The organism is Actinomycetospora rhizophila (assembly GCF_042657905.1).
Taxonomy (GTDB): Bacteria; Actinomycetota; Actinomycetes; order Mycobacteriales; family Pseudonocardiaceae; genus Actinomycetospora; species Actinomycetospora rhizophila.
Genome location: NZ_JBHSKG010000001.1, coordinates 57,000 through 168,917 on the forward strand (window position 1 = coordinate 57,000; position 111,918 = coordinate 168,917).

Below are 111,918 nucleotides of genomic sequence, written 5' to 3' on the forward strand. Positions count from 1 at the left end.
CGCCGGGTGCCCCCGACGTCGCCGGTCAGGCTCCCGTGGCCTCGCCCGCGCCGACCGAGCCGCAGGTCCCGGGCCGGGACTGCCGGGTGCCGTAATGACGCGGCCCACCGCTCCCGGCGCCCAGAACGGTGCGCCCGGGGTCTCCGGTATCGACCGCCCCGCCGACCGCACCGCGCTGCGGCCGGCGGTCGCGGCCGCCGTCTCCACCCGCCGTGGCGTCGAGCTGGCGCTGCTCGCGTTCGCCGCCGTCATCACCACCGGCGCGCTCGTGCTCGTCGAGGCGAACCAGGAGCAGGAGCTCACCTGGGCGCTGCTCTACCTCGGTGCCGCGTACCTGGCGCTGCTCGCGCTCGCGCACCTCGCCGTGCGCAAGTTCGCGCCGTACGCCGACCCGCTGGTGCTCCCGCTCGCGGCGCTGCTCAACGGCATCGGGCTGGTGATGATCCACCGGATCGACCTCGCCCGGATCGCCCGCGCGGTCAGCCTCGGCAACGAGGAGCCCACGCAGGAGGCGCTGCGCCAGGTCGGCTGGACCGCGATCGGCCTGGTGTTCTTCGTCGGCGTGCTGTGGCTCGTGCCCGACCACCGCACGCTCGCGCGCTACGGCTACACGGCCGGGTTCGTCGGCCTCATCCTGCTGGCCCTGCCCGCGGTGCTCCCCGCCTCGCTCTCGGAGGTCAACGGCGCCCGCATCTGGATCCGCCTCGGCCCGGCCAGCATCCAGCCCGGCGAGTTCGCGAAGATCCTCTTTGTCGTCTTCTTCGCGTCGTTCCTGGTGGTCAAGCGCGACCTGTTCACCAGCGCGGGCAAGCACTTCCTGGGCATGACCTTCCCCCGGCCCCGCGACCTCGGCCCGCTGCTCGTGGCCTGGGGCGTCGCGATGGCCGTCCTGGTCTTCGAGTCCGACCTCGGCACGTCGCTGATGTTCTTCGGGATCGTGCTCGTGATGCTCTACGTGGCCACCGAGCGCATCTCCTGGGTGCTCATCGGCCTCACCATCTTCGGCGCGGGAGCCTTCGCCGCCTGGACCTTCGTGTCCCGCGTGCAGGTCCGCGTCTCGGTGTGGCTCGACCCCTTCGCCGACTACAACGGCCGCGGCTTCCAGGTCAGCCAGGGCCTGTTCGGCCTCGCGACCGGCGGGATGGGCGGGACCGGGCTCGGCGCCGGGCGCCCCGAGCTCGTGCCGTTCTCGAGCACCGACTTCATCTTCACCTCGCTCGGCGAGGAGATCGGGCTCGTCGGGATCGCGGCGCTGCTGCTGATCTACTGCCTGCTCGCCACCCGGGCGATGCGCAGCGCGCTGGCGGTGCGCGACACGTTCGGCAAGCTGCTCGCCGCGGGGCTGGGCTGGGCGATCGCCTGGCAGGTGTTCGTCGTCGTGGGCGGCGTCATCAACCTCATCCCGAACACCGGCATCACCGCGCCGTTCGTGTCCTACGGCGGCTCGTCGCTGGTGGCCAACTACGCTCTCGTGGCGCTCGTGCTGCGGGTGTCGAACGCGGCCCGCCAGCCGAGCGCGGACAAGCGGCCCGGGACCCCCGTCCCCGGGCAGCAGGCCCCGCTCGCCCCCCTGGCCGAGGCGAGCACCGAGATGGTGTCGCGCGACCAGGTGCGCACCCCGCCGCACGGCGTGCGCCACGAGGCCGGCGCCGGCCCGGTCGGCCACCCCGAGCAGGCCCCGCGAGGAAGGACCCGAGGAGAGTGAACACCCCGCTGCGACGGGTCTCCCTCGCGGTCATGGTCCTGATCCTGCTCCTGCTGGGGCAGGCCACCTGGATCCAGGTCGTCAAGGCCGACGAGTACCGCGCGGACCCGCGGAACGCCCGCGTGCTGCTGGACGAGTACTCCCGCCAGCGCGGCCAGATCTCGGCCGGCGGCGAGGTGCTCGCGCAGAGCGTGCAGAGCCCCGACCCGGGCGACCGGCTGCGCTACCAGCGCCAGTACACCGACGGCCCGCTCTACGCGCCGGTCACCGGCTACTACTCGCAGATCTACGGCGCGGGCGGCATGGAGCGGGCGATGGACCCGGTGCTCAACGGCACCGACGACCGCCTGTTCGTGCGCCGCATCTCCGACGCCGTCACCGGGCGCGACCCCGCCGGTGGCAACGTCGTGCTCAGCATCGACCCGCGGATCCAGCGCGCCGCCTACGAGGCCATGACCTCGCGCGGCTACCAGGGCTCGGTCGTCGCGATCCGGCCGCAGACCGGCGAGATCCTCGCCATGGTCTCGACGCCGTCCTACGACCCGAACCCGCTGGCCAGCCACTCGGGCACCACCCAGCAGAACGCCTGGAACGAGCTCACCGAGGACGACCCGCCGACGCTGACCAACCGGGCGATCAGCGAGACCTACCCGCCCGGGTCCACGTTCAAGATCGTCACCACGGCCACCGCGCTCGAGGCCGGCGCGATCACGCCGGAGGCCCCGGTCACGGCGGCCCCGCGGATCACGCTGCCCGACAGCACGACGACGCTCGAGAACTACGACGGCAAGCCGTGCGGCCCCGGCGCCACGGTGCCGTTCGCCACCGCCTTCGCGAAGTCCTGCAACGGGCCGTTCGCCAACCTCGCCGTCCAGGTCGGCGCCGAGCGGCTGCGGGCGATGGCGACCTCGCTGGGCTTCGAGAACCCGGGGCTCACCGTCCCGATGCCGGTGCAGGCCTCCCGGCTCGGCGACCTCGCCGACGGCGCCTCCACCGCCCAGTCGGGCATCGGGCAGCGCGACGTCCGGCTGACCCCGCTGCAGAACGCCCAGATCACCGCCACGGTGGCCAACGGCGGGGTGCCGATGTCGCCCACCACCGTCGCCCAGATCCAGGGCCAGGACCTCTCGACGGTCGAGTCCACCGAGCCCGACCGGCTGGCCCGCGCGTTCTCGCAGTCGACGGCCGACACGCTGACCCAGCTGATGATCGGCTCGGAGAACAACGGCTCCGGCCAGGGCCGCATCCCCGGGGTGCAGATCGCCTCGAAGACCGGCACCGCCGAGTGGGGCGCGAACCCCAAGACCAACCCGCCGCACACCTGGTACGACGCCTTCGGGCCGGTGCCGAACCCGCAGATCGCCGTCTCGGTGATCGTGGAGCGGGGCGGCAACCGCGGCGAGGAGGCCACCGGCGGCTCGGTCGCCTCCCCGATCGGGCGCGCGGTCATCGCGGCCGCCCTGGGGAGTGATTCCTAGTGGCGCCGACGACGGGCTCGCTGATCGGCGACCGCTACCGGCTCGGCCGGCGGATCGCGGTCGGCGGCATGGGCGAGGTCTGGGAGGCCGAGGACTCCCGGCTGGGCCGCACCGTCGCGGTGAAGATCCTCAAGGCCGAGCTCACCGGCGACCCCGAGTTCCTGCACCGCTTCCGCACCGAGGCGCGCACCGCGGGCTCGCTGAACAACTCGGGCATCACCGCCGTGCACGACTACGGCGAGACCACCACCGAGTGGTCCACCGCCAACGGCACGGTCCAGGTGCCCACCGCCTACCTGGTGATGGAACTGGTGCGCGGCGAGCCGCTGGCCCAGATCCTCGCGGTGCACGGGCGCCTCGGCGTCGACTACACCCTCGACATCCTCGAGCAGTCCGGCTGGGCGCTCGAGGCCGCGCACGAGCGGGGCCTGGTGCACCGCGACGTCAAGCCCGGCAACATCCTCGTGATGCCCTCGGGGCAGGTGAAGATCACCGACTTCGGCATCGCGAAGGCCGTCGACGCGGCGCCGGTCACCCGCTCGGGCATGGTCATGGGTACCGCGCACTACATCGCCCCGGAGCAGGCCGGTGGCGGGGACGCGGGCCCCGCGTCGGACGTCTACTCGCTCGGCGTCGTCGGCTACGAGTGCCTCGCGGGACGCCGCCCGTACCTGTCGGAGAACGCCGTCACGGTCGCGATGATGCACATCCGCGACCCGCTGCCGCCGCTGCCGAACGACGTCCCGCCGGTGGTCCGCCAGCTCATCGAGGCGACCCTGGCGAAGGACCCCCGGCAGCGCTACGCCACCGGCGGCGAGTTCGCGCAGGCCGTCGGCGCGGTCCGGCGCGGGGAGCCGCTGCCCCTGCCCGGCCAGGGCCAGGCCCTCACCGAGCGCGTCAACCCCTCCACCCGCGTGGCGCCCGCGATGTCGCGCGAGCCCTCGCCGCCGCGGGGCGCCGAACGACCCGATCGCTGGGCGTCGCAGCCCGAGCAGCCCCGCCGCCGCGGCCCGTGGGGCACGGTCGCCGCCCTCGCCGTGGTCGCCCTGCTGCTGCTCGCGGGCGTGCTGTGGGTGGTCAACTCGGCGGAGACGTCGGCCCCGCCGCCCCCCGTGGCGAGCACCACCGCGTCGTCCACCACCACGACGCCGAGCCCGACCACGACGCGCAGCTCGCGCACCACGACCTCGTCGTCGGCCGCGAACGGCGTCAGCGTCAACCCCGTCGACTACGTCGGGCGCCCCGCCTCGGTGGCCTCGGCCGCCCTGCGCGAGTCGGGCCTCGACCCGGAGATCGCGACCATCCTCGGTGGCGAGCCCTCCGACCCGTCACGCTGCCGGGTCCTCTACCTGTCGCCCACCGGCGACGTCCCCCGCGGCGAGACCGTGACCGTCACCTGTCAGGAGTTCTGAGGATGACGACGCCACGGCTCCTGTCCGAGCGCTACGAACTGGGACCCGCGCTCGGGTACGGCGGCATGTCCGAGGTGCACGGCGGGCGCGACGTCCGCCTCGGCCGCGACGTGGCGATCAAGGTCCTGCGCGCCGACCTCGCGCGCGACCCGCAGTTCCAGGTCCGGTTCCGCCGCGAGGCGCAGAACGCCGCCGCGCTGAACCACCCCGCGATCGTCGCCGTGTACGACACCGGCGAGACGCCGACCGACGACGTGCCGCTGCCCTACATCGTCATGGAGTACGTGGCGGGCCGGACGCTGCGCGACATCGTCAAGACCGAGGGCCCGATGGAGCCCTTCCGGGTCTGCGAGATCCTCGCCGACGTCTGCGCGGCGCTGGACTTCTCGCACCGCCACGGGATCATCCACCGCGACGTCAAGCCCGCCAACATCATGATCACGCCGGCGGGCGCGGTGAAGGTCATGGACTTCGGCATCGCGCGGGCGCTGTCCGACGCCCAGCCCGCGGTCACCCAGACCGCCGCGGTCATCGGCACCGCGCAGTACCTCTCGCCCGAGCAGGCCCGCGGCGAGTCGGTCGACGCCCGCTCCGACGTCTACGCCACCGGCTGCGTGCTCTTCGAGCTGCTCACCGGCCGGCCCCCGTTCACCGGCGACTCCCCCGTCGCGATCGCCTACCAGCACGTGCGGGAGGACCCGCCGGCGCCGTCGGAGATCAACCCGCGGGTGCCGCCGGAGCTCGACGCCATCACGCTGAAGTCGCTGGCCAAGAACCCGTCGAACCGCTACCAGAGCGCCGACGAGATGCGCGAGGACTTCTACCGCGTGCTCTCCGGCGAGCGCCCGGGCGCGCCGATGGTGATGACCGAGCAGGAGCGCACCGAGTACATGACCGGCGGCCACCCGGTCGCCCCGGCCACCGGGCCCGTCGACCAGGTCGACGACTTCGCCGAGTGGCAGGCCGAGCAGGCCGAGGTCCGGCGCCGCCGCGGCCGGCGGCGCGCCCTCGGGTTCGCCGCCGTGCTGGTCCTGCTCGCCGCCCTCGCCGGGGCGTACTTCCTGTTCTCGCCGTCGGCCAACTCCGTCGCGGTGCCGACGGTCGTCGGCCAGCCGCAGGCGGCCGCGCTGCAGACGCTGTCCACCGCGGGCCTGCGACCGACCGTCGTGCCCGTGGCGTCGACCCCGGAGCAGGTCGGCCAGGTCGTCACCACGAGTCCCTCCGGTGGGCTCGAGGTCCCGCCCGGCAGCGTCGTCGAGCTGCGGGTGGGCCGCGGGCCCGACCGCGTGCAGGTCCCCGACCTCACCGGCCAGACCGCCAACGAGGCCCAGGCCAGCGTGCAGCGCCTCGGCCTGTCCCTGGCCCCGGTCCCGCAGCAGCGCGAGGTCGACGACGCCAACCAGATCGGCCGGGTGCTCGCCCAGGAGCCCGCCGCCGGGCAGTTCCTGGCGCCGGGCACCCCCGTGCAGCTGACGATCGGGCGCCAGCGCGAGACGCTGCGCCTGCCCGACGTCACGGGCCAGGACCGGCAGACCGCGACGACCACGCTCGAGGGCGTCGGCCTGCGGGTCGAGGTCACCGAGGTCGACGGGGGCGGCAGCGCCGGCACCGTCGTCTCGACCTCGCCGAGCGCCGGCTCGCAGGTGCCGCGGAACTCCTCGGTGACGCTGCGGGTCTCGCGCGGCAACCAGAACCAGGTCCAGGTGCCCTCGCTGGTCGGTCAGCTGCCCTCCGACGCCGTGCAGACGCTGGTCGCGGCGGGGTTCCGCGGCGGCAACCTGCAGCGGACGTCCCAGTCGGTGAGCGACCCGTCGCAGGACGGCAAGATCCTCAGCCAGAACCCGACCGCGGGGTCCTCGGCCGACCCCGGGTCGAGCGTCGCGGTCGTCGTCGGGCGCTACCAGCCCGGGGGCGACGACAGCGGCGGGCTGTTCCCGGGCGGGAACTGAGCCCCGTCCTCAGGCCGGCGGGGCGGCGGCCAGCGCGAGCGCCCGCAGGCCCTCGGTGAGCTGGTCGACCACGCCCGTGTCGACGGGGTGGCCGCTCGCGCCCATCCACGTGGCGAGCAGCCGGTGGCCGTCCTGCGTGAGCACCGACTCGGGGTGGAACTGCACGCCCTCGAGCGGCAGCTCGCGGTGGCGCATCGCCATCAGCACCCCGTCGGCGGTCCAGCCGGTGGGCTCGAGCTCGGCGGGGATCGTGTCGGGCAGGACGGTCAGCGAGTGGTACCGGGTCGCGGTGAACGGGCTGGGCAGCCCGGCGAGCACGCCGGCGCCCTCGTGGTGCACCAGCGAGGTCTTGCCGTGGCGCAGCTCCGGCGCGCGGTCGACGACCCCGCCGTAGGCCGCGCCGAGCGCCTGGTGCCCGAGGCACACCCCGAGCATGGGCCGCCCGAGCGCCGCGCACCGCCGGATGACCTCGGTGCTGGCCCCGGCGTCGGCGGGCGTCCCGGGGCCGGGGCTGACGAGCACGCCGTCGACCTCGTCGACGAGGTCGACCACCCCGTCGACGTCGTTGCGGCGCACCACGGGGTCGGCGCCGAGCTGCGCGAGGTACTGGACGAGGTTGTAGACGAAGCTGTCGTAGTTGTCGACGACCAGGACGCGCATCCCCCCAGCGTACGAGCCGGGCGATCGGCACGGGTGCACTAGACTCCGGCGGGAGTCCCCCTGATCGGAGCCGACGTGCCGAAGTCCAAGGTCCGCCGCAAGCCGGCGTACACCCCGCCCCCGAAGGCCGGGCCCGCGCCCGCCGGCCCGTCGCACCCGGCCTACGTCGGGATCATGCTCGGCGTGGGCCTGCTCGGGCTCGCGTGGCTGGTGGTCAACTACCTCGCCTCCGAGTCGATCCCGTTCATGCAGGACCTCGGCGCCTGGAACTTCCTCATCGGCTTCGGGCTGATCGTCGTGTCGCTGCTGATGACCATGAAGTGGCGCTGAACCACATCGATGTGATTCGTCCACCGCTGTGGACGGACCCTGTGGACAACTCGCGGTGACGGCGGTGGACGAGGCGCGCTCCCAGGCCTGGGCGGCGCCGTGGCCCGCGGTCGCCCTCGGCGTGGCCGGCGCACTCGGCCTCGGCGCGTGGGCGCTGGCCGCCACCGACCCGCCCGGGCGTCTGCTCACGGGCCTGGCGGCGCTCGCCCTCGCGCTCAGTGCCGCGTTCGGGGCGTTCGCGCGGCCGCGGCTGCGGGCCGACGACGACGGGCTCGTGCTGCGCGGCGTCTCGGGCCGGCGCGCCTGGCCGTGGACGCGCGTCGACGCCGTGCGGTCGGTCCGCATGCGCCGGATGGGCCTGCCCGCGGCGTACCTCGAGGTGGAGGTGCGCGACGAGGACGGTGGCGAGGGAGGCACCGAGCGGCTGCTCGTGCTGGGGCGCCTCGAGCTCGGCACCGACCCGGTCGAGGTCGCCGACGCGCTCCAGGACCTGCGCGCCCGCGCGGGGCGGCGCCGGACGAGCGGGTCCTCAGCCCACCAGCGCGAGCGACCGGACCACGACGAGGACGACCAGCACCACGACGATCCCGCCGACGGCGAGGAGCCCGGCCGCGGGGCGTGAGCGCGCCGGTCCGTGCACGAGCACGACGGCGACCAGCACGCCCGTCACGAGCCCGCCGAGGTGCCCGAGCAGCGACAGGCCCGGGATCGTGAAGCTCAGCACCACGTTGATGCCGATGGTCAGCAGCGCCGGGCCCTGGTTCATCCGCAGGCGGCGCAGCACCACGAGCAGGGCGCCCATGAGCCCGAACACCGCGCCCGACGCGCCGGCGACGGGACGGAAGGGCTCGCCGAGCAGCACCACGGCGACCGAGCTGCCGAGCAGCGACACCCCGTAGAGCAGCGAGAACCGCAGCCGCCCGAGGACCAGCTCGAGATCCCGGCCCAGCACCCACAGGGCGAACATGTTGACCGCGACGTGCAGCGGCCCGATGTGCAGGAAGCCCGCGGTGACGAGCCGCCACCACTGGCCGGCGGCCACGTCGGCGGGCACGAGCCAGGTGGCCTCGACCCAGGGCGACGCGTAGTTCGTCCACACGCTGCCCGCGGACAGCGCGGTGAGCACGAAGACGACGAGGTTGACCGCGATCAGCGTCGTCGTGACGACCGGCCGCGCGTCCGTGCGGGCCGGCCCGCCGGCGACGGTGCGCGGGCGGGTCGCCGCCGCGGCGCGGTTGGCCTCGGCGATGCAGTCGACGCAGTGCGCCCCGACCGGCGCCGGGCGCAGGCAGTCGGGGCACGCCGGGCGCCCGCACCGGGTGCAGGCGAGCGCCGTCGGCCGGTCGGGGTGCCGGACGCAGACCGGCGAGGCCTCGGGCCCGGCCGTCGGCCCGCCCGGCGCGGTCACACCGTCCTCACCGTCGTGCTGTCGCTCAGGAGCCGACCGTCACCGAGGTGATGACGATGTCCTGCACGGGACGGTCACCCGGGCCGGTCGCGGTCGCGGCGATGGAGTCGACGACGTCGCGGGAGGCCTGGTCGGCGACCTCACCGAAGATCGTGTGCTTGCGGTTGAGCCAGGTCGTGGGGGCGACGGTGATGAAGAACTGGGAGCCGTTGGTGCCGGGCCCCGCGTTCGCCATCGCCAGCAGGTAGGGCCGGTCGAAGCGCAGGTCGGGGTGGAACTCGTCGGCGAACTTGTAGCCCGGGCCGCCGCGGCCGGTGCCCGTGGGGTCACCGGTCTGCAGCATGAAGCCCGCGATCACGCGGTGGAAGATGGTGCCGTCGTAGAACGGCCCGTTGCTGCCGCCCTTGGCGTTGGGCTCGCTGTACGACTGCTCGCCGGTCGCCAGTCCCGTGAAGTTCGCGACGGTCTTGGGCGCCTCGTTGGGGAACAGCACGAGGTTGATGTCCCCGTTGGAGGTGTGCAGCGTGGCGGTCGGGGTGTCGGCGGTGGTCACCGGGCCATCGTGCCACTAAGACACTGACGACCTTCGAATGGAGTAGCGGGTGTGACGACCCGGCGGGTCGGGCACCTGCACCGCAGGGCCGGGGGCATCATGGCCGCCCACCGACGAGTGAGGTGAAGTCGTTGAGCAGCAAGACTCTGATCGGCGCCAGGGAGGACCTGGACGATCTGCGCAAGGAGGGCCAGCGCGCCCGCAAGAAAGCCGAGAAGCGCGCCCACAAGGCCGCCGAGCAGGCCCGCAAGGACCGTGAGAAGGCCCGCAAGCAGGGCGCGAAGAAGCGCGCGGAGGTCCGCAAGGACGTCCGCAAGGCCGCCGACGAGGCGCGCCAGCGGGTGCTCGACGCCCGCGCCGAGGCCCGCCACCGCGCCGAGGAGGCGCAGGCCGAGGCCCGCCAGCGCGCCCAGGAGGCCCGCGCGGAGACGCGCAAGCGCGCCAACAAGGCCGCCAAGGAGGCCCGCAAGCAGGCCAAGAGCTACGCCAAGGAGGCCCGCAAGCGCCTCGAGGACTCGCCGGTGCCCACCAGCGCCGACGAGCTCCGTGACCTCGGCGAGTCGGTCCGCGGCTCGCTCGAGGAGGGTCTGACCTCGGTCCGCAAGGACCTGGCCGCCCGCATCGAGCCCGAGGAGCCGAAGAAGCGTCGCCGCTGGGGCCTCTGGATCGCCGTCATCGCCCTGCTGGGCGTCGGCGCCGCGGTGGTGGCCACCCGCCGCGAGCCGGAGCTGCCGCCCCCGCCGCCGCCCGCCCCGCGGCCGCGTCCGGTGAGCACCGAGAAGCCCGCCGGGGCGCCGCCGGTGTCGCCGGCCCAGGCGAGCAGCCAGGAGATCCCGACGCACACGGCCACCGACGCCGTGAGCGGCTCGACCTCCAACGGCGCGGTGTCCTCCGACAAGCCCGCCACCGGCGGCAAGGAGTAACCACTCCGCCCGTCCGACTCGTCGGCACGGCCCGTCCCCGGTCCCTCGCGGACCGGGGACGGGTCGTTCGCATGCCCACCGGCCCTTCTCACCGGCCGACCAGCCGTCGCAGGCGGTCGCCGGCGTCGACGCCCCGGTCGAGCACCGCGTCCTGCGGGCGGCCCCCGACCACCGCGGCCACGTTCTCGGCGCTCGTCGAGCCGGGCGTGAGGTAGCCGTGGTGGCCGCGTGACTCGGTGAGCACCCGCCCGTCGGGCAGCGCCACCTCCCGCGCCGAGAGCCCGGTGACCCCCGGCGTGCGGTTGGGGTCGGGACCGAACCAGGCCGTGTCCGCGGTCGGGTCACCGGCCGCCTCGACCACCCAGGCGTGCCCCGGCGGGCGTCCCGGCGCCTCCCCCACGCCAGGGCTGCCCAGGTAGACGACGTCGTCGACCCCGGACGCCGGGGCCAGCGCCGCCGCCGTGACCACCGACCCGTACGAGTGCCCGATCGCCGTGACGTGCGCGTCGTCGGGGCGCGCCGCGTCCAGGCCGCCCAGGAACGACGCGAGCCGCCGGCCGCCCTCCTCGGCGGGCGCCCGGCCGAGCACCGAGCGGTCGGGGTCGGCGACCTCCCCCACCTGCGGCGCGTCGTAGCCGTACCAGGCGACCGCGGCCGTGCCCGGCCCGGCGGTGTCCGCCAGCGCGTCGAGCTCGCCGAGGCGCCGGGGCAGCTCGTCGACCCCGCTGGTGAAGCCCGCCGTGAACACCGCGACGTCCCGCGCCGTGTCGACGTCGCCGCGGGCCACGGCCGCACGGACGCCCTGGCCGTCGGCCGGGTGCCGCTCCACCTCGAGGTCCAGCAGCGTGCGCCCCGGCCGGTCGATCGCCGCGGCCACCGCCCCGAGCCGGGCGAGGCGCGCGCGCACCTCGTGCAGCGCGTAGCCGACCCGGGCGAGCTCGACCGGGTCGCGGCTGCGGGCCAGCCGGTCGCGGACCGCGGTCTCCTCGGCGCGCGCCTCCTCCTGCGCCGTCGCGAGGACCCGCCGGTTGGCGCGGTCGCGCACCGCGGCCGGGAGCCCGTCGAGGCCGCCGACCAGGGCGGGGCGGTCGCGCTCGAGCGCGGCCCGCACGTCCGGGTCGAGGCCCGCCCACCAGCGCGCCACCGCCTCGGGGTCGAGCCCGGGGACGCCGGCGGGCGCGGCGGCCGGCACGGTCGGGGGCGCCTGCCGGCCGGCGGCGTCGAGCGCGATCGCCAGGGCCGCGTCGACGGCGGCGGGCGGGGTGCCGACGCCGAGGGCGAGCGCCGCGGCGCCGAGCGCGGTGAGCACGCCGTCGAGGTCGTCGAGCAGGGCCGCGTGGCCCCGGACCAGGGCGGCGCGGGCGGCGGCGGCTTCGCGCGCGGCCGGGCCGTGCCACGCCACGGGGTCGGCGAGCACCGCGCCGGCGCGGGCCAGCCCCCGGCGGTCGGCGAGCAGGCGCGCGGCCGCGACCGCCGGTGCGCTCATCCGCCCGCCCGCATCAGCCCCGTGGCCGCGGCACCGTCGCCCGCGACGTAGGCCACCGCCGCGGCGGCCAGCGCCTCGCCGTGGGCCACGAGGTCGGCGCACCACTGCGCGTGCGCCGCCTCCCACCGCTCGGCGAGCGCCGCGGCCGCCGCCGCGGACCGTCCCGCGGTGCCGACGTCCCCAGCCCCGACCTCCTCAGCCCCGACGTCACCAGCCCCGACGTCCACCCCGCGCACCGCCTCCGCCGGCGCGCCCACCGGCACCTCGAGGCCGGCGGCGACGCACGCCGCCCCGGCGTCCCGCAGCTCCTCGGGCCGCACCGACGGCCCGTCCTGTTCGTCCACACCGGTTCCGACGCGGCGCACCCGGTCGCGGATCCCGGGCGTCCCGCCGCCTGGGGAGGCACCCGGCGGATGGGGACGGCGACCGGTCGAACCCGGGGCGCGGCGATACTGGCCACCGTGGCGCCGACCCCCGACGAGCTCGAGGCTGCGCGCTCGCGCCTGCTGCCCGACGTCCTGCCCGGCCCCGGCGACCCGCCGCTGCGCGTGCTGTTCTGCGGGATCAACCCCGGGCTCGTGTCCGCGCTGACCGGGCACCACTTCGCGCGCCCCGGCAACCGCTTCTGGCCCGCGCTGCACGCCGCGGGCTTCACGCCGCGCCGGCTCGCGCCCGCGGAGCAGGGCGAGCTGCGGGCGCTGGGCCTGGGCGTCACCAACGTCGCGCCCCGGGCCACCGCGCGGGCCGACGAGCTCGACGACGCCGAGCTGGTCGCCGGCGGCGAGCGGCTGCGCGCCCTCGTCGCCGACGTCGCCCCGCGGTGGCTCGCCGTCGTCGGGATCGGGGCCTACAGGGTCGCGTTCGGCGACCGGCGCGCGGTCGCGGGCCGCCAGGAGCGCACGCTGGGGCCGACGGGGCTGTGGGTGCTGCCGAACCCCAGCGGGCTCAACGCCCACCAGACCCCGGCGACCCTGGCCGCGGCGTTCCGGGAACTGCGCGAGGCCGCCGGATAAGTTGCGCGCTCCCGGGGCACAGGCCCGGCATGAAGGCTGCGCTCTACCGCCGAACCGGCCCGGCCGCCGAGGTGCTCTCGGTGGAGGACGTCGAGACCCCCGAGCCCGGTGCCGGCGAGGTCCGCGTCCGCATCACGGGGTCGGGGGTCAACCCGACGGACTGGAAGACCCGGGCGGGGCTCACCGGGCAGGACCCCGAGACGTTCCAGATCCCGCACCAGGACGGCGTCGGGGTGGTGGACGCGGTCGGTCGCGGCGTCGACCCGTCGCTGGCCGGGCAGCGCGTGTGGCTGCACCTCGCGGCGTTCCGCAACCGCTACGGCACGGCCGCCGAGTACGCCGTGGTGCCGGTCGGGCGGGCGGTGCCGCTGCCCGGCGACGCGCCCGACGAGCTCGGTGCCTGCCTGGGCGTGCCGGCCGTGACCGCGGCGCACTGCCTGCTCGTGCGCGGGGAGGGTCGTGAGGCGCTGCGCGACCGGACCGTGCTCGTGGCCGGCGGGGCCGGCGCGGTCGGGCACTACGCGATCGAGCTGGCCAAGCACGCGGGCGCCCGCGTCGTCACCACCGTGAGCTCCGACGAGAAGGGCGAGCTCGCGCGGGCCGCGGGCGCCGACCTCGTCGTCAACTACCGCGAGCCCGACGTGCTCGAGCGGATCCAGGGCTTCACCGACCGGGTCGACCGCGTCGTGGAGGTCGCGCTCGGGGCCAACCTCGAGCTCGACCTCGCGCTCGCCGGGGCGGGCACGGTGATCGCGGTGTACGCCAACGAGCCGGACGACCCGGTGATCCCGACCCGCCGGCTCATGGTCGCCAACACCTCGATCAGCTACGTGCTGCTCTACGGGGTGCCCGAGGACGAGCTGGCCGCGGCGGTCTCGTGGACGGCGGAGGCGGCCGGCGCGGGCGCGCTCTCGCCGCTGCCCGTCACCCGGTACGGGCTCGACGACATCGTCGCCGCGCACGAGGCCGTGGAGCAGGGCGCGGTCGGCAAGGTGATCCTGACGCCCTGAGGGCTCACGGCGCGGTCAGCTCCCACGGTCGCGGGCGGCTGACCTCGGTCTCGCTCTCGGCGAAGGTGCGCCGGCGCAGGAACGAGGACCGGGCGCAGAGGCGGAACCACGCCCGCGACAGCCGGGTCCGCCAGACCCCGCCGGCGAGCATCTGGTCGCGCACGCCGAGGGCGTCGACGATGGTCGCCGTGCCGTGCTCGCGCAGGTCGGCCTCGTAGGCGCCGACCGCCGCGAGGAGGTCGTCGGGACGGGCCGCGAGCACCTGCGTGAGCCGGCGCGCGTCGCGCAGCGCGGCGTTGCCCCCCAGCCCGCCGGTGGCGGGGACGGCGTGCACGGCGTCGCCGAGCAGGGTCACGCGGCCGGGCACCCAGTGCGGCACGGGGGGCGCGACGAGGAAGACGCTCGCGCCGCGGCTCGCCGGGTCGCTCGTCGCGAGGAGCCGGCGCAGGTCGGGGTGCCAGGTGCGGACCAGGTCGTCGGCGAGCGCGGCGAGAGCGTCGGGACCGCGGGCGTCGAGGTCGGGCGGGAGGTGCTCGGGGGTGGTGACGAGCGCGGTGAGCAGGTAGGGCTCGTCGACCGGGGGCGCGGGGCGGCCGGTGACCTCGGCGAGCACGGCGCGCGCCCCCGGCGGCGGGCGGAAGGCGGCGGTGAACAGCGCCGCCGGGCCGGCGTCGGAGACGACGTGCATGCCGTGGGCCAGGACCGCCGGCACGTCCGGGGTCAGCGCCACCTTGCCCGCGATCCCGACCACGCCCGCGGGCACCGGCTCGGCGTCGGGCAGGAACTGGCGGCGCACCCGGGAGCCCACGCCGTCCGCCCCGACCAGCAGGTCCGCCGTGACGCGCCGGCCGTCGGCGAACAGCGCCACCGGGCGCCCCTGCGCGTCGTGCTCGTACGACACGTACTCGGCGCCGAGGTGGACGACGTCGTCGAGCCCGGCGAGCAGCACGCGGCGCAGCGTGCGCCGGTCGACGGCGTAGTGGTTCTCGGCGGGGTCGGCGGCCGCCGGGTAGGCGATGGCCTCCTCGATCTCGACGAGCTCCTCGAGCTGCTCGGTGACGAACCCGAACGGCCCGCCGGGCGCGGACGTGGCGAGGAGGGCGTCCCAGAGGTGGTCGGGCAGGCACGCCCGCAGGGAGCGCGCCCCGGCCGGGTCGATGTGGATGCGGTAGCCCTCCCACCGGTCGGCGGGGTCGCGGTCGCGCTCGAAGACGGTCACCGGGACACCGGCACCGCGCAGACCCTGGGCGAGGCAGAGCCCGCCGATCCCGCCGCCGATCACTACGACCCGCGGTCCGTCCGTCATCGCCGCCCTCCCCCCGCCCGCTCCGTCTCCTCCGTCGGTGCCACCAGCTGCGCGAGGACGACCGGCGCGAGGTCGGGCACCAGGCGCACACCCTTCACCGCGGCGATCACCAGCTCCGCGCGCGCCGCCGCCGGCCCGTCCGGCTCGAGCGCCGTGAACAGCCCCACGAGCACCTCGCGCCACCCCGCCTCCTGCCGGTCGAGCACGGCCCGCACCGACGGGTCGCGGCGGGCGCGCAGGTCGAGCTCGGCGGTCACGGTGAAGAGCTCCGGGCGGGTGGCCACGAGGTCGGCGAGCGCGTCGAGGTGCGCCGCGAGCGCCTCGCGCGGGGGCAGGTGCGGCGGCGGCGCGGTGGTCGCGAGCATCGCCGCGGCGTGCTGCGCCACCGCCTCGACCAGCTCGGCCTTCGTCGCCACGTGGTAGTGGATCGTCGACTGGTCGATCCCGACCTCGGCCGCCACCCGCCGCAGGCGCAGGCCCTCGAGGCCCACCTCGGCGACCAGGCCGAACGCCGCCGCCACGAGCTGCTCGCGGCGCGTCAGCTCTCCATCAACCACTTGATGGAGGGTACGGCCCGGGCGGAGTGACGTCTACCTGTGACCTTCCGTCACAGCTACCGGCGGGTTACTTTCCTGCCGTGCCACCACACCACCCGCCACACCACTACGACGTCCTCGTCGTCGGCTCCGGGTTCGGCGGCAGCGTCACGGCGCTGCGGCTCGCGGAGAAGGGCTACCGGGTCGGGGTCCTCGAGGCGGGCCGGCGGTTCACGCCCGAGACGCTGCCGGCGACGTCGTGGGACATCCGGAACTTCCTCTGGGCGCCGAAGCTGGGCTGCTACGGCATCCAGCGGATCCACGTGCTGCGCGACGTCGTCGTGCTCGCCGGCGCGGGCGTCGGCGGAGGGTCGCTGAACTACGCGAACACGCTCTACCGCCCCAAGAACGACGCGTTCTACCGCGACCCGCAGTGGGCCTCGCTCACCGACTGGCGCGACGAGCTCGACCCGTTCTACGACCAGGCGACCCGGATGCTCGGCGTCGTCACGCAGCCGTCGGTGACGCCCTCGGACGTGGTGATGCGGCAGGTCGCCGAGGAGCGCGGACGCGGCGACACGGTGGCCCCGACGCAGGTCGGCGTGTACTTCGGTGACGGTCCCGGCGTCACGGCGCCCGACCCGTTCTTCGGCGGCGCCGGGCCGGAGCGCACGGGCTGCCTCGAGTGCGGCGAGTGCATGACCGGCTGCCGCCACGGCGCCAAGAACACCCTCGAGACCAACTACCTGGCGCTGGCCGAGCGCGCCGGGGCCGCCGTGCACCCGGAGACGACGGTGCGCGCGATCCGGCCGACCGCGGACGGGTACCGGGTGGAGACGCGCGCGACCCGGGGGCGCGGGCGGACGACGTACACGGCCGGCCAGGTCGTCCTCGCCGCCGGCACGTGGGGCACCCAGTCGCTGCTGCACCGCCTGCGCGACACCGGCGTGCTGCCGCGCGTCTCCCGGCGGCTCGGCGAGCTCACGCGGACCAACTCCGAGGCGCTGGTCGGCGCGATGGCACACCGCGCCCCGGAGCCGGGCGGGCCGCGCGACTTCACCCGCGGCGTGGCGATCACCTCGTCGTGGCACCCGGACGACGACACGCACATCGAGCCGTGCCGCTACGGGCGCGGGTCGAACGCGATGGGCCTGCTGACCACGCTCATGACCGACGGCGGCGGGCGGGTGCCGCGCCTGCTCAAGCTGCTGGGCGGCATGGTGCGCCACCCCCGGGTGTTCGCGCGCTCGCTGGACAAGCGGCACTGGTCGGAGCGCACGGTGATCGCGCTGGTGATGCAGTCGCTGGACAACTCGATCACGGTGCGCCGGCGCTTCGGGCGTCTCGTGTCCCGGCAGGGCCACGGCACGCCGAACCCGACCTGGATCCCGGCGGCGAACGAGACCACCCGGCGCCTCGCCGAGATCATCGACGGCGACCCCGGCGGCACCTGGGGCGAGGCGGTGAACATGCCGATGACCGCCCACTTCATCGGCGGCTGCCCGATCGGCGCCGACCCCGAGCACGGCGTGGTCGACGGCTACCAGCGCCTGTTCGGGCACCCGGGCCTGCACGTGGTCGACGGCTCGGCGCTCTCGGCGAACCTCGGCGTGAACCCCTCGCTGACGATCACCGCGCAGGCCGAGCGGGCGATGGCGTTCTGGCCGAACAAGGGTGAGGTGGACCCGCGCCCGCCGCTCGGGTCGGCGTACCGCCGGGTGGACCCGGTCGCCCCGCACGCCCCCGTGGTCCCCGCCGACGCCCCGGGCGCCCTGCGCCTGGTCCCCCTCGGCACCCCCGCCGTCCCGCCCCGCACCCCGGTGTAGCGCCGGGCACCCGCGCTCGCGAGGCACTGGGGTGTCTCAGCCTGGCGGCCATGCTGACGTTGAACGTCAGGAAAGCCCCCAGCTCGCTCTGGCACCGCGCCGTCGCTGCTGATCACGAGCGCGCTGTCCACGCCGCGCGGCCGGCCGGCGTCGATGAGACGCCCGTGATCTCCGACGCCACCCGGGGCCCGGCGCGCCGGATCGAGCGGGTGGAGAAACTGACGTCCGACGTCAGCATGGCCGCCACGCTGACACCACCCCGTGCGTCGCCGACCGGGCGGGGACGGCGAGGATCGCGGCGTGCCCGCCGACGCGCTGCTGTTCTCCAACTCCCGCCCGCCCGGGGCGGCGGTGCCGTTCGCGCACGCCGCCGACCCGCTGCGCACCCACCTCGGCGACCGGACGCTCTGGTTCGCGCCGTGGGCGGGCGGTGACCTCGACGCCTACACCGGGTTCGTCGCCGAGGCCCTGGAGAACGTCCTCGGCCCCCTCGACGTCCGCGGGCTGCACCGCGAGCCCGACCCCGCCGCGACGATCCGCGACGCCGACCCCGACCGCGAGACCGTCTTCGTCGGCGGCGGCAACACGTTCCGCCTGCGCCGGCGCACCGGCGACAACGGGGTGCTCGACGCACTGCGAGCCCGCGACGACCTCCGCTACGCGGGCGCCAGCGCCGGCTCCAACCTCGCCTGCCCGACGATCATGACGACCAACGACATGCCGATCGTCGACCCCGGCGGCTACGACGCCGTCGGCCGCATCCCCGTGCAGATCAACCCGCACTACCTCGACCCCGACCCGCACTCGACCCACCGCGGCGAGACCCGCGAGCAGCGGATCCAGGAGTTCCACGAGGAGAACGCCGTCGCCGTCGTCGGGCTGCGCGAGGGGGCGTGGCTGCGGCACCGCGACGACACCCTCACCCTCGACGGGCACACCGCGCGCCTCTTCCGCCGCGGTCACGAGCCGGTGGAGCTCGCGGCGGGTACGGACCTGACGTGGCTGCTCGCGACACCCACCTCCTGACCGACGTCCGCACCCGTCACCACGAGGGACGCGTCGACGTCGCCGTCGACGCCGGGCGGATCACCGCGGTCGGGCCGGGCCTCGAGAGAACCGGCGGCCCCGTCAGGGAGGGCCGGGGGAGGACCGTCCTGCCCGGCCTCGTCGAAGCCCATCTGCACCTCGACAAGGCGATGCTCGACCCCGGCCCCGACCCGGACGCCGGCCTCGACGCCGCCGTGGCGCGCACCGCCGAGCGCAAGAGCCGCTTCACGCCCGACGACGTGCGCGCCCGCGCCACCGACGTCCTCACGCGGGCCCACGCCGCCGGCACCACGCGCGTGCGCACCCCCGTCGACGTCGACCCCACGGTCGGCCTGACCAGCCTCGACGTCCTGCTGGCGCTCAAGGACGAGTGGCGGGACCGCATCGACCTGCAGGTCGTGCCCTTCCCGCAGGAGGGCATCGCGGCCCGGCCGGGCACCCGCGACCTGCTCGTCGAGGCCCTGCGCCGCGGCGCCGACGTGCTCGGGGCATGCAGCTACGCCGAGGACGACGTCGACGCCTGCCGCGACCACGTCCGCGACGTCCTCGACCTCGCCGAGCGCCACGGCGTGCCCGTCGACGTCCACGCCGACTTCGCCGGCGGACCGGACGACCCGCGCCACGACCTGGCCGAGGACATCGCGCGCATGACGCGCGCCGCCGGCCTGCAGGGCCGCGTCGTCCTCGGGCACGTGACGACCCTCGCCGGCCTCGACCCCGACCGCCGGCGGCGCACCGCCGACGCGCTCGCGGACGCGGGCGTCGGGGTCGTCGTCCTCCCGCCGACCGACCTCTACCTCGTCGGCGCGTCGGCCCCGGTGCGGGAGCTGCGCGACGCCGGCGTGCGCGTCGCGTACTCGTCGAACAACGTGCGCAACGCCTTCACCCCGTTCGGCACCGTCGACCTCCTCGACGCCGCCCTGCTCCTCGGCCACATGCAGGGCGTCGACCTCGACGCCCTGCTCGACATGGGCACCGTCGACGCGGCCGCGCTGCTCGGCGACGACCGCCACGACGTCGTCCCCGGCGCGCGGGCGGACCTCGTCCTCCTGGACGCCGCCGACGCGCGCACCGGCCTGCTCGACCGCGCCCGCCGCACGCCCGTCGCCGAGCGAACGGGGACTTCGCGCGCCTAGAAGCAGCGAACAGCGCGTTCGCTGCGAACATCACGCCGACCCCGACCGGCGAACGCCCCCGCACCGGCGCAAACTGGTCCCCGATGACCGCCACGCGTCGCCCGTCCCCCGAATCCCTCCTCGCCGAGGACCTGCGTTCGGCCGTCCGCGGGCGGGTCCGCTTCGACACCGCGAGCAAGGCCATGTGGTCGGCGGACGCGTCGAACTACCGCCACGTGCCGATCGGCGTCGTCCAGCCGGTCGACATCGACGACGTCGAGGCGGTCGTCGACGTGACGCGCCGTCACGGGGTGCCGCTGCTGCCGCGCGGCGCGAGCACGAGCATCGGCGGCCAGGCGGTGAACGAGGCGGTGGTCGTCGACTTCTCGCGCCACCTCACCCGCGTGCTGGAGATCGACCCGGACGCGCGCACGGCCCGCGTCCAGCCCGGCGTCGTCCTCGACGACCTGCGCGAGGCCGCCCGCCCGCACGGTCTGACGTTCGGCCCGGACCCGTCGACGCACAACCGCTGCACGCTCGGCGGGATGATCGCCAACAACGCCTGCGGGTCGCACTCGGTGGCGTGGGGCAAGACCGTCGACAACGTCCGCTCGCTCGAGGTGGTGCTGGCCGACGGCACGCGGATGGGCGTGGGCCGCACACCGGACCTCGAGGCGGCGACGAGGCGGCCCGGCCGCGAGGGCGCCGTGTACCGCGAGCTGGCGCAGCTCCGCGACCGGTACGAGCCGGCGATCCGTGACGAGCTCGTCGTCGACGGGATGACCCGGCGGGTCAGCGGCTACAACCTCGACGAGCTCCTGCCCGACCGGCCGTTCGACCTCGCCCGCGCGCTGGTCGGCACCGAGGGCACCTGCGCGACGATCCTCGAGGCGACCGTCGAGCTGGTCGAGTCCCCGCCCGCGCGGGCGCTGTGCGTGCTCGGCTTCCCCGACGCCTACACCGCCGCCGACCACGTCATGCCGATCCGCGAGCACCACCCGCTGACGATCGAAGGCATGGACGTCGGTGTCATCGGGGCGCTGCGCGCGAGCCGCCCGGACGACCGCACCCACGAGGCGCTGCCCGAGGGCAAGGGCTGGCTCTACGTCGAGACCGGCGGCGCCGACCGCGCCGAGGCAACCGCCAAGGCCGAGGCCATCGGTCGGGAGATGGCCCGCTACGGCGCGAGCGTCAAGGTCGTCTCGGAGCCCACGGCGCAGCGCGCGCTGTGGAAGATCCGCGAAGACGGGTCGGGCATCGTCACCCGCTCCCCCGACGGCGGCGAGGCGTGGCCGGGCTGGGAGGACGCCGCGGTGCCGCCCGCGCAGATGGGCGCCTACCTGCGTGAGTTCGACGCGCTGCTGGCGAAGCACGGGCGGCGGGGTGCCTACTACGGGCACTTCGGCGACGGCTGCCTGCACGTGCGCATCGACTTCGACCTGCTCACCCGCCCCGGCCTGGCCAACTTCCGCTCGTTCCTCACCGACGCCGCCGACCTGGTCGCCGCGCACGGCGGCTCGGTGTCCGGCGAGCACGGCGACGGCCAGGCGCGCGCCGAGCTGCTCGCCCGCACCTACAGCCCCCGGCTGCTCGAGGCGTTCGGCGCGTTCAAGGCCGTCTGGGACCCCGAGGGCCGCATGAACCCGGGCCGCGTCGTCGACCCGGCGCCGATGGACGCCGACCTCAAGGTCTTCGTCGGCGTCCCCACCATCGGCCCGACGACCGAGCTGGCCTACACCGACGACCGCGGCAGCTTCACCCGCGCCAGCCGCCGCTGCATCGGCGTCGCCAAGTGCATCTCCGACTCGGGCGGCTACATGTGCCCGAGCTACCGGGTCACGGGCGAGGAGGCGCACTCCACCCGCGGGCGCGCGCGGATGCTCTTCGAGATGGCCAGCGGGCAGCTCGTGCCCGACGGCTGGCGCTCCACCGAGGTCCGCGACGCCCTCGACCTGTGCCTGAGCTGCAAGGCCTGCCAGCGCGACTGCCCGGTCGGCGTGGACATGGCCACCTACAAGGCCGAGTTCCTCGCCCAGCACTACGCCGGCCGCGCGCTGCAGCGTCCCCGCAGCCACTGGTCGATGGGCCACCTGCCGCGCTGGCTGCGCCTCGCCACCGCCGTCCCCGGCCTGCCGCGGGTGGCCAACGCCCTCGCGCGCCGGCCCGCGCTCGCGAGCATCGCCAAGCGCCTGGGCGGCATCGCCCCGCAGCGCGACATCCCCGCGCTCGCCCCGCGCCCGCTGCGCCGCCTGGTCGGCTCCCGGCGCGCCCACGCCGACAGCACCCGGCCCCGCGTGCTGCTGTGGCCCGACACCTTCACCTCGACGTTCGACCCCGAGCTCGCCCTCGACGCGATCGCCGTGCTCGAGCACCTCGGCTACCGCGTCGAGCTCCCCGACGGCCAGGTCTGCTGCGGGCTGACCTGGCACACGACCGGCCAGCTCGACACCGCGCGCGCCGTGGCCCGCCGCAGCCTCGACGTCGTCAAGCCGTGGCTCGACGACGGCGTGCCCGTGGTCGGCCTGGAGCCCTCGTGCACCGCGGCGCTGCGCCAGGACGTGGTCGAGCTGCTCGGCCCCGACGACGAGGACGCCGTGCGGCTGGAGAAGTCGACGCGGACGCTGGCGGAGGTCCTCGCCCAGCACGCCGACGAGCTGCGGGCCGACGTCGTCCGCACGGGCCAGAAGGCGCTCGTCCAGATCCACTGCCACCAGTACGCGGCGATGGGCTTCGACCCCGACCGCGCGGTGCTCGACGCCCTCGGGGTCGACGTGCAGGTGCTCGACGAGGGCTGTTGCGGGCTGGCGGGCAACTTCGGGTTCGAGGAGGGGCACTACGAGGTCTCGACGGCGTGCGCCGAGCGGGGTCTCATGCCCGCGGTGCGCGCCGCCGACCCGGACACCGCGGTGCTCGCCGACGGCTTCTCGTGCCGCACCCAGATCCGTCAGCTCGACAACGCGGGCCACGAGCCGGTGCACCTCGCGCACGTCGCGGCGACGGCGCTGGGGCTGCGGACCGAGGCACCGGCAGCAGCGGCGGCGCCGGCGTCGAGATGACCCGGCCCGGCGTCCTGCGCTGGATCGCCTACGCGTTCGGGGCGCGCCTGCCGGTCCGGTTCTCGCCGTGGGTGCTGCACGACCTGACGTGCCGGACGTGGTTCCTGCGCCACCTCGCCCGCTCCGCGGTCCAGGCCACGCCCGCCGCGCTGCTCGCGCTGCTGCCCGGACCGGTCTGGCTGAAGATCGCGCTGCCGCTGTTCGTGCTGTTCTCGACGCTGTTCATGGCGACGATCTTCTCGCCGATGGTGCGCGAGAAGCGGCTCTACCAGCACGGATACCTGCCCGAGGTCGTGCTCCGCGACGACGACTAGCCGGCCTTGCGGCCCCACACCGCGGTCATCATCCAGCACTGCGTCCAGTAGGTCGGGTCGTCGAGCAGGGCCGTGGCCGCGTCGAGGGTCGCCGTGTCCAGTGCGCCGGCGGCGAGGACCCGGTCGCGCACCTCGTCGAAGAACAGCCTGAAGTAGAGCGCGCCCCGCTCGCCGCCGCGGATGTTCTCGACGTCGGTCGAGGCCTCCGGCCGCGCGAACCCGGCGTCGACGACCATCCGCGGCAGCCGGCGGCCGATGAACCAGTCGACGCCGCTGTCGCGCCCCCACGCGAGGATCGCGGACCAGGTGTCGGCCCAGACCTCGGGCTCCGTGGTCGGCGCGAGGTGGAAGTCCGGCTCCTGGACCAGCAGCCACCCGCCCGGCCGGACCGCCGCGGCCATCTTCCCGAGCACCGCGGGGGCCTGCTCCGCGATCTGGTGCAGCATCGCGCGGCAGGTGACGAGGTCGTAGCCGTCGCCGGGCAGCTCGCTCGTCCGGACGTCGGCCTGCGTGACGGTCAGGTTCTGGGCGGGCACCAGGTCGAGCAGCGCGGTGCTGATGTCGACCGAGGTCACGCTCCCCGAGGGGCCCACGACCTCGCACAGCCACTCGGCGACGCTGCCGTTGCCGCCGCCCAGCTCGAGGCAGCGCCAGCCCGGGCCGACGCCGATCCCCTCGAGGTAGCGCCGGGTCCACGGGTCGAGGATCTTCGACATGAGGTCCAGGCGCTGGTACTCGACCGTCGCCGTGTCGTCGAGGATGTAGGGGCGCAGGGCTTCCGCCACGTCGACCTCCCGGGTCCGCTCGGTGCCGTCACCCTGGCGCACCCGCCCCGCGACCGGTAGCCGCCGGCGGCTCAGAGCCCGGCCGGGCACTGCTCGGGCGGCGTGACCCGCGGGTCGAGCAGGTAGGCGGTGTAGGCCTCGGCGGCGCAGCGGCTCGGCGCGTCGAGGGTCGTGTGGCCGATGGCGTCGACGACGAGCACGTGCGCCGCCGCGAGCTGGGAGGCCGTCGCACGGGCGTCGGCCAGCGGCGTCGTCGGGTCCCAGCGCGAGTTCACCAGCAGGGCGGGCGCGGCGAGCGGCGCGTTCCACGGCCCGAGGTAGCGGTCGGGGTCGATGGCGGGCCAGTCGACGCACATCGCGTGGTTGAGCGCCGTGGACGCCCCGATGATCGGGTGCGCGGCCTGCTCGGAGACCACGGCCGCGTCCATGTCGGCCCGCGACGGCGTGACGCTGTCGGTGCACTGGATCGCCAGGTAGGACGGCGAGTGCTCCGGTGCCCACGGGGTCGCGGGCAGCGGGACGCGCCCGCCCGACGGCGGCGCGGCGGGCGCCAGCGCGCCGAGCGTGCGCATCAGCCCGGGCAGGCGCCCCTCGGTCTGCAGGGCCCGGTCGATGCGCGCGACGAGCTCCGCCGACGTCCCGGAGGTCGCGGCCGCCGCGACGACGTCGGTGGCGCGGGCCCGCGCGTCGGGGCCCAGCGGGCAGGCGGGGCCGGCGGCGCACCGGTCGAGGGCCACCCCGAACGCCTCCTCCCACGCCTCGCTGACCGCCGCCCGCACGTCGACGGGCACCCGCTCGGTGCCGGGGGCGCCGGCGGCGTTGGCGACGAGGTCGAGGCTGCCGTCGAGGACCATCGCCCGGGTCTGGGCGGGGAACAGGTTCGCGTAGGTCGCCGCCGAGTACGTGCCGTAGGAGTAGCCGTAGAGGCTGACGGTCGGCTCCCCGAGCGCCTGGCGCACGAGGTCGACGTCGCGGGCGGCGTTGGCGGTGGACAGGTGGCCCAGGCGCTCGCCGGTCCCGGCGAGGCAGGCCCGCCCGGGCTCGGCGGCCGACGCCCAGAACTCCGGGGTGCGCGCGGGCCCGGCGGGCGCGGGCACCCGGTCGCCGCCGAACGGCGCGCACGCGACGGGCGACGAGGCGCCGGTGCCGCGGGGATCGATGGCCAGGAGGTCGAAGCGGGACCGCAGCGCGTCGAAGCGCCCGGCGAGGCGGCGCAGGCTCGCCGTCCCCGGGGAGCCCGGGCCGCCGTAGTTCACGACCAGCGTGCCGATCCGCGCCGCAGGGTCGGTGGCGGGCATCCGCAGCGCCGCCAGCGTGATCGTCGGACCGGTCGGGCGGCGGTAGTCCAGCGGGACGACGACGTCGGCGCACTGGGCCCCGCCGCAGGCGCGCCAGTCGAGGGCCGGCACGGGCGCGCTGTTGGTGCCCATCGGGGGCGCACCCGGGGCCGCCGCCCCGGCACGCGGCGCCGCGTGCCCGGCGCAGCCCACCACGGCCGCCAGCAGGAGGACGGCGAGCAGCGCCCAGAATCGTCTGCGGCCGGATCTCACGCGCCCATCATGGGCCGGGGCTCAGCGCATGTGCGTGACCGACGCCCACGACGCCGACCACGGGGCGCGCAGCGTGCACAGCGCGAGCGGGACGTCACCGTTGATCACCGCGTTCGCCGTCGGGTCGCGGTGGGGCGGCAGCGGCGTGATCGTGCGGCAGAGCTCCGCGGCCCCCTCGACGGGCCCGACGAGCAGCGCCGAGGTGGCGCTGTCGGGGGGCGGGCCGAGGAACGCGTACCCGCGGTGGCCGCTGTACACGGGCGGCAGCCCGACGGCGGGCCCGTGGACGTCGAGGGCGGCCGCGTACCAGTAGGACCAGGCGAGCACGGCGGTGTGCGCCCGCTGCTCGGGCGGCAGGGCGCCGTACGCCGCGGCCGTGCTCGCGGCGAGGCTCTCCCAGCCGACCTGGCCGGCCGCGAGGAAGTCGCCCCGCTCGACGCGCCACGACGCCGGCCCGAGCGGGAGCGCGAGGACGGCCACGACCAGCGCGGAGGCGACCACGGCGGGCACCGACACCGTCCAGCCCCACCAGCGCGCCGGGCGCCGGTCCTGCAGCGCGACCGCGCCGGCGGCGACGAGCACCGCCGCGAGGCCCATCACGTAGTAGGGGCGCCCGCCCGCGACGATCATCGCCGCGGTGGTGACCACGGCGGCGATCCCCACCGCGCGCCAGGGCCGCAGCGCGTCGCTGCGCAGGAGCGCCCACAGACCGAGGCCGGCGAGCACGAGGCCGGGCATGAGGCCGACGTCCCAGCCGGCGTAGGGCAGGAAGCACCACCGGTTGCCCGTCAGCCCGCCCTCACCGGCCACGACCTCGCCCATGCGCAGCTGCGGCCACCCGTGCGCCGCCTGCCAGAGCAGCGTCGGCACGGTCGACGCCGCGGCCAGCACCAGGCCGACCCACAGCAGGGGTCGGCCCAGCAGCCGGCGCGGCCCGGCCACGAGCACGCCGACGAACAGCCCCGCGACCAGCACGGGGACGAGGAACTTGACCGCCATCGCCACCGCCAGCACGAGGCCCGCGGCGAGCAGGAGGCCGTCCGGGCGGGAGACGGAGCGCAGCGGAGCTCGACCCTGGTGCTGCGTGCGCAGCCACCGCACGACCAGCCACAGCAGCAGGGCCCAGAGGAACGGGTCGAGCGTCGACGTCGCGAGCAGGTGGCCCGTGGCCAGGAGGAACGGCGAGATCGCGACGGCGGCGCCGGCGAGCAGCTGTGCCCGGCGCCGGCCCCCCATCTCGGCCGCGATCAGGGCGGCGACCACGACGTGCGCCGCGCTGGTCAGGGTGGCGGGCAGGCGCAGCACGACGAGGTTCCCCGGCGCGAGGGCGTCGAGCCCCGCGGCGAGCCACGGCACCAGCGGGGGCTGGTCGGCGTAGCCCCCCGCGAGGTGGCGACCCGCGCCGACGAAGTACAGCTCGTCGCCGAACGCGCCGTACCACGCGGAGCTGACCCCGTGGACGAGCGCGACGACGCCGGCCAGCACCAGCAGGGGACGCCAGGCCACCCGTGCGGCGGCGGGGGTCTCCGGGACCGAGGGCGCGACGGGGGGCGCCAGGATCGGCAGCGGGGCCGTGGTGGTCACGCGGGACCTCCGACGGGGAGGTAGCCCATTCGAGGGACCCTAGGGCACGCGTCACAGCGCCCCGCCGCGGGTCCGGTGCCGTGAGCGGGCCGACCGGGATCGTGGTGCGAGACTGTCCGGCGATGGAGCTCACGCAGGGGTGGTCGTCGGTCGTGCCGCCGGGTGTCGCCGAGCGCTACGAGCTCCGCGAGACGCGCAACGCCGCCGCCGTGCTCGCCGCGACGAGCCGCGAGGAGTTCGCCGAGATCTGCGCGGTCCTCGCCGACTTCGACCTCACCACGGCCGACCTGGTCGAGGCGGGCGGCAACGAGTCCCGGCTCGCCGCGCGCCTCAACGCCGCGTTCCGGGCCCGCGGATGGCGCGAGGGCCGCGTCGACACCGTGGTGACCTCGCGACTGCAGGTGCAGCCCTGGGCGCCGGCCGGCGAGGCCGGGGTGACGGTGCGCGAGAGCGAGGTCGTCAACGAGGGCTACAAGGTCGACAACGTGAAGGGCCGGGTCGCGCTCGACGTCGAGTGGAACGCGAAGGACGGCAACCTCGACCGCGACATCGGGGCCTACCGCGCGCTCTACGACGCCGGCCTCATCGACGGCGCGGTGCTGCTCACCCGCACCCACGACGACCTGCGCGAGCTCGCCCGCGAGCTGACCCGCGCCGCCGGGGGCAGCGCCGACGAGGTCCGCAGCAGGCTCTCGACCTCGACCACCACCCACCTGGGCAAGCTCGAGTCGCGCATGACGCGCGGGGACGCCGGCGGCTGCCCGCTGCTCGCCGTCGCGATCTCGCGCCGCTGCTGGGTGCCCGCCGACGGCGAGCGCGCCCGCCCCGAGCCCCCGGCACCCCTGATGCTCACCGACGGGCTGCTGCCGTGACCGACGACGGGACGGTGTCGTCGGGACCGGGGCTGTCGGACCCCGCCGATAGCGTCCCGCCCGCACCGGACACGGCGAGGAGACCCGAGACGATGACCCTGGCGGAGGAAGCGCCACGACGTGCGCGCGCCACGCCCCTGCGGGCGGACGCCTCGCCGCTGGAGAGCGTCGCGCTCCCCCGGACGACGGGCGGCTGGTCGTGTGTCTACGCCGACCCGCCGTGGCGGTTCACCAACCGCACCGGCAAGGTCGCGCCCGAGCACCGGCGGCTCGACCGCTACGACACGATGAGCGCGCCCGAGATCGCCGCGCTGCCCGTGGCGGACGTCGTGTCGGCCAACGCCCACCTCTACCTCTGGGTGCCCAACGCGCTGCTGCCCGAGGGCCTCGCGGTGATGCAGGGGTGGGGCTTCCGGTACGTCAGCAACCTCGTCTGGGCCAAGCGCCGCAAGGACGGCGGGCCGGACGGGCGGGGCGTGGGCTTCTACTTCCGCAACGTCACCGAGCTGATCCTCTTCGGTGTGCGGGGCTCGCTGCGCACGCTCGACCCGGGCCGGCGCCAGGTGAACATGATCGAGACCCGCAAGCGCGAGCACTCCCGCAAGCCCGAGGAGGCCTACGACCTCATCGAGGCCTGCTCGCCGGGCCCGTACCTCGAGATGTTCGCCCGCTACCCCCGTCCGGGATGGTCGAGCTGGGGCGCCGAGTCGGCCGAGGACGTGGCCCCGCGCGGCCGTCAGTACCCCGCCTACAGGTAGTACACGGCTGGACTGTTTTTCTCACGCGCTGTCACGGCACTGGGCCGTCGGACGGACCTTGATCTCGTTCGCAGTACGCGTGCGACCGCTTGACTCAGGAGTAATCATCGATGGTGGCGGTGCTCGGCCACGCGCTGTGATACTGCCCCGCATGGCGAAGACACCAGAGCTGGCGCGCAACCAGCGGGTGACGGGGGCGGAGCGCTCCAAGCTGGGCAGCGAACTGCTCAAGCGGTACCAGAAGGGCGCCAGCATCCGTGAGATCTGCGCCGAGACCGGCTACAGCATCGGCCGGGTCCGCCGCCTGCTCGTGGACGCGGGTGTCGAGTTCCGCGGCCGCGGCGGCACGCAGGGCCGCAGTCGCAAGGACGGCGGCAGCAGCAAGAGCAGCTAGCCCCGCCGGCGCCGGGCCAGCGCGTTGAAGCCGCGCTTGAGCCCGACGTCGAGGCGCGACCCCTCGGCGGGCAGGAGCCCGATCTGCCGCGCGAACTGCATCTGGTCGAAGACCACGAAGTTGCTCGCGAGCACGCCGTCGGCCACGACGAAGTGGTCCATCCCGTCGAGGTCGACGGACGCCCCGGTCGCCTCGATGCCCTCCCACGCGGCCCCCGAGTGGTGACCGGTGAGGCGCCAGCGCAGGAACACCTCGCCGTCCTCGCGCGTGCCGCTCTCGGCCAGGCCCTGGATGGTGAGCGCGAGGTCGGGCACCGCCGCGAACACCCCGCTCCACCACGCCACGAGCTCGTCGGCGCTGCGCACGGTGCGCATCGGGAAGCGCGCGCGGATCGCCGGGGCGTACACCTGCCGCAGCGCCTCGGCGTCGTGGCTGTTGACGACGTCGATCGTCCAGCGGACGAGCGCGCCGGGCGAGGCGCCGGTCGGCGGGGTGGGTCGGGGCGGGTCCGGGGCGGACGCGGAGCTCACGACGGGGAGCGTAGAGGTCGACTCCCCTGGGCACCTCCTCGTCCGGAACTCCCCAGAACGTCCCCGAGGTGACCAGCACCGATGAGCACTTCCCAGCTCGCCGCCCAGTGGGTGTCGGCGGTCGGCAGCGCCGGCTCCCTGCTCGGCTTCGCCGCCTACGTGTGGATCATGTTGCTCAACCGCAAGGACCAGGTCGAGGTCCGGCAGGAGCAGCAGGCCCAGGGCGTCACGGCGTGGCTCGACGAGGGCGCACGGCACGACCGCGACGAGGACTACGTGCTGTGCGTCCACAACGGCGGCGACTCGCCGGTCTTCCAGGTCCGCTGCCTGTTCAGCCTGCCCTCCAGCGACGAGCAGCACAGCGTGTCGATGGCGCTGCTGCCCCCGTCGAGCGACGAGATCCACTCGCTGCCCTTCGGGCACGACGACGTCAGCCGCGACGAGCTGTACTCGGCGCCCGCGGTGCCCGAGATGCGCTTCACCGACTCCCACGGCACCCACTGGGGCCGCGACGGCAACGGGCAGCTGCACCGCCTCGACCGCCGCAACGTGCGCCGCAAGCCGCGGTCGGACGGCGGGGAGGACGGCGCGCGCGACGATTCCGAGTGGGAGCGGGCGCACCGCGAGCGCGCCGACGCCCCGCGCGAGGGGGCCTCGCAGGGCGACACCCCGCAGGACGACGAGCAGAACCGTCGCGCGTCCAGCCAGAGCTAGCGACCTCGTGAGCACTTTCCGGGGTCATGGGCCCGGAGAGTGCTCACAGGGGTCGGTCAGGGCAGCGTGAGGATGCGGGACCCGTCGTCGGTGACGGCGACGGTGTGCTCGGCGTGGGCGGCGCGGCTGCCGTCGGCGGTGCGCAGGGTCCAGCCGTCGTCGTCGTGGACGTAGTCGTCCCCGCCGCCGGCGTGCAGCATCGGCTCGATCGCGATGACCATGCCCGCGCGCAGCTTCATGCCCTTGCCGGCGCGGCCCTCGTTGGGCACGTGCGGCGGCTCGTGCATGGCGCGCCCGATGCCGTGGCCGCCGTGGTCGGCGAGCATCCCGTACCCGCCCGCGCGGGCGACCGCGCCGATCGCCGCGCCCAGGTCACCGAGCCGCGCGCCGGGCCGCACCGCGGCGATCCCCGCCGCGAGCGCGCGCTCGGTGGTGGCGATCAGGTCGAGGTCCGCGGGGTCGGGGTCGGCACCGACGACCGCGCTGAACGCCGCGTCGCCGCACCACCCGTCGAGGAAGGCGCCGCAGTCGATGCTCAGCAGGTCGCCCTCGGCGAGCCGGTGGGGCCCGGGGATCGCGTGCACGACGGCGTCGTTGACGCTCGCGCAGATGACGCCCGGGAACGGCGACGGCGCGAAGTGCGGGTGGTAGTCGAGGAACGCGGGCACGGCGCCGGCCTCGATCATCACGTCGTGGGCGACGCCGTCGAGCTCCTTCAGCGAGACGCCCGGGGCCGCCGCGGCCCGGACGGCGTCGAGGCAGCGGGCGACCACCCGCCCGGCCTCCCGCATGGCGTCCACCTCGCCGGAGGTCTTGAGCTCGATCTCGGCACGCCGCAGCATCCCCCGACCCTAGACACCGGGCTCCTGACCACCCGGAATGACACCGGTGTAGTTCGTCCCCAGTGTGGACAGGGGCTGTGGACAACTACCGCGGCGCGGGCAGGAAGTCGTACTCCGTGGGGTCGAGGCGCGACACCGCGCGCACGTACTGCTCCATGTAGCGCGGCCAGTTGGCGACGATGCGGCCGGACTCGTCGCGGTACCAGGAGTCGCACTGCGTCCAGGCCGTGCCCTCGAACGCCGCCTGCAGGCGCCGGTCGAAGGCCTGCTCCACGTCGCGCCGGACCTCCAGCGCCGCCGCGCGCCGCCGCGCGGTCTCCTCGAGAGCCTGGCGCACGTACGCCACCTGCGCCTCGAGGAACACGATGATCGAGCCGCCCGAGGTGTTGGTGTTCGGCCCGTAGAGCACGAACAGCGAGGGGAACCCGGGCACGGTCATCCCCAGGTGGGCGTGCGCGCCCTCGCCCCACTCCTCCTGCAGCGTGCGCCCGCCGCGCCCGACGACGTCCATCGGGAACATGAACTCGGTGGTCCTGAAGCCGGTGCCCCAGATCAGCACGTCGGCGGGGTGGTGGCGGCCGTCCTCGGTGCGCACGCCGTCCGACTCGATGCCGGTGACCCGGTCGGTCACCAGCTCGACGTTGTCGCGCTCCAGCGCGGGCAGGTAGTGCGAGCTGAACAGGATGCGCTTGCAGCCGAAGGTGTAGTCCGGCCAGGCCTTGCGGCGGACCTCCGGGTCGCGCAGCTGGCGGCGCATGAACAGCGTCGAGTACAGCCGCCCGAGGCGCCCGACCGTGTTCGGGTGCCGGATCATCAGCGTCAGCGACTCGAGGTAGCCCTTGAGGAAGAAGCGCCGGAAGCGCATCACGCCGGGCACGCGGCGGAACACCTGCCGCAGGGCCGGTGGGTAGTAGCGGTTCTTGCGGGGGAAGAACCAGTTCCCGCTGCGCTGGAAGACGGTCATCGCGCCGACCTCGGGCGCGATCGCCGGCACGAACTGGACCGCGCTCGCCCCCGTGCCGACCACCGCGACGCGCTTGCCCTGCAGGTCGACGTCGTGGTCCCAGCGCGCGGAGTGCATCTGGGGGCCGGCGAAGTCGTCCGCGCCGGGGATCGGGGGGATCGCCGGGGTGTTGAGCTGGCCCGTCGCGAGGACGACGGCGTCGGCGTCCCAGGTCCGCCCGTCCTCGGCCTCGACCGTCCAGGTCATGGTGCCCTCGTCGAGCCGCACGGCCGCGACGCGCACCGAGGGCACGAACGCCTCCTCGAGCCCGTACTCCTTCGCGACCCCCTGGAGATACTCGAGGATCTCCGGCTGCGGGGAGCACAGCCGCGACCAGTCACCGCGCTGGGCGAACGAGAACGAGTAGAGGTGGCTCGGGACGTCGCAGGCCGCTCCCGGGTAGGCGTTGTAGTACCAGGTGCCGCCGATCTCGGGCGCGCTGTCGAGGATCACCACGTCGGCGATGCCGTGGCCGCGCAGCTCGATCGCCGCGGCGATCCCGCCGAAGCCCGCCCCGACGACCACCACCCGGGTGTCGCGTGCCGTACCCGTCCCGTCCCGTCCCGTCACGGGCCGGACCGTAGCCGCTCGCCGTCCTCTTTGGCAGGCTGCCAACGTGAGCGTTCCCGCACTCCACCCGCATCGGGTGCCGGCGGGCGTCGTGCGGCGCTACCAGGCGTACGACGAGGTCGCGGCGCCGGAGCCGCTGCGCCGGCGGGAGGCGCCCCACGGCGCCTGCACGCTGATCCTGTCCTGGGCCGACCCGCTGGAGACGGCCGGTCCCGGCGGTCGCGCCCGGTCCGCGGCGTTCCTCGCGGGCATGCACGACGCCGCGGTGGTCACCGCGTTCGCCGGCCACCAGCAGGGCATCCAGGTCGACCTCACCCCGCTCGGCGTGCTGCGCCTGCTCGACCGCCCGACCGCGACGCTGACCAACCGGATCGTCCCGCTCGACGCCCTCGAGGAGCCCGCCCTCGCGGCGCTGCCCGAGCGCCTCGCGCACCTCCCCGACCGGTCGCGGCGCCTCGCACTCGTCGACGCCACCCTCGCCGCGCTCCTCGACCGGTCGCGGACCACCCCCGACCCCGAGGTCGCCCACGCCTGGACCCGGCTGACCCGGGCGCGGGGCCGGGTCGCCGTGTCCACCCTCGCCGACGAGACCGGCTGGAGCCGCCGGCACCTGCTCACCCGCTTCCGCGCCCAGGTCGGGCTCGCGCCGACCACCGCGGGCCGCGTCCTGCGCTTCCGCGAGGCGGCCCGCCTGCTGGTCGCCGAGCCGGGGGCACCGACCACCATCGCCGAGGTCGCGGCCGCCTGCGGCTTCGCCGACCACTCGCACCTCGTGCGCGAGTTCCGCGACCTCGCCGGGGTCACGCCCACCCGCTACGTGCAGGAATGGCGGGACGGGTTCCCGGACGTCCAAGACCCGGCGCCGCCCCGCTCCTAGCCTCGCCGGCATGAGCGTCCACCCCACCCTGCGCTACCACGACCCCGACGCCGCGATCGGATTCCTCCGCGACGCGCTCGGCTTCACCGTCGCCGCCTCCCACCGCGACGACTCCGGCGCCGTCGCCCACGCCGAGCTCGTCCAGGGCGGCGGCGCGGTGCTGATCGGGCCGCGCCGCGAGGGCGACCGCTTCGACACCGGGCGCGCGGTCGTCTACGTGGTCGTCGACGACCCGGACGCCCACCACGACCGCGCGGTCGCCGCCGGCGCCGAGGTGGTCATGGAGCTGACCGACCAGGACTACGGCTCGCGGGAGTACGCCGCGGTCGACGGCGAGGGCAACGTCTGGAGCGTCGGGACGTACCGCCCGGGGACGGCGCCCTGAGGCGTGACGGTCACGCGATCCAGGCCGGCACCACCGGCTCGCGGCCGGGTCCCGACGCCGTGTCGTCGCCCGGCCCGGTGACCACCGCGTCGAGACCGTGCTCGGCGTCCGCCCGGATGCGCCGCGGGGCGTCGGCGGGCAGCACGAGGGTGTCGCCCGGCCCGAGCGGCACGACCTCGCCGGCCACCTCCACCCGCGCGGCGCCGCCCACGACCGTCCAGATCTGCTCGCCGGCCATCGCGTGGTCGGGGCCGACCGCGCCCGGCGCCATCTCCACCCGCCACAGCGCCTGCCGGCTCGCGCCCTGCGTCGGGGAGGCGTAGGTCGTCATGGTCGCGTTCGGGGTGGTGGTGCGGCGGGCGTCGGCCCGTCGGATGAGCGTGCTCACGGGGTCCTCCGTCTAGGATCGTCAATGTGATTGACCAAAAAGGTAAACCACGTTGACGGCCTCGTCCAGCCCCATGCCCGGTGGCGAGCTGGCGCTGCGCCTGCTCGGCGCGTTCCGCGACCTGGTCGACGCGATGCACGCCGAGCTCGCCCGTCGCGGGCACCCCGACGTCCGGCCCGGTCACGGCTTCGCGCTGCAGGCGATCGCGCCGGGACCGGTCACCGGTTCCGAGCTGGCCGGGCGGCTCGGGGTCACGAAGCAGGCGGCGGGCCGCACCGTCGACGTCCTCGCCGAGCGCGGCTACGTCGAGCGCACCGGCGACCCCGCCGACGCGCGCCGACGCCTCGTCGTCCTCACCCCGCGCGGTCGCGAGGTGCTCGCGCTCTCCGGGGAGATCCTCGAGCGGCTCCGGGCCGAGCGCGCCGCGGCGATGGGCCCCGGGCGCTTCGCGGCGTTCGAGGACGGGCTGCGCGCGCTCACCGACGGCGGCGGGGGCCCGTTCGCGGCGGCGGGCTGGTTCGTCTCGTCGTGAGCCCGGGAGCCCTCGTCAGGCGGCTTCCGCAGGTCCGCGCGGGGGTCTAGCTTCCACGCCGTCGGGGACCCGACTCGTCGAGCCACGGAGCACCACATGGGCGTCACCCTGAACCCCTACCTGCACTTCGACGGCGAGGCCGCGGACGCCATCGCCTTCTACGCCGACGTCCTGGGCGGCACCACCCAGGTCATGACCTTCGCGCAGATGGGCATGGAGGGCCCGGACGCGGACAAGGTCATGCACGGCCAGCTCGAGACCGACAGCGGCATCACGCTGATGGTCGCGGACATGCCGCCCGGCGAGTCGCGGCAGCGCGGCAACGACATCACCATCTCGCTGTCCGGCGACGACGAGCCGACGCTGCGCGGCTGGTACGAGAAGCTCTCGGCGAGCGGAACGGTCGGCACCCCGCTGGAGAAGCAGATGTGGGGCGACCTCTACGGCGACTGCACCGACCGTTTCGGCGTCCGCTGGCTCGTGAACATCGCCGGCTCGGGCTGAGTCAGACGTCGTCGGTCGCCGAGGACGCGGTCGACGAGGCGGTCTTCGCGACCTTCGCGGGAGCCTTGGCCGCGGAGGTCTTCGCGGGAGCCTTGGCGGCGGAGGTCTTGGCGGCGGCGCCCTTCGCGGGCGCCTTCGCCGCCGCGGCCTTCGCGGGCGCCTTCGCCGCCGTGTTCCCCGTGGTGTTCGCCGCCGCACTCGTCGCGGTGCCCGTCGCCGTCCTCGCGGTCGTCGCCGCGGCGTCCGTCGTGTCCTCGACCGTGTCGTCCACGGTGTCCACCGTGTCGTCCACGGCGTTCGCCGTGTCGCCCGCCGCGCCGCCCACGGTGTCCGCCGCGTCGCCGACGGCGTCGTCACCCTTCTCGTCGTCCTCGTCCTCGTCCTCGTCCTCGTCGTCCTCGTCGTCGTCCTTCGCCGCGGACCGGGTCGACCAGGACAGCTCGATCTCGAGCTCGACCTCGTCGCCGTCGACCTCCACCTCGATCTCGACGTCGATGTCGTCGGCGAGCGGCAGCGTGAGCACCGGACCGGACAGCGACAGCTCGGCCGACCCGCCCTCACGGATGGCGTCGGCGAGATCGGCCAGCCAGTCGGCGACCTCCTCGCGCGAGAGCGTCAGCTCGTGCTCGACCTTGACCTCGCCCATGTTCCCGTCCCCTCCGCCGGGACGCGGCCGGTGCCGCGTCTGCCCGGGTCCAGCTTCCCAGGGAAAGGATGATCCGGACGTCAGCGAACGGACGCATCCGGCTCAGACGCGGGTGACCCGGCGCGGGTGCAGCACGATCCGGCGCAGGTTCTCCTCCACCGCGTAGAGCTCGAGCAGCTCGCGGTGCTCGGGCGTCGTCAGGTCGTCCCAGTAGCGCTCGGCGAGCCGCCGGGCGAGGTCGCTCGCGCCGCCCTCGGGCAGGGTCACGTCCGCCTCGATCGAGACCCAGCCCTCGGGCTCGCCCCCCGGGGCGACCACGACGAACGAGGCCCGCGGCTCGGCCGCCAGCCGGCGGACCTTCAGCGCGTCCGCCATCGAGAACAGCGCGATGTCGTCCTCCGGGGTCCGCTCGAACCAGACCGGACGGGGCGCGGGCAGACGCTTCGGGCCCGGCGGGATCGTGAGCAGCCCGTGCAGCGGACGGTCGAGCAGGGCCCGGTCGGTGTCGGTGAACAGCGGGGCGGTCAGCGTCCTGGTGTCGTCGGCCATGCCCTCCAGCGTGGGCGAGACGGGCCGCCGTGCCCATCCGCGCGGCTCCAGGGCACCTGCGCGGACGTCCAGCCCGGTCGGCCGCGGGCGCCGGGCCCGTCATAAGGCCCGCCTTCTCGGACCAGTGGCGGATCCGATCACCGGCGCGAGGTCAACTCCTGCGCGACCCGTGATCCTGGTGATGTCCGTCACGAGAGCGAGGCCAGCCCATGACCAGTCCCCAGCCGTTGCCGTCGTACTCCGGCGACCGACTCGCGCAGCGGCTCGCGGCCGGTCCCGTCGTGTGCGGCGAGGGCTACCTGTTCGAGCTCGAGCGGCGGGGCTACCTGCAGGCCGGGGCGTTCGTGCCGGAGGTGGTGCTCGAGCACCCCGAGGAGGTGGCCGCGCTGCACCGGCAGTTCGTGCACGCCGGTTCCGACGTCGTCGAGGCGTTCACCTACTACGCACACCGCGAGAAGCTGCGGGTGATCGGCAAGGACGGCATCCTCGAGCCGCTCAACAGGCAGGCGCTCGAGATCGCCCGCGGGGTCGCCGACAGCACCGGCACGCTGCTCGCCGGCAACATCTGCAACACCGGCGTGTACGACCCGGCCGATCCCGCGACCCACGACGCGGTGCGGGAGATGTTCACCGAGCAGGTGGGCTGGGCCGCGGAGGCCGGCGCCGACTACGTCATCGGCGAGACCTTCCGCTACCTCGGCGAGGCGCGCATCGCCCTCGAGGTGATCCGCGCGGCCGGGCTGCCCTCGGTGATCCTGCTGGTGGCCGGCGCCGAGCCGGAGACCCGGGACGGCGTGGACATCACCGACGCGTGCCGTGAGCTGGCCGCCCGCGGCGCCGACGTCGTGGGCCTGAACTGCGTGCGCGGCCCGGCCACGATGCTGCCGCTGCTGGGACCGATCGCGGCGGCGGTGGACGTCCCGGTCGCCGCGCTGCCGGTGCCCTACCGCACCACCGCGGAGCAGCCGACGTTCCACGCGCTGCGCGACCCGGGCCCGATGGCGCTGCCCGAGGACCTCCCCTTCCCCACCGCGCTCGACCCGTTCACCTGCCACCGCTACGAGATCGCCGACTTCACCCGGCGGGCCCGCGCCGCCGGCGTGCGCTACTTCGGGCTGTGCTGCGGCGCCGCGCCGCACCACCTCCGGGCGATGGCCGAGACCCTGGGGCGCACCCCGCCGGCGAGCCGGTACTCCCCGGACATGTCCAAGCACGTCTACCTCGGCGCCGACACCCGGCTGCGGGCGGCGAACCAGGCCTACCGCCACTCCTTGTAGCGGCCTGCCGGGGCGCTAGCGTGGCCCCGGTCCCGCGGCGCGACGAGCGGGCCGACGGAGGTGAGCCGTGGACGCGTCCGTCGTGCGCTGGTGGGACGTCCCGATCGTCGGGTGGTCCGACGCGGGCTCGTCGCCCCAGCGGCGCGGCCGGGACACCCGCCACACCCTGCTGCTCGAGGCGGCGCGCGCGTTCGACGCGCGCGGCTACGACGCCGCCTCGCTCTCGGACATCCTCGCCGCGTCCGGGCGCACCAAGGGCGCGATGTACTTCCACTTCCGGTCCAAGGAGCAGCTCGCCACCGATCTCGTGGCCGAGGTCGTGGCGTCGTGGGACCTGGTCCGCGGGTCGATCGGCGGGCGCGGTCTCGACCCGCTGCGCACGCTGCTGGTCGAGACCGACGCCTACGTCGGCCGCTGGAGCCACGACCTCCTCGTGCGGGGCGCGAGCCGGGCGATGTCCGGCACCACGGACTTCGCCGACGCCCACCGCTCCTGGTACGCCGACTGGGCGAGCAGCACCGCCGCCCACCTGCGGGCCGCGCTGGAGCAGGGCCTGCTGCGTCCCGCGACCGACCCGGACCGGGTCAGCCGTCTCGTGGTCGCGGCCTCCTGCGGGCACCGGTCGTTCGCCGAGACGATCGTCGGGTCGCCCACCCACTTCGAGCGGATGACCGACACCTGGCTCGGGATCCTGCCGGTCGTCGCCACCGAGACGTGGCTCGCCGATGTCCTCGCGTCCGACTGGGAGAAGCGCCCCGCTCCCGAGGCCGCGGCGTACGCCCGGGCGCGCGAGGCCTGACCACCCGACGAGAGGACAGTCGTGATCTTCATCGTGATCAGCATCGAGGTGCGCCCCGACCGGCGCGACGACTTCCTCGCCGGCGTCGTGCGCTACAGCGCGCAGGTCCGCGAGGAGCCCGGGAACCGGCACTTCACCTGCTACGAGAGCGTCGAGGGGCAGGGCGAGTTCGTCGTGGTGGCGAACTACGCCGACCAGGCCGCGGGCGAGGCCCACGTCGCGTCGGAGCACGCGCAGTGGTTCTTCGGCTGGCTGCCCTCGGTGGTCTCGCGCGTCCCGACGATCGTCTACCAGGAGCTGCCCGAGGGCGTGGGCTGGTCGGAGATGGGCGAGGTCGCCGCCCGGATGTGACGTGGACGGCGATCGTCCCGCCCGCGCGCCCACCCGTCACGGGCGACGCGGGCGCGGCAGCACGAGCGGGGTGCCGGTGAGGGGATCCTCGATCACGAGGGCGTCGACCCCGAACACGCTGGCGACGACGTCCTCGGTCACGACCTCGGCCGGCCGGCCCTCGGCGACGATCCGGCCGTCGTGCATCGCGATGACGTGGTGGGCGTAGCGCGCCGCGAGCTCGAGGTCGTGCAGCACCATCACCACGGTGCGCCCGTCGTCGGCGTTGATGCCCGCCAGCACCTCGAGCACGTCGAGCTGGTGGGCGAGGTCGAGGAACGACGTGGGCTCGTCGAGCAGCATCGTCTCCGGGCCCTGGGCCAGCACCAGCGCGATCCAGGCCCGCTGGCGCTGGCCACCGGAGAGCTCGGCGACCGGGCGGTCGGCGAGGTCGGTGAGCCCGGTGGCGGCCAGCGCCGCCTCGACCGCCGCCTCGTCCCGGGCCGACCACTGCCGGAACCACCGCTGGTGCGGGTGGCGACCCCGCCCGACCAGGTCGGCGACGGTGATCCCGTCGGGCGCGACCGGCGCCTGCGGCAGGACCCCGACCCGCCGGGCCACCTCGAGCGCCGGCAGCCGGGCGAGCTCGTCCCCGTCGAGGAGCACGTGACCGCCGGTCGGGCGCAGCAGCCCGGCCAGGCCCCGCAGCAGCGTGGACTTGCCGCACGCGTTCGGCCCGACGATGGCGGTGATCCGCCCCGCCGGCAGGCGGACGCTCTGTCCGTCGATCACCACACGGTCGGCGCCGTACCCGAGGCGCAGGTCCCGGCCGGAGAGGGTCATCCGCTCAGCCCGACCCGGTGGGCGCGCACGAGCAGGGCGATCAGCACCGGTGCGCCGACCAGCGCCGTCAGCACCCCGACGGGGAGCTCGCGGGGGGTGAACGCCGTGCGCGCGACGAGGTCGGTGGCGACCACGGTGAGGGCGCCGACCGCCGCCGAACCGAGCAGGCCGGGGCTGCGCCCGCCGAGCAGCCGGCGCACGATCTGCGGCGCGACCAGCGCGACGAACCCGATCGGGCCGCCGGCCGCCGTGGCGAACGCGGAGAGCCCGACCGCGCAGGCCAGCAGGGTCGCGCGGGCGCGCGCGATCCGCGGCGAGAGCGCCCGGGCGAGGTCGTCGCCGAGCTCCAGCAGCGCGAGGTGCCGCGAGAGCACCAGGGCCACCGGCAGCAGCAGGCCCAGGGCCACCGCCACCGGGACGAGGTCGGTCCAGCCTCGCCCGCTCAGGCTGCCGACCAGCCAGACCGCGGCCCGGTAGGCGGCGTTCACGTCGGCGCGGCCGAGCATGAAGGTCGCCGCGGCGCCGAGCATCGCGGCGATCCCGAGGCCGACCAGGACCAGGCGGTGGCCGGAGAACCCGCGTCGGTGGGCCAGCGCGTAGACCGCCACCGCGGCGCTCGCGGCGCCGAGCAGCGCTCCCCCGGTGACCCCGAGCGCGGAGCCGCCACCCAGGATCACCAGGACCGCGCCGGCCGAGGCGCCCGCGTTGATGCCGATGACGTCGGGGCTCACCAGCGGGTTGCGCGCGGTGCGCTGCAGCACCGCGCCGGCGACACCGAAGGCCGCGCCGACGAGCAGGCCCGCCACCGCCCGGGGCAGCCGGTCGAGCACGACGATGTCGTAGGTGACGACCGTGCCGTGCCCGGCGAGCGCCCCGAGGACGGTCGCGAGCGACATCGGGTACTGACCCACCGCGACCCCGCCGAGCGCCACCGCCGCGGCCACGACACCGGCGAGCAGGCCGACCGCCGCCCCGCGGACCCGGACGCGGGCCGAGAACCCGCCGCGGCGCAGGACGATCACAGCGCCGCCACCCTCCGGGTGCGGACCAGGTGCAGGAAGAACGGTCCGCCGACGACGGCCGCGGTGACGCCGATCTGGACCTCCTCGGGCGCGATCGCCACGCGACCGAGGACGTCGGCGAGCAGCACGACGCCCGCGGCCAGCAGCGCGGCGAGGACGAGCACCCGGCGGTGGGCCGTCCCGACGAGCGCGCGGGCCGCGTGCGGGGCGACCAGCCCCACGAACGCGACGGGGCCGGCGACGGCGGTCGCCGTCCCCGCCAGCACGACGAGCGCGGCCAGTCCCAGCGCCCGCGTCGTCCCGGGCCGTGCGCCGAGGGCCTGCGCGGTGTCGTCGCCGAGCGCGACGGCGTCGAGGCGGCGGACGAGCGCGACGGCCAGCAGGACGCCGACGACGGCGAACGGCACGGCCTGGCCGACCGTGGCCAGGTCCGCCCGCGCCAGCGAGCCGAGGACCCAGTACCGGAAGCGCGCGAACAGGTCCCGGTCGAGCAGGACGACCGCCGAGACCGCCGACGTGATCAGCGCCGACACCGCCGCACCGGCCAGCGCGAGCTTGACCGGGGTGGCGCCGTCCCGGCCCGCGGTGCCGATCGCGTACACGGCCACCGTAGCCAGCGCGCCGCCGGCGAAGCCGAACCAGACGTAGCCGCCGAGCGCGCCGAGTCCCGTCAGCGACATCGCGGCGATCATCGCCCCGGCCGCTCCCGCGGTGACGCCGAGCGTGCCGGGGCCGGCCAGCGGGTTGCGGGTGACGCCCTGGGCGACGCAGCCGGCGAGGCCGAGGCAGGCGCCGGCGATCAGGCCGGCCAGGGTCCGCGGCACCCGGACGTGGCGCACGACGATGTCCGTCGGCCGGCCGGCGAAGTGCCGGAGCCCGTCGTGCAGCTCGCCCCAGGACAGGGGCCGGCTGCCGACCTTGAGCGACGCCACGGTCGCGACGGCGACGAGGACCGCGGCCAGCACGATCGCCGGAGCCGCGCCGACCGGTGCCCGGCGGCGACCCGTGACGGCCGCCGTCGTCGTCATCGCGGGTGCACGAGGCCGGCGACCTGCTCCGCCGCGTACGGCGCCCGGACCCCGGCCGCACGGTCCTCGAACAGGAACGGGAACACCCGCCCCTCCTGCACCGCCCGGGTGCCGCTCAGCGCCGGGTCGGCGCGGATCCGCGCGACGTCCGCCGCGCCGTCCGGGCCGATCGTGGCGGGGTCGCAGCACGTGGACGTGAGGATGACGTCCGGGTCGCGCGCCGCCAGCTCCTCCTTGCTCACCGCGACGTGACGTCGCTCGGTCAGGTCGCCGAAGGCGTTCCGCGCCCCGGCCATGGCGAGCACCTGGGTGCCGAAGTCGATGCCCGAGGCGACCCGGTAGCTGCCGTCGTCGTCGTTCAGCAGGATCGCGACCCGCGGTGCGGGCCGGCCCGCCACACGCCCGGCCACGTCGGCCACCCGTCGCTGCAGGTCGGCCACGACGGCGTCCGCCCGGTCGGGGACGGCGAACAGGCGGCCGAGACCCCGCAGGTCGTCGTAGACCGTGTCCATCGAGACCCGCGCCGGATCGATCGCCTCGTCGGACAGGCCGTCCTGCGTCGGGCACAGCGGCGCGGTGATCCAGGTGGCGATGCCGAGCCGGCCCAGGTCCCCGCGGGTGCTGATGCTCTCCGACCCGCCGGTGGCGAAGGCGTTGTTGAACCCGGCGAGCACGAAGTCGGGGTCGGTCGCGAGCAGTGCCTCGCGGGAGGGCAGGTCGGGCAGGTTCGGGACCCGGGCCTGCGCCTCGGCGTGCTGGGGCAGCACGGGCGCCCCGTGGTACGAGGTGCCGACGAGGCGGTCCGAGAGCCCGAGCGCGTGCACCGCCTCCGCGGCCGGCTGGTACAGCGCGTAGACCCGCTGCGGAGGTCCCGGGACGCTCACCGGCAGGCCGCAGTTGACCTCGGTGATCCCGCCCGGCCCGGCCGGCTCGGGTGCCGGCCGCCCGCCGCACCCGGCCAGGACGACTGTCCCCACGAGGACGACGGCCGCCCACCGCACCCGCCGACGACCGGACGAACGCACCATTCCGGACCTCCTCGTGATCGACCCGCAGTCTGCAACACCTCAGCACCTGCTGAAGTGATGAATGATGTGCCCTGCGACATACCGTATCGGCCGGGCCGCGATCGACTTGCTGTTCCGGCAAGAAGGCGAGCCGTCCGGGCGGGCGCCGGGCCACGGTGGGGGCATGACCGATGCCGTGCAGTTCTGGGACGAGCGTTACCGGCAGTACGAGGGCCCGTGGGGCCTGCGACCCAACCCGCTGCTCGTGGAGGTCGCCGACGCCCTGCCGCCGGGCGCGGCGCTGGACCTCGGCTGCGGGACCGGCGGCGACGCCGTGTGGCTGGCCCGCCGGGGATGGCGGGTCACGGCCGTCGACATCGCCGCGAGCGCCGTCGCCGGACTGCGCGAGCACGCGGCGGCGACCGGGCTCGGCGACCGGATCACCCCCGAGCGCCACGAGCTCCCGCGCACCTTCCCGGCGGGCGAGTTCGACCTGGTCACCGCCCAGTACTTCCACTCGGTGGTCGACTTCGCCCGCGCCGAGGTCCTGCGCGCCGCGGCCCGCGCGCTGCGCCCCGGCGGCCTGCTCCTGGTCGTCGACCACGGCTCGATCGCCCCCTGGTCGTGGAACCAGGACCCCGACACGCACTTCCCCACCCCCGACGAGGTCGCCGCCGAGCTCGACCTCGACCCGGCGCGCTGGCCGGTCGTGCGCCGGGACATGCCGCGCCGCGAGGCCGTCGGGCCGCACGGCGAGGTCGCCACCGTCACCGACAACGTCCTGCTGCTCCGACGCGCGCCCGACTGAGCACCGTCCGTCCCGCCGACGGGCCGCGTGCCCGGTTCGGGGTCACCGGATCGCCGGTCCTGCCCGTCGTGCCTGCGACGGACGGTGCCAAGCTCGGGTCCCGTGACGACGCGCCACGACCCCGGCTCCGCGCCGGCGGACGCGGACCACGGCCGCGCCGCCCTGCTGCCCGCGGCCGGGCTGCTGCTGGCCGTCTGCGTCGCGATGCTGGTCGGACGCGAGATCTGGGCCGTCGCCGTCGGCGACGACCTGCGGATCGCGACCTGGGCGACGCTGTTCGCGGCCGTGGTGCTGCAGGCGCTGCCGTTCCTCGCGCTCGGGGTGCTCGTGGCCGCGATGATCTCGGCGTTCGTCTCCCCGGACCTGGTCCGGCGCACGCTCGGGGGACGCACGTGGCTGGCGGTGCCGCTGGCGACCGGGGCCGGCGCCGCCCTGCCCGGGTGCGAGTGCGGGTCCGTGCCGGTCGCGGCGCGGCTGATGTCGCGGGGGGTCCGGCCGCCGGCGGCGGTGGCCTTCATGCTCTCGTCGCCGGCGGTCAACCCGGTCGTGGTGGTCGCGACCGCGGTCGCCTTCCCGGGACGGCCGGCCATGGTGCTTGCCCGCGTGGTCGCCTCGGCCGCCCTGGCGCTCGTCGTCGGGTTCCTGTGGACCCGCGTCGCCGGGGCACCCGACCTTGCCCCCGGCCCGCCCGACCCCCCGCCGGACGGGGAGCCCTCCCGCGGCCGCGAGGTCCTCCTGACCGCGCGGCACGCCCTCCTGCAGGCCGGCGGGTTCCTGGTCGTCGGCGCCGCGATCAGCGCCACGCTGACGATGGCCGTCCCGCCGGAGTGGACCCAGGCGCTGGCCGGCGTGCCGGTGCTCTCGGTCGTGGTCCTCGGGGTGCTCGCGGTGCTGCTCGCGGTGTGCTCGGAGGCCGACGCCTTCATCGCCTCGGGTCTCACGGCCTTCTCCCCGACCGCCCAGCTCGCGTTCATGGTCGTCGGGCCGGCCGTCGACGTGAAGCTGACCAGCCTCCACGTCGGCACCTTCGGGCCCGGGTTCGCCGCGCGCTTCGCCCCGCTGACGTTCGTCGTGGCGATCGCCGCGGTCCTCGTCGTGGGCGGGGTGCTGCTGTGAGGGGCGCGGTCGGTGCCGCCGTGCTCGTGGCCCTCGGGGGCGCGGTGCTCACCCTGACGCTGTCCGGGGAGTACCTGGACTACGTCCGCGCGACCCACCGCCCCTGGCTGCTGGTCACCGCGGCCGGGCTCGTCGTGCTGGGCCTGGCCTGCCTGTTCGTGCGCGACGACCCCCACCCCGAGCCGTCCCACCCCGGGCCGTCCCGTCCCCGGCGGCACACCCACGGGCCCCTCGCCGCGTCCCCCGCCGAGCTGGCCGCGGCCCGCCGCACCGACCGGTCCCACGACCACCGGCGCGTCCCCGCCGTGGGGTGGCTGCTGTGCCTGCCGCTGCTGCTGGTCCTCGTCGTGACGCCGCCGCCCCTCGGCGCCCTCGCCGCCGGGCGCGCGGACCCGGCCGTGCCGCCGCCCCCGTCCGGCACCCGCTACGACGCCCTGCCGGCCGGGGACCCCGTCCCCCTCGCCGTCCACGACTACGCGGTCCGCGCCGCCTGGGACGCCGGGCGGACGCTCGCCGGGCGGACCGTGACGTTGACCGGCTTCGTCACCCCCGACGACGCCGGCGGCTGGTCGGTCTCGCGGGCCGTCATGACCTGCTGCGCCCTCGACGCCCGCAGCTACCTCGTCCACGTCGACGGCGACCCCACCCGCCGCGCGGCCGGCACCTGGGTCGAGGTCGTCGGGAACGTCGTGCCCGCCCCCGGCGGCAGCGCCCGCACCGCGGCCGTCCGCGCCGCGTCCGTGCGTCCCGTGCCGCGCCCGGCGAACCCGTACGAGGAGTAGGGCGGGGAGTGGCGGGCAGCACCGGCGCAGGCCCCGCCCGCGAGCGAGCGCCTACGCTGCCCGTCGTGAAAGCCCTGCTCCTGGAGAACATCCATCCGGTCGCGGCCGAGGCGCTCCGTTCCGCGGGCCTCGAGGTCGACGTGCGGTCGGCCTCGCTGAGCGGACCCGAGCTCGCGGACGCGCTGCCGGGGGTCTCCCTGCTGGGGATCCGGTCCAACACCACGATCACGCCCGAGGTGCTCGAGGCCGGCAAGGACCTCCTCGCGATCGGGTGCTTCTGCATCGGCACCAACCAGGTCGACCTCGCCGCCGCGGCCGAGCGCGGGGTCGCGGTGTTCAACGCCCCGTTCTCGAACACGCGCAGCGTCGTCGAGCTGGTGCTCGGCGAGATCATCGCGCTGGTCCGGCGGCTCCCGGAGAAGACCCAGCGCATGCACGAGGGCATCTGGGACAAGTCGGCGCGCGGCAGCCACGAGTTCCGCGGGCGCACCCTGGGCATCGTCGGCTACGGCAACATCGGCACCCAGCTGTCCAACATCGCCGAGGCCGTCGGCCTGCGCGTGATCTTCTACGACACCGCCGACCGCCTCGCCCACGGCAACGCCCGCAAGGTCGGCTCCCTGGAGGAGCTGCTGGGCGAGGCCGACGTCGTGAGCCTGCACGTCGACGGCCGCCCCGGGAACGCGGGGCTCTTCGGCGCGGAGCAGTTCGCGCAGATGAAGCCGCGCTCGATCTTCATCAACGCCTCGCGCGGCATGGTCATCGACGACGAGTCGCTGCGGGAGAACATCCTGTCCGGCCACCTCGCCGGCGCCGCGATCGACGTGTTCCCGATCGAGCCCAAGGCGCAGGGCGACACCTTCGAGTCGCCGCTGCGCGGGCTCGACAACGTCATCCTCACCCCGCACGTGGGCGGCTCCACGCAGGAGGCGCAGGAGGAGATCGGGCACTTCGTCGGCACGAAACTGCTGCAGTTCGTGGGCACCGGGGTCACCGCGCTGTCGGTGAACCTCCCGGAGGTCACCCTGCCCGCGGTCCCCACCGCCTTCCGGATGGGCTACCTGCACACCAACACCCCCGGGGTGCTGGCCCGCATCAACCAGCTCCTGCTCGACTGCGGCGCGAACGTGGTGAGCCAGGCGCTCTCGACGCGCGGCGAGCGCGGCTACGTCCTCACCGACACCGAGGCCGCGGTCCCCGAGGAGGCGCTCGCCGAGCTGCGCCGCTCGCCCGACACCGTGTGGCTGCGGACCTGGGGACCCTGACCTCCGCGGCTTCCGGGCCGCTCCCGCGGCGGAGTACCGTGCGGCGTCGTCGACGGTCGGCTCCCCGCACGGAGGGGTGCCCGATGCCCAGGTTCAGCTTCGAGCTCGACGTCCGCGATCCCCCGGAGCGGGTGATCGGTGCGATGGTCGACTTCTCGGACCGCCGCCCGGAGATCTGGCCGAACCTCACCGCACGCCTGTTCCGCGTGCACGCGCTGGGACCGGGCACCGCCGAGGTGACCGAGGGGACCGCGCTGCCCGGGGTGGACGTGTGGGAGCGCGTCGCCTACGAGTGGACCGACTCGGTCGTGCGCGGCGTGCTCCTCGACGGGAGGATCTTCCGACCGGGCGGCACGTTCGAGCTCCACGTGGCCCCGCACGGCGCGGGCACCCGGATCACCGAGCACTACGACCGGCGGTCGAAGGGCCTGCTCGGGCGCTGCCTCGGCGGCGTGTTCCAGGTCAGCGGCGGCGCGCCGATCAAGCGGTCCCTGCGCCGGGTCCACGGCGCGCCCCGCTGAGGGACGTCGCCGCGGACGGACCGGGTCAGAACGTCGCGATCGGGTTCACCGGGCTGCCGGACGTCCCGGCGAGACGGACCGGCGCGACGGCGAGGTGGAAGTCCCACTGGCCGAGCTCGGCCGCCGTCGCCGCGCACGCCTCCAGGTCGCAGTTGTCCAGCAGCCACAGGCCCATCGCCACGAGGCCGACGGCGTGGACCGGCATCAGCACGTCGTCGTAGCCCGACGGCTGGACGTCCTGCGGGGTGTCGGCACCGATCAGCGCGACCTCCCGCTCCTGCAGCCACGGCAGGCAGGACGCGTGCCAGCCGGCCTGGGTGACGCCCACGGCCGCCCCGGCCTCGCGGCGGGCCCGGCCGTGGCCGGTCCGCAGGAGCACCGCGTCGCCGGGCCGCACCCGGACACCCTGGCGGCGCTCGGCCTCCTCGAGGTCGTCGGGGACCACCCCCTGCCCCGGCGCCAGCCACGGCACGCCCCGCGCCTGGGCGACGTCGAGCAGGACACCGCGGGTGAGGATCCCGTCCGCCGCCGCCGTGACCGCCGCCCACGCCGACCCCGTCGCCGCGTCGACCACCGTGTGCGGGCGCCCGTTGTACGTCGCGCCGTCCCAGAAGAGGTGGCACGGCGAGTCGACGTGGGTGAGCGTGTTGCCGTGGAACGTCATGCCGAGGCGCTCGGACGAGAAGCCCCAGCGCCGGTCGCGGTGGAACGCGGCCACCGGCATGTCCTCGGCCCCCGGCATGTCGACGGCGCGCGGGCAGGTCGTCGTCGCGCGCTCCATGTCCTCCGGGGCCGCGACCTCCCACGCGCACGACACGCTCCGGCCGTGGCGCACCGCCCGCGCCGCCGCCAGCCGGACGGCGTCGGTGACGTGGTTCAGGGTGCCGCGCTCGTCGTCGTCGCCCCACCGCCCCCAGTTGGACAGCGTGCCGAAGTACCCGAGCACGTCGTCCTGGGTCGGCATCGGCCGTCCTGCCGTCATCGATCCCTCCGGTCGTGCGCGGTGCGGAGCACCGAGGTCCGCTCCTGATCGATCGTCAGTCGGTGCGGGCCGCACTCGTGGACGAGGGCGGGCATCGTCTCGCGATCCTCGTCGCCGATGTCGTACGGGAAGAGGCTCGCACGGGCCGGCGTCCGATACGATCCGAACGATCGATCAGTGACAGCATCTGTCCCAGCACGATCGGCCATGAAGGTGCGCGATCTTCTGGACAATCGTTCACCAGATGCTCGATGATGTGAGCACCCGAACGACACATCGGCGGTCTCGACCCCGCGGTCGACCCGGCCGCCCCTCACCACCACCCCCGGTAGAGGAGTCACGGTGACGCCCTTCCAGCTGCTCACCCCCGACGGCGAGCTGGCCGACGACCCGGCCGCCGCGATCGTCGACGCGGACCTGTGTCGCGGGCTCCACCGCGACATGGTCCTGGCCCGGCGCCTCGACGCGGAGGCCTACAACCTCCAGCGCCAGGGCGAGCTCGGGCTCTGGCTGCAGTCGTGGGGCCAGGAGGCCGCGCAGGTCGGGTCGATCCGGGCCCTGCGCGACACCGACTGGGTCTTCCCGTCCTACCGCGACCACGCCGCGGCGATGTGCCGCGGGATCGGGCCGGAGGAGCTGCTGGCCCAGTGGCGCGGGGTCCGCCACGGCGGGTGGGATCCGGCGCGGTACCGCTTCCACATCTACACCCTGGTGCTCGCCGCCCAGCTCCTGCACGCGGTCGGCTACGCGATGGGCGCCCAGCGCGACGGCGCCGACGAGGTCGTCATGACCTACTTCGGCGACGGGTCGAGCAGCGAGGGCGAGGCCGGCGAGGCGTTCAACTGGGCGGTGACGCGCGCGGCGCCGGTGCTGTTCTTCTGCCAGAACAACCAGTGGGCCATCTCGACGCCGACCACCGCGCAGTTCGGGGCGCCGCTGCACCGGCGCGCCGCCGGGTTCGGGCTGGCCACCCAGCTCGTCGACGGCAACGACGTCCTCGCCGTCCACGCGGCCACCGTCCGGGCCGTCGACGGGGTGCGCTCCGGGGAGGGCCCGGCGCTGATCGAGGCGGTCACCTACCGCATGGCCGGGCACTCCACCTCGGACGATCCCCGCCGCTACCGCAGCGACGCCGAGCTGGACCACTGGCGCACGCTCGACCCGATCGACCGACTGCGGCGCCTGCTCGACCGGCGCGAGTGGGCCGATCCGGGGTTCTTCACCGACCTCGACGCCGAGGCCGAGGACCTCGCCGCCGAGGTGCGCCGCGCCTGCCGGTCGATGCCCGACCCGGACGTCGACGCGATGTTCGCCCACACGCTGGCCGCCGAGACCCCGGCGCTGGCCGCCGAGCGCGCCGGCTACGCCGCGTACGCCGCCACGTTCGTCGACTGAGCCGGAGGACGTCGTGCTGACCCTGTCCCACGCCATCAACCGCGCCCTGCACCACGAGCTCGAGTCCGACCCCGCCGTCATGGTCATGGGGCAGGACGTCGGCCTCTCCGGCGGGGTGTTCCGGGTGACCGACGGCCTGCAGAAGGACTTCGGCGCCGACCGCGTCATCGACACCCCGCTGGCCGAGGCCGGGATCGTCGGCACGGCGATCGGGCTGGCCATGCGGGGCTACCGACCCGTGTGCGAGATCCAGTTCGACGGGTTCGTCTACCCCGCCTTCAGCCAGATCACCTCCCAGCTGGCGAAGCTCCACGCCCGCTCCGGGGGCCGGATCACCGTGCCGGTCGTCATCCGGATCCCGGTCTCCGGGGGCATCGGGGCGGTCGAGCACCACTCCGAGTCCAACGAGGCCTACTTCGCCCACACCGCCGGCCTGCGGGTGATGGCCGCGGCCACCCCGCAGGACGCGCACTGGATGCTGCGGCAGGCGATCGAGTGCGACGACCCGGTGATCTTCTTCGAGCCCAAGTGCCGGTACTGGTCCAAGGGCGAGGTCGCCGAGAGCGCCGACGACCCCCTGGTCCTGCCCGTCGACGCCGCCCGCACCGTCCGCGGGGGCACCGACCTGACCCTGCTGACGTGGGGCTCGATGGTCGAGACCTGCCTGTCCGCCGCGGCGGCCGCCGCGGAGGAGGGGCGCTCGCTCGAGGTCGTCGACCTGCGCTCGCTCTCCCCGATCGACACCGACACCCTCGTCGCGTCGGTGCGCCGGACCGGGCGGGCGGTCGTGGTGCACGAGGCCCCGACCTTCGGCGGCCTGGGCGGCGAGGTCGCCGCGACGCTCGCCGAGCGCTGCTTCACCGCCCTCGAGGCCCCGGTGACGCGCGTCGGGGGGTTCAACGTCCCCTACCCGGCCGCCCGCCTCGAGGAGCACTACCGCCCCGACCTCGACCGCGTCCTCGACGCGGTCGACCGCACCCTCGACTTCTGATCCCGGAGCATCCCGTGAGCACCGAGACCTTCACGCTCCCCGACGTCGGGGAAGGGCTCACCGAGGCCGACATCCTGGCGTGGCACGTCGCGGTCGGCGACGAGGTCGCCGTCAACCAGGTGATCGTCGAGGTCGAGACCGCCAAGGCCGCCGTGGAGCTGCCCTGCCCCTTCGCGGGCACCGTCGCCGAGCTGCTCGTCGCGGAGGGCGAGACGGTCGCCGTCGGCTCGCCGATCATCGCCGTCACGGTGGGGGCGGACGAGCCGTCCCCGCAGCCCGCCACGGCCGAGGTGGAGGAGGCGGGCGGGGACGCCGGCAGCGGCAGCGTCCTCGTCGGCTACGGCACCAGCACCGCGCGCACCCAGCGGCGCCGTCGCCGGCCGGCCACGCCGGAGCCCGCGGCGGCGAGCCCGGGAACGAGACGACCCCCGGCCACTCCCCCGGTCCGCATGCTGGCCAAGGAGCTCGGGGTCGACCTCGCCGAGGTCGCCTTCGAGGGCGACCGCGTACGGCGCGAGGACGTCCGCCGGCACGTCGAGGCCACCACCGCGGCCACGACCGGGGCGCCGCCCGCCGACGAGCGCCGCGTGCCGATCAAGGGCGTGCGGAAGGCGACGGCGGCGGCGATGACCGCCAGCGCGTTCACCGCGCCGCACGTCACCGAGTTCGTCACCGTCGACGTCACCGCGATGACCGAGACCGTCGAGCGGCTGAAGGCCCACCCCGCCTTCGCCGACGTGCGGGTGACGCCGTTGCTGCTGGTCGCGCGGGCGCTGCTCTCGGCGGTGCGGCACTTCCCCGACATCAACGCCCGGTGGGACGAGGAGAACCAGGAGATCGTCCACCCGCGCGCGGTCAACCTCGGCATCGCCGCGGCCACGCCGCGCGGGCTGCTGGTGCCCAACATCAAGGACGCCGCGGCGCTCACCCTCGTCGACCTGGCCCGGTCGCTCGCCGAGCTCACCACCACCGCCCGCGAGGGGAGGACCACCCCGGAGCAGATGGCCGGCGGCACGATCACGATCACCAACGTTGGCGTGTTCGGGGTCGACGCGGCCACCCCGATCCTCAACCCGGGCGAGGCCGCGATCCTGTGCTTCGGCGCGGTACGGCGCCGGCCGTGGGAGTACCGGGGCGAGGTCGCGCTGCGCGAGGTCACGCAGCTGTCGCTGTCGTTCGACCACCGGCTGGTCGACGGCGAGCTCGGCTCCCGCGTCCTCGCCCGCGTCGCGGCGGTGCTCGCCGACCCGGCCGGCGAGCTACTCCTCGACTGACGCCTCGGCCGCCGCCGGGCGGTCGATCGCGACCCGCTGGCGCCGATCCAGGATGATCATCGTCTCGCTGTGCTGGAAGTCCGCCACCGACCACACGGCCCCGAGCAGCACCTCGCGCAGGTGGTGCTGGTCGCGCACGAGCATCGTCAGCACGAGATCCCAGCGGCCCGTCACGAGCTGGATCGCCTGGACCTCCTCGATGCCCCACAGCAGGTCGATGGTGTTCTCCACCGGGCTGCCCTGGCGCAGCTCGATGGCCACGAGCACCTCCAGGCCGAACCCCAGCGCCGACGGGTCGACGTCCAGGCTGAACCCGCGGATGACGCCGTGCTCCTGGAGCCGCTCGAGGCGCTCGCCGACCGCACCCGGGGACATCCCGATCGCGCGGGAGAGCTTGCGCGCCGACGCCCTGGGGTCGGCGCTGAGGAGACCGAGCAGCTGGCGGTCGACCTGGTCGACCCGCCGCGGTCCGTCGCGCTCGGCCATCCGCACCCACTCTCCGTTCGACGCAGCGTAGCCGTCACCGTCGCCGTCGAGGGCCGACCGGTCAGGCCTCCCGGGCTCCTCGCCGTCCGGACGAGGTGCCCGGCTCCCCGTGGTCCGCTCCCGGGTGTCGCAACGACCTCCGCGCGCCGACCCTCTTGCTGTGCAGCAGCGCCGCGTCCAGACGCCGGTACGCGCCCTCGGGGTCCTCGACCTCGACGACGACGCGGTGGAACGGCCGTCCACTGAGGTAGACGACCACCACGCGACCGCCCCGCCGCACGCTCCAGAGCTGCCGGCGCTCGCCGATCCCCCAGGACCCGACCCGGGCCCGCCGGAGCCACGACCACCCCGGGCAGGCGAGGTGGGGGCTCGAGGCCACGGCGTCCGCGCGCGTCAGGACCCGCGTCCCCAGCACCCGCTCGAAGGGGACGAAGAGCTCTCGCCGGCCACCGGTCACGAGGTCGATCCCGGAGAACCGCAGCCTGAAGCCGGTCGACTCGACGTCGACATGAACCGTCATCCGGCACCTTCGGTGTCAGGGACAGGCCGAGCGCCTGCCCGCGAGGACCACCCCCACGGGCTCGAAGGGCGGACCGGTTCGCCACCGTGTCGCCGCGCGACGACCCGGGGTTACCGGTCCGGGCGATGTCCGCGTCAGATTGCGCTGCTCGGGGCCCTGCTCCCGCTCATCCGGACGCTTGGCCACGCCCGCGCGCGATGGCGCCGGTGCCGAGCTCACCGCCACGGGGCGAGGGGCACGCTCAGGGTGCTGTCGTGGTCGCCACCGGTGTGCAGGACGCAGGTGCCGCGGGCGCTGGGCCGGTAGCCGGCGGGGAACTGGCCGGTCAGCGGGTTGCGGGCCTGGAGCCAATGCCCTCGCAGGTCGAGGCGCAGCACCTCACCGGCCCGGAAGAGGGTGGCCGAGGGCAGCAGCGCGATCTCGACGGGCACGATCTCGCCCGGTGCGAGGGGCTCCTCGTCGGTGTGGGCGTGCACGGGTCGCCCGGGCTCCGACAGGGCCGGGTCGAGGCGGCGGTGCGAGGCGCGGAGCATGCCGTGGGTGACCGTGTCGCCGCGGAAACCGTAGGAGCCCTCGAACCCGACGTCCCGGCCGTCGCGTTCCTTGCTCACCCCGACGAACAGCGACACGTCGCCGCCCCGGGGCAGCGACACCCAGAGGTTGGCGCACATCGGGCCGACGAGCTCGATGTCGGTGTCGATGTGCCAGCGGAACGAGAGCCCGGCGCCGCGGGTCCGCCAGGACATCTCGGTGGGTTCGCCGGGGCCGATCTCGGACAGCGCGCGGTGGGTGGTGTCGAGGTGCAGCCGGCGGTACGTGGTGCCGGGCGGGGGCCAGTCGGCGACCTGGTGCACGGAGCTGACGGTGTCGGTGTCCTCGCGGACCTCGACCCGCACGCGCGGTCGCCCGAGGACGCCGGTGTCCTGGTCGCGCAGGAAGTGGTCGAAGAACTCGGCCTGGACCGCGAGGGCCTCGGGCGAGTAGTAGGTGGCCCACTTGGGTCCGCGGTGGGTGTAGAGCCACTTGTGCTCCGAGGAGATGCGCCGGAAGCCCTCGAACGACCCGCGCGTGTGCAGGTCGTGATCGGAGAAGCTGCCGCACACCAGCGCCGGGACGTCGATCTTCTCGATGTCGCGGGCACGCGCGGCCCACCAGGCGTCGTGCAGCGGCCGGCGCTTCTGCTCGTGGCGGAACGTCACCGGCTTGCCGCTCGCCAGCCGCAGCATCGTGGTCCACATGACCGCGAAACCGTCCTCGCGGACGCCGCCGGGACGGGCGAAGTCGCGGTAGGCGTCGGTGAACCCCTCCCAGGGGCAGATCGCCGCGAGGTGCGGGGGCCGTTCGGCCGCGACCGCCCACTGCGAGATCGCCAGGTAGGACACGCCGGTCATCCCGACCCGGCCGGTGCTCCAGGACTGCGCCGCGGCCCACTCGACGAGGTCGTGCCCGTCGCGGCCCTCCTGCGCGGAGAACAGCTCCCCCTCGCCCTCCGAGCGGCCCCACCCGCGCAGGTCGGCGTTGATCACGGCGTACCCGCGCGCCACCCAGTGGGCGGGGTCGGGGGCCTCCCAGCCGGTCCACGCGGAGTGCGAGATCGGCCTGCTCTGGGTGAGCACGCGGTACTGGCGGGGGATGCCCCAGCCGTGGCGGCGCCTCGGCGGGGTGTTGTCCTTGCCGTACGGGTGCGCGCACAGCAGCACCGCGACCGGCTCGTCGGTGGCCGGCCGGAACACGTCGACCCGCAGTCGCACCCCGTCGCGCATCGGCACCGCGACGTCGCGCTCGACGACCACGCCCTCGTCGGGCGGAGCGGTGATGGTGACCAGGGGACGGATCCGCCGCGCGAGCCGCTCCCGGACCAGGTGGGCCACGGTGTCCTCCTCGAGCCGTCTGCTTTAGAATGTCACTCTAAACCTCGTTCCGTCGTCGACGGGAAGGGCTGGACGGGTGACGACACGGCAGAAACGGGTCGGCGAGGCGAGCCGGGCGGCCACCCGACGGCGGCTGGTCGACGCCGCCGCGCAGGAGTTCCGCGAGGGCGGGTACACCGCCACCACCATCACCGCCCTCGCCCGCCGCGGTGGCGTGTCGGTGCAGACGCTCTACCTGGCCGTCGGCGGGAAGCCCGCGCTGCTGCGCGCGGTGCTCGAGCAGGCCCTGGCCCCGCCGGACGCGGCGGTCGGGAGCACGCCCGGCGACGGGTCCGACGAGGGCTACCGACGGCAGCTGCGCTCGGACGCCGCCGAGTCGCACGGGGGTTCCGACGACCCCGGCGCCCGGCTCCGGGCCATCGTCCACGTCTACCGGCTCCTGGCCGAACGGGCGGCGCCCTGGTGGCGGCTCTACCGCGACGCCGCGGCGAGCGAGCCCGAGATCGCCGCGGACTGGGCCGAGCTGCACCGCCGCCGCCGCGGCACGCTCGCCGCCCTGCTCGAGGACGTGCCGGACGGCGCCCTGCGGCCGGGACTCGGCCGCGACGCCGCCGTCGACACCCTCTGGGCCGTCGCCTCCCCCGAGACCCACGACCTGCTCGTCGATCGCCTCGGGTACACCCCCGAGGGCTACGAGGACTGGCTCGTCGCGACCTTGACCGCCGCGCTCCTGCGGTGAGGTCCCGCCGTACGGGCTCCTCGTTCAGCGTCCGGGCCGGACGATCGGGAAGAGCACGCTCTCGCGGATGGTGCTGCCGGTCAGCATCATGACCATGCGGTCGACGCCCATCCCCAGCCCGCCGGACGGCGGCATGGCGTACTCGAGGGCGAGCAGGAAGTCCTCGTCGAGCTCCATCGCCTCGGCGTCCCCGCCGGCCGCCAGGAGCGACTGCTCGGTGAGCCGCTTGCGCTGCTCGACCGGGTCGATCAGCTCGGAGTAGGCGGTCCCGATCTCGGCGCCGAAGCAGACCAGGTCCCAGCGCTCGGCGAGCCGCGGGTCGTCGCGGTGCGCGCGGGTGAGGGGTGACACGTCGGTCGGGAAGTCGCGGTAGAAGGTCGGCTCGAGCGTGTGGTCCTCGACGAGGTGCTCGTAGAGCTCCAGGACCACGGCACCGCGGCCCCAGTTCGGGTCGTGAGGGACCTTGATGCGATCGCAGTGGCGCCGCAGCTCCTCGACGGTGGTGTCGGCGGTGATCTCCTCGCCCAGGGCGTCCGAGATGGCCCCGTTGACGGTCGTCGCGCGCCAGGTCCCGCCGAGGTCGTACTCGCGGCCCTGGTGGACGACGACGGTGCCGCCCAGCGCGGCGCGAGCCGCCTGCTGGATCATGTCCTGCACCATCGTCTGCATGGTGTCGTAGTCGCCGTAGGCCTCGTACGCCTCGAGCATCGTGAACTCGGGGTTGTGGGTGGCGTCCGCGCCCTCGTTGCGGAAGTTGCGGTTGAGCTCGAACACCTTCTCCGCCCCGCCGACCATCAGCCGCTTGAGGTACAGCTCGGGGGCGATGCGCAGGTACAGGCGCATGTCGTAGGCGTTGATGTGGGTGATGAACGGCCGGGCGTTCGCGCCGCCGTGCACCGGCTGCAGCATCGGGGTCTCGACCTCGAGGTAGCCCCGGCCGGTGAGGCACTCGCGCACCGCGTGCACGGCGTCCGACCGTTGCCGCAGCATGCGGCGGGCCCCGCCGTTGACCACCAGGTCGAGGTAGCGCTGCCGGACCCGGGCCTCGGGGTCGGCCAGGCCGCGACGCTTGTCGGGCAGGGGGCGCAGGCACTTCGCGGTGATCGCCCACTCGCCGGCCAGGACGGAGAGCTCCCCGCGGCGGGACGTCCCGACCTCGCCGGTGACGCCCACGTGGTCGCCGAGGTCGACCTGCCGCGCCCAGTCGCGCACGCCGTCGCGGCCGAGCCGGTCGGCCGCGAGCATCACCTGCACCTGCGTGTCGCCCTCCTGCAGCACCGCGAAGCACAGCCCGCCGAAGTCGCGGACGCGCACGACCCGGCCGGTCACCGACACGTGCTCGCCGGTCGCCGCGTCCGCCTCGAGGTGCCCGAACCGGTCCCGGACCTGCGCGAGGCTCGCGGTGCGCGGGTGGCCGACGGGGTAGGGGTCGACGCCGTCGGCCACCATCCGCTCGTACTTCGCGTGCCGCACGCGGACCTGCTCGGGCAACCGGGCGCGGCGGGCCGCGAGCTGGGCCGCGACCGGATCCTCCGCCTCGACCGGGGACGGCGGGGGGAGGACGACCGCCGGGCCACCCTCGGCGGCGAGGCCGCGGCGCTGCAGGGTCCGCAGGCTCGGGGTGGTGAGGAACCCCTCCGCGCCCGCGGCGGCCAGACCGAGCCGCGGGAGGTCGCGGGCGGCGCGGTAGCAGAGGTAGCGCGGCGTCCAGATCGGCTGGTACTTGGCGTTCGCGCGGTAGAGCGACTCGAGCTGCCACCAGCGCGACCCCAGCACGAGCAGGCGCCGCCACAGCCGCACGATCGGGCCGGCCCCGATCCGCTCGCCCTGCTCGAAGGCGGCGCGGAACATCGCGAAGTTCAGCGACAGGCGGTCCACCCCGAGGGTGCGCGCCTGCTCGGCGAGCGAGGCGACCATGAACTCGGTCAGGCCGTTCTCGGCGGTGCGGTCGCGGCGCATGAGGTCCAGGGACAGTCCGTGGCGGCCCCACGGCACGAACGACAGCAGCGCGCGCAGCTCCCCGGCGCCGTCGAAGCACTCGACCAGCACGCACTGCCCGTCGGCCGGGTCGCCCAGGCGGGAGAGCGCCATCGAGAAGCCGCGCTCGGCGTCGGTGTCGCGCCAGGCGTCGGCGCGCTCGACGACCTCCTTCATCTCGTCCGGGGAGAGGTCGGCGTGCCGCCGGATCCGGACGGTGTGGCCCGCCCGCTCCACCCGGCTCACGGCCTGGCGGACCACCCGCATCGACCGGCCCTCCACCGAGAACTCCCGGACGTCGAGGACCGCCTCGTCCCCCAGCTCGACGACGCTCAGCCCCGCGGCCGCATAGGCGCGGGCACCGCGCTCGCTCGCGCCCATCGCGGCCGGCAACCAGCCGTACCGGCGCGCCTCGTCGAGCCAGACCTCGATCGCGCCCGGCCACGCCTCCGGATCGCCGATCGGGTCCCCACTGGCGAGGCTGACGCCCGAGACGACACGGAAGGTCACCGCGGACTTGCCCGTCCTCGAGAACACGGCGGCCTTGTCGCGGCGGGTGGCGAAGTAGCCCAGCGAGTCGTCGTCGCCGTACTGGTCGAGCAGCACCCGCAGCCGCTGCTCGTCCGCGGGATCGAGATGGCGGCGATCGGGCCGGGGCCGGAACAGCACGTACGCCGCGGCCAGCACGGCGAGGGCGCCGAAGAGCCCGCACAGGAACGTGACCGCCCGCGGGCCGGCGCCGTCGATGCCCACCGCTCCGGGGTCGCCGAGGCCGCCGAGCACGTACGTGACGGCCCACCCGAACCGGTCCGCGGTGCTGCTCAGCGTGCCCGGGAACAGCGCCAGCAGGCCCCAGCCGAGCAGGGTGCCGGCGACGACGAGGGCGAGGTAGGTCCCCAGCGCGCGCCACCCGCTGTGGTGCTGCGTCCGCGCGGTGAACCGCCGGCGGGCGACGAGCAGGATCACGAGCCACGCGACGCCGAACACCAGACGCAGCCACGTCCCGGTGCCCCCGACGACGAGGGTGACCGGGTCGGCCGCGTCGGTGTCGATCGTGAACTCGACACCGCCCAGGACCCGACCGAGCACGACGTAGGCCACGACGAACCACCACGCCACACGCATCCGCCGGCGTACGGCGGACGCGAGGATGCCCAGGAAGGTGGCGGTGGCCAGGCTCGGCGGCGCCTCGACCGACACGACCTCGATCGCGGTCCGCAGCCACTCCAGCGGGGCGCGCAGCGGCGGCACGATCGCCGTGAGGGCACAGAAGGTCGCGACGAACGCGAGGTAGCCGGCGAGGAGGTCCGGCACCCGGTCGGCGAAGCGCTCCATCGCCGACCGACCGGCCGCTGCCGGTCCGTCGCGCCGCGCCGCGGTCGGCGACGGCGTCTGCGCGTGGGATCCGGTCCCTGGGGCCTGGGGCGGCTCGTCAGCCGTCAGCTGGGCCATGTCGTCTCTCCCAGAGGGTGTCGCCGGGCTTCCGCCTCAGCATGACGATCAATTCGGTGACCGGATACAGCGATTCGCGTGGCGGGCTCACGCACCTCGGCGTTCGTCGGTCCCGGTGGTGGACTGCCGGCGGACGATCTGGGCGACGACGCGCAGGAGCATCACCGTGGCGAGGACGAGACCGATCCAGCCGATGACGGTCAGTGCGGTCGAGCCCGGCTGCGGACCGGCCACCCCCGCCCCGACGAGCAGGAGCACCGACACGAGCAGCCCGACGCCGCCGACGGCCGCGAACAGCACCTGGTCGACCCACGCGGTGATGGCGGAGCGTCGCGCGGCGCTGAACGTCTCGACGTCCACGCGGACGAGCCCCGAGCGCAGCTGCAGGGCGATGTCCTCGGCGAGGCCGGGCAGGGTGCGCAGGGACGGCAGCGCGCGCAGCAGCTCCCGCTGGGCCACGGCGGCGGGGTCGCCACCGCCGTCCTTCAGCCTCGACGTGAACTGCTCGGTGGCCGACGTCGCCAGGTTGAACCCGGGGTCGATGCCGCGCAGCGTGCCTTCCAGGGTGACCACCGCGCGGGCGATGAGGGTGAACGCCGGGGGCACGGGCATGCCCTGGCGTTCCATGACGGTGAGCATGTCCTGCAGCGCACGCGGGTCGAAGCCGGCGCCCGAGAGCTGCTCGGACAGCAGGCGGCTGATCTCGCTCTCGAGCGTCATGAGGTCGACGCCCGGACCGGCGGCGCCGGACATCTCACGCAGCCCGCGAGCCACGAGTCCGGTGTCGGCGGTGGCCATCCCGAGGCCGACGAGCTGCAGCGCGCGCAGCGTGACCGGATCGATGATCCCGACGGCGCCGAAGTCGATGAACCAGACGGTGCCGTCGCCGTCGACGAGAATGTTGCCGGGGTGGGGATCGGCGTGGAACGTCCCGGACTCGAGCATCGAGGCGAGGAACGCGCGGAAGAGGCGCTCGGCGAGCACCGGCCGCGGGACCGGGCACGCCTCCAGGGCCGCGGCGTCGGAGACCGGCCGCCCGTGGACGCGCTCCATCACGAGGACGACCTCGCTCGTCATCCCGGTCAGCACCTCCGGCACGTCGACGCCCTCGACGTGGGCCGCGAGGACCGCCCTGCGCAGCGCGGCGCCGTACGCCGCCTCCTCGGTGTAGTCGAGCTCCTTGCCGATCGAGCGCACCAGCTCGTCGGCGACGCGCTCGAGTCCGAGGGCCCGGGCGCCCTCCCACCGCTGGACGGCGATGCGGCTCGCCCAGCGCAGCACGGCGGCGTCGCGGGCCACCCCGAGCTCGACGTCCGGCCGACGCACCTTGACCACGACGTCGCGGCCGTCCCGGGTCTGCGCGAGGTGCGTCTGCCCGATCGACGCGGCCGCGAGCGGCTCGTCGGAGAACGAGGCGAAGACGTCCTCCACGCCCGCCCGGCGCTCGTGCTCGAGCGTGGCACGCACCTGCGCGACCGGGACCGGCGCCACGTCGGACTGCAGCTCCTTCAGGGCGGCGATGAGCGCCGGCGGCAGCAGGTCCGCCCGGGTCGAGGCGATCTGGCCGAACTTGACGAACATGCCGCCGCAGTCCTCGAGGAAGGACTTCACCCGCGCGGCGCCGTCGGGCGTCGCGAGCGCTGCACGCGAGGTGAGCCGGCGTCCGGCGAGACCGTGCCGGCGGGCGATGCCGAGCACCTCGACGAGGCGCCCGACGATGGTCGCGGCCGTGCCGACGCGCGTCCGCAGGCCCGGGCGTCGTGCCGGAGGACGGCGCCGGAGCACGACCTCCAGGACGATGCTCACGACCATCGTCGCGAGGACGCCGAAGGCGAAGACCACGACGAGGACGGACGAGGTCGCCTCCGCGGCGGTGTCGCCGAGCACCGCGACGGCCGTGACGAGGCCGATGAGCGTGCCCAGCACGCCGGCGACCGTGGCGCGCCCGACACCGCGGGTGATCCCGAGGATCCGCCCGGAGACCAGGCCGACGACCAGGACGAACAGGACCGCGAGGACCCACTGCCAGAAGGACAGGTCCAACACCAGCTGCACCGTCACGGGTTCTCCTCACCGGTGGCACGGCGCCGCGTCGCGGCCCCTCCACCGCGACGCGTGAACGCCTGGCCGGGAGTACATCCCGGCCCGGCCCGTCTCGACCAGTGCCAGGACGATCACGGAGTCCACGCCACCCCACCGGGCGTCCCGATCTCACCCGCGACGGATGACGCACACCGTCGGGTCGGTCGCCAGAGTCGGTCTGTCAGGAACCTCTGGAGGGGGCAGGGTGTCTGCGGATCTCAGCGACCGGACCGACTTCGACGACGCGACCCGTGGCCTGATCGCGAGGCTGGAACCAGGGGTGATCGAGGCCGACGACGGCCGGGTCGTCTACGACGCGGACGCCTACACGGCGGCGACGTCCGGTGAGTGCCCCGACACGGTCCACCCGAGCCTGTGGCGGCAGAGCCAGCTCACGGCCATCCAGGGTCTGTTCGAGGTCACGGACGGTATCTACCAGCTGCGCGGGATCGAGCTGTCGAACATGACGCTGGTCGAGGGCGACCAGGGCGTGATCGTGATCGACCCGGCCGTCTCGGCCGAGGTCGCCGCGGCCGGCCTGGCGCTCTACCGTGCGCACCGCGGTGACCGGCCGGTGACGGCGGTGATCTACACGCACTCGCACATCGACCACTTCGGCGGGGTGCTCGGCGTCGTCGACGCCGGCACCGAGGTCCCGATCCTGGCTCCCGCGGGCTTCCTGGAGCACGCGGTGTCGGAGAACGTCTACGCCGGCGGCGCGATGCTGCGCCGCGGGATGTACCACACCGGGATGGGCCTGCCGGTCGCCGCGACCGGCACCCTCGGGGTCGGTCTGGGGGCGGGCACCTCGACGGGTTCGGTGGGGTTGATCGCGCCCAGCGTCGACATCACCCACACCGGCCAGCAGGAGACCCTCGACGGCGTCCGCATCGACTTCCAGATCACCCCGGGGACCGAGGCGCCCTCGGAGATGAACTTCCACTTCCCGGACAAGCGCGCGTTGTGCCTGGCCGAGAACGTCACCCACAACCTGCACAACATCCTGACCCTGCGCGGCGCCGAGGTGAGGGACGCCCGCAACTGGTCCCGCTACATCAGCGAGGCCATCGATCTGTTCGCCGACCGGACCGACGTGGCCTTCGCCTCGCACCACTGGCCCACCTGGGGCACGGGTCGGGTCGTCGCCCTGATGACCGAGCAGCGCGATCTCTACGCCTACCTGCACGACCAGACGCTGCGCCTCATGAACAAGGGCCTGATCGGCAGTGAGATCGCCGAGACGCTGGAGATGCCGCCGGCCCTGGAGTCCGCGTGGCACACCCACGGCTACTACGGCTCGGTCAGCCACAACGTCAAGGCGATCTACCAGCGCTACCTCGGCTGGTACGACGGCAACCCGGCACACCTCTGGCAGCACCCGCCCGAGGCCGCGGCCGGCCGCTACGTCCGGATCCTCGGCGGTCTCGATGCCACCGTGGCGAGGGCGCAGGAGTTCGCCGACGCGGGCGACCTGCGGTTCGCCGCGGAACTGGCCGGCCACGCCGTGTTCGCCGACGCCTCCCACCGCGGGGCCCGGGACCTGCTCGCCGCCGTCCTCACCCGGCTCGGGTACGGGTCGGAGTGCGCGACCTGGCGCAACAACTTCCTGACCGGTGCGCTGGAGCTCCGCGGCACGGTCGTGGAGACGAGGGTGAGCTCGGCGGGGATGGCTTCGGCGCTCACCGTCACCCAGCTGTTCGACAGCCTCGCCATCCGGATCGACGGCAAGCGGGCGTGGGACGTCACCGCCTCGATCCGCTGGCACTTCACCGACACCGACCAGACCTACCGCATGGACCTGTCGAACGGCGTGCTCACCCACCACCCGACCACACGGTCCGGACCGGCCGACCTCGTCGTGACCCTCACCGAGGCGCAGCTGTTGGCCGTGCTCGCCGGTCGGGCCCCGCAGGACGTGCAGTTCGACGGCGACCCCGAGACCCTCGCCACGATCGCCGGACTCACCGACGACCCGGATCCGAGCTTCGCCATCATCACGCCCTGACCCCGGCGAGGACGCGGGTCAGTGCAGTGCTGCGGTGAGCCACGTGGTGGTGTCAGCGAGGAGCTTGTCGAACGCGCAGTGCGCGCCTCCGCGGACGAGCTGGACGTCGGTGTCGGGACGGCCGTCGAAGACGGTGGTGTCGGCGAGCGGGACGTGGACGTCCTCGTCGCCGTTGATCACCAGCATGGGGCAGTTGGCGCGCTCCGCCAGCAGGTCGTCGATCGCGAACGACGCGACGACCTCGATGACCTGCTCGGTGGTGGGGACGCTCGTGAAGCCGGTGGCGTTGCCGAAGATGTCCTGCATGCGTAGAGCAGTGCGCGCGCGTTCTCGCTGCTGAAGGCCGCGGAGACCGGGCCACCGACCACGACGGCGGCGTCGACGATCTCGGTCAGGCCCGCGTGCGCAGAGAAGTAGCCGCCGAAGCTCATGCCGAGCTGTCCGACCTTGCCGGTGGTCAGCGTCCGCGCGAACCCGGCCACGCCGTCGAGGATCTCGGTGGTCCCGCGCCTCAGGGGGATGTGGGTGAGCTCGCCGGTGCCCGGGATGTCGCAGGCGACGACCCGGACGTGGGCTCCCCGCACGTAGGAGACCCACATCGGGTGCAGGTCGACCTTCCCGGTGTCGATGCCGCCGGTGGCCATCAGGACCGGCGTGTCGGCGGGGGCATCGGCCTCGGCGAGGACGTGGACCGGGACCTCGACGACCTCGCCGCGCAGGTGCGTGGTCACCCAGCGCCGCTCGAGCGTGACCGGGAAGCCGGGAGCGGCGAGCTCGTACTGCTCGATCTGGTGCCGGTGGGCGGTCACCCTCGCCGCGTCGGCCAGGCACGGGAATCGCGCCGCGCCGTAGGCCTTGGCCGCCAGCTCCGGCTGACCGGCCCGCGCGTAGCGGTCGGCGAGCGCGCTCCACGCGAAGCACCAGCCGCCGGGCCGGTCGGCCCACATGTCGTCGACGACGCCGGCGAGGTGGTCGACCTCCTGTCGCGGGATGCCCAGGTTCACGAACTGGGGGGCGCGCTCTCTCCACACGCCCTCGACGTCGACGGGGAACTCGTAGCTCATGCGATCCTCCTGGTCGATGGGGATCAACCTCCCCGCGATCCACCGTGGCGACGGCCGACCGACGGCGGAACTGCCGAGGTCCCAGCCCCGCTATGTTCTGGGGACATGGCCATCGACCTCGCGCAGTGGCGGGCGTTCCTCGCGGTGGCCGAGCGCGGCAGCCTCATGAAGGCCGCCGGGGACCTGCACACCGACCAGCCGGCCCTCAGCCGCTCACTGCGCCGCCTCGAACGCCTCGTCGGTGCGCCGCTGTTCGTGCGCAGCAACCGAGGTCTCGCGCTCACCGAGCTCGGACGCCGACTCCGGGAACCGGTCCGGGGGCTGGTCGAGCAGGCCGACGCGCTCGAGGCACGAGCCCACGCCGAGGCCCGCCAGGCCGGTGGCGTGCTCGGGTCGGCGCGATCGACATGTACCCGATCACCGCAGCCATCGCCGACGCCTGCCGGGACCTCGTCGTGGCGGACCACCCGGTCGTCACCGAAGTGGTCGGCCTGCCCTGGCTCGCCCACCCCCGGGCCCTGCGCGAGCGCAGGATCGACGTCGGCTTCACCCTGACCGTCGACGGCCGGCTCCCGGACCCCTCGACGATGCGCAGCCGCCCGCTGTGGGAGGAGACCGAGGCCTTCGCGGTCATCTCCGACCGCCACCCCTTGGCCGGCGAGGAGGTGATCCAGCCCCGGGACCTCGCCGACCTCCCGCTCCACCTCCCCGACGAGGCCGACAGCCCCGACATCCACCACCTGATCCTCGAGCAGCTCGCCGACGCCGGAGTCCCGGCGCCCCGGCGCGCGCCGCCGAGCGGCAGCTTCGCCACCGTCATCACCCAGATCGCCGCGGGCGACGGCTGGTTGCTCAGCGCCCGCACCCTCGCCCGTCACGTACCGCCCGGCCTCGTCACCAGACACCTCGCCGTCACCTCGCGACGGAAGGTGCAGTTCGAGGTCATCTGGCACGTCAACACCGACCCGGCGACCGCCGACACGTTCTGCCGGCGAATCCAGGAGGCTCTCGTCTGAGTTCGCCGTCGCGGACAGCCCGCGACAGAGATCGACGAAGCAGCTGACAGCGACGACGTCTGCCGGACGCGCCGCTCCGGCCTCATCGACGATCCTGCGCGAGAAGCCTGCGATCCGAGGACGCATTCACGAGCTTGGTCGACGACGAGCAGTCCGCCCTGGGACACACGTGAGCAGGGCTCACGAGCTCAATCGAGGACGTGGTCCACAGGAGTGGCCGAAGTCGACGGCGAGGAGCTCGCCGCCTCCCTGGGCTGCGGAGACGGCACCACGTGTCGCTCTGGCACCAGTTCGCCGTCGCCTGCTCGGGACGTCTCCCGATCCTCGGTTGCCACCTTGTCGCGGCTGCGCTAGTACTCCTGCGACCGCCACGGCGCCGTGGCGGCGCCGACCGCTGCGGCCGGGCTCGTCCTGCTGACCTCGGGCCCACACCGAGTTCAGCGTCGACCACCCGTTCCACCGTGCGGCGCCTCGAGCGCCTGGTCCGGCTCGGTCTGCTGCACCCGGCCGCTCCGCTCGCCGGACCACGGTGGCCGGGCGTCGTCGCCCGGTGCGTCGCCCGGCGACGAGGGCGACCACGAACATGGTGAGCGAGAGCGGAGCGAGCGACAGCCCGGCGCGCAGCGCGCTGTACTCGCAAGCGGGTGTACGCCCTCGTCTGAGCGGCCGCGGCGATCGCTGCCGCGGTCGGGCCCCTCCTGGGAGGCTTCATTACCACCGTCTGGACCTGGCGGCTCGGGTTCGCGTTCGAGGTCCTGGTGATCGCCGGGGTGCTCAGCGGCATCCGGCTCGTCACCCGGGGTCCACGGGTCGCCCGGGACCGTCGTGCGTCGATGGTCGGAGCCCGCCGTCACGTGGGCTCACCCGGGCCGGGTGGTCCGCCCACCGGGGTCACGTTCCTGCGCGGTGAGGTCTTCGGCCAGGGGACCCGTGCATGCTCCTCGGCAGCGTACGGCGTGGGTGGGCACCCGCACCACGTCGGGACGGAGGCGCTTCGCCTGCCGGGTCCGAGCTGCTGCGTCCTTCCGACGCCTGCGTCGTCTGTGGGACTGTCCATCTCCATCCGCACCCACGTGGGGGTCGGCGTGACCGCATCAACGCACCAGTCCGTGGCCGGTCCGGGCAGCCGGACGAGCGAGGACGTCTGGCGGGAGTTCGGCTCCCAGCTGCGCGCCTTCGTGCATCGGCGGGTCGCCGATCCACAGCGCGCCGAGGACGTCCTCGGCGAGATCGTGCTGCGCATCCACCGCGGACTCGACCGGGTCGAGGACGACGAGCACCTGACGCGATGGGTCTACCGGATCACGCGCAATGCGATCGTGGACGAGTACCGGCGGGCCGAGCGTGAACGTGCCCGGGAGCGGGCCCTTCCCGACGACGCCGCCGAGCTCGTCGGCGAGGCCGGGTCCGAGGACGACCCGACGGTGCTCCGGGAGCTCGCCGCGTGCATGCGGCCGCTGCTCGAGGGACTGCCGCCGGAGCAGCGCCGAGCGTTGGAGCTGACCGACCTGGAAGGGCTGACGCAGGTGGACGCCGCGGGCCGCGAGGGCGTCTCGGTCTCGGGGATGAAGTCGCGGGTGCAGCGTGGACGACGCCGGCTCGCGGAGTTGCTCGGTCAGTGCTGCGAGCTGACCCTCGACGCCCAGGGCACACCGATGGACTACACGCGGCCGACCGGCTGCCGGTGTGGCTGAGCCCCAGGTCGGGTCCCGCTCACAGCGGGACCCGACCTGGCGCCGTCAGCTGCAGCACGTCCCGCCGGCAGCGGCGGCCTTGGCCTCGCACGCGACAGCACACACCGACGTCGACTCCCCCTCGGGGTTGACCGCCGAGTCGTCGGTGACGGCGTAGTACTCCCACCAGCCGGTGGGCGTGTCCGGGGCGGTGACGAACACCTTGTCCTGCGCCGCGTGGCAGCACACGTCGTGCTCGGCGAGCGTCGCCTCGAGCCCGGCGCCGCGGAAGCGCGCCAGCGCCGCGGTCACCTCCTCGGGGGTGTCGGCCTCGACCCCGAGGTGGTTGAGGTGCTCACCCTCCCCCGGCTTCTCGATCAGCACCAGCTTGAGCGGCGGGTCCTCGACGACGAAGTTCGCGTAGCCCTCGCGCTGCTTGTGCGGCGGCACGCCGAACATCGCCTCGTAGAAGGTGGTCGCGGCCTCGATGTCGGTGACGTTGAGCGCGAGCTGGACGCGGGTGGTGGGCATGGTCGGTCCTCCTGGTGATCTCGCGGCACCCGGCCGGTCGCCCTGATGGCTCCTGTCGCCGTGGTGTCACCGCTACTGACGGCAGGACCGCGTGAGGGACGCAGCTGCGTCCTTCACCGGGGGTCGTCGTCAGTACCGGCGCCACACGACGTTCGGAGGTGCCGCGATGAACCGACAGCTGCAGGCCGTGCCGGAGGACTGGGGTCGGGCGATGGCCGTCGTCGCCCATCCCGATGACCTGGAGTACGGCGCGGCCAGCGCGATCGCGCGCTGGACCCGGGCCGGCCGGTCGGTCGCCTACGTGATGGTCACCGACGGCGAGGCCGGGATCGACGGACTCGACCCGACCGAGGCGGGGCCTGTCCGGCAGAAGGAGCAGGTCGCGAGCGCCGCGCTCGTCGGGGTCGACGACGTGGCCTTCCTCGGACACCGCGACGGCGTCGTCGAGGGTGGCCTGGACCTGCGCCGCGACATCGCCCGCGAGATTCGCCGGTTCCGCCCGGACGTGCTGGTCACCGCGACGTTCGAGCTGACCTACGGCATGGGCCCGGGGCAGCAGATCGTGAACCAGGCCGATCACCGGGCCGTCGGCGTCGCCGTCCTCGATGCCGCCCGCGACGCCGGGAACCGATGGATCTTCCCGGAGCTGGTCGATGAGGGCTACGCACCGTGGGACGGCGTGCGGCACGTGTACGTGATGGGCGCGAGCGAGCCCACCCACGGTGTCGACGTCACCGACGCCCTCGGGCCCGGGATCGCTTCGCTCCGTGCGCACGAGGCGTACCTGCGCGGGCTGGGTCGCGACTTCGACCCGGAGACGTTCGTGCGCGACATGACGGCGATGGCCGGCCCGGCTCTCGGTGTCCCCCACGCCGTCGCGTTCGGCCGGATACAGCTCCAGGGCGTGTGACGACGGCCCACGCCGGTCCACGCCTCCCGAAGCGCCGTTCACGCCCCCGAGAGGAACGGCCATGAGCACGACTGCCCACGAGACGACCGACCAGCAGCTGACGGCCAAGCACCGGGCTCTCTGGGCCTCCGGCGACTACCCGGCCGTGGCCGACGACCTGATCCCGACACTCGCGGCGACGCTCGTCGACGCCGCCGGCGTCCACGCCGGCCAGCGGGTGCTCGACGTCGGCCGACGGATCGCCACGCAGCGGGGCGTCGAGCTCGACCGGGTCGAGGCCGGTGCCGAGCCCCTGCCGTTCGCGGACGCCGGCTTCGACGTCATGCTGTCCTGCGTCGGCGCGATGTTCGCGCCGCACCACCAGGCCGTCGCCGACGAGCTGATCCGCGTGACGCGACCGGGCGGCACGATCGGGATGATCAACTGGGCACCGCCCGGCTTCATCGGGCAGCTGTTCGCGACGATGAAGCCCTACGCGCCACCGCCACCACCGGCGCGGGCCCCGCCCCACTGTGGGGCGACGAGGAGCACATCCGCGCCCTGTTCGGCGACCGCATCACAACGAGCACAACGCCTCCGACCCCGACCGGGTCACCGCACTCGATCGTGACTTCCTCGAGCTGCTCACCACCCGCAACGAGGCCGACACGCGGGACGCGCCGGCTACCACGCGGAATACCTCCTGGTGACCGCGCGGCGCACCAGCATCCAGCCGGAGCGGGCCGGTCTCGAGCGCGCCGGGCTGACCGCCGTGACGATCACTCCACGATGAGCGTCGCCACGGGCGTCGACTCCGCCACCGTCCGGGCCTCGCGGCCGTGACACTGTCCGACGCACACTGCGCGGATGGACCGACAGGCGGTTCACGACGACCTGGAACGCGCGCGCTCGACGTTCCACGACCTCCATGCGCAGGCGACGCCCGCGGACCTGAAGCGTCGCTCGTGCGGCACGCGGTGGAACAACCAGCAGCTCCTGTTCCACATGCTGCTCGGCTACCTGATCGTCCGGGCGCTCGGGAACCTCGTCCGCCTGGTCGGGAGGCTTCCGCCCGGTGTGGGCCGCGCCTGGGCGAGGACCTTGAACGCGGGCACCGTACCGTTCGACGTCGTCAACTTCCTCGGTTCCTGGGCCGGTGGCAGCACACTGGGGCGCCGAGGACAGACGGCGCTGTTCGACCGCGTGATCTCTGCGCTGCACCGCCGCCTGGATCGGGAGGCCGACGCCGACCTCGCACGAGGGATGCCGTACCCGACGCGATGGGACCCCTGCTTCAAGCCGTACATGACCCTCGCCGACGTCTACGCCTTCCCCACTCAGCACTTCGACCACCACCGCCGACAGCTCACCCTCGAGGGGACCGGACCGCGGTGGGGGTCTCGACGGCGACCAGAGTCGCCTTGATCACCGGGACCGCCACCACGACATCTCGACCTGGGCCATCTCCTTGTCCGAGACGACCTCGGTCTGGTGCGCGCGCCGCTGAGCGAGCTCGGCCAGGACCTCGCCACCGATGACGGCACCGCGAGCTCTTCCGCAGGACGTTCGGTCGCTCTAGGCTTACCGTTCGTGTCAGCTTACCGAGACGCAGGGCTGGGGTTGCTGGGTGACCCGATGCGCCGGGCGATCTTCGAGACGCTGGCGCGCCGGCCCAGCTCGGTCGGCGAGCTCGCCGAGCAGCTCCCGATCAGCCGCCCGGCGGTGTCCCAGCACCTCAAGGCGCTCAAGGACGGCGGTCTGGTCGTCGCCCACGCCCAGGGAACGCGGCGCATCTACCGGCTCGACCCCCACGGCGTGGCCGCGCTGCGCAGCTGGCTCGACGGTGTCTGGGAGCACGCCCTGGCCGACTTTCACAAGTTCGCCGAGCAAGCCGTCGCCGACGAGACCGCGGGCCACGACACCGACCGCGGCACCGACCACCCCGATCACTCCTCGAAGGAGCAGCCATGAGCACGCCGATCCCGGCGATCGAGGGCAAGACCACCGTCAACATCAGCCGTGACCGCGCCTTCGCGCTCTTCACCGGCTCATTCGGCGCCTGGTGGCCCCGGCAGTACCACATCGGCGCCGCCGACGTCGCGGACGTCGTCCTCGAGCCGCACGTGGGCGGACGGTGGTTCGAGCGCGGCGTCGACGGCAGCGAGTGCGACTGGGGCCGGGTGCTGGCCTGGGAGCCCCCGGAGCGGGTGCTGTTCACCTGGCAGATCGGCGGCGACTGGCAGTTCGACCCCGACCCGTCGCACGCCAGCGAGATCGAGGTCCGCTTCCACGCCGACGGGCCCGAGCAGACCACCGTCGAGGTCGAGCACCGTCACTTCGAGCGCCTGGTCGGCGGCGAGGGCGTCCACGGTGCCATCGAGCACGGTGGCGGTGGTTGGGTCGCGCTGCTCGCGGCCTACGCCCAGATGGTGGAGAACCGGTGACCGCTCCCAGCCCGGTGCGGTTCGCGCAGGACGAACGCGCCGAGCTGGCCGACTTCCTCGCCGGCCTGAGCCCCGAGCAGTGGGACGCGCCCACGCTGTGCCACCGGTGGAGTGTGCGGGACGTCGTCGCCCACATCATCAGCTACGACGACCTCGGACCGGCGGCGTTCGTCGGGCGCTTCGTCGCCGGCCGGTTCGATCCCGATCAGGTCAACCAGGTCGGGGTCGACCAGTACGCGCAGATGAGCCCCGACGAGCTGCTCGCCGAGCTGAAGGGGCACCTGCATCCCGCAGGCCTCACCGCACGGTTCGGCGGCCGCATCGGTTTGGTGGACGGCCTCATCCACCACCAGGACATCCGCCGAGCTCTCGGGGCGCCCCGCGAGGTCCCGGTAGAGCGACTTGCGACGGCGCTGCCTTTCGCGCGCGTAGCGCCGCCGATCCGGGCGTTCTCCCGAGCCCGCGGCCTGCATCTCGTCGCCACCGACCTGGACTGGTCCAGCGGCAAGGGACCGACCGTTGAGGGCCGGGCTGAGCCCCTGCTGATGGCGATCGCCGGCCGAGCCGACGCCCTTGACGAGCTCGACGGCCCCGGCCGATCGATCCTTGCCGATCGCGTGGCCGGGTAGATCCGCGCCGAGTACTTCCGGGCAGCCACACGGGGCCACGGCGCGGCTGGCGGCGCCGCTGAGGACGTCGTGGATCCTGCGGTCGGCGCCGGTCGGCGACGTGCCCCCGGCAGCCCTCGACCGCGCGCCGTGAACCGCCCCGGCGTGTCCGGAGAGCTACGGGCTTGAGTGCACCGGTTCCGGGTGGGGCCGGTGTTGACGGTAGTGGGCTTCCTCGAGCTCGGCGGGTGGGATGTCGCCGGCGGCGCTGTGCAGGCGGCGGTGGTTGTACCAATCGACCCACTCGAGGGTGGCGATCTCGACCTGTTCGACCGCGCGCCACGGCGCTCGTTGCCGGATCAGCTTCGGGCGAGCCCACGCCCGAACCCACGTCCTGCTGCTCGTCCACGACCGCGACATCCGCGTCGTCAACGCGACCACCGGCGAGCTGATCCGCGAGCTCGTCCTCGACCCCACCCGCGACTACCAACCAACCCGACCCAGAACGCACGAAACCCCGAACCCTTGAGGGTTCGGGGCTATGCGGATGTCCTGAGACACCACATGGTGGAGACGAAGGGAAGCGAACCCTCAACCCCCGCCTTGCAAAGATGGGCGATCGCGTCAACCAGGGCCTCTACCAGCAACAACGTCCTCGCCGGCCGTCACTCAATACTCCTCGAGACCGCCGGTCGCCGTCGTTTCGTGCCACGGGGCGTGCCACGCGGCCCGCTGCCTCCGACGGAGGGTCGCGCCGGGCCCGAGGACTTCGCTCGATGATCGTTCCGGCCTCATCCACGTCGGGTGACGACAGCGGGGGCCGAGCCCCCGGACAGTGAGGACCCCGCCTCCGCTGCGGGCCACGTGTCCGGGCACCAGAGCCGCGAGCCCGCGGCGTCGACGATCGGGTGGAGGCCGATGAGCGAACCACCCGGTGACGACGTCGGCGCCCGCGGGCACGGGGCGGGAGGTCCACCGCTGAGCCGGGTGGCCGCGATGGTCCTGGTCGGCGCCCTGGTCGTCGTCGCCGTCGTCGTCGTGCTCCTCGTGGCCTACCGCGCCCGCCAGGCGCTGCTGCTCGCGTTCACCGGCTTCTTCCTGGCCGTGGGCTTCGAGCCCGGGGTCGCCTGGCTGACGCGTCACGGCGCGCGCCGCGGTCTGGCGGTCGCGCTGATCGCCCTCGGCGCGGTGGCGGTGGGCGCGGTGCTGGTGGCGGTGCTGGTCGTGCCCGGTCTCCGGCAGATCGGCGAGCTCGCCCGGGGGGCGCCGCAGGTGCTCGACCGGCTCGCCGCGCGCTTCGGGGGCTCGTCGACGGGCGTCGGTGCGACGCTGGCGGACCCCGCGACCCATGCGACGGTCTCCGAGGTGAGCCAGGAGGTCGGCCAGCTGCTGGCCTCGGCTCTGACCGCCGTCTTCAGCGCCCTGGGCCTGCTGCTCGGTGGGGCCGCGGCGGCCCTCACGACGCTCGTCCTGCTGGTGTACTTCGGGCTGGCGATGCCGCGCATCCACGCGGGCCTCGCGCGCCTGCTCGGTACGCCCGACCGGGTGGACACGCTCGACGAGGCCCTCGCCCGGGTCGGCGGCTACGTGTCGGGACAGGTCCTCGTCTCCCTGATCGCGGGCGGGACGTCGTTCGTCTTCTTCCTGATCGCCGGGGTGCCCTACCCCGCGCTGCTCGCCCTGGTCGTCGCGCTGTTCGACGCCCTGCCCCAGGTCGGCGCCTTCTTCGCCTCCCTCATCGGCACGGTCGTCGCCCTGTCGCAGAGCTGGGGGCTCGCCGTGGTCACGCTCGCCTTCTTCTGCGCCTACCAGGCCGTGGAGAACTACCTCATCGCTCCCAGGGTCTTCTCCCGCACCATCGATCTGAGTCCGCTCGCGGCCTTCCTCGCGGTCCTGGTCGGAGCCTCGTTCGGAGGACTGCTGGGCGCTCTCGTCGCCCTGCCCGTCACCGCGGCGGTCAAGATCGTCCTGGCGAGGGTGCTGGCCGCACGCCGCTCACGAACCACACGACGGAGCGAGGCGAGCTCGACGGGACGTGCGGCCCGCCGGCGGCGGCCCCCGCGTCCTGCGGCGACGGTCAGTGTCGGCGGCGGCCGACGAGCCATCCGGCGACGAGCCCGAGGACCAGGGTGATGGTCAGTGCCGCCCACAGCGGCATGAGCACGACCGGGATCAACAGTCGGATCTCGGTCAGGTCGCGGTTCTCCAGTACGAAGACCACCGCGACCGCCAGGAGCACCAGCGCCACGACGCGGCGCGACGTGGCTCCCTTCTTGCTCGTGCCCGACCGGCCTCCGGTCGCCGGCGGGCCGCCGGCGACCGGTCCGTGCGTCGTCATGGAGTACTCCTTCCTCGGCCGGTCCGGGACCGACCGGTCAGGCGAAGACCTCGCGCAGGGCCTTCTCCTGGTCGGCGGAGAGGTTGGTCTGGATGAGTTCGGCCTGCTGGCCGCCGAACGACTCGTGGACCTTGTCGAGCACGGCGTCGGACGTCATGGCGAACAGAGCCGAGGTCCCCGGCGTGACCTCGTCGCGGACGCGCTTGATGAAATCGTCGTCGATCCCCACGTCGCCGAGCGACCCGCCCAGGGCGCCCATCGCGGCGCCCACCGCCGCACCCAGCAGCGGCACGAAGAAGATCAGACCGAACAGCATCCCCCAGAACATGCCGCCCATGGCCCCCGTGCCCACGAGGTTGTGCAGCTGGTGCGTCTCGGGCCTCTTGGCCCCGTCCTCCCACGACACCGTCGCCGCGTCGTGCACCTTGATCAACTGCTGCTTCTCCAGCGACTGCAGCGTGCTCACGGCACTGTCGGCACCGCCGGCGGTCGGGAACTTCCACACCGTCAAGGTGGCCATCTCGCACGTCCATTCGACTCGAGGACCGGACACGACCAGCATCGGAGGGGGCCCGCCGGGCGGCGTCACCCCACGGGAATGACCTGGAGTGCGGTGTGGGCCCGTCGCTCGCGACCGCGCCACGGTGACGAGAGAGGTCGACGAGGTCGAGGGCACGCGCAGCCCGGAGACCTCATCCCGCGCGGATGAGGAGCAGGACACCTCGCGCAGGGGACAGCCCGCGTCGCGACCGGTGCCCCGACGCCCGGCGCGGTGGGCTCAGGAGGCCGGCTCCGACCCTTCTCCTGCCGGCCCGAGAAGGGCCTCCCCGAGCAGCTCGGGCGACTCGGGCACCGGGCGCAGCTCGAGGACCTCCAGGCCGAGGGCGTGCAGCCGGGCCAGGACGCCCTGGACCTGTGCGCGGTCGACGACCTCGCCGAGCAGAACGGTCTCGACCGGCGCCTCACTCACGTCGAACCCCGCGAAGTCGGCGCGCACCTCGGGGGACAGACGTCCCAGGATGCGGAGCTCGTAACGGGTCGCGGTCATGGCGCCGACGATGCGACCGACCGCGACCGATCGCGTCATCCGAGGAAGGTGACTCATCGATTTGGTCCATTCGTGGCTACCGGGAGTCACCTATGACGTAGTACGAAAAAGGAGGTCCAATCGAGGGCCCAGGTCACGGGGTGATGCCGGTGCGCACGCTGAAGGTCCGGGTACCGGCCCGACCACCCCAGTTCGTGGAGCGTCCCGAGGTTCGTGACGCCCTCGCCGCCGCCGCCGCCGCGGCAGACCATCCACGGGTGGTGCTGGTGAGTGCCCCCGCGGGTCACGGCAAGACCGTCGCGCTGGCCGACTGGGTGCTCGCGGCGGATACGCCTGCCGCCTGGGTCTCACTCGACGCTACCGACCGCGACGAGCACCAGTGGTGGTCGTCGGTGCTCAGCGCGTTGCTGGCGTGTCCGGCCGTGCCCCCCGACGGCGCGCTGAGCCGTCTCGCCGCGCGGTCGACGGGACGTGAGACCGACGCGCGGGAAGCCTTCCTGGTGTCGCTGCTCGAGGCCCTCGAGGAGCTGCCCAGCCCCTGCCACCTGGTGCTGGACGACGTCCACACGATCGTCGGCCACCCCTCACAGCGAGGTCTGCGCGACCTCGTGCGTCACCCGGTCGCCGGGCTCACCGTGGTCCTCTCGAGCCGGTTCGACCCGCCGATCGGCCTGGACCGGCTCCGGCTCGACGACCGGCTCGCCGAGGTCCGGGCCGACCGGCTGGCATTCGGTGTGGCCGATGCGGTCCGTCTGTTCGACGCGGCCTCGGTCCCGCTCGCCCCCGAGGACGCCACCCGGCTGATCGAGCGCACCGAAGGGTGGGTCGCGGCACTGCGCCTGGTCGCGCTCTCACTGCAGTCGGCGAGCGACCAGGCGTCGGTGGTCGCCGACTTCGCCGGCGACGACCGCTCCGTGGCCGACTACCTGGTCGACGAGGTCCTCTCCACGCTCGACGACAGGGAGCGCCGCGTCCTGGAGGCCGCGTGCCTGTGTCCCACGGTCCCGGTCGACCTCGTGTGCGCGCTGGCCGGCGGCGACGCGGCCACGGACGTCCTCGAACGACTCGAGGCGAGCACCGGCATGGTGACCGCCGTCGACCGCCGCGGCGACGTGTACCACGCCCACGAACTCTTGCGCTCCCACGTCCTCGCCCGGCTGCGCCGCACCCACCCCGAGCGCCTGCGCACGATGCGCCAGCGCGCCACGGTCTGGTTCGAGGACCACAACGAACCGGCGGAGGCCGTGGGATTCGCCGCGGCGGCAGACGACCTCGCCGGCACGGCGTCCCTGGTCAAGGCGCGTGGCCCCGAGCTCGTCGCCGCCGGCCGCTTCACCGAGCTGGGCGAGGCCGCGCGCCTGCTGTGGACGAGTGAGCAGGCCGCGGTCCCGGCCGTGATCGCTCTCGCGATCCTCGAGGACGGCGGGCCGGCTCGGGCCGAGGCGCTGCTGGAGGCCGTGGACGGGGCGGATGCGGAGATCGGGACCGTGCGGGCGCTGGTCCACGCGCGTCAGCTCCTGGCGTCAGGCCGGAGCACCGACGCCCTGGCCGCGGCGGCGAGCATCGTCCCCGAGGCCGTCCGCAGCACCGCGTTGCGCGCCCTGGCCCTCGCGAACCGAGCCACCGTCCGCGCGGAGGCGGACCCGGACGACGCGTGCACCGACGCCCAGCTGGCGCTGGACCTCGCCGGGACCGAGGACTGGCCCTGGTTGGAGGTCCAGGCGCACGCCGCGCTCGCCACCGCCCACGCGCGCGCGGACCGGCTGCCGGTCGCCGTGCGGCACGCGCACGCGGTGCTGGACCGCAGCGCTCGTCACCGGTGGCAGCACACGCTGTGGCCGGCCGAGGCCCTCGTCGTCCTCGCGCTGAGCGACGCCGTCGACGGCCGCCCCGAGCAGGCACTGGCGGACGTGGCTGCCGCCGAGGCCCTCGAGCCCGCCCACCGGGAGCACCGTGTCGTCCTCACCGCGGTCCGCGGGATCGCCGAGTACGACAGGGGCCGGTGCCGCGAGGGCTGGCAGCTCCTGCGGGCGGCCCGGTTGCAGGCCCTGGGCGCCGAGGTCGACACCCGACACGTCGCCTTCGCGGCCCTGGTCGAGCAGCAGGCCGCGCTCGACCTGGGTCGCGTCCGCGAGGCCGGCGAGGTCACGAGCGCGGTGGCGGGCCGGCTCGACGGCACCGCCGACGAGGTCGTGCTGCGGGCCCGCCAGCGGTGGGCCACCACCCGCGACCCCCAGGTGCGCCACACGCTGCGCCCCGCGCTGGACGGGAGCCTTCCATGCACCAGCCCGTTGACCGCGATCGACGTGCGGGTCCTCGATGCCGAGATCGCGCTGAGCACCGGACAGTTCCCCCTCGTGCGGCGGCGCCTGCACGAGTCCGTCCGTCGCGCTGCGCAGCACGCAGTCGTGCGTCCTCTGGCGGTGGCGTCCACGGCGCTGCTCGAACGCCTGGAGCGGGATCGCGGCAGCTTCGGCGAGCACGACCACCTCGTCGATCGCGTGCTCTCGATCGCGCACGAGCGGTCGACCGGCACGGGGCCGCCGCTGACCGAGCGGGAACGTGAGGTGCTCGAGCTCCTCCCCACGCAGAGGTCGGTGGAAGAGATGGCCGAAGACCTGTCGGTCACCGTCAACACCCTCAAGACCCACCAACGGTCGATCTACCGCAAGCTCGACGCCGCCGGTCGCCGTGACGCCGTCCAGCGCGCCCGCCGCCTCGGTCTCCTCGCGTTCAGCAGCAGCTGACGGGGCGTTCCGTCACCGTCGCGGCACGGGCGCTCCGCCCTCATCTCCGTCGGGTGAGGACGGCGGGGACCTCCCGAAGGATCGTGTCGGGTGGCCCGACCCGGGCTCGACGGGGAGACGCCGACAGCGAGGACAGGGGATGATGCCCGTGCGCTGCGAGATCCACGTCCGGGGACGCCTCTCCCCCGAGGTGTCCGACAGCTTCGAGGAGTTCGCGATCTCCGAGGCCCCGTCCCAGACCCTGGTGGTCGGGGAGGTCGAGGACAGCGCCGAGCTGGCCCGGCTCCTCGCCCGGACACAGGCCCTGGGCCTCACCGTGCTGTCCCTGCGGACCGTGCCCCGATAGATCAGCCGCGTCCTCGGTGTCGCGAAGTCATCCCTCCGGGGTGGCGCTGCCGCCGCGGCCGTCGGGCGAGGGTGAGCCGGTGATGACTGGCCAGAACGCCGCGCAGCACAGGTCTTCCCTGCGGCACCCCGCCGAGGTCCCGTTCTTCGTCGTCATGGTCGTCCTGAACGTCGCGATCGTGCTGGCGGTCGTGCGGGCCGCGATCGTCGTCCCGTTCCTGCCCGAGTCGCTCCAGACCTCGCCCGGGGCGAACGCGATCCGCGCCGCGCTGATCGGCCTGCTGCTGTTCGTGCCGGCGCTCGTGGTCGTCCGTGAGCTCCAGCGGGCGACGACGCGGGGCACCGCGGTGCAGCTCTCGGAGCGACAGTTCCCGGAGCTGTACAGGACCGCCGACGAGCTCGCGGCGACGCTGCGACTGTCGCGGCGCCCCGACATCTTCGTGGCCAACGGCAACGGCGAGCTCAACGCCTTCGCCGCGCAGGCGGCGGGTCACGACTACGTCGTGCTCAACAGCGAGCTCTTCGCCAACCTCTACGCGCACAACCGGGAGGGCCTGCGCTTCGTCCTCGGTCACGAGCTGGGGCACATCCGGCTGCACCACGTCTCGCTCTGGTACCAGATCGCCGTCGCCTACTCGTCTCGCATCCCGATCCTCGGTGCCACCCTGTCGCGGCTGCGGGAGTACTCGTGCGACCGCCACGGCGCCGTGGCGGCCCCGACCGGAGCCGCCGGGCTCGTCCTGCTGACCTCGGGGCGCCACACCCAGACCAGCGTCGACATCGGCCAGCTCGTCGAGCAGGGCCGGCACCTGCGCGGTTTCTGGGTCGGCCTGGCGCAGCTCCCCCGGTCGCACCCGTTCACCGTCCGGCGCCTCGACCGCCTGGTCGGCCTCGGTCTGCTGCACCCGCCCGCTCCGCTGGTGGTCGTGCCGCCCGGCGAGCAGCCGGCGAGCTGACGGTCAGCCGCCGAGGACCGTGTCGCTCGCCCCGCTCTGCTCGGGGTCGCGCAGGCGCATCATCCCGAACGTCAGCAGCACACCGAGGAAGCCCGCGATCAACGGCACGAGCAGCGCGGCCTGCAGTGCGGGCGGCCGGGCCTCGGTGTTGATGCGCACCACCTCGTCGCGGGCTGCCGCCGGCTCGTCGGCGAGGAGGTCGGTGAGCCCGGAGTTGCTCATGACCTGCGCGTCGTGCTCCAGCACCGCGGCCACCCGATCCTGGTCCGCGGGGTCGAGCACGGTGCTCGCGCGCGTCTCCGTGGTGAAGGTCGTCGCGAGGACCGCGAGCATCACCGCCCCGGCGAGGGCGAGTCCGAGTGACAGACCGAAGGACCCGGCCGCGGAGTTCACACCCGCTGCCTCGCTCGCGCGTTCCTCGGAGATCGGACCGAGGGTGTAGGCGTTGAGCTGGGACACGAGCAGCCCGAACCCGGCGCCGACCACCGCCAGCGGGAGGAGGAGCGCCCAGCCGAAGTCGGCGCGGGGCACGAGCGCGATGAGCGCGATGTTGCCGACCACGAGCAGCAGGAAGCCGACCCGGACGACGGTCGCCGGGCGTCGGCGCCCGGTGCGTCGCCCGGCGACCAGGGCGACCACGAACATGGTGAGCGAGAGCGGAGCGAGCGACAGCCCGGCGAGCAGCGCGCTGTACTCAAGGACCATCTGGAGATAGATCGGCAGGGCGATCATCGTGCCGCCCAGCGCGATCTGCTGGAGCATCTGCTCGCTGATGCCGAGCCGGAACCACGGCGAGGCGAACAGCCCGGCATCGAGCAGCGCAGGCTGACCGCGCCGACGCCGCCGCACGAGCCACCAAGCGAGGAGCCCGAGCGCGGCGAGACCGACCAGCACCAGCACGCCGACGGCCTCGCCGCCCTCCTGCCAGACGAGGATGCCGAGCACGATCCCGCCCATGCCGAGCACCGAAAGCGCGGAGCCGACGAGGTCCACCCGCCGGGGCCCGGTGTAGGGCGCGTCCCGCACGAGCCGTATGCCGCAGAGCACCCCGGCGATGACGAGGACCTCGAACGCGAACCCGAGCCGCCAGGTCAGGACGGTCGTGATGAACCCTCCCAGGAGGGGGCCGACCGCGGCAGCGATCGCCGCGGCCGCTCCGACGAGGGCGTAGACACGCTTGCGCGCCGCGCCCTCGAAGTTGCCGTGGATCAACGACTGCATGGCGGGCAACAGCAACGCCGCGCCGAGGCCACCGACGATCGCCCACATCACCACGACGATGGTCAGGCCCTGCGCGAGGGTCATTGCCAGCGCGCCGGCGGCGTAGGCGAGGAGGCCGAGGACGTAAGCGCGTCGACGGCCGATCAGGTCGCCGACCTTGCCCCCGATGATGATGAACGCCGCGGAGACCAGGGCCTCCAGGGCGATCGCGGACTGCACGCCGCTGACGGTCGTGCCGAGGTCGCGCACGACCGCGGCGATCGAGACGTTCATCAGCGACGTGTCGACCACCAGCACGAACATCGCCATGGCCAGGAGCAGCGCGAGCAGCCGATCGTGCCCGTGCGCCGCGACGCGCTCCTCGCTGACGGCCTCGGCCACCGTGACCTCCCACCCGGGTCCGCGACGTCCACATGTCGCCCGGACCCCGTCGTGCGTCGATGGTCGGAGTCCGGTGACCAGGCGGCCTCACCCGGGCTGGGTGGTCTGCCCGACGGATCACCCCGGGTGGAGGAGGTCCCCCATGGTCGGGAGGTCGATCGTGGGTCCGATCCGGGCACGAACGGGACGGAGATCGACATGGCGGCGACGAACGGCGACGGTGCGAGGTCCCCCGGCCCTCCTCGCTCCCCCGTCGGCCCGGCGGCCGTCGCACAACGCGTCCGTCCGGACTGGGTGGTCTTCGGTGTCGCCGGCGCGTTGGCGCTGCTGTTCGTCGGCTGGGGTGTCGTCGACTCGACGTCTCTCGCCTCGGTCACCGGCACGATGCTCGACGGGCTCATCCGTGCCGGCGGCTGGGGATTCAGCCTCGCTGCGCTCGGCTTCGTGGTCTTCGCGCTGTGGTTGGCGTTCAGCCGCTACGGCCGCATCCGCCTCGGCGGGGACGACGAGCGCCCGGCGTTCCGCACCTCGTCCTGGGTGGCGATGATGTTCAGCGCCGGGATGGGCATCGGACTGATGTTCTACGGCGTCGCCGAGCCGCTCGCCTTCTACACCCAGCCCCCGCCGGGATCGGTGCCGCCGGGTGACGAGGTCGAGGCGCTGCGCACGGCGATGGCGACCTCGCTGTTCCACTGGACGCTGCACCCGTGGGCCATCTACGCCGTGGTGGGCCTCGCCATCGCGTACTCGACCTTCCGCAAAGGCCGCCGACAGCTCATCAGCTCGGCCTTCGTGCCGCTCATCGGGCAACGGCTCGCGGACGGGTGGCTCGGCAGGCTCATCGACATCATCGCCATCTTCGCGACCGTGTTCGGCTCCGCGGCCTCGCTCGGGCTCGGCGCCCTCCAGATCGGCGGGGGCCTCGAGGCCACAGGGCTGGTCGGGAGCGTCGGGAACGCCGTCCTCGTACCCATGATCATCGTCCTCACCGCCGCCTTCGTCCTGTCGGCCGTCTCGGGCATCGCCCGGGGCATCCAGTGGCTGTCGAACATCAACATGGTGCTGGCAGGCCTGCTCGCGCTGTTCGTGTTCGTCCTCGGCCCCACCGTGCTGATCCTCGATCTGCTGCAGACAGGCCTGTCCGCCTACTTCACCGACTTCTTCGAGATGGCGGGCCGCTCGGAGGCGACCGGCGGCCAGGCGATGCTCGAGTGGCTCAGCAGCTGGACGATCTTCTACTGGGCGTGGTGGATCTCCTGGACGCCGTTCGTGGGGATGTTCCTGGCCAAGATCAGCCGTGGCCGCACGATCCGGCAGTTCGTCGGTGGCGTGATCCTGGTGCCGAGCGTGGTGAGCCTTCTGTGGTTCGCCATCTTCGGCGGCTCGGCGATCTACCAGCAGAAGACAGGGCTCGACCCGGCCGCGGCCGGCACCGAGCAGCAGCTGTTCGCGGTCCTCGCCCAGTACCCGGCGGCCACGTTCACCGGCCTGCTCGTCATGGTCCTCGTGGCGATCTTCTTCGTGTCGGGGGCGGACGCCGCCTCGATCGTCACCGGCACGCTGTCCCAGCGCGGCACCGACGAGCCCTCCCGGTGGATCGTCATCTTCTGGGGCACGATGATGGGCGCGGTCGCGGTGGTGATGCTGCTGGTCGGGGGCGAGGACGCGCTCAAGGGCCTCGAGAGCCTCACCATCCTCGTCGCGGCACCTTTCGTCATCATCATGATGTTCCTGTGCGTCGCCTTCGCACGCGACCTGCGCCGCGACCCCCAGGTGCAGCTCGAGGACAAGGGCAGTCGGCTCGTCGAGCAGGCCGTCGACGCCGGCACCAGTCGCTACGGCGACTACTTCACCCTGCGCATCGAGTCCGTCCCCGGCGCCCGTCGGCGGCGCGACGCCGGCGACGAAGGGGCCTCCCCGGCAGGCAACGGGGTGGGCTCGGACACCACGCAGAGCTGATCGCTACCCGATCGCCTCGCGGAGGGCGGCGAGCTGTTCGGGCCCGTAGCCGGTCGGCGGCAGGACCGCGGTCCATCCGTCGACGTAGCGGGAGACGTAGTTGTGCCCGTGCCCGCCCGGGGGGTCGACGGCGAACGGCAGGTCGGCGGTGACCTGCCAGAAGGTGACGAACGGGATCCACACGACGCCACCGAGGACGTCCCTCCCTGGGGGTTCGGCGATCCAGTCCGGCTCGTGCAGGGCGAGCCGCGGGCTCCACCAGACGATCGGGTCCGACGGGTTGATCATGTAGAGCACCCGCCCACCGGACCAGGGTCGGTCCGTCGGCGGGACCGGTGGCTCCGCGTCGTCGGCGAAGCGCACGATCCGCCCCTGCCGGTAGACCGGCTGCACCTCGGGGCTTCCCGGATCCCGGTGGTCGGTGAACTCCCGGAACAGGGGGTTGAAGTTCGGTGGACCCGCGAACAGGACGCCGTCGGCACGGTTGGCGAGGTCGAACTCCCCGCTGAAACCGGCCTCGGCACCGAAGGACCCGAGGCTCTCCCCGGCGAAGAACAGGCGGGGCCGGGTCTCGGGCGGCAGCGTCGTCCACGTCCCGTAGACCGCGTCGACGAGGGCCCGGCCGGCTTCACGGGCCTTGGTCTGATCGACCAGGTAGGACATCCACGACGGCAGGTACGAGTACTGCAGGGCGACCGTGGCCGAGTCACCGTGGGCGAGGTACTCGAACGAGTCGACCAGCGCGGGATCGACCCACCCACTGCCCGTCGTCACGACGACGAGCAGGTTGCGACGCGCGAGGCCGCCGGCCCGCTCCAGGTCCCGGACCGCGAGGGCAGCGCGGGCTTCGGCGTCCGGCGCCGAGTCCAGCCCGGCGTACGCACGGATCGGTGCGACGGCCGGACGAGCCCCGAGGCGCTCGATGTCGCCGGGCAGGGGACCGAGCGCGGCGAAGTTGCGGCCCTCCCGGCCCAGCGTCTCCCAGGGCACGAGCGACCCCGGCCCGCCGGAGCGCAAGCCGCTCGACGGGGCGGCCACGCCCTCCGCGGTGGTGGCGTTGTGCACCGAGAACGCGCGGTTCGCCGCGGCGACGAAACCGTCGAGCAACAGGCCGCTCACCAGCAGGTACGTCAGCGCCGCAGCCAGCAGCCACCCGAGGGTGGTCGCAGCCCGCGCCCCGATCCACCGGGACAGCAGGCCGGAGAGCCGGTGGTACACCCACCGCACACAGCGGCCGACTGCGAGGAGCACCACGAAGGTGGCGGCCGCGACGAACGGCATCGCCACGAGGGACCCGACGTCGACCGGTGCCGCGTCGACGAGACGACGGATGTCGGACTGCCACGCCTGGCCGAGCACCACGGCCGCGGCGACGACCGGTGCGGCCGTCCACGCGAAGCCACGCCACGACCTCGCCCGAGGCGTGCGGGCGGCACGGTCGGCGAACCCACGCCAGACCGCGGCGGCGAGCACGCCGAGGCCGTAACCGATCACCGCGGTGATGCCCCAGACCAGGCCCTGCACGACGCCGCCCCGCGGGAGCAGGGAGGGCGTGAACGAGAGACAGCCGAGCAGCAACGCTCCCCAGCAGCCCGGCAGGGTCAGCCGGCGGGGGCGGTGTCGCGCGACCGCCTCGCCTGCCCGGCGGTCGCCGACGCGCCGCTCGTCCACGGCGATCGAGCGTCCCCCGTCGGCCTCGTGGACGTCAGCGTTGCGCACCGGCGGTCAGGGTCCCTGCTGCCCGGCCACCCACGCCTTGGCCTGCACGAGCTCGGCGACCGGGAAGGCGCGCAGCTGTCCGGGGACGAGCGCGGAGAGCACGCGGAGCGCGGGCCGCAGCCAGTCCTGGTCGCTGACCACGGCGACACGCTCGTAGGACCCGGCGTGGCGAGCCGCGAACTTCAGCTCCTCGGCGAGGGCGTCGCCCTCGTACTCGCGCAGCTCGGGGCCGAGGAGGTAGAGCATCCGGATCGTCCTCCCGGAGGCGATCTCCCGGCGGAGGACCGGTTCGACGACCTCCTCGAAGTCGTCGTCGTCGAACGTGCCGACGGCCTCGAAGCCCAGCGCGCCCGCAGGCATGTCCGCGATCTGCTTCAGCATCCCTCTCCCTCCCCGACGACGACGCGCGTGCCGACCGTCAGCCGACCACCTTCAGACCGCTACCGATCTCGCTGACCACGTGGTTGTCGCGGTTGCGGGCCATGACGTGGCCGAGCCCGAGCACACCCGCCACGGGCCAGGGGATCACCTGGAACGCAGCGAGAGCGCTCACGGTGATCAGGTAGCTGAGACTGCCGGTCAGGGGCCAGCCCACCGGCCCGACGTAGGGAATCTCGATATGCCACTCCCACCGGGAGAGCTCGTCCTGGTCGGTTGTCGAGGTCGGGGAAGGGGGTGCGCCAGCGTCGGACGTCATCGATGCCTCCCGCGCGGTCGGTCTCGGTGTGCACCCCACCCTGGGCCGACAGCGCCGGATGAGCCTCATCCACCTCGGGTGATCTCGTAGCCGGGCCCGGCCCCTCACGGCGAACGGGATGCCGGTCGCCGGTCGCCGTCCCGGTGGCACGTCGGCCTCACCCGCACCGGGGGAGCCGGGCCGCCGTGACCTCCACGATCCTGACCTGCCGGACCACCCGCCGACGGCCCGGCCGACCGATCGAGGAAAGGCAGATGGTCGCTGCGCGAGATTCCACCGCCCCGGCCCAGCGTGCGGTCCGCCTCCGGACCCGCTGCGCCGCCGGGGCGGCGCTGGCGGCGTCCCTGGGTGCCGTGGCGATCGTGGTGGCGGGCCTCATCCGTGAGCCGTGGAGGCTGCCGCTGGGTGTGGCGGCCGTGGTGGTCGCCGTGGTGGCGGGGTGGGACGCCCTGGTCCATCGCGGGGCCCGGCGGTACGCGGCAGCGACGATCGTCGTCCTGGCACTGGTCGGCGTCGTGCTGCTGCTCGACCTGCACGCCCTGGCGCGGATCGCCGCGGTGGTCGCCCTGGTGCTCGCCTCGCTGGCCGCCGCTCGGGTGACGCTGCACGACGTGCTGGTCGCCCCCTCCGTGACGACCACACCGGTCGGAAGGGCGGAACACGGGGTGCTCTTGATGAACCCCCGCTCCGGAGGTGGTCGGGTCGCCCGATTCGACCTGGAGAACCAGGCCCGCCGCCGGGGCATCACACCGATCCTCCTGCAGCCCGGCGACGATCTGCGCGCCCTGGCCGAGGGCGCCGTGGCCGACGGCGCGGACGTGCTCGGCGTGGCCGGCGGGGACGGCTCGCAGGCGCTGGTCGCCGACGTGGCCCGGCGCCACGGGCTGCCGATGGTGTGCGTGCCCGCCGGGACCCGCAACCACTTCGCCCTGGACCTGGGGCTGGACCGCGACGACGTGGTCGGCGCCCTCGAGGCGTTCGGCGAGGCCGTCGAGCGACGGGTCGACCTCGCGATCGTGGGCGACCGGGTCTTCGTCAACAACGCCTCGCTCGGTGTTTACGCCACGGTGGTCCAGTCCGACGCGTATCGAGCGGCGAAGATCCGCACGACGTCGCAGATGCTGCCGGACCTGCTCGGGCCCGACGCCCGGGGATTCGACCTACGGTTCGAGCCGCCGGACCGCGATCACCCGATCCGGGCCGACCTCGTCCTGGTCTCCAACGGCGTCTATCGCGTCGAGCGACTCAGCGGCTTCGGGACCCGGGCACGCCTCGACGAAGGAGTCCTGGGAGTCGTCACCCTCACCCTCGACACCACCACCACGGTGTCCGGCCTGCTGGCCGCCGAGCTCCGGGGCGACCTGGGCCGCCACCCCGGCTTCCGCCAGTGGAGCACCCCGGAGTTCACGGTCGACTCCGGGGACGAGCTCGTCGACGTCGGGGTCGACGGCGAGGCGCTGCAGCTCGCACCGCCCCTGCGCTTCCGGTCGTTGCCCGCCGCACTACGCGTCCGGGTCCCGAAGCACCGTCCGGCCGCGGCCCGACCACCGCTGCCGCGACCAGGCGCCGCCGCGGCAGAGCTGCTCCGCCGGGTCGCGGGGCGACCGCAGCAGCGGACGAAGACCCGGTGACGCGCGATCGCCCCACGCCTCCCCCACCTCACACCCCGCGGATGAGGCCGGACGCACCCCATGTGGTCCAACCTCGGAGACGGACCGGAGCGCCGGTCGGCCGATGGCTCCCCGGCCGGGCGAGGATGTCGAGGAGGGGCGATGGCTTTGTGCCGGCAGTCCTGCTGCCACACGGGTCGAGTCCCCGAACAGCGGTCGATCGGCCTCAAGCAGGCCGCGTCGTGGGGCACGGGGCGGTAGGAGTCGTGTCCGCCACCGCGGTACCCGACGAGCTCGGCGGACCTCCGTCACCGGCGCAGCGGGCGACAGCCGTCCGCGACCGCATCACGGAACTGCACCGGCGTCACCGCACGGCGCCCGTCGACGTCGTGTCCTACTACCCGTCGGAGGCCGAGGCCCGCCCCCATGTGTTCGGCCTGTCGGGTGTGCACGTCTCAGGAGTGCGTGTCTCCTTCGGGGAGAGCGAGGAGCGGTTCCCGCTGCAGTCGATATCCAAGGTCTTCACCTACGCCGTCGCTCTCGAGGACAACGGGCGCGCCGCGACACAGGCCCGGGTAGGCGTGGAGCCCTCGGGCGACCCGTACAACTCGGTCACCTTCGACGAGGCGCACCACCGTCCCCACAACCCGATGATCAACTCTGGGGCGCTCGTGGCCGCCGCCCTCGTCCGCGGCCGCGATCGAGACCACCGCGTGGCGCGCCTGGTCGAGCGCGTGCGCGCGTTCGCGGGCAACCCCGAGATCGACGTCGACCCCGCCGTCCTCGAGGAGCAGCTGCACGCCACCGACCACAATCTCGGCCTTGCGTACCTCATGCGCGCCTCGGGGATGCTCCACGGCGACGTCGAGGACACGTTGTCGGTCTATCTCTCGGCCTGCTCGATCACCGTTTCCACCGACGAGCTCGCCGTCATGGGTGCCACCCTCGCCAACGGCGGTGTCAACCCGATCACCGGCACCCGAGCGATGCCGGCCGAGTACGTCCGCGACGTCATCAGCGTCATGCTCACGTGTGGCATGTACGACGGGGCCGGCCAGTGGTTCCACGACGTCGGCATCCCCGCGAAGAGTGGTGTGAGCGGCGGCATCGTCGCCGCGATCCCGGAACGGATCGGCATCGCCGTGTACTCCCCCGGCCTCGACGCCCACGGCAACTCCGTCCGCGGCGTCAACATCTGCCGTGACCTGTCCGACCGCTTCGGACTGCACGTCTTCGCGAGCCCCGAGCAACGCGCTCTCCCCTGACCGGGGTGTGGCGTGGAACGGCGCCTCCCTCCGGGTTGAGGTCGTCCCGGGTGGGTGGAGGCGTGTCGTGCAGGGCCGTGGGCTCAGCCGGCGCCGGCTTCGGCGAGCACCGCCGCCTCGTACGCCTCCTCGTTGTGCGGGCCTCCGCCCTTGAGCCGAAGCGGGGCGGTCGGCGTAGGTCGTCGGCCGTCGCGCACTCGCCGGTCAGGGCGATCCGACCGTGGCCTCCGTCAGAGCATATGGCTGGAGTCGACGACGAGCACCGCCTTCATTTCGTGCCACGTCCGGGCACGGAAGATCAGCCGAGCGAGCGTTCTCGCAGGTCAAAGGGAGTGGAGACGAAGGGAATCGAACCCTCAACCCCCGCCTTGCAAAGATGGCAGACTGCGTTGACCAGGGCCTCTACCAGCAACAACGTCTCCGCGGGCCGTCACTTGGTGCTCTCGGACCCCACCGCAGGCCCTCATCTCGTGTCACGAGGCGTGTCACGGCCACTTGTTGATCGCCGCCAGCCAGGGGCACTCGCCCACGGCGTCCTCCGGGACCGCGCTGGCCCAGCCCGACCGAGGGCAGGAGCTCAGCGGCGACATCGACGATGCGGCCTCCGGTCGCGGGATGGAGTCGCGGCCAAGTACGCGCACCGCGGACGCAGCGCCCGGTCACTTCCTGGGGCTCGCGGCCTCCTCGGCGGTTTCGCCGGGCTCGACCTTGCCCCGGGGAAGCGCAACCGGCGGGAGGACGTCGCGGGGTCGATCAGTAGGACTCCCCGTGGGCCCGGCACCACTGCTGGCGGGTCGGTCGCCTTCTGCGTCACGACGACGGTCGGTGGACGCGGAGCGCCGCCAAGGTCCGGTCGATACTTGCCAGCACCATGGATGGCGGCGGCTCCTCGAGGTTCGGGCCTGCGGCCGCGAGGGCGATCGTCGCGCGGTGGGCGATGTTGTCGAATCCGCCGAGCAGGTTCAAGGCTGCTTCGGCGCAGCGATCTCCTTGGAGGGCGGCTGCGAACAGGCGAGTGACCTCGTCCCGGTCGATCGCATCGTGGCCGGCTCCAGGGTCGTCGTCTCGTTGGTCGCAGGAACGGTCGTTCGTCACGATGGACTGACGCAGCGCGCGGCGAAGCCGTTCCCTTCGGATCCGAGGGGAACGGCTCCGCAACCTCACGGTCGATCGGCGGGCCAGGTCGCCAGGAACTCCTGACGGCCTTCGCGAGCCGCAAGGTGCCGCCGAATGGTGGCCTGTGCACGGTGCACGCGGGACTTGATCGTGCCCACCGCGACCCCGAGCAGCTCGGCTGCCTCGATGAGGCTCAGCCCGTCAAGGTGAAGAACCTCAAGCACGAGGCGCTGCTCCCGCGGGAGCAGGGCGAGCAGCTCGGGCAGAACAGCGACCGCGTGCTGGCGGTCGTCGACACCTTGTCCGCAGCGCCCTCGAGCGCCCATGCCGTGCAGGCCGCTCTCGCCGCCGGTGGGCTCCAGGTCCTCACCGCCCCCGGCATGGACCCCGCGGAGCTCGCCGGCCTGTTCGCCGAGGGACCGAACGGGGTCACGCCGGCCACGAGCTGGTGGTGGCTCGCGGTCTCCCTGCCGCACTCCTCCACGCCGTTCGACCTCGCCCGCACCATCGGGACCTCACTAGCGGTGCTGGGCCTGGCGCTGCTGCTCGACCGCCTGGTTGCCCGCTGGGCGAACCGCATGCACGGCCGGGTCCTCGGCGCGGTCCGGGCCCCGCTCGCCGCAGCCGGTTCGATGACCCTGACGTTCTACGTCCTGCACGTCGTCGTCACCGGGCTGGCCCCGGCGACCGACCCGTGGGTGCTCTTCCTCGGGCAGGTCATCGGTGCCCTGGCCGCCGGGGTCGTCTTACAACGGTTCTTGGGGCGCGGCCCGCTGGAGGCCGGCGTGGCGAGGCTCGTCGACGCGGTGGCCCCCGCTCCGTCGAAGACGGACGCCGCGACCACGACGGGCTCCCGCCGCGTCGGTGCGGCGCTCGGATCGGCAATCGCGATCGCCGCCCTGCTCGTCGCCGTGGCCGCGGGTGCGGGCGTGGCCCTCGCCTTCCCGTCGACGGGCGCCGCGGCCACCACGAGCGCGGAGTCCGACACGGCTGAGGAGGAGCCGCCTGCCGAAGCCGGCACCGTCGAGGACAACGAACCGACCGGCACCGCCGAGGGTCCCGCGTCCAGCGAGACGACCGACACCGTCGAAGCCGGCATCGCCGACGACTCCACGGCTGGTGAGACCCCCGACGCCACCGAGGACTCCGCCTCCGAGGAGTAGGCCACCATCCTCTCGACCGTTTGTCGCGGACCGCAGCGACGTGGGAGCGGTCGAGGGGTATCGAGGCTGCCGAGATGTCCGGAATCCCCATCGCACCCCGGCGTGGATCGCGGTCTGGCTCGTTGAGCACAGCGGGGAAGAAGCCACTCCGAGGGAGGGGCCGGCTGTCGGCACACAGACGGGGCAGGCGGGCAACTACTCAATGAAGGCGCACGCCACACCACCGGAGCAAGCCCCCGCGCCTCGATCGGGTGAGGATGTCAGGGAGGATCGCCCGGATCGGGACGAAGGGGACCGTGTGTCGAGAACGGAGAGCAGCAGGGTGCGGACGCGCCGGAGGCTTGCCAGGGCGACCACGGGCCCTGTGTTGGTGCTGCTCGCGGTCGTCGCCCTGCTCAGCGGGTGCGCCGGCAGCACGCCCCTCGCCTCGCCGCCGCCTGTGCCGCCGGTGGCCCTGGCCGCCTCGGTCGCGCCGGGCGCGGTGGACGTCGCCCCGGCCGACCCGCTGACCGTGTCCGCCGCCGGCGGGCGCCTGACCTCGGTGACGGTCACCCCGACCGGCGGCGCCGCGCTCGCCGGGACCCCCGACCCCTCGGGCACGCGCTGGACGAGCCCGCAGCTCGCCTACGGCACCGAGTACCGCGTGCAGGCCGCGGGCGTCGACGAGCAGGGCCGCCCCGGCGCGCCGCTCGACCAGACCTTCCGCACGGTCGCGCCCGAGGAGACCCTCGAGATCGCGAGCATCCGCCCCACCGACGGGCAGACGGTCGGCGTCGCGATGCCGATCTCGATCACCTTCGACTCCCCCGTCACCGACCGCGCCGCCGTCGAGCGCCGGGTGTCGGTCGAGACCTCGACGCCCACCGAGGGCTCGTTCCGCTGGATGTCCGACGAGCAGCTCAACTGGCGGCCCAAGGACTACTGGCGCCCCGGCACGCAGGTGAGCGTCAGCGCCCGGCTCTTCGGCGTCGACAGCGGCGAGGGCGTCTACGGCGCGGAGGACCGCGCGTTCTCGTTCACCGTCGGCCGCGACCAGCGGGCCCGCGGCGACGTCAACGCCCACGCGCTCGTGCTCTACCAGGACGGCCAGGAACTGAAGACGATGCCCGCGTCCTACGGTCGGGCGCAGTACCCGACGCAGTACGGCGTGCACGTCGCGTTCGAGAAGCACGAGGTCAAGCGCATGCGCTCCGACACGTGGGGCGGGCCGGCCGAGGGCACGCCCGGCTTCTACGACCAGAACCTGCCCCTCGCGGTGCGTATCTCCAACAACGGCGAGTTCGTGCACGTCAACCCGGACACCGTGCGCCAGCAGGGGCGCAGCAACGTCTCGCACGGCTGCGTGAACCTCTCGCCCGCCAACGGCCAGTTCTTCTTCAACTGGGTGCAGATGGGCGACCCGGTGGAGATCGTCGGCTCGGAGCGTCCGCTGACGACGCGTGACGGCGACATCGCCGACTGGACGATCCCGTGGGAGGAGTACCGCCAGGGCTCGGCGCTGGCCGGAGGTGCCTAGACAGGCACGCCTCAGACCGCCAGCGACGGCTGGGGCGGAGCACACGCGGACTCGTGCGCCGCATGCTCCGCCGCCTCGACCTGGAGCGTGCTGTGGTGCAGGCCGAACCGGTCCACGAGGAGTGCCGTGGCCGCGTCGAGCACACCGTGCTCCCCGCAGTCGGCGGTGGCGCAGCCGGCCTCCTCGACGACCAGGTGGACCGTCACGGCTGGCGTGCGGTCGTTGATGGCCCACACGTGCAGGTCGTGCACCTCCTCGACGCCGGGGAGTTCCACGAGCGCCGCGCGCACCTCGTCGACGTCGATGCCGGCCGGCGCACCCTCGAGCAACAGGTGCGAGGCCTCCCGCAGCAGCGCGACGGTACGCGGGACCAGGATCGCCACGATGACCAGCGAAGCCACCGTGTCGGCGTAGACCCAGCCGGTCAGAAGCGTCACGGCGGCCGCCGCGAGGACCGCGACCGAGCCCAACGCGTCGCCGAGCACGTGCAGCGCCGCACCGCGAACGTTCATGTTGTCGGCGGCACCCCGGCTGAGCACCAGCAGCGACACCAGGTTGCCGACCAGGCCGATCGCGCCGAACACGAGCAACCCGAGCCTAGGAACCGGGGTGGGGTCGCCGATGCGCTCGATGGCCTCGACCGCCACCCACACCGTGACGGCGAGCAGGGCGAGCGCGTTCTCGGCGGGTCAGCGCCCTCAGCACCCGCGACGGCGCCCGGCTCGTCGGCCGGGATCTCCTCGGACGTCTCGGACCCTGCGCTCGTCAGCCTGATGCGATCCGATCGAGAGCAGACCCGCTGCACCCGCCGACCGGGGGCCGCGACTGCGCCAGGCAGCCCCTCTGTACCGTCTTTCCGGAGGTCTCGACGAGGAGGTGGCGACCTCGTGCACCCGCCCGTAGTGAGCGGTCGCCGCGCAACCGTGGCCATCGCCTCGGCCTTGACGGTTGGGTCGGCGTTGTCACTGGATGTCGCCGCCGGCACGGGACCTGTACATATCACTGGCCTGGCCGTCCTCGCCGTGGGCGTCGGCGCCTTGCGAATCGCTCTGGTCGGCCGCCACCAGGGGCTGTTCGCGACGCTGAGCGCCGCGCTGGTTGCCCAGCCCGCGGTACATGCGCTCGGCGAAGGCTTCGACCCCGCGCACGCCCATGCTCCAACGCCCACCGCCGGGCACGCGGTGGCCGACTCCGTCACCACCGCCATACATCTTGCGCTGGCAGGGCTGATGATCGTGGCCGTCGGTGCAGCCGAGTGGATGCTGGAGCTCGCGGCCCTCACGGTGGGTCGCATCCTGACCTTCTTGCTGCTGGTCCTACGTGGCAGTTCACGACGCTTCGTCGCCCGGCCCGCAACCCCGACCGCCCGCCGCGCGCACGTCGGTGGAGTCTGGATCGACTACGCCGCCCGTCGCGGACCGCCTCGCCGTGCGCTGACCGCTCCGGTCTAGTCCAGCCCCCGTCGTCGAGCTAGCGACGGCGCGAGACGGGCAAGCAGCCGGCCAGGCTCGCTGAGCCCCGATTTTCGTACACAGCTCTCGCGACTGCGCACGAGTGGGACGAGGCTCCGAACACGCTCTCGGTGCTCACCCGCGAGCTTCGGATCGACCTGCCGCCATGGCTGTCCGCATCCTGAGCGGGATCAAGAGCCCAGGTATGCAGCCGCATGGCGCAGTTTCAGCTCGCCGGCGGTCGATCCGTCGTGGGTCCCGCCCCGCCCGAGCCTCACCCGACGGCTGCCGACCTCGTCCGGGTCGGACACAGCACTGCGCCCTTGCGCTGTGTCCGGCCCCTCTTCAGCGGGTCCTCACGGCACTAGGGGTTCGGCTGGGCGCCACCGGAGGCTCGCAGGCGCCACGCGGTGAGCCCCGCACCTGCAACAAGCCATGACCCTCTCCCGCGCGACCTCTCGTCGCGCTCGTCGAACGAGGTCTGAATGTCTGCACCGCCGCTCCCCAGCACCCCCGGCGCAGCCGGGGGCACTCCCCGCGCAACCGAGGTGGTGGGCAACACCCCGGTCGTCTGGATCGACGCCCCGTTCGCCGGGGGTGGACGCGGCTTCTGGGCCAAGCTCGAGGGCACCAATCCTGGGGGGATCAAGGACCGCCCGGCCCTGCACATGGTCCGTCGTGCCCGCGAGCGCGGCGACCTCCAGCCCGGTTGCCGCATCGTGGAGTCCACCAGCGGAACCCTCGGTCTCGGCCTTGCCCTTGCAGGGATTGCCTTCGGTCACCCGGTGACGCTGGTCAGCGACCCGGGCATGGAGCCGTTGATGTACCGGCTGCTGCAGGCCTACGGCACCGAGCTGGAAACAGTCCCAGCGCCTGCGGAGTGCGGCGGCTGGCAGCAGGCGCGGCGAGACCGGGTCGCCCGATTGCTCGCCGATGATCCCGGCGCCTGGTGCCCCGACCAGTACCACAACCCGGACAACGTCGAGGCCTACACGCCGCTGGCCGAGGAGCTATGGCAGCAGCTCGGGGCGATCGACACCCTGGTCTGCTCGGTCGGCACCGGTGGGCACTCGGCTGGGATCTCCCGGGCACTGCGCCGACATCTGCCCGACCTCGAGGTCGTGGGAGTGGACACCGTCGGCTCGACCATCTTCGGTCAACCGGCGCGACCCCGCGTGATGCGGGGGCTGGGCTCGAGCATCCACCCACGCAACGTCGACTATCCCACCTTCAGCGAGGTCCACTGGGTGGCCGCGCAGGAGGCCGTCCCGGCCTGTCGAGCCATGGCCATTCACAGCTACGCCAGCGGCGGATGGAGCGTCGGCGCGGTCGGCACGGTCGCCGGGTGGCTCGCGCGCACCCGCCCGCACGGCACCCGGATCGCGGCGGTGTTCCCCGACGGGCCCGAACGCTACTTCGACACCGTCTACAACGATGAGTTCTGCGAGGCGCACGGACTGGCGGTCGGCGACCCGCCTCTGCACGACCCCATGGAGATCGAGCGGCCTGACGAGGTTCTCGTCGAACGGTGGACACGTTGCCGCACCGTCCTTGACCCCGCCGTCCTCGAGTCCGCGGAGAACGTTCGCTGATGCGGATCCTCGAGCGCTACCGGTCCTTCCAGCGACCGGTACAGCTGCTGCTGCTCAACCAGCTGACGATCAACCTCGGCTTCTACATGCTCATCCCGTACCTGGCCGATCACCTCTCCGAAGGGCTCGGACTCTCGGTGTGGTTGGTCGGGCTCATCCTCGGCGTGCGGAACTTCTCCCAGCAGGGCATGTTCCTGGTCGGCGGCAGCCTGGCAGACCGGTTCGGCTACAAGCCGATGATCGTGGCCGGATGCGCGCTGCGCACCGGCGGATTCGCCCTCATCGGTGTGGTGGACGCGGTGCCCGCCCTGGTCGTCGCCTCGGCCGCAACCGGGTTCGCCGGGGCGCTGTTCAACCCCGCCGTACGCGCCTACATCTCCCACGACGCCGGAGAGCGGCGAGTCGAGGCGTTCGCGCTGTTCAGCGTCTTCTACCAGGCCGGAATTCTGCTGGGTCCGCTTGTCGGCCTGCTGCTGACCGGAATCGACTTCTCGGTCACCTGCCTGGTCGCCGCGGCGGTGTTCGCCGTACTGACCATCCTTCAGATCCGTGCCCTGCCTGCGCGCCGTGGCGAGGACGACCCCGGCGACGGGCAACGCCCACCGATCCTGCGCCAGTGGCGTGAGGTGGCCGCAACCCGAGGATTCCTGCCCTTCTCGGTGGCGATGGTCGGGTCCTACGTGCTGGCCTACCAGATCTATCTCGCACTACCCCTCCAGGCCCGCAGCCTCCTCGGAGGCGGCGAATCGTCCACCGTGCTTGTGGCCGGCGTCTATGTGCTGTCCGGCGGCGTGACGATCGCTGCTCAGATGAGGTTGACCGCCTGGTGCCGACGACGCTGGGGACCGGAGCGCTCGCTGAGCCGCGGCCTCGTCGTGCTCGGAGCGGCGTTCGTGCCGATGCTCGCCGTCGACAGCCTGCTGCTGAGCACAGACGTCGGACCAGGCACCGCGACCGTCCTCGGCACTGTCGCGCTGCTGGCGACCGCCGGCGGGTTGGCGATCGGAACAGCGATCGTCTTGCCCTTCGAGATGTCCACGATCGTTGGACTGGCCCGTAACCGGCTCGTTGCCACCCACTACGGCTTCTACAACACGATCTGCGGCGTAGGCATCCTGCTCGGCAACATCGGAACCGGATGGGCGATCGACCTCGCCCGCTCCGTCGGCCTGGCCCCGGCCCCGTGGGCCGTCATGCTCCTGCTCGGACTCCTCTGCGCCGCAGCACTGGCCGTGCTGCACCGACGAGGACTCCTCACCGTGCCAACGGACAGCGACGACCCCCAGCCTGATGTCGAGGCCCCGACCGTCCGACTGCCCGCGATCGACGGCTGGGCTGAGCAGTCCGTACCGACCCGGCCCCTTGCTGCGAGAGCAGACCCACGCCGGACCCGGACCAAGCGCCCGGTTCGCCTCACCGCCGCGCCGCGCAACGAATACGACGGCCCGTCGACACCACGCGGCCGGCACGTCCGTAGGGGATGAGGACCGGGGGTGGCCGCGCTACACAGCGATAGAGCGGGGTGTTGGGGGGAGGGAGGTCCGACGTATCCGGCGGCTGCCGTGCTCAGTGATGCGCACGTCGCGCACGGGCGGAGCCCGCATGCCAGCTCTTCCCCCCGGGTGGGAAGTCCTCCCACGGCCTTGCGGACGACATCACGCCGCCATCGGCCTTGCCGGGTTGCCGCCCCAGCGCTCACATGCCGGCACCTCTTCACCCTTCATGAGAAAGGTGTCGGGTTCGAGCAAGACCGCGTCGCCGACGTTGGTGCCGTAGTGGACGAACGCACTGACACCCAAGGTGCAGCCCGCACCGATCTTGACGCGATCGGACTTGAAGGCGTTGTCCTCCTGCGAGTGGCACTGGACGATGCTGCGGGCGTTGAGGGTGCACTCGTCACCGATGGTGACGAAGGTCTTCTCGATAAGCGCGCAGCCGTCGTCGAACACCCGGGCTCCGATTCGGACCCCGAGGAGCCGCCAGACCACGTTCTTGAATGGCGTGCCGTTGAACGCCTGGACCCACTCCATCGACGGGACCTTCCAGAACCGCTCGTGACGCCAGAAAGTCTGGTCGTAGATCGAGCACCCGGCTGGTGCGAGCGCTTGGAGGCGAGCTGCTGCGCGTTCGACTGCAACGAGCCAACCCGTACTGAACAGCAGCAGGAGGAACTGGACTAGAACCAACTCGGCGGCGCCGTAGGCCATGTGGATCGATGCGACCCCAGCGGCGATGAGGGCGAGACCCAGGAGGAGGAACCAGCGCACGAACAGGTGCATCGTCATGGTGATCGCGTTGTGCCGGTTCTTCGCCCGCAGCGCTCGTCGGCGACTCTCGGGGTCCTGCTTGAGGCCGCGGTCGCGCTCAACGGTGCGCGGTATCTCGAAGCTCGGGGAGCCGAGCAGGCCGACGCCGGTCCTGAGCTGGCCGTCAATCGGCACCATCACCTTGGTGGCGAGCAGGCAGTCGTCACCAGTGCGGCCCTGAGACGGGTAGGTGATCTGGTTGCCGAGGAAGTTGTGCGCCCCGATGTGAGTGGGCGAGACACGAAACGACGTGGCAGAGAAGTCGGCGTTGACCACCGAGAGCCCATCGGCGACCACAGTTCCGGTGCCGATCGTGCTGTGGAAGGGCGTTTCGTGCTTGACGAGCATGCCGAAGTTGGACCCGGTCTGAGTGAGCGGGGTGAGGCGGTAGCCCAGGAAACGGAGGTAGTGCGGGATGGCTGAGCTGTCCCCGAACAGCATCGTGAAGGCCTTGAGGTTGGTCAGTGTCGTGATCGTCTGGTGCAGGAAGTAGTGGACCCCGTAGAGGGGATAGACCTTGTTCGGTTCGAATGGCCGAGCGAGCACGCGGGGCAGGCTCGCGACCAGGACCAGCCCGACGGCCATCAGTCCGAAGTAGGCCACGAGGGACACGGCCAGCGTCTCGATCCAGAACAGCGGGGTGAGGAATGTGCCCGGTTCGGGGTGCAGCAGTTGGTTGAGGTGCGGGATTTCGCGGACCAGGAAGACTGCTCCGCCCGTGACCAGGGGCACGAGCAGGCTCAGCGCAAGGGCGACCTGCACCAGCGGGTAGACGATCCGCCGGAGCCGACCCGCGTGGGTGGTGGGCACAGCACGATAGTCCACGCCAGCAGGCTGAGCCGGTGAACCGTGCCAGGTCTCGCCAGCGGGGACCCTCTGGCCGGTGTGGAGCGAGGAGGAATGCCCGAGCGTCGCGCCGTCAGCCATCGCGGTGTCGATGTCGAGCACCGTCATCTCCCCGACGAGGACGTCCTGTCCGAGAGAGACCCGCCCAGTCTGGATGTAGCCGTTGACAGCTCGGTAGCACGACAAGGACGAATCCTTGCGGACGACCGAATTCTCACCGATGACCAGCAGGTCGGTGCAGACAGGCAGATCGCGCGAGAGGACCACGGCGCCACGCCCGATCTTCGCGCCGAGCGCTCTGAGGTAGAGCGTGTAGAGAGGCGAGCCGGCGAACAGCACGATCGGGTTGGCCCGCAGCAATGTCTTGACGATCCAGAACCGGAAGTAGGTCAGGCGCCACACCGGGAACTCTCGAGATCGCCAGCGACCAACGAGGATCCACTTGAACAGAACTGGAAGTGCGCAGAGCGCGATCGTCGCGAGGGCACCGATGACGACCGCGCGCTCGTAGAGGTCGAGCAGGGTTGGTGACACCCTCAGCCACTCATACCCCCCGACGACAACCAGAGCCGCCAGGTAGGTATAGCCGAGGAAGAAGAGGAGCTGCGCAAGGCCGCACACCACGTAGCGTGCCGTCGAGATCGTCCGCTGCTTGGGTCGCTCTCCGCGGTGAGGCCTCTGTCTCGCCTCCTCCGCTGGAGGCGGTGCGACCAACTCCGGGTCGGACGGCGCCGCACTCCGTTCGGCTGATGCTGCAGCAGTGGACGACGGGGCAAGCGTGGCGCTCAGCTCGGCGATGGTCGGGTATTCGTAGATGTCCTTTATTCCCACGGCCGGTAGGTCGGGGTGCTTGCGAACGCGAGCGCAGAAGCGGGCCATGATCATCGAGTCCGCGTCCAGATCGTTGAAGAAGTGCGCATCGGTCGGCACCTGCTCGCGGTCGAGGATCTCGGCGAGGAGCTCGCCCAACAGCACGTCGGCACAGGGCGTGGGCGTGGCCGGTGAAGCGATCGCAATGTGGGCCGGGGCGATCGCGGCCGCCAGGCCCGCGATCGTCGGGTGCTCGTAGATGTCGGTCATCGACACCGAAGGCAGGTCGGGGTGCTTGCGGACCCGGGCGCAGAAGCGGGCCATGATCATCGAGTCCGCGTCCAAGTCGTTGAAGAAGTGCGCATCGGTCGGCACTTGCTCAAGGTCTAGGCTCCCGGCGAGGACCTCGGCCAACAGCACCTCGACTCGGCTCCCCGGGCGGGTCGGCGAGATGTGCCGGGGGGTCGGAGTAGTCGGTTGGGGCGCATTTGTCGGACGTGCGGCGGCCCTCGAGCGATTCGTCGAGACCGGGCGAGCGGCGTCGAGACCGACATCCGGGCGCCTGAGCGGCCACAGGCTGTCGGTCGCCGGACGGGGGTCGGGCACCGTCGGTACGGGGCCGCGGCCCGCGACCTCGAGGCGATCCCATCGCGCCCGTCCACCGAGGCGGTCGTGGTATTCGATCTCACCGTCGGACGTGATGCGACCCAGGTCGCCGGTGCGGTAGATGCGCCCGGAGGGATTATCGGGGATGCCGACGAAGTCGGCGACGAACGCCTCGCGGGCGTGTCGGTAACGATTGACATAGCCCCGCGCCAGTCCGATCCCCGCGATGCCGATCTCCCCGACCTCACCGTGCGGAAGGGCGCGATAGGGGTCGTCGGGGTCGAGTACGACGACGCTGTAGCCGGGCAGCGGCGTCCCGAGACTTGGGGCGTCGTCGGGTCGGAGCTCGGCGCACGACGTGGTGACGGTGGCCTCGGCGGGCCCGTAGGTCCCGATGATGCGGCGGTCTGCTCGGTGCCAGCGAGCCACCAGCTCAGGTGGGCACGGCGCTCCCGACACCACCAGCAACCGGAGGTCCGGCAAGTCTTCGTCGAGCGTGGAGAGCACCTCAGAGGAACAGCGCAACACCGTCACACCACGGGCACGCAGGAACCGGGCCAGCGAGCGGCCGCGCAAACCGGTAGCGGTCGGTGGAGCGACCACGGTCGCTCCGACGGCCCACGGGACCCACGTCTCCTCTATCGACAGGTCCGAACCGAGGCTGAGCCCTTGGTAGACCCGGTCCTCGTCATGGAGGCCGTAGACGTCGGCTGCCACCTCGACGAAGTGGGCGATCGCCGGGTGATCGACCGCGACGCCGCGGGGACGGCCGTCGGACCCGAATGTGTAGACGATGTAGGCCAGCGACTGACGGCCCGCGCCGCGCTCGACCTCGGACAGCCGCCTGGGGTCCTGCTCAGCAATCTCGGCGGCGACGCGGTCCAGGTCGAGGGAGCGCGGGGCGCCCCTGATCAGAAGATCGACCCAGGACAAGCGGTCGGAGCATCGCGAGGTGGAGAGCACGATCTGGACGTGAACGTCGTCGAGGATCGAGGCGAGCTGGTCGGTGGTCAGGCGCAGGTCGAGCGACACATAGGCAGCGCCGATTTTCATTGCGGCGAGCACCGCGACGTAGAGGTCGGTCGGACAATCGAGAAGCAGCGCGACTCGATCACCCGCAGTCAGCCCGTGCAGACGTAGGTACCGGGCGAGCTGGTTCGACGCACCGTCGAGGTCCTCGTAGCCCAGGACACGACCATCGGCCTCCACCGCCGGCATGCCGGCCAATCCGGACCGGGAGAGCGCTTCGATCCGGTTCTCGAACACGTCGTCCAGGCGAGCTTGTTGGCGGGCGCGCTGCCCCCGGACTCCCCGATGGTCAAAAAGAACCGTCTGCTCGATGGACTCTTGCTGGGCGTCCGGCCATTGCGATGGTCGAGGCCAGTACGGGTGGACGTCGGTACGAATGTCGCAGTCGCGCTTCGCGCTCAGCTCTGGTCTCACCACACACCCCCCGCGCCATCACGCTCCAGCGGTCGAGAACGTGATTGCTTGCTAGCCACCGATCGAGTCACAGCCCGACGGCTCCCGTTCCGCCGAGCTGATGACACTCGAGCTACTTGCACCTGCAGACCGGAGGACGCCCAGCCCTTGAGCCCGCTCACGCGCCCGTCGAGCGGTCCGGCCATGTGGCCCACGAGTGTCACATGGGAGACGAAGCGCATTCAACGTCCAACGGCGACACGTTGCGACTGAATCTTTCAGAGGCGCACAACGAATGTCACGTCGCCACTCACTGCACATGAGTGCATCGTCAGCGTGAACGCCGATCAAGGCCAATGCACGGGCGACGGCAAGACCTCTCACCGGGGAAGCATGTGTGGCAGTTGTCGTCAACAACGGGCTACCGACAATTGCCTCTCATCCAGCGCTGATCGATGCGCAAGACAGGTTCGCCTCAGCTCGAGAGCGACGCAGCGCCGTAGTTCGCTGGCCGACAGTCGGTGCCCGGCTCGCGGGCAGTGCTGCCCTGGTTGTTGTTCACGCTCGAAGGGCGCCGATCGGGCCGCCCCTCCCCGTCGAAGTCGCTGCGCGTCGCCACGCGGCCGACGAGATCACCGACGCGCGGATCGAGGCGCTGCAGGGGACACCTCCACCATCAAGACGGCGGGCGACCTGCGCACCAGCAAGTACTTCTTGCCCGGGCCATCACGACGCTTGCGAGTAGGCAGCGGTCTGAGCTCACTCGCCACCACGCGTCCGGCGGCTTACAGGCGCACCAGGAGCGGCCGGTCCCGAGGGACAGCGCGACGGCAGCCCCTTCGCCCGCGGCCCCGCTTCTTACACGGCGTTGACACTGAGCTGGCTTTCCTCGTACGCAGCGGCGGCTAGCCTGCCTTTTCGATCCTCATGCGCGGGAACTTCTCGTGCACACAACCAGAGGGGGCGAGTTCGTGCTCCTCTCGCGACCGTTCCGGTTGCTGGTGTCTTCGATACGCAAGGAAGGGATGTGCGTGACGGCGAGCAAGGTCATCAGTATTGTCCGGGAACCGATGTTCGACGCGGTCCACGGCACCGATACGGCGACTCGGGTGCAGGTCCACGACACCGACGCTTCCGGACCCAACGTTGCGTACGCAGTCGACTACGAGCCCACCAGCTACCACGAGGCGAGAGCTCTGTTCCAGCGTCTCCGCCTCACCGACGTGCACGGGGCCTTCGTCGACTTCGGGTGTGGCAAGGGGCGCATGCTGCTCCTCGCGACCGAGTACTCCTTCGGTCGCATCGTCGGGATCGAGTTCTCGCAGCAGCTGTGCGACACCGCACGCGCGAACGTGCAGAAGTACTGTTCGTCAACAGAAGAGCGGGTCGAGATCCTCAACGAGGACGCGGCCAGCTATGAGCTGAGCGATGACGAAGTGGTGTTCTTCTTCTTCAACCCGTTCGCGGAAGCGGTCATGAGTATGGTACTCGAGAGCATCTACCGCTCTCTCCGGCGACGAAATCGTCAAGTGTGGGTCATCTACAACAATCCGCGGTGTCGAGCCCTGTTCGAGTCCGGCGGCGTCTTCTTGAAGGTGGACGAGCACCGGCTTCCCCGGACCAGAGCCTTCGTCTACACCAACGTGGGCACCGACCCGAGGTCGGTCCGATCGCTGCTCCCGGAGCGCCGGGCGGACGTTCCAGGAGCCGGCGAGGCCACGGAACGAGTCGGAGCAGACGGCTGCACGCCCGTCCGGTCGTCCTCGTCGGGCAGATGATCACGGTGGTCGGTCCGTGACCGTCTCGACGCTTGGACCTCCGAGCTCTCCCCAGCACCATGAGCCGTGACCAACACGCCAAGGGGTGAGATGACCACGGAGATGGGTGCTTCAGTGCTGGTCGTCGAGGACGACATCACGATTGGCGACGTCTTGACGGCCACCCTGCCCCAACACGGTCTGGCCACCCGGTGGGTGCGCAACGGTGCCGAGGCGCTCGCGGCGGCCCAGGCCGGCGCCTTCGACCTGGTCCTCCTCGATCTGGGGCTGCCGGACCTCGACGGAGTCGAGGTGTGCCGTCGTCTCCGTGCGCAGCAACCGTCCTGTGTCCTGGTGATGCTCACGGCACGAACCGCCGAGATGGAGGTCGTGGTCGGGTTGGAGGCCGGGGCGGACGACTACCTGACCAAGCCGTTCCGGCTCCACGAGCTCTTGGCCCGCATCCGGGCGCATCTGCGTCGAGCTGGTCAAGGAACCGGGAAGACGCCAGAGGTGTCGCTCGGCGATCTGCGCGTCGATCTCGTCGGCCGGAGGGTCGCCATCGGCGGCAAGAGGGTCGAACTGCGGAACAAGGAGTTCGATCTCCTCTCCCGCCTCGTCCAGGACGCCGGTGTTGCGGTGAGCCGCGAGCGTCTGATGGCCGATGTCTGGGACGAGCACTGGCACGGGCCGACCCGGACCCTCGACGTCCATGTCGCCGCGCTGCGCCGGCGCCTCGAGCCCATGGACACGTCGGTGCGGGCGCCTCGCATCACGACCCTGCGCGGCTACGGCTATCGCCTGGACCTCCCGAGCACAGAGGGCGAGCCCTGATGCGACGCCGCATCGTGGTGCTCGCGGTCGCCGCGGCCGGAATGGCACTCCTGCTGTTCGGCGCGCCGCTCGCCGTCGGTCTCCTGCAGTTCGCTTTGACCGAGGAGCGCATCGGGCTCCAACGGCTCGCGGACTCCACGGCATGGTCGATCCAGGAGCGCATGTCGCACGGCGAGGTGCCGACGGTCTTGCCGGCTGGACCTGCCGATGTCGCGGTCGCGCTGTACGGCGTACCAGGCGGTCGGCTCGCCGGGGAGGGGCCGCCGTGGATCGACCGCGCGGTGCAGCTCGGCCCCGACGACGGGGCATATGGCGGTGACGGTCTCGTCGTGGTCTCCCCCGTCTCGGACACCCACGACGTCGTCGGGATCGTTCGAGTGGCAGGGAGTCCAGCGTCGGTCTACGCCGCGCTCGTGCCGTGGTGGCTCGCCATGACGACACTCGCGATGGCCGTCCTCGTGGCGGTCTGGTTCGTCGCGCGGCAACAGGCTCGCCGTCTCTCACAGCCCCTCGAGGTGCTAGCCGTTGACGCCGAGCGTCTGGGCAACGGCGACTTCAGCGTCCGCTGCTCCGCGGCCGGTGTCGACGAGGTCGACCACGTCGTCAGGGCGGTCGACGCCACCGCTCGTCGGCTCGACGAGATGCTCGCGCGTGAGCGGGCCTTCTCTGCCGAGGCGTCGCACCAGTTGCGGACGCCCCTCACCGGGCTCCGTCTGCGACTCGAGGCCGCCCTCGACGGGCCAGATGACATCACCCGCAGCGCGATCGAGTCCGGGCTGACATCGATCGACCGACTCGAGCGCACGATCGACGACCTGCTCGTGCTCGCTCGGGAGCGCCGCGATCACGCCGGAACCACCGACGTGGTCGCGCTCGCTCGCGATGCGGAGCGGGAATGGGGCGGGCGTCTGACTGCCGAGGGACGCCGGCTCGAGCTCCGTATCGAGCGGGACGTGCCGGCCGTGGCCGCCTCGCCGGCAGCGGCCCGACAGGTGCTGGGCGTGCTGCTCGACAATGCGCGCGCCCACGGAACCGGGCGCGTGCGTGTGACAGTGCGCGAGATCGACGAGTCGGCCGTGGCGTGCGACGTCGCCGACGAGGGGGAGGGCGTCACGCCAGAGATCCTCGGTGGCGCACAGGCGCGGACGGTCGGCTCGTCCGAGGGCCAGGGGATAGGACTTGCCCTCGCCCAGCGCCTGGCCACGGCCGAGGGTGGACGTCTCGTCGTCAAGGAGCCGGGAACGGTGAGTCTGCTCCTCCCGGTCCACGGTGACCGGCCCACTACGCCTGACCGCCTCGCCGGAGGCGCGTCTCCGTCTTCCCCGACACCGGCGCATTAGCCTGTGGTCGCCGGGTCCTTCGCCACCGCGAGCCAACGGCGTCGTGCCTCCACCTCGAAGGTCGCTGAGATGGTCCGCCAGCCCGATGGACCGTCGGCGAGGACCCGCTCGCTCGGCCGGATGCCCTGCAGCATGGAGGTCCGCGACGGTTGGTGCTGGGAGAGAGTGGTGTCGACCCTGTCGAGGACAGCGTCCTGGACGGTGATCTCGATTTCGCCGACCGCTCTGTGCAGCGACACATGCAGTGCCTGGACGTCGGCGTCCCGGGTGGTCAACGACTGGTCCTCCCAGTCGAGCAGGAGGTAGTAATCGCCCGGCGGCGGCGTGGTGAGCGGTTCCTCCAGCACGTGCCGGCGGTGGAGGCCCAGAAGGTTCAAGATCGGGTCGTCGGCGAGCAGCTGCTTCACTGCGTCCCGCATCTTGGCGGTTTCCAGCTCGGGCGTCGGCAAGGCGTGGCCTCCTCGGTGGCGGGACGCCGGTCGTGTCTTCACCTCTTCGCCGGCTCCCGCCACGCTAGGGAGCGCGCTCTCAGCGGCTGGCCAGTCCCGTGCCAACGCACGGTAAGAAAGGCGGTCGATCCGGCTGCATGCCGGCGAGCAGTCCACCGACGCCACATGTCACCACCGTGTGTCCGACCTCCATCGTGATCAGGGCGAAACCGAAGCGAGCTCCATCTCAGGACACCGCAGCACCCGTACCGGGCCGAGTCGCGAGACGGACCATGTCTTCCTCATCGAAGGACACTGCGCGGGTACCAAGAGGAACTCCGGTCTGGGAAGCGTTCATCATCTGGCCGTTGCCGATGTAGAGCCCCACGTGGTGGATGGTCTCGGGGTCGGAAGTGTCATACGCCCAGAACAGCAGGTCGCCGGGCTGCGCCTGCTCCACCGGGACGTGCGCGCCCGCGTGGTACTGGTCGCGGGAGACGCGCGGCAGCACGATCCCCGCGCGCTGGTAGGCGCGCAGCATGAGCCCCGAGCAGTCGTAGCTGCTCGGTCCGGTGGCGCCCCAGACGTAGGGCTTGCCGGTCTCGGCGGTGGCGAACTCGATCGCCGTGCGCGCGACGCCCGGCGGCAGGGCGGCCGCGGGCCCGGGACCGGCCTCGGTGGCGGGGACGCACTCCTGGATGGCGCCCGCGACGCCCGCGAGGTCGGTGACGAGGCTGTTGGCCAGCGACTCCCATTTCGCGTAGGCGTTGGGGAACGCCGAGCGCTGCACGATCTGGGCGGCCTGCGTGACCGGCATCGTGTCCCAGCCCGGCACGGTGAGCAGGCGCTCGAGGAAGGTCCGCGTCGCGTAGACCGGGTCGCGGACCTGCGCGGGCGAGCCCCAGCCCTGGCTGGGGCGCTGCTGGAACACGCCGAGCGAGTCGTGGTCGACGGCGACGTCCATGCCGACCGTGCCCATCTGCGACTCCTGCATCGCCGTGGCGAGGGCGACCACCCAGCCGCGCGGCGGCACGGCCATCCCCTTGGCGACGCCGATGATCGTCGCGGCGGTCTGGCGCTGCACCTCGTCGAGCTCGGCGGACGTCTGCGGTGCCCCACCCGTCCCAGCACCGCCCGACGCCCCGGTCCCGGCCTCGCACGTGCCGCTCTCCGCGCCCTCGTCGCCGAAGGGCACGAACTGGTTCGCCACGAGCAGGCCACCGGCCAGCACGATCACCATGAACGCCGCGAGCCCGGCGACCGGCAGCAGCAGGCGCAGGATCCGTAGGCCCGGCGGCAGGCGCAGTGGTCCGTCCCCTCGCGAGAACCGGCCGAGCCCTCGGTGGCCGCTTCGGGGCGGGGTCACCGCTACGGAACGGTGACCTCGAGCAGCCTCACACCGCTGCGCTCGAGCTCCGCTGTGTAGACGCCGGACCGATCCGCCGTGAACTCGAGGACAGCTCGATCTCCCGGATTGGTCGGAGCGACGCGCTCGTAGCCGTGCAGGTGAATCTCGTCTGCGACATCGGTCGACACCGCGAGCAACACTGTGCTGCCTCTCTCTACTTCGACCTGGTCCGACTTCCGCGCTAGCCGGCCCCGCTCGAAGAGCACGGAGACGACCGTGCCGTTCGGCGGCACCTCCACCGGCGGAGCAAGATCGTCACCCTCAACGGGAGGTGTGGTCGGTGTCGCGCCGGTGCTGAGGGCACCTGGGTCGGCGGCGGTTCCGCACCCCGTCACGAGACCGAGCATCACAGCTCCGATGAGCAAGACCGTCGCTCTCCGGCTGCATCGCGCCTCCACGACGCCTGCTCTCGAACCTCTCGCCGCGACAGGCCACCGGCGTGTCAGGGGGCTCTCCGCCCAAGGGGAGCTACGCGGGGCACGGTGGTCGACCGTCAGCCCCAGACCTCGTGGCCGCTCGACAACCTCGCCGCGGATCATCGACGCTCCTCGTCGAGGTAATCCTCGACGCCGGAGCTGATCGCACCGGCCAGAACATCGACACCACGCGGAGTTGCCACCGTCGTCAGATCACCCGGGTTGGTGAGGAACAGTGGCTCGACGAGCGCGCCCGGCATGGAGCTGGCCTCGTCACCCGAGCCGGGGCGGCCCGGCCCGAGGAGGACGAGATCGCCGCCGCGGGCCTCGCCACCGGAGGAGTCGTCGATGACGCCACGGTCGGGCGACTGCGCGCCGAGAGTCGCGAGGCCGGTGCGGATGTTCGATTGGAGTGACTGGGCGAGGGCGCGGCTGCGGGGAGCGAGCTGCCGGTCGACGTCGTACAGGGTCTCCGAGCCCCTCACTGCGGGATCGTCGAAGGAGTTGAAGTGGACTGAGACGAGCGCGTCGGCGCGCGCGATGTTGGCGCATCGCACGCGAGCGACGAGATCCTCTTGGCTCGCGGCGGTCGTCAGAGAGCCGTTCTGCACCTCGTCGGACTCGATCGTGCTGCCGAGCTCGTCCGTCGAACGCGACAACACGGGGGTGATACCGACCGCGCGAAGGCGGGAGGCCACGGTGAGGGCCACCGGCAGGGTCAGGTCCTTCTCCGCCACCGTACGGCCGTCGAGCGTGGTACCGAGCGAACCGGGATCAGGCCCACCATGCCCTGCGTCCACCAGGACCGTGCCGCGCGACGTTGAGCCGCTGGGCGGAAGAGCGACGCATCCTCCCGGAGCGAACGACCGAGCATCGAGGGCGATCGATGACGGCACCTCGAGCGTTTCCGCTGGTCCTGCCTCCGGCCGAGGGGCCTCGCTCACGAGCTGCGCGCTGGCGAGCGACCACGCAGCGATGGCGGCCCCCACGAGCGCGGCGAGGAGCCCACGCAGTGCACCGTGGCGCTGAGGGGCGACACAGTGGCGAGACCGACCACGTTGCCGAGTCCGACCCCTGTCCTCGTGGAGATGAGCCGTCCCGCCCGCGCCCCACGCCACACTCCTCGTTCTCGATCGGTCGATCGGCGTTGTCGGAGTGCGGTCGTCACCACGAGACATCACATCGACCTCGCCGAGGTTGGACTGCGACGCTCGGCGGCCCTCACGTGCCGCGGCGGGCATGGAGCTGGAACGACAGGCTCCGGACCTCGTCCTGAGACTTCTCCGCATAGCCGACCAACTCGTGATCAGCGTCGCGGCGTGCGAGGTGCCAGTGCACGGTCTGGGTCAAGCCTTGCGTGAGAGTCGTGGTGGAGCGCCAGCCCAGAGAGTCGAGAGCCGGGAGCGGGTCGGCGATGTGGGCGACATCGTTCGCCCGGTCTGCGAGGTCCCCGAACCCGAAGGCACCGTCGTAGCCGATGAGCGTGGCGACCATGCGAACCGTGTCCGCGATGGTGGTCGAGGTCGCCGACCCGATGTCGGCCACGAGCCCCGGCGCCGAGGGGTGGACGGCGGCGAGCAGGAACGCCCGACACACGTCGTCGATGTAGACCCAGTCGATGGGTCGCGTTCCGCTGCTCAGACGCGGCGCGCGACCTTCGAGCAGGCTGCCGATGACGTACGGGAGCAGCTTGGTCTGGTCGGGCTGGCTCGGCCCGTAGACCATGGCGGGACGCAGCACGGTCACCGGAAGGCCCCACTGCTGGTGGAACAGCTGCGCGCACGTTGTCGCTGCGACCTTCGCCGCCGCGTAGGGCGAGCAAGGGGCTTCGCCCGCGTGCGGCTCCTCCACCGAGCCGGCGAGGACGACCCTTCTGTTGCCCAGGCGGTGCGCTGCGGTCATCACGTTGACCGCGGCCCGCGTGTTGTTCTCGAGCATGCTGCCCAGGACCTCGGCGCTGCGGTGGCCCGCGACGGTGCTGGCCAGGTGGAGAACGACCTCCGGGTCGCTCTCCCGGACGAGACGGTCGGTGGCGTCGGCGTCGGTGAGGTCTGCCTCGTGCCATGTCACGCGTCGACGCCCGGGAAGGCCGTACCGCGAGGTGCCGGTCGGGGTGCGACTTGGACGGACGACAGCGTGCACGTCGGCGCCGACGTCCAGGAGACGTGCGAGGAGATGGCCGCCGATGAAGCCGCGGGCTCCGGTCACCAGGACGCGGCGGGACGAGAGGCTCGGGTTGTCGGACAACGTCGTGGTGGCGGGCCGCGGACGGGGAAGGTCCGCGGAGAACGTGGCAATCACGGGTGAGGTCCTCACAGGGTGGCGGGTGCGTGTGTGCACCCGGCGCTGACGGTTTCCTGTGAAGCTCGCGTCGATGATCGAGGCGGAGCTGTGCGGCGCGCGATAGCCCGGGCGCGTCCGCCGGCCTCGAGGCGAGGACCCCGGAGGTACTGGAGTCAGCCGTCGATCAGGAAGCGAGCGCGGGAAGCATCGGTGGGCCGCGCCGGTGAACCTGTCGGGAGAAGAGCAACTGATGCTCGCGTGCTTGGGGTCCGGCACCGCGCTCGGTCGTGATGACGCGCGTCGGGGTCGGCGCCGCGGGGACGTGCAGGACCCGGGCGAACACGAGTACGACGGCGGAGACGACGTAGCGACATGCTGGTTCGCTCGCGGCGACGGCAACGACGAGGAGCGCGACGACGACGTGGAGTGCGATGGTCGAGAGGCTCTGGGGCCATCCGTGCGAGTGCGGCAGCCACTCGGTGCCGGCCTGGGTCACCTTGCCCAGGGCGTGCACCGCTGGTTGTCCGACGACCGCGAGGTTGGCGGCCGCGAACGCGCTCTGAAATCGCCCCGGCAACCAGAGCCGCCCGATGCCGACGACCACCGCGACCAAGCCCACCGCGAGGGCATGGGTCGGCGGTTCGTCGGCGAGCAGGTCGAAGCCGACAGCGACGAGCAGGACGAGCACGGACGACGCGACCAGCAAAGCTGCACGCAGGCGTGAATGGTCACGCTGAGTCGCACTCGAACCGGACACGGCGCGACGTTAGCACTCGTTGGTGGTGGCCGACCGTCGTGTTGGCAGCCCACGGTCACTGGCGCCGCCGAGCGGCCGCGTAGGCCGACCTGAAGCGGGAGCGCAACTCGGCCTGCCGGTCGGCTTCTGTATCGTCGGCGGCGTGATCCGCTGGCACGGCCGCTCGCACGCGGTGTCGGCGCGGTTGCTGACCAGCTGGTCCGGTCGGCTCGCTCTCCTGGCGATCGCAGTCGGGCTGGTCCTCATGCACCACGTCGTGGGCGCTCACCAGCACACCGGCGAGGACTCACCGCAGTTCGGACCCGCGGTTCCTTCCGTCGTCACACCGGGCGGAACGCTCCAGAGCGCAGATCACGATCACGGCTCGGCACCAGGGAATGGCGTCGCCAGCGATCCCGCGATGACTCACGAGACGCAGTCGGGCTTGCCCGTGGAGAGCGGTGCCGCCTTCCTGCATCGCCATGCCGACGGCGGTGGACACGATCACTCGGATTCGCTGCTCCACATGTGCCTCGTGGCCCTGATCGGCGCCGCGATCTTCGCATTTCTCCTCGTTCTGGTCGCGTCTTGGTGGCGGATGACGCCTCGCGCGCCCATCGCGCCTGGCCACACCTCCGCCGCTGAGCCGCGCGCTCCACCGACCTCCTCGAGACTCGCGGAACTCCAGCTCCTCCGGCTGTAGGTCGGCCCACCGACTGCACCCGTGTCCATGCGACGCGATGGTGCAGCGGCGCCGAGCCCTGTCCTCAGCACCGGCCAATGCGCACCGGCCGGTGCTCAGCCGAAGGAGATTCATCGTGCGTGCCCGTCTCCTCGGCGGCGTCATCGCCGCCGCCACTGCCGCCGTCCTGGCCGCAGGCTGTTCCAGTTCATCGTCCGCCCCTGCGGGTGGTCCCACCGCGGCGCCGCCGGTCTCGTCCCCATCCGCCGCACCGATCTCGCCCGAGCACAACGAGGCGGACATGATGTTCGCCCAGGGCATGATCCCTCACCACACGCAAGCCATCACCATGTCGACGCAAGCTGCGCAGCGGGCCTCGTCCCAGGAGGTCAAGGACCTCGCGGCCCGCATCGAGCAGGCGCAGGGTCCGGAGATCGAGCAGATGAACCAGATGCTCGACGCGTGGGGCGCACCCCGCCCGCAGCCAGGCTCGACGGCGATGCCCGGCATGCCCGGCATGCCCGGCATGCCAATGGCCGACATGCCCATGCCGGGCATGATGGGTGAGGCCCAGATGCAGCAGCTGGCAGCTCAGTCCGGTCCGGCCTTCGACCGGATGTTCCTGCAGATGATGATCGAGCACCACACTGGCGCCATCCAGATGGCCCAAAGCGAACAGGCCCAGGGACTCAACCCTCAGGCCAAGGACCTCGCCGGCCTCATCGTGGCCGCTCAACAGCAGGAGATCACCGAGATGCAGGCCCTGCTCAGCAGGGTCTGACCGGCCGGGGACGGACGCAGAGCAGTCGGCCGCCCGTCCCCCCGCGGGCAGGCTTGTCGCCCGCGTCCGTCCCCGGAACCGGCCTCCCCCACACCGCGTCGGCCACTGCGGCACGCGGGCCTGTCCCTGCCTCGGAGTCTCCGGTAGCCGTCCACGGGTTACCCCACCGCGGCGCTGGCGGACTCTTGCTCCTTCGCTCCCCGGAGAGGACACGTTGATCTACGACTCGATCAGCCAACACCCCACTCGCGCGGGCGCGGGAGCTCGCCGACGAGCCGGACACTGTCTGGGTCGATTGATACGCGAACGAGCGGTACCCGCGCGCGTAACAGGAAACGCTCAGGGGGAGTCCCGATGATCAGGCCATCGCGAGTGCGGAGCTGCTTGTACCGCTCCGTCTCGTTGGTCGTGGCCGCGGTGGGGGCCGCTCTGCTCGCCGGGTGCGCTGGGAGCACTCCTGCTCCGGCCGCATCCGCGGCCGCAGGGTCGGCCACTGGTCACGTCCACGGGCTGGGTGTCGATCCCGCCGATGGGCGGACCTACGTGGCGACGCATCACGGTCTCTATCGAGTCGCCGCGACCGGTCTCGAGAAGATCGGTGTCTCGGCGACGTCGGATCGGGACCTCATGGGCTTCCTGGTGGCGGGGCCGCGCGTCTACCTCTCGAGTGGGCATCCGGCACCGGACGAGGCCGTGACCCGCAACCCGCTCGGGCTCGTGCGGAGCACCGAC

110 protein-coding genes, 1 tRNA gene and 2 pseudogenes (2 of these 113 running past the window's edge) are annotated in these 111,918 nt (G+C 73.3%); 64 read left to right on the plus strand and 49 right to left on the minus strand.

Features of this window, described 5'->3' with window-relative positions:
- The 5 genes in view from ACFPK1_RS00270 to pknB are tightly spaced (at most 2 nt apart) and all read left to right on the plus strand, a layout consistent with a single transcriptional unit that may run on beyond the window.
- Positions 1–95, plus strand: the 3' portion of a protein-coding gene (locus ACFPK1_RS00270; RefSeq protein WP_378018896.1) for a PP2C family protein-serine/threonine phosphatase. It extends 1,276 nt beyond the left edge of the window; only the last 95 of its 1,371 coding nucleotides appear in the window; the start codon falls outside the window, past its left edge; it ends in the stop codon at positions 93–95.
- Positions 95–1,705, plus strand: a complete 1,611-nt coding sequence (locus tag ACFPK1_RS00275; protein WP_378018897.1) for an FtsW/RodA/SpoVE family cell cycle protein — start codon at positions 95–97, stop codon at positions 1,703–1,705. The genes ACFPK1_RS00270 and ACFPK1_RS00275 overlap by 1 nt, the downstream gene beginning before the upstream one ends.
- Positions 1,702–3,183 (plus strand): peptidoglycan D,D-transpeptidase FtsI family protein, encoded by a 1,482-nt coding sequence (locus ACFPK1_RS00280; protein ID WP_378018898.1) that lies wholly within the window; start codon positions 1,702–1,704, stop codon positions 3,181–3,183. Before ACFPK1_RS00275 ends, ACFPK1_RS00280 begins: the two co-directional genes overlap by 4 nt.
- Positions 3,183–4,595, plus strand: a complete 1,413-nt coding sequence (locus tag ACFPK1_RS00285; protein ID WP_378018899.1) for a serine/threonine-protein kinase — start codon at positions 3,183–3,185, stop codon at positions 4,593–4,595. The genes ACFPK1_RS00280 and ACFPK1_RS00285 overlap by 1 nt, the downstream gene beginning before the upstream one ends.
- A gap of 2 nt (positions 4,596–4,597) precedes the next feature.
- The gene (pknB, locus tag ACFPK1_RS00290; protein WP_378018900.1) at positions 4,598–6,544 is read left to right on the plus strand and encodes a Stk1 family PASTA domain-containing Ser/Thr kinase; all 1,947 of its coding nucleotides are present in this window, start codon (positions 4,598–4,600) and stop codon (positions 6,542–6,544) included.
- A gap of 9 nt (positions 6,545–6,553) precedes the next feature.
- Here pknB and ACFPK1_RS00295 read toward each other — a convergent pair whose 3' ends face one another.
- Positions 6,554–7,204: an aminodeoxychorismate/anthranilate synthase component II gene (locus ACFPK1_RS00295; RefSeq protein WP_378018901.1), complete on the minus strand. Its 651-nt coding sequence runs from the start codon at positions 7,202–7,204 to the stop codon at positions 6,554–6,556.
- A gap of 75 nt (positions 7,205–7,279) precedes the next feature.
- On the opposite strand from ACFPK1_RS00295, the gene crgA reads away from it, so the two are divergent.
- Both crgA and ACFPK1_RS00305 read left to right on the plus strand, forming a co-directional pair.
- Positions 7,280–7,534 carry a cell division protein CrgA gene (gene crgA, locus ACFPK1_RS00300; protein ID WP_274283354.1) on the plus strand — a complete coding sequence of 85 codons (255 nt, stop codon included), beginning with the start codon at positions 7,280–7,282 and terminating at the stop codon, positions 7,532–7,534.
- 55 nt (positions 7,535–7,589) lie between these two features.
- Positions 7,590–8,156, plus strand: a complete 567-nt coding sequence (locus ACFPK1_RS00305) for a PH domain-containing protein (protein WP_378018902.1) — start codon at positions 7,590–7,592, stop codon at positions 8,154–8,156.
- Here the strand turns inward: ACFPK1_RS00305 and ACFPK1_RS00310 are convergent.
- Positions 8,064–8,942, minus strand: a complete 879-nt coding sequence (locus ACFPK1_RS00310) for a rhomboid family intramembrane serine protease (RefSeq protein ID WP_378018903.1) — start codon at positions 8,940–8,942, stop codon at positions 8,064–8,066. The genes ACFPK1_RS00305 and ACFPK1_RS00310 overlap by 93 nt on opposite strands.
- A 25-nt stretch (positions 8,943–8,967) precedes the next feature.
- A complete protein-coding gene (locus ACFPK1_RS00315; RefSeq protein ID WP_378018904.1) occupies positions 8,968–9,495 on the minus strand; it encodes a peptidylprolyl isomerase in 528 nt (175 codons plus the stop codon).
- 131 nt (positions 9,496–9,626) lie between these two features.
- Between ACFPK1_RS00315 and ACFPK1_RS00320 the strand changes: the two genes are divergently transcribed.
- Positions 9,627–10,418, plus strand: coding sequence for a hypothetical protein (locus tag ACFPK1_RS00320; protein WP_378018905.1), 792 nt, complete (start codon positions 9,627–9,629; stop codon positions 10,416–10,418).
- An 88-nt stretch (positions 10,419–10,506) separates the two neighbouring features.
- Here the strand turns inward: ACFPK1_RS00320 and ACFPK1_RS00325 are convergent, their stop codons facing one another.
- Both ACFPK1_RS00325 and ACFPK1_RS00330 read right to left on the minus strand, forming a co-directional pair.
- Positions 10,507–11,904 (minus strand): alpha/beta hydrolase, encoded by a 1,398-nt coding sequence (locus tag ACFPK1_RS00325; protein ID WP_378018906.1) that lies wholly within the window; start codon positions 11,902–11,904, stop codon positions 10,507–10,509.
- On the minus strand, positions 11,901–12,248 hold the full coding sequence (locus ACFPK1_RS00330) for a hypothetical protein (protein WP_378018907.1): 348 nt from the start codon (positions 12,246–12,248) through the stop codon (positions 11,901–11,903). Before ACFPK1_RS00330 ends, ACFPK1_RS00325 begins: the two co-directional genes overlap by 4 nt.
- Positions 12,249–12,365: 117 nt before the next feature.
- On the opposite strand from ACFPK1_RS00330, the gene mug reads away from it, so the two are divergent.
- Positions 12,366–12,917 (plus strand): G/U mismatch-specific DNA glycosylase, encoded by a 552-nt coding sequence (gene mug / locus ACFPK1_RS00335; RefSeq protein WP_465252212.1) that lies wholly within the window; start codon positions 12,366–12,368, stop codon positions 12,915–12,917.
- A 29-nt stretch (positions 12,918–12,946) separates the two neighbouring features.
- Positions 12,947–13,927 (plus strand): NADPH:quinone reductase, encoded by a 981-nt coding sequence (locus tag ACFPK1_RS00340; RefSeq protein WP_378018909.1) that lies wholly within the window; start codon positions 12,947–12,949, stop codon positions 13,925–13,927.
- A gap of 4 nt (positions 13,928–13,931) precedes the next feature.
- On the opposite strand, the gene ACFPK1_RS00345 is transcribed toward ACFPK1_RS00340, so the two are convergent.
- Positions 13,932–15,233: an FAD-dependent oxidoreductase gene (locus ACFPK1_RS00345; protein ID WP_378018910.1), complete on the minus strand. Its 1,302-nt coding sequence runs from the start codon at positions 15,231–15,233 to the stop codon at positions 13,932–13,934.
- Positions 15,230–15,790 (minus strand): TetR/AcrR family transcriptional regulator, encoded by a 561-nt coding sequence (locus tag ACFPK1_RS00350; protein ID WP_378018911.1) that lies wholly within the window; start codon positions 15,788–15,790, stop codon positions 15,230–15,232. The genes ACFPK1_RS00345 and ACFPK1_RS00350 overlap by 4 nt, the downstream gene beginning before the upstream one ends.
- Positions 15,791–15,870: 80 nt before the next feature.
- Here ACFPK1_RS00350 and ACFPK1_RS00355 point away from each other — a divergent pair, with 80 nt between their 5' ends.
- The 5 genes from ACFPK1_RS00355 (at position 15,871) to ACFPK1_RS00375 (ending at position 23,127) form a co-directional block, all read left to right on the plus strand.
- On the plus strand, positions 15,871–17,595 hold the full coding sequence (locus tag ACFPK1_RS00355; RefSeq protein ID WP_378018912.1) for a GMC oxidoreductase: 1,725 nt from the start codon (positions 15,871–15,873) through the stop codon (positions 17,593–17,595).
- A gap of 300 nt (positions 17,596–17,895) precedes the next feature.
- Entirely contained in the window at positions 17,896–18,621 is a 726-nt protein-coding gene (pepE, locus tag ACFPK1_RS00360) for a dipeptidase PepE (protein ID WP_378018913.1), read from the plus strand.
- On the plus strand, positions 18,594–19,778 hold the full coding sequence (locus ACFPK1_RS00365) for an amidohydrolase family protein (protein ID WP_378018914.1): 1,185 nt from the start codon (positions 18,594–18,596) through the stop codon (positions 19,776–19,778). The genes pepE and ACFPK1_RS00365 overlap by 28 nt, the downstream gene beginning before the upstream one ends.
- Positions 19,779–19,861: 83 nt before the next feature.
- Positions 19,862–22,813, plus strand: a complete 2,952-nt coding sequence (locus ACFPK1_RS00370) for an FAD-binding and (Fe-S)-binding domain-containing protein (protein ID WP_378018915.1) — start codon at positions 19,862–19,864, stop codon at positions 22,811–22,813.
- Positions 22,810–23,127 carry a DUF5313 family protein gene (locus ACFPK1_RS00375; RefSeq protein WP_378018916.1) on the plus strand — a complete coding sequence of 106 codons (318 nt, stop codon included), beginning with the start codon at positions 22,810–22,812 and terminating at the stop codon, positions 23,125–23,127. The genes ACFPK1_RS00370 and ACFPK1_RS00375 overlap by 4 nt, the downstream gene beginning before the upstream one ends.
- Here the strand turns inward: ACFPK1_RS00375 and ACFPK1_RS00380 are convergent.
- The 3 genes from ACFPK1_RS00380 to ACFPK1_RS00390 form a co-directional block, all read right to left on the minus strand.
- Entirely contained in the window at positions 23,124–23,912 is a 789-nt protein-coding gene (locus ACFPK1_RS00380) for a class I SAM-dependent methyltransferase (RefSeq protein ID WP_378018917.1), read from the minus strand. The genes ACFPK1_RS00375 and ACFPK1_RS00380 overlap by 4 nt on opposite strands.
- A 71-nt stretch (positions 23,913–23,983) precedes the next feature.
- Positions 23,984–25,462 (minus strand): alpha/beta hydrolase, encoded by a 1,479-nt coding sequence (locus ACFPK1_RS00385; protein ID WP_378018918.1) that lies wholly within the window; start codon positions 25,460–25,462, stop codon positions 23,984–23,986.
- A gap of 21 nt (positions 25,463–25,483) precedes the next feature.
- Positions 25,484–27,046, minus strand: a complete 1,563-nt coding sequence (locus ACFPK1_RS00390; RefSeq protein ID WP_378018919.1) for an ArnT family glycosyltransferase — start codon at positions 27,044–27,046, stop codon at positions 25,484–25,486.
- Positions 27,047–27,168: 122 nt separating this feature from the next.
- Here ACFPK1_RS00390 and ACFPK1_RS00395 point away from each other — a divergent pair, with 122 nt between their 5' ends.
- The 3 genes from ACFPK1_RS00395 (at position 27,169) to ACFPK1_RS00405 (ending at position 29,070) form a co-directional block, all read left to right on the plus strand.
- Positions 27,169–27,918: a BglII/BstYI family type II restriction endonuclease gene (locus ACFPK1_RS00395; protein ID WP_378018920.1), complete on the plus strand. Its 750-nt coding sequence runs from the start codon at positions 27,169–27,171 to the stop codon at positions 27,916–27,918.
- Between the two features lie 92 nt (positions 27,919–28,010).
- Positions 28,011–28,676 (plus strand): MT-A70 family methyltransferase, encoded by a 666-nt coding sequence (locus ACFPK1_RS00400; RefSeq protein ID WP_378018921.1) that lies wholly within the window; start codon positions 28,011–28,013, stop codon positions 28,674–28,676.
- A 151-nt stretch (positions 28,677–28,827) separates the two neighbouring features.
- A complete protein-coding gene (locus ACFPK1_RS00405) occupies positions 28,828–29,070 on the plus strand; it encodes a helix-turn-helix domain-containing protein (protein ID WP_378018922.1) in 243 nt (80 codons plus the stop codon).
- On the opposite strand, the gene ACFPK1_RS00410 is transcribed toward ACFPK1_RS00405, so the two are convergent.
- Positions 29,067–29,600, minus strand: coding sequence for an ester cyclase (locus ACFPK1_RS00410; RefSeq protein ID WP_378018923.1), 534 nt, complete (start codon positions 29,598–29,600; stop codon positions 29,067–29,069). The genes ACFPK1_RS00405 and ACFPK1_RS00410 overlap by 4 nt on opposite strands.
- A gap of 81 nt (positions 29,601–29,681) precedes the next feature.
- Between ACFPK1_RS00410 and ACFPK1_RS00415 the strand changes: the two genes are divergently transcribed.
- Positions 29,682–30,314 (plus strand): hypothetical protein, encoded by a 633-nt coding sequence (locus ACFPK1_RS00415; RefSeq protein WP_378018924.1) that lies wholly within the window; start codon positions 29,682–29,684, stop codon positions 30,312–30,314.
- A 56-nt stretch (positions 30,315–30,370) separates the two neighbouring features.
- Here ACFPK1_RS00415 and map read toward each other — a convergent pair whose 3' ends face one another.
- Both map and ACFPK1_RS00425 read right to left on the minus strand, forming a co-directional pair.
- A complete protein-coding gene (gene map, locus ACFPK1_RS00420; protein ID WP_378018925.1) occupies positions 30,371–31,156 on the minus strand; it encodes a type I methionyl aminopeptidase in 786 nt (261 codons plus the stop codon).
- 85 nt (positions 31,157–31,241) lie between these two features.
- Positions 31,242–32,729 (minus strand): flavin-containing monooxygenase, encoded by a 1,488-nt coding sequence (locus ACFPK1_RS00425; RefSeq protein WP_378018926.1) that lies wholly within the window; start codon positions 32,727–32,729, stop codon positions 31,242–31,244.
- Between the two features lie 46 nt (positions 32,730–32,775).
- Here ACFPK1_RS00425 and ACFPK1_RS00430 point away from each other — a divergent pair, with 46 nt between their 5' ends.
- Both ACFPK1_RS00430 and ACFPK1_RS00435 read left to right on the plus strand, forming a co-directional pair.
- On the plus strand, positions 32,776–33,606 hold the full coding sequence (locus tag ACFPK1_RS00430) for an AraC family transcriptional regulator (RefSeq protein WP_378018927.1): 831 nt from the start codon (positions 32,776–32,778) through the stop codon (positions 33,604–33,606).
- A 10-nt stretch (positions 33,607–33,616) separates the two neighbouring features.
- On the plus strand, positions 33,617–33,991 hold the full coding sequence (locus ACFPK1_RS00435) for a VOC family protein (protein ID WP_378018928.1): 375 nt from the start codon (positions 33,617–33,619) through the stop codon (positions 33,989–33,991).
- A gap of 10 nt (positions 33,992–34,001) precedes the next feature.
- On the opposite strand, the gene ACFPK1_RS00440 is transcribed toward ACFPK1_RS00435, so the two are convergent.
- The gene (locus tag ACFPK1_RS00440) at positions 34,002–34,379 is read right to left on the minus strand and encodes a cupin domain-containing protein (RefSeq protein ID WP_378018929.1); all 378 of its coding nucleotides are present in this window, start codon (positions 34,377–34,379) and stop codon (positions 34,002–34,004) included.
- 73 nt (positions 34,380–34,452) lie between these two features.
- On the opposite strand from ACFPK1_RS00440, the gene ACFPK1_RS00445 reads away from it, so the two are divergent.
- Both ACFPK1_RS00445 and ACFPK1_RS00450 read left to right on the plus strand, forming a co-directional pair.
- Positions 34,453–34,911: a MarR family winged helix-turn-helix transcriptional regulator gene (locus tag ACFPK1_RS00445; RefSeq protein WP_378018930.1), complete on the plus strand. Its 459-nt coding sequence runs from the start codon at positions 34,453–34,455 to the stop codon at positions 34,909–34,911.
- A 96-nt stretch (positions 34,912–35,007) separates the two neighbouring features.
- Entirely contained in the window at positions 35,008–35,415 is a 408-nt protein-coding gene (locus ACFPK1_RS00450; protein ID WP_378018931.1) for a VOC family protein, read from the plus strand.
- Between the two features lies 1 nt (position 35,416).
- Here ACFPK1_RS00450 and ACFPK1_RS00455 read toward each other — a convergent pair whose 3' ends face one another.
- Together ACFPK1_RS00455 and ACFPK1_RS00460 are read right to left on the minus strand one after the other, a co-directional pair.
- Positions 35,417–36,061 carry an amphi-Trp domain-containing protein gene (locus ACFPK1_RS00455; RefSeq protein ID WP_378018932.1) on the minus strand — a complete coding sequence of 215 codons (645 nt, stop codon included), beginning with the start codon at positions 36,059–36,061 and terminating at the stop codon, positions 35,417–35,419.
- Positions 36,062–36,163: 102 nt separating this feature from the next.
- A complete protein-coding gene (locus ACFPK1_RS00460; RefSeq protein ID WP_378018933.1) occupies positions 36,164–36,610 on the minus strand; it encodes a pyridoxamine 5'-phosphate oxidase family protein in 447 nt (148 codons plus the stop codon).
- A gap of 209 nt (positions 36,611–36,819) precedes the next feature.
- Between ACFPK1_RS00460 and ACFPK1_RS00465 the strand changes: the two genes are divergently transcribed.
- From ACFPK1_RS00465 to ACFPK1_RS00475, 3 genes are all read left to right on the plus strand, one after another.
- Entirely contained in the window at positions 36,820–37,887 is a 1,068-nt protein-coding gene (locus ACFPK1_RS00465) for a homocysteine S-methyltransferase family protein (protein WP_378018934.1), read from the plus strand.
- Positions 37,888–37,954: 67 nt separating this feature from the next.
- Positions 37,955–38,686 (plus strand): TetR family transcriptional regulator, encoded by a 732-nt coding sequence (locus ACFPK1_RS00470; protein ID WP_378018935.1) that lies wholly within the window; start codon positions 37,955–37,957, stop codon positions 38,684–38,686.
- Positions 38,687–38,707: 21 nt separating this feature from the next.
- On the plus strand, positions 38,708–39,037 hold the full coding sequence (locus ACFPK1_RS00475; RefSeq protein WP_378018936.1) for a putative quinol monooxygenase: 330 nt from the start codon (positions 38,708–38,710) through the stop codon (positions 39,035–39,037).
- Between the two features lie 36 nt (positions 39,038–39,073).
- On the opposite strand, the gene ACFPK1_RS00480 is transcribed toward ACFPK1_RS00475, so the two are convergent.
- From ACFPK1_RS00480 to ACFPK1_RS00495, 4 genes are read right to left on the minus strand one after another with little or no spacing between them, the layout of a single operon-like run.
- Positions 39,074–39,859, minus strand: a complete 786-nt coding sequence (locus ACFPK1_RS00480; protein WP_378018937.1) for an ABC transporter ATP-binding protein — start codon at positions 39,857–39,859, stop codon at positions 39,074–39,076.
- Positions 39,856–40,881: a FecCD family ABC transporter permease gene (locus tag ACFPK1_RS00485; RefSeq protein WP_378018938.1), complete on the minus strand. Its 1,026-nt coding sequence runs from the start codon at positions 40,879–40,881 to the stop codon at positions 39,856–39,858. Before ACFPK1_RS00485 ends, ACFPK1_RS00480 begins: the two co-directional genes overlap by 4 nt.
- Positions 40,878–41,909: a FecCD family ABC transporter permease gene (locus ACFPK1_RS00490; RefSeq protein ID WP_378018939.1), complete on the minus strand. Its 1,032-nt coding sequence runs from the start codon at positions 41,907–41,909 to the stop codon at positions 40,878–40,880. The genes ACFPK1_RS00485 and ACFPK1_RS00490 overlap by 4 nt, the downstream gene beginning before the upstream one ends.
- Positions 41,906–42,937 (minus strand): ABC transporter substrate-binding protein, encoded by a 1,032-nt coding sequence (locus ACFPK1_RS00495; protein ID WP_378018940.1) that lies wholly within the window; start codon positions 42,935–42,937, stop codon positions 41,906–41,908. The genes ACFPK1_RS00490 and ACFPK1_RS00495 overlap by 4 nt, the downstream gene beginning before the upstream one ends.
- A 163-nt stretch (positions 42,938–43,100) precedes the next feature.
- On the opposite strand from ACFPK1_RS00495, the gene ACFPK1_RS00500 reads away from it, so the two are divergent.
- The 5 genes from ACFPK1_RS00500 (at position 43,101) to ACFPK1_RS00520 (ending at position 47,408) form a co-directional block, all read left to right on the plus strand.
- Positions 43,101–43,724: an SAM-dependent methyltransferase gene (locus ACFPK1_RS00500; protein WP_378018941.1), complete on the plus strand. Its 624-nt coding sequence runs from the start codon at positions 43,101–43,103 to the stop codon at positions 43,722–43,724.
- A 102-nt stretch (positions 43,725–43,826) separates the two neighbouring features.
- A complete protein-coding gene (locus tag ACFPK1_RS00505) occupies positions 43,827–44,840 on the plus strand; it encodes a permease (RefSeq protein WP_378018942.1) in 1,014 nt (337 codons plus the stop codon).
- A complete protein-coding gene (locus tag ACFPK1_RS00510) occupies positions 44,837–45,622 on the plus strand; it encodes a TIGR03943 family putative permease subunit (RefSeq protein WP_378018943.1) in 786 nt (261 codons plus the stop codon). The genes ACFPK1_RS00505 and ACFPK1_RS00510 overlap by 4 nt, the downstream gene beginning before the upstream one ends.
- A 65-nt stretch (positions 45,623–45,687) precedes the next feature.
- On the plus strand, positions 45,688–46,887 hold the full coding sequence (gene serA / locus ACFPK1_RS00515) for a phosphoglycerate dehydrogenase (RefSeq protein WP_378018944.1): 1,200 nt from the start codon (positions 45,688–45,690) through the stop codon (positions 46,885–46,887).
- Positions 46,888–46,970: 83 nt separating this feature from the next.
- A complete protein-coding gene (locus ACFPK1_RS00520) occupies positions 46,971–47,408 on the plus strand; it encodes an SRPBCC family protein (protein WP_378018945.1) in 438 nt (145 codons plus the stop codon).
- 25 nt (positions 47,409–47,433) lie between these two features.
- On the opposite strand, the gene ACFPK1_RS00525 is transcribed toward ACFPK1_RS00520, so the two are convergent.
- The gene (locus ACFPK1_RS00525) at positions 47,434–48,372 is read right to left on the minus strand and encodes a cyclase family protein (RefSeq protein ID WP_378018946.1); all 939 of its coding nucleotides are present in this window, start codon (positions 48,370–48,372) and stop codon (positions 47,434–47,436) included.
- Positions 48,373–48,732: 360 nt separating this feature from the next.
- Here ACFPK1_RS00525 and ACFPK1_RS00530 point away from each other — a divergent pair, with 360 nt between their 5' ends.
- Genes ACFPK1_RS00530 through ACFPK1_RS00540 form a run of 3 tightly spaced genes read left to right on the plus strand, consistent with a single transcriptional unit; the run spans position 48,733 to position 52,050 of the window.
- Positions 48,733–49,785: a thiamine pyrophosphate-dependent enzyme gene (locus ACFPK1_RS00530; RefSeq protein ID WP_378018947.1), complete on the plus strand. Its 1,053-nt coding sequence runs from the start codon at positions 48,733–48,735 to the stop codon at positions 49,783–49,785.
- Between the two features lie 13 nt (positions 49,786–49,798).
- Positions 49,799–50,776 carry an alpha-ketoacid dehydrogenase subunit beta gene (locus tag ACFPK1_RS00535; RefSeq protein WP_378018948.1) on the plus strand — a complete coding sequence of 326 codons (978 nt, stop codon included), beginning with the start codon at positions 49,799–49,801 and terminating at the stop codon, positions 50,774–50,776.
- Between the two features lie 14 nt (positions 50,777–50,790).
- Positions 50,791–52,050 carry a dihydrolipoamide acetyltransferase family protein gene (locus tag ACFPK1_RS00540; RefSeq protein ID WP_378018949.1) on the plus strand — a complete coding sequence of 420 codons (1,260 nt, stop codon included), beginning with the start codon at positions 50,791–50,793 and terminating at the stop codon, positions 52,048–52,050.
- Here ACFPK1_RS00540 and ACFPK1_RS00545 read toward each other — a convergent pair.
- The 3 genes from ACFPK1_RS00545 to ACFPK1_RS00555 form a co-directional block, all read right to left on the minus strand.
- On the minus strand, positions 52,036–52,536 hold the full coding sequence (locus ACFPK1_RS00545; protein ID WP_378018950.1) for an Lrp/AsnC family transcriptional regulator: 501 nt from the start codon (positions 52,534–52,536) through the stop codon (positions 52,036–52,038). The genes ACFPK1_RS00540 and ACFPK1_RS00545 overlap by 15 nt on opposite strands.
- A gap of 61 nt (positions 52,537–52,597) precedes the next feature.
- Positions 52,598–53,056: a hypothetical protein gene (locus ACFPK1_RS00550; RefSeq protein ID WP_378018951.1), complete on the minus strand. Its 459-nt coding sequence runs from the start codon at positions 53,054–53,056 to the stop codon at positions 52,598–52,600.
- A 215-nt stretch (positions 53,057–53,271) separates the two neighbouring features.
- Positions 53,272–54,927: a CocE/NonD family hydrolase gene (locus tag ACFPK1_RS00555; protein ID WP_378018952.1), complete on the minus strand. Its 1,656-nt coding sequence runs from the start codon at positions 54,925–54,927 to the stop codon at positions 53,272–53,274.
- Between the two features lie 76 nt (positions 54,928–55,003).
- On the opposite strand from ACFPK1_RS00555, the gene ACFPK1_RS00560 reads away from it, so the two are divergent.
- Positions 55,004–55,666, plus strand: coding sequence for a TetR/AcrR family transcriptional regulator (locus ACFPK1_RS00560; protein ID WP_378018953.1), 663 nt, complete (start codon positions 55,004–55,006; stop codon positions 55,664–55,666).
- A gap of 24 nt (positions 55,667–55,690) precedes the next feature.
- On the opposite strand, the gene lysX is transcribed toward ACFPK1_RS00560, so the two are convergent.
- Positions 55,691–58,978 (minus strand): bifunctional lysylphosphatidylglycerol synthetase/lysine--tRNA ligase LysX, encoded by a 3,288-nt coding sequence (gene lysX, locus ACFPK1_RS00565; RefSeq protein WP_378018954.1) that lies wholly within the window; start codon positions 58,976–58,978, stop codon positions 55,691–55,693.
- Positions 58,979–59,182: 204 nt separating this feature from the next.
- On the minus strand, positions 59,183–61,156 hold the full coding sequence (locus ACFPK1_RS00570; RefSeq protein WP_378018955.1) for an ABC1 kinase family protein: 1,974 nt from the start codon (positions 61,154–61,156) through the stop codon (positions 59,183–59,185).
- A 226-nt stretch (positions 61,157–61,382) separates the two neighbouring features.
- On the opposite strand from ACFPK1_RS00570, the gene ACFPK1_RS00575 reads away from it, so the two are divergent.
- The gene (locus ACFPK1_RS00575) at positions 61,383–63,182 is read left to right on the plus strand and encodes an alkyl/aryl-sulfatase (RefSeq protein ID WP_378018956.1); all 1,800 of its coding nucleotides are present in this window, start codon (positions 61,383–61,385) and stop codon (positions 63,180–63,182) included.
- A gap of 18 nt (positions 63,183–63,200) precedes the next feature.
- Here ACFPK1_RS00575 and ACFPK1_RS00580 read toward each other — a convergent pair whose 3' ends face one another.
- Complete coding sequence (locus ACFPK1_RS00580) at positions 63,201–63,368, minus strand: hypothetical protein (RefSeq protein ID WP_378018957.1); 168 nt, start codon at positions 63,366–63,368, stop codon at positions 63,201–63,203.
- Positions 63,359–64,246 (minus strand): alpha/beta hydrolase, encoded by an 888-nt coding sequence (locus tag ACFPK1_RS00585; protein ID WP_378018958.1) that lies wholly within the window; start codon positions 64,244–64,246, stop codon positions 63,359–63,361. Before ACFPK1_RS00585 ends, ACFPK1_RS00580 begins: the two co-directional genes overlap by 10 nt.
- A gap of 165 nt (positions 64,247–64,411) precedes the next feature.
- On the opposite strand from ACFPK1_RS00585, the pseudogene ACFPK1_RS00590 reads away from it, so the two are divergent.
- Positions 64,412–64,483 (plus strand): annotated as a pseudogene (locus ACFPK1_RS00590) (hypothetical protein); the annotation flags it as partial.
- On the opposite strand, the gene ACFPK1_RS00595 reads toward ACFPK1_RS00590, so the two are convergent.
- Complete coding sequence (locus ACFPK1_RS00595) at positions 64,460–64,606, minus strand: hypothetical protein (RefSeq protein WP_378019562.1); 147 nt, start codon at positions 64,604–64,606, stop codon at positions 64,460–64,462. The pseudogene ACFPK1_RS00590 and the gene ACFPK1_RS00595 overlap by 24 nt on opposite strands.
- Positions 64,607–64,653: 47 nt before the next feature.
- Between ACFPK1_RS00595 and ACFPK1_RS00600 the strand changes: the two genes are divergently transcribed.
- Together ACFPK1_RS00600 and ACFPK1_RS00605 are read left to right on the plus strand one after the other, a co-directional pair.
- Positions 64,654–65,262: a LysR substrate-binding domain-containing protein gene (locus ACFPK1_RS00600; protein ID WP_378018959.1), complete on the plus strand. Its 609-nt coding sequence runs from the start codon at positions 64,654–64,656 to the stop codon at positions 65,260–65,262.
- A gap of 1,085 nt (positions 65,263–66,347) precedes the next feature.
- Positions 66,348–66,956 (plus strand): sigma-70 family RNA polymerase sigma factor, encoded by a 609-nt coding sequence (locus tag ACFPK1_RS00605; protein WP_378018960.1) that lies wholly within the window; start codon positions 66,348–66,350, stop codon positions 66,954–66,956.
- Between the two features lie 45 nt (positions 66,957–67,001).
- Here the strand turns inward: ACFPK1_RS00605 and ACFPK1_RS00610 are convergent, their stop codons facing one another.
- Positions 67,002–67,466 (minus strand): ArsI/CadI family heavy metal resistance metalloenzyme, encoded by a 465-nt coding sequence (locus ACFPK1_RS00610; RefSeq protein ID WP_378018961.1) that lies wholly within the window; start codon positions 67,464–67,466, stop codon positions 67,002–67,004.
- A 166-nt stretch (positions 67,467–67,632) separates the two neighbouring features.
- Between ACFPK1_RS00610 and ACFPK1_RS00615 the strand changes: the two genes are divergently transcribed.
- From ACFPK1_RS00615 to ACFPK1_RS00640, 6 genes are all read left to right on the plus strand, one after another.
- Positions 67,633–68,376: a PIG-L deacetylase family protein gene (locus tag ACFPK1_RS00615; protein WP_378018962.1), complete on the plus strand. Its 744-nt coding sequence runs from the start codon at positions 67,633–67,635 to the stop codon at positions 68,374–68,376.
- A 61-nt stretch (positions 68,377–68,437) separates the two neighbouring features.
- The gene (locus ACFPK1_RS00620) at positions 68,438–68,986 is read left to right on the plus strand and encodes a class I SAM-dependent methyltransferase (protein WP_378018963.1); all 549 of its coding nucleotides are present in this window, start codon (positions 68,438–68,440) and stop codon (positions 68,984–68,986) included.
- 236 nt (positions 68,987–69,222) lie between these two features.
- Positions 69,223–69,780, plus strand: a complete 558-nt coding sequence (locus ACFPK1_RS00625; protein ID WP_378018964.1) for a DinB family protein — start codon at positions 69,223–69,225, stop codon at positions 69,778–69,780.
- A gap of 165 nt (positions 69,781–69,945) precedes the next feature.
- Positions 69,946–70,326 carry an ArsR/SmtB family transcription factor gene (locus tag ACFPK1_RS00630; RefSeq protein ID WP_378018965.1) on the plus strand — a complete coding sequence of 127 codons (381 nt, stop codon included), beginning with the start codon at positions 69,946–69,948 and terminating at the stop codon, positions 70,324–70,326.
- Positions 70,323–70,799: an SRPBCC family protein gene (locus ACFPK1_RS00635; RefSeq protein ID WP_378018966.1), complete on the plus strand. Its 477-nt coding sequence runs from the start codon at positions 70,323–70,325 to the stop codon at positions 70,797–70,799. Before ACFPK1_RS00630 ends, ACFPK1_RS00635 begins: the two co-directional genes overlap by 4 nt.
- Positions 70,796–71,428 carry a maleylpyruvate isomerase family mycothiol-dependent enzyme gene (locus ACFPK1_RS00640; protein ID WP_378018967.1) on the plus strand — a complete coding sequence of 211 codons (633 nt, stop codon included), beginning with the start codon at positions 70,796–70,798 and terminating at the stop codon, positions 71,426–71,428. Before ACFPK1_RS00635 ends, ACFPK1_RS00640 begins: the two co-directional genes overlap by 4 nt.
- Before the next feature lie 156 nt (positions 71,429–71,584).
- Here ACFPK1_RS00640 and ACFPK1_RS00645 read toward each other — a convergent pair.
- Positions 71,585–71,761 (minus strand): annotated as a pseudogene (locus ACFPK1_RS00645) (integrase core domain-containing protein); the annotation flags it as partial.
- Here ACFPK1_RS00645 and ACFPK1_RS00650 point away from each other — a divergent pair.
- Positions 71,718–71,936: a hypothetical protein gene (locus tag ACFPK1_RS00650; RefSeq protein ID WP_378019563.1), complete on the plus strand. Its 219-nt coding sequence runs from the start codon at positions 71,718–71,720 to the stop codon at positions 71,934–71,936. The pseudogene ACFPK1_RS00645 and the gene ACFPK1_RS00650 overlap by 44 nt on opposite strands.
- Before the next feature lie 389 nt (positions 71,937–72,325).
- Complete coding sequence (locus tag ACFPK1_RS00655) at positions 72,326–73,540, plus strand: AI-2E family transporter (protein ID WP_378018968.1); 1,215 nt, start codon at positions 72,326–72,328, stop codon at positions 73,538–73,540.
- Here ACFPK1_RS00655 and ACFPK1_RS00660 read toward each other — a convergent pair.
- From ACFPK1_RS00660 to ACFPK1_RS00670, 3 genes are all read right to left on the minus strand, one after another.
- Positions 73,485–73,745 carry a LapA family protein gene (locus ACFPK1_RS00660; protein WP_378018969.1) on the minus strand — a complete coding sequence of 87 codons (261 nt, stop codon included), beginning with the start codon at positions 73,743–73,745 and terminating at the stop codon, positions 73,485–73,487. The genes ACFPK1_RS00655 and ACFPK1_RS00660 overlap by 56 nt on opposite strands.
- 37 nt (positions 73,746–73,782) lie before the next feature.
- Positions 73,783–74,265: a DUF1269 domain-containing protein gene (locus ACFPK1_RS00665; RefSeq protein ID WP_378018970.1), complete on the minus strand. Its 483-nt coding sequence runs from the start codon at positions 74,263–74,265 to the stop codon at positions 73,783–73,785.
- 258 nt (positions 74,266–74,523) lie between these two features.
- The gene (locus ACFPK1_RS00670) at positions 74,524–74,793 is read right to left on the minus strand and encodes a hypothetical protein (RefSeq protein ID WP_378018971.1); all 270 of its coding nucleotides are present in this window, start codon (positions 74,791–74,793) and stop codon (positions 74,524–74,526) included.
- Between the two features lie 266 nt (positions 74,794–75,059).
- Between ACFPK1_RS00670 and ACFPK1_RS00675 the strand changes: the two genes are divergently transcribed.
- From ACFPK1_RS00675 to ACFPK1_RS00685, 3 genes are all read left to right on the plus strand, one after another.
- On the plus strand, positions 75,060–77,540 hold the full coding sequence (locus tag ACFPK1_RS00675; protein ID WP_378018972.1) for a winged helix-turn-helix domain-containing protein: 2,481 nt from the start codon (positions 75,060–75,062) through the stop codon (positions 77,538–77,540).
- A gap of 139 nt (positions 77,541–77,679) precedes the next feature.
- Complete coding sequence (locus ACFPK1_RS00680; RefSeq protein ID WP_378018973.1) at positions 77,680–77,886, plus strand: hypothetical protein; 207 nt, start codon at positions 77,680–77,682, stop codon at positions 77,884–77,886.
- Positions 77,887–77,968: 82 nt separating this feature from the next.
- Positions 77,969–78,841: a M48 family metallopeptidase gene (locus ACFPK1_RS00685; RefSeq protein WP_378018974.1), complete on the plus strand. Its 873-nt coding sequence runs from the start codon at positions 77,969–77,971 to the stop codon at positions 78,839–78,841.
- 3 nt (positions 78,842–78,844) lie between these two features.
- Here the strand turns inward: ACFPK1_RS00685 and ACFPK1_RS00690 are convergent, their stop codons facing one another.
- Positions 78,845–80,443 (minus strand): MFS transporter, encoded by a 1,599-nt coding sequence (locus tag ACFPK1_RS00690; protein WP_378018975.1) that lies wholly within the window; start codon positions 80,441–80,443, stop codon positions 78,845–78,847.
- A 198-nt stretch (positions 80,444–80,641) separates the two neighbouring features.
- Between ACFPK1_RS00690 and ACFPK1_RS00695 the strand changes: the two genes are divergently transcribed.
- Positions 80,642–82,402: a BCCT family transporter gene (locus ACFPK1_RS00695; protein WP_378018976.1), complete on the plus strand. Its 1,761-nt coding sequence runs from the start codon at positions 80,642–80,644 to the stop codon at positions 82,400–82,402.
- A 3-nt stretch (positions 82,403–82,405) separates the two neighbouring features.
- On the opposite strand, the gene ACFPK1_RS00700 is transcribed toward ACFPK1_RS00695, so the two are convergent.
- The 3 genes from ACFPK1_RS00700 to ACFPK1_RS00710 are packed head-to-tail and all read right to left on the minus strand — an operon-like array spanning position 82,406 to position 84,818.
- Positions 82,406–84,121 carry an alpha/beta hydrolase gene (locus ACFPK1_RS00700; protein WP_378018977.1) on the minus strand — a complete coding sequence of 572 codons (1,716 nt, stop codon included), beginning with the start codon at positions 84,119–84,121 and terminating at the stop codon, positions 82,406–82,408.
- 6 nt (positions 84,122–84,127) lie between these two features.
- Positions 84,128–84,502, minus strand: coding sequence for a SpoIIAA family protein (locus ACFPK1_RS00705; RefSeq protein WP_378018978.1), 375 nt, complete (start codon positions 84,500–84,502; stop codon positions 84,128–84,130).
- A gap of 37 nt (positions 84,503–84,539) precedes the next feature.
- Positions 84,540–84,818 (minus strand): hypothetical protein, encoded by a 279-nt coding sequence (locus tag ACFPK1_RS00710; protein WP_378018979.1) that lies wholly within the window; start codon positions 84,816–84,818, stop codon positions 84,540–84,542.
- Positions 84,819–85,072: 254 nt separating this feature from the next.
- Here ACFPK1_RS00710 and ACFPK1_RS00715 point away from each other — a divergent pair, with 254 nt between their 5' ends.
- Together ACFPK1_RS00715 and glsA are read left to right on the plus strand one after the other, a co-directional pair.
- A complete protein-coding gene (locus ACFPK1_RS00715) occupies positions 85,073–86,449 on the plus strand; it encodes a diacylglycerol/lipid kinase family protein (protein ID WP_378018980.1) in 1,377 nt (458 codons plus the stop codon).
- Between the two features lie 245 nt (positions 86,450–86,694).
- Complete coding sequence (gene glsA, locus ACFPK1_RS00720) at positions 86,695–87,693, plus strand: glutaminase A (RefSeq protein WP_378018981.1); 999 nt, start codon at positions 86,695–86,697, stop codon at positions 87,691–87,693.
- 333 nt (positions 87,694–88,026) lie between these two features.
- Here the strand turns inward: glsA and ACFPK1_RS00725 are convergent.
- The 3 genes from ACFPK1_RS00725 to ACFPK1_RS00735 all read right to left on the minus strand — a co-directional run bounded on the left by ACFPK1_RS00725 (position 88,027) and on the right by ACFPK1_RS00735 (position 89,135).
- Positions 88,027–88,115 (minus strand) — tRNA-OTHER (locus tag ACFPK1_RS00725).
- Between the two features lie 388 nt (positions 88,116–88,503).
- Positions 88,504–88,788, minus strand: a complete 285-nt coding sequence (locus ACFPK1_RS00730) for a hypothetical protein (protein WP_378018982.1) — start codon at positions 88,786–88,788, stop codon at positions 88,504–88,506.
- 65 nt (positions 88,789–88,853) lie between these two features.
- Positions 88,854–89,135 carry an RNA polymerase sigma factor gene (locus ACFPK1_RS00735; RefSeq protein WP_378018983.1) on the minus strand — a complete coding sequence of 94 codons (282 nt, stop codon included), beginning with the start codon at positions 89,133–89,135 and terminating at the stop codon, positions 88,854–88,856.
- Between ACFPK1_RS00735 and ACFPK1_RS00740 the strand changes: the two genes are divergently transcribed.
- Complete coding sequence (locus tag ACFPK1_RS00740; RefSeq protein ID WP_378019564.1) at positions 89,016–89,972, plus strand: hypothetical protein; 957 nt, start codon at positions 89,016–89,018, stop codon at positions 89,970–89,972. The genes ACFPK1_RS00735 and ACFPK1_RS00740 overlap by 120 nt on opposite strands.
- A gap of 364 nt (positions 89,973–90,336) precedes the next feature.
- Positions 90,337–91,488: a L,D-transpeptidase gene (locus ACFPK1_RS00745; RefSeq protein ID WP_378018984.1), complete on the plus strand. Its 1,152-nt coding sequence runs from the start codon at positions 90,337–90,339 to the stop codon at positions 91,486–91,488.
- A gap of 11 nt (positions 91,489–91,499) precedes the next feature.
- On the opposite strand, the gene ACFPK1_RS00750 is transcribed toward ACFPK1_RS00745, so the two are convergent.
- Positions 91,500–92,156 (minus strand): cation diffusion facilitator family transporter, encoded by a 657-nt coding sequence (locus ACFPK1_RS00750; RefSeq protein WP_378019538.1) that lies wholly within the window; start codon positions 92,154–92,156, stop codon positions 91,500–91,502.
- 255 nt (positions 92,157–92,411) lie between these two features.
- Between ACFPK1_RS00750 and ACFPK1_RS00755 the strand changes: the two genes are divergently transcribed.
- From ACFPK1_RS00755 to ACFPK1_RS00765, 3 genes are all read left to right on the plus strand, one after another.
- Complete coding sequence (locus ACFPK1_RS00755) at positions 92,412–92,939, plus strand: hypothetical protein (protein WP_378018985.1); 528 nt, start codon at positions 92,412–92,414, stop codon at positions 92,937–92,939.
- A gap of 485 nt (positions 92,940–93,424) precedes the next feature.
- Positions 93,425–94,531 carry a PLP-dependent cysteine synthase family protein gene (locus ACFPK1_RS00760; protein WP_378018986.1) on the plus strand — a complete coding sequence of 369 codons (1,107 nt, stop codon included), beginning with the start codon at positions 93,425–93,427 and terminating at the stop codon, positions 94,529–94,531.
- Positions 94,531–96,015, plus strand: a complete 1,485-nt coding sequence (locus ACFPK1_RS00765) for an MFS transporter (RefSeq protein ID WP_378018987.1) — start codon at positions 94,531–94,533, stop codon at positions 96,013–96,015. Before ACFPK1_RS00760 ends, ACFPK1_RS00765 begins: the two co-directional genes overlap by 1 nt.
- Before the next feature lie 171 nt (positions 96,016–96,186).
- Here ACFPK1_RS00765 and ACFPK1_RS00770 read toward each other — a convergent pair whose 3' ends face one another.
- Positions 96,187–100,542: a Pls/PosA family non-ribosomal peptide synthetase gene (locus ACFPK1_RS00770; RefSeq protein WP_378018988.1), complete on the minus strand. Its 4,356-nt coding sequence runs from the start codon at positions 100,540–100,542 to the stop codon at positions 96,187–96,189.
- 1,010 nt (positions 100,543–101,552) lie between these two features.
- Here ACFPK1_RS00770 and ACFPK1_RS00775 point away from each other — a divergent pair.
- The 3 genes from ACFPK1_RS00775 to ACFPK1_RS00785 all read left to right on the plus strand — a co-directional run bounded on the left by ACFPK1_RS00775 (position 101,553) and on the right by ACFPK1_RS00785 (position 104,452).
- Positions 101,553–102,299 carry a class I SAM-dependent methyltransferase gene (locus tag ACFPK1_RS00775; RefSeq protein ID WP_378018989.1) on the plus strand — a complete coding sequence of 249 codons (747 nt, stop codon included), beginning with the start codon at positions 101,553–101,555 and terminating at the stop codon, positions 102,297–102,299.
- A 90-nt stretch (positions 102,300–102,389) separates the two neighbouring features.
- The gene (locus ACFPK1_RS00780) at positions 102,390–103,112 is read left to right on the plus strand and encodes a response regulator transcription factor (protein WP_378018990.1); all 723 of its coding nucleotides are present in this window, start codon (positions 102,390–102,392) and stop codon (positions 103,110–103,112) included.
- On the plus strand, positions 103,112–104,452 hold the full coding sequence (locus ACFPK1_RS00785) for a sensor histidine kinase (protein ID WP_378018991.1): 1,341 nt from the start codon (positions 103,112–103,114) through the stop codon (positions 104,450–104,452). Before ACFPK1_RS00780 ends, ACFPK1_RS00785 begins: the two co-directional genes overlap by 1 nt.
- Here ACFPK1_RS00785 and ACFPK1_RS00790 read toward each other — a convergent pair.
- From ACFPK1_RS00790 to ACFPK1_RS00815, 6 genes are all read right to left on the minus strand, one after another.
- A complete protein-coding gene (locus tag ACFPK1_RS00790) occupies positions 104,449–104,901 on the minus strand; it encodes a hypothetical protein (RefSeq protein WP_378018992.1) in 453 nt (150 codons plus the stop codon). The genes ACFPK1_RS00785 and ACFPK1_RS00790 overlap by 4 nt on opposite strands.
- Positions 104,902–105,127: 226 nt before the next feature.
- Positions 105,128–106,120: a C40 family peptidase gene (locus ACFPK1_RS00795; protein WP_378019539.1), complete on the minus strand. Its 993-nt coding sequence runs from the start codon at positions 106,118–106,120 to the stop codon at positions 105,128–105,130.
- A 128-nt stretch (positions 106,121–106,248) separates the two neighbouring features.
- Positions 106,249–106,827, minus strand: a complete 579-nt coding sequence (locus ACFPK1_RS00800; RefSeq protein ID WP_378018993.1) for a cupredoxin domain-containing protein — start codon at positions 106,825–106,827, stop codon at positions 106,249–106,251.
- Positions 106,824–107,993 (minus strand): N-acetylmuramoyl-L-alanine amidase family protein, encoded by a 1,170-nt coding sequence (locus tag ACFPK1_RS00805; protein ID WP_378018994.1) that lies wholly within the window; start codon positions 107,991–107,993, stop codon positions 106,824–106,826. Before ACFPK1_RS00805 ends, ACFPK1_RS00800 begins: the two co-directional genes overlap by 4 nt.
- Entirely contained in the window at positions 107,926–109,263 is a 1,338-nt protein-coding gene (locus ACFPK1_RS00810) for an NAD-dependent epimerase/dehydratase family protein (protein WP_378018995.1), read from the minus strand. Before ACFPK1_RS00810 ends, ACFPK1_RS00805 begins: the two co-directional genes overlap by 68 nt.
- Positions 109,172–109,744 carry a hypothetical protein gene (locus tag ACFPK1_RS00815; RefSeq protein WP_378018996.1) on the minus strand — a complete coding sequence of 191 codons (573 nt, stop codon included), beginning with the start codon at positions 109,742–109,744 and terminating at the stop codon, positions 109,172–109,174. Before ACFPK1_RS00815 ends, ACFPK1_RS00810 begins: the two co-directional genes overlap by 92 nt.
- Before the next feature lie 142 nt (positions 109,745–109,886).
- Here ACFPK1_RS00815 and ACFPK1_RS00820 point away from each other — a divergent pair, with 142 nt between their 5' ends.
- The 3 genes from ACFPK1_RS00820 to ACFPK1_RS00830 all read left to right on the plus strand — a co-directional run.
- A complete protein-coding gene (locus tag ACFPK1_RS00820) occupies positions 109,887–110,426 on the plus strand; it encodes a DUF6153 family protein (RefSeq protein WP_378018997.1) in 540 nt (179 codons plus the stop codon).
- A gap of 115 nt (positions 110,427–110,541) precedes the next feature.
- Entirely contained in the window at positions 110,542–111,186 is a 645-nt protein-coding gene (locus tag ACFPK1_RS00825; protein ID WP_378018998.1) for a DUF305 domain-containing protein, read from the plus strand.
- Between the two features lie 354 nt (positions 111,187–111,540).
- Positions 111,541–111,918: the start of a F510_1955 family glycosylhydrolase gene (locus ACFPK1_RS00830; protein ID WP_378018999.1), read on the plus strand. Its footprint extends 531 nt past the window's final position; the window shows 378 of its 909 coding nt (coding positions 1–378); it begins with the start codon at positions 111,541–111,543; its stop codon lies off the right edge, out of view.

Bases quoted from the DNA above. Each gene is read 5' to 3' on its own strand.
- ACFPK1_RS00620 (WP_378018963.1), top strand. From the start codon at position 68,438: ATGAGCACGACTGCCCACGAGACGACCGACCAGCAGCTGACGGCCAAG.
- ACFPK1_RS00465 (WP_378018934.1), top strand. From the start codon at position 36,820: ATGACCAGTCCCCAGCCGTTGCCGTCGTACTCCGGCGACCGACTCGCG.
- ACFPK1_RS00550 (WP_378018951.1), bottom strand. From the start codon at position 53,056: ATGACGGTTCATGTCGACGTCGAGTCGACCGGCTTCAGGCTGCGGTTC.
- ACFPK1_RS00795 (WP_378019539.1), bottom strand. From the start codon at position 106,120: ATGGTGATCGTGCTGGCCGGTGGCCTGCTCGTGGCGAACCAGTTCGTG.
- ACFPK1_RS00735 (WP_378018983.1), bottom strand. From the start codon at position 89,135: ATGGGCGCTCGAGGGCGCTGCGGACAAGGTGTCGACGACCGCCAGCAC.
- ACFPK1_RS00695 (WP_378018976.1), top strand. From the start codon at position 80,642: ATGGCGGCGACGAACGGCGACGGTGCGAGGTCCCCCGGCCCTCCTCGC.
- ACFPK1_RS00685 (WP_378018974.1), top strand. From the start codon at position 77,969: ATGACTGGCCAGAACGCCGCGCAGCACAGGTCTTCCCTGCGGCACCCC.
- ACFPK1_RS00455 (WP_378018932.1), bottom strand. From the start codon at position 36,061: ATGGGCGAGGTCAAGGTCGAGCACGAGCTGACGCTCTCGCGCGAGGAG.
- ACFPK1_RS00545 (WP_378018950.1), bottom strand. From the start codon at position 52,536: ATGGCCGAGCGCGACGGACCGCGGCGGGTCGACCAGGTCGACCGCCAG.
- ACFPK1_RS00520 (WP_378018945.1), top strand. From the start codon at position 46,971: ATGCCCAGGTTCAGCTTCGAGCTCGACGTCCGCGATCCCCCGGAGCGG.
- ACFPK1_RS00660 (WP_378018969.1), bottom strand. From the start codon at position 73,745: ATGACGACGCACGGACCGGTCGCCGGCGGCCCGCCGGCGACCGGAGGC.
- ACFPK1_RS00400 (WP_378018921.1), top strand. From the start codon at position 28,011: ATGACCCTGGCGGAGGAAGCGCCACGACGTGCGCGCGCCACGCCCCTG.
- ACFPK1_RS00525 (WP_378018946.1), bottom strand. From the start codon at position 48,372: ATGCCGACCCAGGACGACGTGCTCGGGTACTTCGGCACGCTGTCCAAC.
- ACFPK1_RS00705 (WP_378018978.1), bottom strand. From the start codon at position 84,502: ATGCTGAAGCAGATCGCGGACATGCCTGCGGGCGCGCTGGGCTTCGAG.
- ACFPK1_RS00500 (WP_378018941.1), top strand. From the start codon at position 43,101: ATGACCGATGCCGTGCAGTTCTGGGACGAGCGTTACCGGCAGTACGAG.
- ACFPK1_RS00585 (WP_378018958.1), bottom strand. From the start codon at position 64,246: ATGAGCTACGAGTTCCCCGTCGACGTCGAGGGCGTGTGGAGAGAGCGC.
- ACFPK1_RS00635 (WP_378018966.1), top strand. From the start codon at position 70,323: ATGAGCACGCCGATCCCGGCGATCGAGGGCAAGACCACCGTCAACATC.
- ACFPK1_RS00780 (WP_378018990.1), top strand. From the start codon at position 102,390: ATGACCACGGAGATGGGTGCTTCAGTGCTGGTCGTCGAGGACGACATC.
- ACFPK1_RS00495 (WP_378018940.1), bottom strand. From the start codon at position 42,937: ATGGTGCGTTCGTCCGGTCGTCGGCGGGTGCGGTGGGCGGCCGTCGTC.
- ACFPK1_RS00610 (WP_378018961.1), bottom strand. From the start codon at position 67,466: ATGCCCACCACCCGCGTCCAGCTCGCGCTCAACGTCACCGACATCGAG.
- ACFPK1_RS00325 (WP_378018906.1), bottom strand. From the start codon at position 11,904: ATGAGCGCACCGGCGGTCGCGGCCGCGCGCCTGCTCGCCGACCGCCGG.
- ACFPK1_RS00805 (WP_378018994.1), bottom strand. From the start codon at position 107,993: ATGCGGAGAAGTCTCAGGACGAGGTCCGGAGCCTGTCGTTCCAGCTCC.
- ACFPK1_RS00415 (WP_378018924.1), top strand. From the start codon at position 29,682: ATGAGCACTTCCCAGCTCGCCGCCCAGTGGGTGTCGGCGGTCGGCAGC.
- ACFPK1_RS00760 (WP_378018986.1), top strand. From the start codon at position 93,425: ATGTCTGCACCGCCGCTCCCCAGCACCCCCGGCGCAGCCGGGGGCACT.
- ACFPK1_RS00405 (WP_378018922.1), top strand. From the start codon at position 28,828: ATGGCGAAGACACCAGAGCTGGCGCGCAACCAGCGGGTGACGGGGGCG.
- ACFPK1_RS00340 (WP_378018909.1), top strand. From the start codon at position 12,947: ATGAAGGCTGCGCTCTACCGCCGAACCGGCCCGGCCGCCGAGGTGCTC.
- ACFPK1_RS00765 (WP_378018987.1), top strand. From the start codon at position 94,531: ATGCGGATCCTCGAGCGCTACCGGTCCTTCCAGCGACCGGTACAGCTG.
- ACFPK1_RS00800 (WP_378018993.1), bottom strand. From the start codon at position 106,827: ATGATCCGCGGCGAGGTTGTCGAGCGGCCACGAGGTCTGGGGCTGACG.
- ACFPK1_RS00435 (WP_378018928.1), top strand. From the start codon at position 33,617: ATGAGCGTCCACCCCACCCTGCGCTACCACGACCCCGACGCCGCGATC.
- lysX (WP_378018954.1), bottom strand. From the start codon at position 58,978: ATGGAGCGCTTCGCCGACCGGGTGCCGGACCTCCTCGCCGGCTACCTC.
- ACFPK1_RS00625 (WP_378018964.1), top strand. From the start codon at position 69,223: ATGGACCGACAGGCGGTTCACGACGACCTGGAACGCGCGCGCTCGACG.
- map (WP_378018925.1), bottom strand. From the start codon at position 31,156: ATGCTGCGGCGTGCCGAGATCGAGCTCAAGACCTCCGGCGAGGTGGAC.
- ACFPK1_RS00370 (WP_378018915.1), top strand. From the start codon at position 19,862: ATGACCGCCACGCGTCGCCCGTCCCCCGAATCCCTCCTCGCCGAGGAC.
- ACFPK1_RS00710 (WP_378018979.1), bottom strand. From the start codon at position 84,818: ATGACGTCCGACGCTGGCGCACCCCCTTCCCCGACCTCGACAACCGAC.
- ACFPK1_RS00395 (WP_378018920.1), top strand. From the start codon at position 27,169: ATGGAGCTCACGCAGGGGTGGTCGTCGGTCGTGCCGCCGGGTGTCGCC.
- ACFPK1_RS00480 (WP_378018937.1), bottom strand. From the start codon at position 39,859: ATGACCCTCTCCGGCCGGGACCTGCGCCTCGGGTACGGCGCCGACCGT.
- ACFPK1_RS00670 (WP_378018971.1), bottom strand. From the start codon at position 74,793: ATGACCGCGACCCGTTACGAGCTCCGCATCCTGGGACGTCTGTCCCCC.
- ACFPK1_RS00295 (WP_378018901.1), bottom strand. From the start codon at position 7,204: ATGCGCGTCCTGGTCGTCGACAACTACGACAGCTTCGTCTACAACCTC.
- ACFPK1_RS00680 (WP_378018973.1), top strand. From the start codon at position 77,680: ATGATGCCCGTGCGCTGCGAGATCCACGTCCGGGGACGCCTCTCCCCC.
- ACFPK1_RS00785 (WP_378018991.1), top strand. From the start codon at position 103,112: ATGCGACGCCGCATCGTGGTGCTCGCGGTCGCCGCGGCCGGAATGGCA.
- ACFPK1_RS00490 (WP_378018939.1), bottom strand. From the start codon at position 41,909: ATGACGACGACGGCGGCCGTCACGGGTCGCCGCCGGGCACCGGTCGGC.
- ACFPK1_RS00445 (WP_378018930.1), top strand. From the start codon at position 34,453: ATGCCCGGTGGCGAGCTGGCGCTGCGCCTGCTCGGCGCGTTCCGCGAC.
- pknB (WP_378018900.1), top strand. From the start codon at position 4,598: ATGACGACGCCACGGCTCCTGTCCGAGCGCTACGAACTGGGACCCGCG.
- ACFPK1_RS00450 (WP_378018931.1), top strand. From the start codon at position 35,008: ATGGGCGTCACCCTGAACCCCTACCTGCACTTCGACGGCGAGGCCGCG.
- ACFPK1_RS00665 (WP_378018970.1), bottom strand. From the start codon at position 74,265: ATGGCCACCTTGACGGTGTGGAAGTTCCCGACCGCCGGCGGTGCCGAC.
- ACFPK1_RS00615 (WP_378018962.1), top strand. From the start codon at position 67,633: ATGAACCGACAGCTGCAGGCCGTGCCGGAGGACTGGGGTCGGGCGATG.
- ACFPK1_RS00375 (WP_378018916.1), top strand. From the start codon at position 22,810: ATGACCCGGCCCGGCGTCCTGCGCTGGATCGCCTACGCGTTCGGGGCG.
- ACFPK1_RS00345 (WP_378018910.1), bottom strand. From the start codon at position 15,233: ATGACGGACGGACCGCGGGTCGTAGTGATCGGCGGCGGGATCGGCGGG.
- ACFPK1_RS00275 (WP_378018897.1), top strand. From the start codon at position 95: ATGACGCGGCCCACCGCTCCCGGCGCCCAGAACGGTGCGCCCGGGGTC.
- ACFPK1_RS00655 (WP_378018968.1), top strand. From the start codon at position 72,326: ATGAGCGAACCACCCGGTGACGACGTCGGCGCCCGCGGGCACGGGGCG.
- ACFPK1_RS00600 (WP_378018959.1), top strand. From the start codon at position 64,654: ATGTACCCGATCACCGCAGCCATCGCCGACGCCTGCCGGGACCTCGTC.
- ACFPK1_RS00460 (WP_378018933.1), bottom strand. From the start codon at position 36,610: ATGGCCGACGACACCAGGACGCTGACCGCCCCGCTGTTCACCGACACC.
- ACFPK1_RS00580 (WP_378018957.1), bottom strand. From the start codon at position 63,368: ATGCTGGTGATCAACGGCGACGAGGACGTCCACGTCCCGCTCGCCGAC.
- ACFPK1_RS00715 (WP_378018980.1), top strand. From the start codon at position 85,073: ATGGTCGCTGCGCGAGATTCCACCGCCCCGGCCCAGCGTGCGGTCCGC.